Raw genomic sequence first — 115343 nt, forward strand, 5'->3', positions numbered from 1 at the left:
TTAATTTGTAGTCTTTAAAAGACCCACATATCAAAACAATAGGCTCACAATCTTTCGTTTGAAATTTCTTTTCTAATTCGTATAAAAACATTTCAGTCATACAAAGGGATTGGCTGGCTAAGTTCCCATGATCGTCATCTGACATTAATTGTATATTTTTCAAATGCACTTCTTGTAAGCCTCCTAATAAGATTGTGAATGTTTGCTCACTCTTTTTTCAAAACTTGCTTTCTTAGGTGTAAATGCTCTATCTCATTCCCATTAAAATGCCCTTTCTTCCCTTCTAAATATAGCTAGTTTAAAATATTAGCTCCTTAGAATTTGAAGAATTTCTGTTGCTTCTTTGTACAATTCATTAACTAGTTGTATAATAATTCCTCGCAAATCCACTTCATTTTCAAATGCAATTAAATATCCTTTTTTGCTGATCAGATTATTTGATACACAATCCCAGATATCCAGATGGTCTATACAATAACCTTCATCTCCCTCATCACCATCATGAAACTCTTCGCCATTTAGATAATCTACTGAAAAATATATGGATGAATGATAACCTGCTTTAAAACAATCTGAAACATGAACTTCTCTCCCGCTAAATTTCTTCCCATATCCGAATCGTCCAAATGCAGCATTGATTGTTAACCCTAAATCTCTAAAATCTATTTGTTTTTCATTCACTATATTCAAAGCGATTTTTGTTATTTCTTTTTCGATATCTGCGATAAATTCTTTGGTCAAAGTATTCAATTTAATTTTTTTCAAATTTTTCACCTCTTGCATTGCCTATAGTTGTTAAGATAATGATTACTATTTCACTTCAATATATTTCTATAAATATACCATACTTTCAAACTAATCCATATATCATCAACTTATCTATATATCCCCTTTTTCACACATAAAAAAGCACCCTAAACGGATGCTTCTACCAAATGATATTTTTTCAAAATACGATAGGTGATTTCTTTTGCTTCTAGTCCGGTGCCTTCTATATTTGTGGTGAAGATGTAGGTTTTGTTTTCATGTTTGATGAAGCCTGCGTACCAGCCGATTCCTGATCCGGAGCCTGTTTTTCCGTATAGCGTGGTGTGTTTCTCTTCTTCTTGTATCATCATTCGCTTGACGGTTCTCATAACCGATAGGTCAAATGGGAGACTTTCTTCATATAGCTGTTTAAGGAAATGAACTTGTTCTACTGGAGAAATGCGTAATGTACTGCTTAGCCAAAATTGATCGATTCTGCCAGATATGTCTTGATTCCCATAATGAATGGCTTTTATCCAATGGCTCATCCGTTCTTCCCCGATGTCACGCGCCATGGCTTGATAATACCAGACGACTGAATCTCTCATGCCAGAGCCCAGTGTATGGTCCTTATTCCAGTTATCAATCTCTCTTTTTACTCCGTCCCAATATTTGATGTCGTATTCATCTTTAACTGCGCCAGTTTGAAGTCCGATTAAGGCATTTGCTATTTTAAACGTTGATTGTGGTGCAAAGCGCTTGTTCGCTCTTTTTTTGTTATACACCCATGGTGATTTTTCTTTTACTTCTTGAATCACAAATGTGCCTTCCCGATCTTTCATGAATTCATCGACGGACCATTTTGGAGATGTTCCTTCACTTGATGCTGGCTCGCTCATACAAAGTGCTGCAAGCATCACGGCAGCAATCAGCCATTTCATCTTCTTTTTTTGCAAACAATCACCCTCTTTGCTCATGATTGCAATTGATTGTAGCATGCTGACTGATCAGAAATAAGAGCCGCTCGTCCTCTTTTTCAATAAAAAAAACCGGTTTTATCCGGCTTTCTGTTTATTGTACGTTCAATTTTTTCTCTTCAATCGCTTGCTTTGCAATTTTTGAAATTGTCATATCGTCCATTGGTGGGTTATGAAGGCCAGCACGAATGTCTCGATAGTAACGTTGAAGCGGGCAGCTAAGGCTTAAGCTTTTTGCACCGACTAAACGCATGGCTTTATCGACCACTTGCAGACTATCATTAACGACTGTATGCTTCACAGCACCGAATTCATTGATTAACAGCTCTCTTTTCTCTGGCTGCTCATATAATGTTGTCGTTGAATAGATGACATGGCGTGCTTGCTTTAGTAGTAAATCAATTTCGCCAATCAGTGTTTGGACATTTGGCAGTTCGCTAATCGTTCCGCTAATACTGTTCGGTGAATGGGTGATGGCATACTGAACAGCATAGTCTCTTGCCGCTTGTGCAATCCCTAAATAGCAGGAAGGAATGTGTGCGATCCAAGGGTTTAACGTACCGCCCCGAGGTCCTTTTTGCACTTCAACCAACATGTCATCTGGAACTTCCACATGATCTAGAATTAAATCATGGCTCTCTGTTCCTCTCATGCCAACAACATCCCACGTTTCTTCTATAGAAACACCTTTTGTATCACGGTGAATTAAGAAGAAGCCCATCGCTTCTTTTTCTTCGATCCATACACCGACGAGAAAGTATGTGAGTGCTGGTGACATCGTTGTGAATGTTTTCCGGCCATTGATCACCCAATGATCTCCTGATTTCGTTGCAGTTGTTCCAGGTTTGCCTCCTCTTGTTGGACTCCCTGTCTGCGCCTCACTGACGGCCCGGTTCACAAGAGCCCCATTTTTGATTTCTTCAGCAAAAAATTGCAGCTGCTTCTCATTCCATAGTTTCTTTTCATAAATTTCACCAACAACTCCTTGGTGCCAGCCGATCGATAAGGCAGTTGCTCCATCCATACTTCCTAGTGTTTCTTGAAAAAGAACCATATCCTTTACAGATTGACCCCCGCCCCCGTACTCAACAGGCAGAGACAACGTTGTATAGCCCAGTTCTACTAATGATTTGATATTCTGTTTAGGAAAATAGGCACCCTCATCATGTTCTTTTGCAGATTGTTCGATCGTTTCACGAAGGGATTCTAGTTGATTTAGCCAATTTTTTTGAAAATCTGTATCGACAAATAATGCTTTAGACAAAACGTATCCAACTCCTCTGTTTCTCGCAATCTATCATATCCGATTTATCCAATAGGTATTATTAAAACACACTTTACTTATAGGATTTAATGTGTTAAATTTTATCAATATTAAGTACATATGTCAAAGGAACGTGATGCTTTTATGATTTCTGCTACTAATCTACATAAATCCTATGGGTCAACTCATGTGTTAAAAGGAATTGATTTCACCGTACAAGAAGGTGAAGTGGTCGCCATTATTGGACCGAGCGGATCAGGAAAAACAACACTTCTCCGCAGTTTAAACAGCCTTGATATCCCAGACAAAGGAACGCTGACAGTTGGAGAAGCCACGATTCAATTTGAACAATATCGAAAAAAAGATCTTCTAAAACTCAGACAGCAATCGTCTATGGTGTTTCAGCATTATCACTTGTTTCAAAATAAACGAGCACTTGAAAACATCACAGAAGGATTGATTGTTTCTCAAAACATGTCTAAAAAAGAGGCGGAAAAAATCGGAGAGCAATTGTTAACACGAATTGGACTGCTTCATAAAAAAGATGCGTTTCCAAGTGAATTATCCGGCGGTCAACAGCAGCGAATCGGAATTGCCCGTGCGCTTGCCATGAATCCTGCGGTGCTTTTATTTGATGAACCAACGTCTGCACTAGACCCAGAGATGGTCGGAGAAATCCTTGAAATGATGAAAGATATTGCGAGCCAAGGCATGACGATGGTCATTGTGACGCATGAAATTTCGTTTGCAAAGGATGTAGCGGATACAGTGATCTTCATGGCAGATGGGGAAATCGTTGAGAAAGGCTCACCAGAAGACGTCCTGATGAAGCCTCAGCATGAACGGACGAAACAATTTTTATCAAGAATTCATCGCGGGATGTGGCAAGGATTGGAGGAAGACAGATGAAGCGCAAGACTTTATTCACCGCCGCTAGTATCCTTCTGTTTCTCCTCTCTCTCATTGGCTGCAGTAGTGTGAAAACAACAACAGATGATGGCAGACAAATTGTCAAAGTTGCACTAAGCGCAGAAGTCAATCCGCCTTTTTTAGCCACAAATGACCGCAACGAGCCGATTGGCTATAACATCGATTATTTAAATGAAGTCGAGAAACGTTTGCCACATATACATTTTGATTATATCTTTGGCGAGGAAGAATCCAATTTAATTGGGATCGGCGCTGGGAAATTTGAAATGGCGGCTAATTGGTTTTTTAGTAATCCTGAACGTGAAAAACGCTTTCTTTATCCTAAGGTTCCATACGGCTATTCGATGACAGGTTTAATTGTGAATGAATCAGAGCAAGATATTCAATCTCTAGACGATATGACATCAAAAAAGCTCGCTCCCGTCAGTCCTAGCGGCGGCCTTCGTTCCATATTAAATCAATATAATGAAGAAAATGATCCGAAAATTCCGCTCACGACCATTGAAAGCCCTTCAAACGAACTCAATTTAAAACGAGTCGAAAGTGGACGGTCCGATGCGGCTTTTATGAATATTTCAACCTTTGATACGATACAAAAACATCTTCACCTGAAAGTCAAAGTGGGCGGCATTGTCTCAAAGGAACCTATTTATCTTGTCTTACAGCCTAGTCAAAAGAAACTAGCATCACAATTGGACCGAGTGACACAAGAGATGATAGAAGACGGAACATTACCTGACCTTGCGAAGAAATGGTTTGGCGTTGATTTCTTTCAAGATATTGACTATATATCAGAGCAAGGCTATCAATATGAAGAAAGGAAGGAAGCGCCATGACGTTTACAGCTGGAGATTGGCTGAGAATCTTTTTACAAGTGGTTGATCGTCTGCCACTCACATTTCTTATGATTGTGGTGTCATTGTTTTTTGCCATCATCATCGGATTGCTGTTTGCTTGCATTCGAATCAAACAAATTCCAGTGCTGAAACAATTGGCGGTCATTTATTTGTCATTTACACGAAGTACGCCGCTCATTGTTCAGTTATTTCTGATTTATTTTGGTCTGCCTCAGCTTTTACTCATGGCCGGAATTCAAATCAATCATTGGGATCGTGTGTTATTTGTGATGATCACATTCTCGTTACATACGGGCGCTTATTTATCTGAAGTCTTTCGCAGTGCATATTCTTCTGTTGGGAAAGATCAGCTTGAAGCAGCTTACATTGTTGGGATGACAGATACTCAGGCATTAATGAGGATCATTATTCCACAAGCCTTTCTCATTGCACTTCCGAACCTCGGAAATTACACCATTGATCTCGTGAAAGATACTGCCATTGCATTTACAATCGGACTCATTGATATGATGGGACAGGTCAAAATCATCCTAGGTAATAACTACGGGATAGGGATGTTTGAAGTGTACGTCATCATTGCAATTGTGTATTGGCTGATTTGCATCAGTATTGAACTGATCACGATGCTACTGGAAAGAAAATTTGTGAAAGGCCGCACCAGCCTGTCACGCTAAGGAGGCGATTTGATGCAAACCATTGATATATCATTTGCGATTGACCAAATACCACATATTCTAAAAGGCGTTCCCTTTACCTTATTGATTGCACTTGTTTCTATGGCTGTGAGCCTTTTGATTGGATCTGTTTTTGCTTTCATTCGCCTCTTTCGTATCCCTGTGCTCCGCCAGCTTGTCACGCTCTATGTCTCATTTTTTAGAGGAACACCTCTCATTGTTCAGTTGTTTGCTTTCTTTTATGGCATTCCATTTGTTCTGACCAAAATGAATAGCACTTTTGGTTTGACCTTCCACCCGGATCTGGTCTCCCCGCTTACCGTTGCCCTTATCACCTTCAGCCTGCATTCAGCCGCACATTTAACAGAAGTGGTCCGCAGCGCACTTCTTGCAGTAGACAGAGGGCAGCTTGAAGCGGCGAAAATCGTTGGCATGACCACCAGACAGGCGATGATTCGCATTATTTTACCGCAAGCGTTTGTGGTTGCCCTGCCAAACCTAGGGAATCAGCTCATTCAGCTGTTAAAAGCCACATCCCTTTCGTTTACAATTGGTGTACTGGAAATCATGGGAATCTCGCGCATCATTGCAAATGATGGCTACAAGTTTTTAGAAACGTATCTTGTCTCTGCTTTGATCTATTGGATGCTTAGTATTTTCTTTGAACTCGCTTTTGCTTTGTTAGAGAAACGAGTCAGCGTGTACGGAAAATCTCTTGGACGTTAAAAAAGTCGATCAGGCACAAACCCTGATCGACTTTTTTATTCTCCTTTTTTCGGTGTGTTATATAGTTCTTTCGGTGCTGGTTTGAGTTTAGGCGCAGAGCCGAACACGACAGGAGCAGAAATATATCTGAATTCTCCCTTTCCATCCATACTTCGGCCATGTGCCCATCTGCCTTCTTTGCTTTCTTCTCCTCTTGAGAAGTTAAACAAATCATAGGATACTTGCTGTTTTTCCAGTGAGCGCGGGAAGGTGGTTGGAACAACGACATCCCCTTCTCGTTCTTCTAATTCCTTAATTGCAGCCAGCCACATATTTTGATGATATGTATCACGAGCAATGAGAAAGGAGAGCATATCCTTCACTCCGCGGTCATCGGTCATTTCATAAAGCCGTGTAACCTGAAGTCTGCCTTGTGACTCCGCATTCAAATTTGCCCGGAAGTCAGCCATTAAATTTCCGCTTGCAATGATATATTTTGCATTCCACGGATACCCTTGACTATCTGCTGCCATTGCCCCTAAGCCTGCAACAATTGCATGTTGAGGATTCATTCCGCCCATGACGGCTGCAAGTGCTGGATCACTTTGATACGCTTCTTCTTGTTCTTTAACTGGGGCATTATCAAGTAATCGAGCAATCATCGTTGCCAGCATTTCGACATGACCGATTTCCTCCGTTCCAATGTCATGGAGCAAGTCTTTATATTTTTGATCCGCTCGGCAGTTAAACCCTTGAAATAAATATTGCATCATCACGCTGATTTCTCCATATTGACCGCCTAACACCTCTTGTAATTTTTTCGCATAAAGAGGGTCCGGCTTAGAGGGCTTTGCTTCATATTGCAGTTCTTTAATGTGATAAAACATGATGTCATCTCCTTTATTTATAAACATCTTTGCACTTATCACTATTCAGCCGATTCCCTCTTTATGAAAAATCGCATGCTCTTATAAAAAAAAGAGAACGGCATCTGCCATTCTCTTTATCGTCCTACTTATTCAGCACTGACTAAAATTTTCACTTGATCTTTTTCATTGATTAATGCATGGAAGCCATCTTCGATCACATCGTCCAGCTTAATTTTCTTCGTGACGAGTGTATCTGCAGAGAAATAGCCTTTTCTCATTAAGTTTAATACAGATGGAAATACGTCTCTATAGCCGATGATTCCTTTGACTGTACGTTCTTTAATGACAATGTCATTCGGCATAATTTCTGCGCCTTTTTCCCAAATGCTTACAATGACTGTTTCACCTGAAATTCTAGTTGATTGGATTGCTTGCTTCAATACAACAGGTACACCTGTCACTTCAAAAGAAACATCGACTCCACCATTTGTCCGGCGTGCGATTTCTTGAACAACATCTTCATACTGAGAAGGATCTACAATGATCGCTCCAAGTTCTTTTGCTTTTTCTTGGCGCTCTTTTGATAATTCCACTGCATAAATGTCAGTAGCACCAGCTGCTTTTAATGCTTCAATGACAAGTAAACCGATTGGTCCACAGCCAAACACAGCTGCTGTATCCCCAGCTTGCACTTTACTAGAACGAACCGCATATAAAGCAACTGCAGAAGGTTCAACAAGTGCACCTTGCTCATATGAAATTTCGTCTGGTAACAAATGAAGTAATTCTTCATCGACAGATACATATTCAGAGAATCCTCCACCGCCACCAGCAAGTCCTAAGAAGCCCATGTTTTCATCTAAGTTGTAAGCACCTTGGTGCCCGTGAGTTGCAAAAATAGGTTCAACAACCACTCGATCGCCTACTTTGTAATTACTCACGCCTTCTCCAACTTCTACAATTTCACCAGAGAACTCGTGTCCCAATGTAATGGGTGCTTTTTCTTTTGTAAGTGGATGAGGTTCGTTCACAGGAATGAAGATCGGTCCGCCTAAATATTCATGTAAATCACTACCACAAATGCCGCACCATTTTACTTTCAGTTTCACTTTTCCTGGAGCAACTGTTGGTTCGTCAATTTCCTCTAGTCGAATGTCCTTTTGATCGTGCCAGCGTAGTGCTTTCATTTGTAAGACTCCTTTTCTCATCAATTTAATTAACTTACTTAAATAATGATAACATAATTTTTTTAATTTTCTAAGTAAGATGCACTATTTTTTTGACAGTCAATGGACGAAAAATGACAAAACATAGCAACAGACAAATAAGAAGCATACATAGGCAGCCAATCATGACAGAAGTACGTATCGATAACACATGCGCCAATGCTCCGCATATTCCTGTCATCATCATCGTCAGAACAGCTTCACATAACGCATAAAAACTTGCCACTCTCCCCATAACCTCTACCGGGATATTCGTTTGATAAAAAGTCATAAAACCGGTGTTTGCAAATGCTAAAAAGAAAGCGAGAACAAAAAAGCCAGCTGCTGCGACAGTCAATGTGCTTGAAAAAGCATAGATCAAGTATCCAAAAGCCACAAACAAACTTCCCGCACCAAGCATCACTGAAATAGGCAGCCTTTCGACAATGACCGTATTGAGACATGCCCCTGCGATAATCCCTGCTCCAGCTACACTGACAAGAAATCCATATTCGGTATTGGTCAACATCAGCACTTCCTTTGCAAAAGCTGCTTCAAGTGAGTCAATCGCAGTCGGCAGCACCGTGATGGCAGCACTAAATAATAAATACACGGCCATCACTTGCCGGGATGTGAGACTGAAACGAAAGACAAGTTTTGCATCTTCCTTTAATACTGAGAGAGAAAAGCCTTTTTGTGCCCCGGCTGCTTTTGACAAAGTCGGTAAACACATCGTCAAAACAGCAGATATCAAAAGGCAGATTGCATTTACATAAATTGAAAGGGCTGGTGTACCAATGAGAAAAAGCAACCCTGCTACGGCGGGTCCGAGTAAAAATCCACCAGACTGAAGCAAAGATCGAATGGCATTAAATCGTTTTCGTTTATCCGCCGGGATTAGTGCTGTCATATACACCATCGAAGCTGGATGAAACATGGCTTGTGCCATATGAATGAGAAATAGCATCACATATACGATCAATAAGTGGCCTGAAAATAAGGCAAAGGGTAAACAAGCAATCAGAACGGCCCGGCATAGATCTAGACTGATCATGACATTCCGCTGATTCAGTCTATCTACTAAACTACCAGACCAGCTATTTGTTAAAAGAGCCGAGACAGGTCTTAACATATAGACGGCTGTTACAGCAAGAACGGAGCCCGTTTCCTGAAAAATCAGCAGGTGGAGAGCAATCATATAAATCCATTCTCCTATGTTCGCAATACCAATCGCTCCAAGTAACATGCTCATATCCCGCCAATGTTTTTTCATCGTAGTGCCCTCCTTTTTGTCATAAAAAAATCCCGCCCCCAAGACATTTCTGTCTTGAGGACGGGATTGACTCCGCGTTGCCACCTCAGTTCATTCACCTGTTACCAGATGAACCTTAGCAGGTTATCGCTAACCCATCTCTATAACGGGAGAATGCCGCTGCACCACCATCACAATGAATCCGGTGCAGAGCTAAGAGGCTTGGTTCTGTAACGCTTCCCAGCTCCTTCTCAGCTTCACGGAGTTCTCTGTGTGAGGCAGCCATTACATACTCTTCTCTATTTGCGCTTTATCTTTTTTTCATCACGATCTTCAGCTGAATTGTTCTATATTGTACTGCGCCTCCGTCAAGACGTCAATGTTTTTTCATGTTAATCCGCATAAATCATTTTTCTAGTCATGCCGCCATCAACAACCAAATCGGTTCCTGTCACAAATTGATTGTCTTCATCTGTTAAATAAAAACAAGCTTTGACAATATCCTTTGGCGTTCCTACTCGATTGGAAAGGTGCTGCTGATGGTCAATTTCTCGCAAATTTTTCTCATCCTTCGTTTCAATCCACCCAGGGGAAATGCTGTTTACTGTTATATGATCCTGACTAAAAGAAGCAGCCAGCGCATGAGTAAGTGCTGATATCCCGCCTTTTGATGCAGCATACGCTTCTGTATGAGGCTCTGACATGGTCGCACGGGTAGATGACATATTCACAATGGAACCGCCGTTTGGATTCTCTTTGATATAACGTGCCGCTTCCCTTGCACATAAAAAAGCACCTCGTAGGTTTGTATGCAGCACATGATCAAACTCATCAACCGTTAGCTCATAAGGCGATTTTGTACACATAACCCCTGCATTATTGATGAGAATATCGATCGTTTGATAACGAGCCACGGCAGCCGACATGATGTCTTGAATATCCTTCTCTTGTTTCACATCCGTTTTTTTAAAAAAAGCCTCAAAGGACTCCTTTTTCAGCTGATCTTCCAAGCGCTTGCCCTTCTCTTCGTCAATATCCGCAAGCACGACACGCGCCCCTTCTTTCGCATAGCCATACGCGATCGATTCACCAATTCCATTGGCTGCGCCAGTGATGATGACGGTTTTATTGTGAAAGTTCATCGTTTATCCTATCCTTTCTCTCATGAGATGTTGTCGTCTATCATACCACTCATGTATACACGATACCTAGTCAAATGGGACATAGAAAAACCACCACCTAAATCATACATTAGGAGGGTGGTATATTTGTAATTCTCCATATTGACGACATAGTCGTTTGCTTCTTGTGTAAAGTCTGGGAAAGTTTGTGTTTATCATTCAGTCATTCTATTCGGCTCTTTTTCTGTATGACTATATGAAAAAGCAGCCTTTAGTATATCTAAGTAGTCCGCTTTCGTAACGGCACGAACATTGCTTTTTGTAGAGTTATTTTGTTCTGCTAGTTCAGCCATTTTTTCAAAATCCTCTACTTTTACATAAGATAATTCTTTTAGTGATGGAATACCTAAATTCTTTGTGAATGTATACATACCATCCATTAATTTTTGAATCGCCACATCATCTGCATCCGTTTTATCTGCAAAGCCCATAATGTTTGCAAGCTCTATGTGCAATGATTTGTTTTCAGCTGCATTAAATTGTATGACATAAGGTAAAAACACAGCATTTGCGATACCATGAGGCGTATCATAAAGACTGCCGAGCGCTTCGGCTAAACAATGTACGGCTGCTACATCAGCAGAACCGAAGCATAAGCCAGCGAGTAAACTGCCTTCCTGCATTTTGTATCTTGCTTCTAAATCAGACCCGTCTTCATACGCCTTCGGTAAATAGGTCACAATGGTTTTCATTGCGCTTGCTCCCATCGCCTTAGATATAGGGTTTGTTTCTTTACATGTATAGCCTTCAATCGCATGGACCAGTGCATCAACACCTGTTGCCGCTGTTATACTTTTTGGCACCGTAGAAGTAAGAGCAGGATCCAAAATCGCAATAGTTGGTCGAAGCAAGGCATGTTTTAAGGTGATTTTTTTATGTGAAGCAGCTAACGTAATCACAGATGAACGGGTCACCTCAGAGCCAGTTCCAGCCGTGGTTGGAATACAAATTAAGGGTGATACATTTGTATACGCCTTCTTCCCTGCTATATACTCTTCAGGATTACCGCCATTTGGACCTAATAAAGCAATGGCTTTTGCCGTATCCATTGGGCTGCCTCCGCCAATCGCAATTACCGCTGATGCTTGTACTTTTCTAAAGAGCTCTGCACCCGTTAGACATTCATGATCTCTAGGGTTTGGTGATACTTGATCAAAGACGACAACGGAATAACCAGCTTCTTGTAAATATGCTTCAATAGGCGTCACCAATCCTGCGCTTTTTACACCAGGGTCAGTCACAATCATAATTGTAGCACTAGGCAATACAATGTCCTCTACAATAGAGGCAATATCTTTAGATTTTCCAGTCCCCATGATCATTTTCGTATGACAATCATATTCAAAATTTATCATTGATTTTCTACCCCTTCATTTGTTGATTTAATCGCTTGTTTTTCTGCTCCCCACCATTCTATTCCTTTTAAACCTGGAATGGTAGAAGCGTAAAAAACAGGGTTCTTTCCTACCTTTCTTTGTCCCATGTAATCATTTAGAGCCGCAAAAGCAAATTTGCCTAAAATCGCAATGGCAACCAAGTTAACAATAGCCATAATTGCCATCGACAAGTCCGCTAACGTCCAAACGATTTGTAAGTTGGCGAGAGCACCAAACATGATCATCATTAAAACAGTGATTCGATACACGAATAGCGCGGATACAGTGTTATGAATAAAACCGATATTGGCTTCACCGTAATAGTAGCCACCTACAATAGAGCTAAATGCAAAAGTAAAGATCGCAAATGCTAAGAAAATACTAGCCCAAGAACCGAAATGCTGCGCCATTGCAGCTTGAGTAATTTCAATACCTGACAAATCACCTGCTGTTTCTACTGTTGATAGCATAATAATAAATGCTGTACAACTACAAACAACTAATGTATCAAAAAATACGCCTAATAATTGAACAAACCCTTGTTTTACTGGGTGTGAAACATGGGCAGCAGCAGCGGCATTTGGCGCACTTCCCATTCCTGCTTCATTGGAAAACAAACCGCGTTTGACACCGTTCATTATTGCAGCGCCGATTCCGCCTCCAACCATTTGCTCTAATCCAAACGCACTTTTCATAATACTTGTTAATGCTGCGGGTACATCAGCGATATTTGTCACAATCACATAAAGTGCTAAGATAATATAAAACGAGGACATGATTGGCACAATGATTTGGGTAAAGCGGGCAATTCTCTTTACACCACCAAAAATGATGAGCGCCGTAAGAATGGTTACGAATACCCCCATACCAATTGGACTGATACCAAATGAATATCGAAAGGCATTTGTGATGGTGTTCGTTTGTACTGCATTAAAAATTAAGCCAAAACTAAGAATAACAGAAAAGGCAAAGATCCTACTCGGCCATTTCAGTCCAAATTGCTTTTGAATATAATAGCCTGGTCCCCCTTTAAAACCATCACTTGTTCTCACTTTATATATTTGAGCGAGTGTGCTTTCGACAAATGCAGAAGCTCCCCCTAAAACTGCTGCAAACCACATCCAGAAAATAGCTCCAGGACCACCAACTGTAATGGCAATAGCAACACCTGCCATATTTCCAGTTCCAATCCTCGTCGCTGCTCCGATAAAGAAAGCTTGCATTGAAGAAATGTCTTGACTCCCTTTTATTTTTGGGGCTTTTTCAAAAATAGAACGGAAGATCTCTTTTAGTAAGACAATTTGCATAAACTTCATTCTCACCGTAAAGTAGATTCCAATCCCTATTAACATAACGACTAAAATATATGTCCATAAAAAGTCATTTATTGAATTGACAATCGTTTCAAACAAAGCCATCCCCCCTGTAAAATCTGAACATTCTAAATAATGAAAGCGCCTACTTTTATCATAGTAAAAATGTTATGATCTATCTATAGAAGTTTTCTGATTGCATCAATCGGCTCATCCGATTTAGGAGGGATTGACGTTGGAAATAAAGCAACTGATGATGTTCCAAACAGCATCAAAAGTATTAAACTTTACAAAAACAGCACAAATACTTGGCTATGCTCAATCTAGTATCACAGCAAATATCGCTGCATTAGAAGAAGAGCTAGGAACCCCTCTATTTGAAAGGCTTGGAAAAAGGGTCATTTTAACAGAAGCTGGCATGAAGTTTCAAGATTATACGGATAAGATTTTAGGTTTAACAGGAGAAGCATTAGAGGCTGTTGGTGGGATGAGTGAGCCAAGCGGCATTTTGAGAATATGTGCATCTGAAACACAATGTACCTATCGACTTCCTCATATTTTAACGGACTTTCAAACAACGTATCCTAAAGTAGAACTGATTTTTCGTCCCGGAATAGCTGAAAAGGATGTTTTAAATCTATTACTGGAAGGACAAATTGATGTCGCCCTATTATCGATGAATCCTGTCGTATCCTCACATTTAATTGTAAAAGAATTAAAAGATGAACCGATGGCGATTGTATGCTGTCCAACAAATCCATTGAGCAAAAAACAAAAAGTATATCCTATCGATTTAGACGAGCAAAGATTGTTGTTAACCGAAGACTGCGATTATCGTTATGCCTTCGAACACTCTTTGACACAGGCAGGAGCAAAACCGAGAAGTAAACTAGAACTAGCAGATGTAGAAGCCATAAAAAAATGTGTAATGGCTGGTCTAGGAATTGCTGTACTTCCCGAAATTTCTATAAAAAGAGAAATAACAGAAGGCCATATGATTAAAATCAATTGGATGGGACCCTGTCTCACAACAAAAATCCAACTATTCTGGCATAAAAATAAATGGATGTCTCCTGCTTTGAAGGCGTTTGTTGATTTAACAGAAGAATATATCCTTCTCAATGGGTAATGTGAAATATTTACTTGGGCAGCCTTCAATTTCTTTCACCATTAAATATTAACGAGTTATCCAATCATTTAAAGTAAATCACGTGTATACAAAAAGCCCTCTACATAGCTATAGAGGGCTTTTTAGAAGAACAAAGGATTAATAGGATCTGATGCTCTTCAAACCAATGATCATAAAGACCACCGTAAAAGCAATTAAAACCGTCGCATCTAATAATAAGATAGAAAGATTAACATTGCCGCTCATGATCTCACCAAAACCAGACATCATCCATGTTTGCGGTATAGTCAAAGAAATCTTCTTCATAATGTCTGGAACGATATCTAAAGGCCAATAAATACCACCCAGCATGCACGATCCTACAATGACAATTGCACTAAAGATTTCAGCTTGTTTTTTTGTTTGAGATAAAGTAGCTATCATAAATCCTAAACTTACGACAAGGCCTATAACAAATGATCCGAACAATAAGATAAGAAACAGGTTGCCTAAGTAGACATTAAAGAAAATAGATAAGATGGTCAAAAGAACACCCAATTGTATCCATCCAAGAAGGAAATATGCCATTAAATAGCCCAGAAGTACATATATTTTATGGATTGGACTCGAAAGCAATCTTTGCCATGTATAATTTTTATACTCCGAATGTATAGATGACAAAGAGCTTGAAATCGCAAACATCATAAACATAATGGTAAAGCCAAGCGGTATTAAATTTGGTTGTTGGCTTGCGTGACCATTTTGATTTTTTTCGGCCAATGAAATCGTACCAGATTCATTTAACTTGTTCAATGCATTGGTGAGAGAAACACTTTTCTGCTCTTTCACACCCTGATTGATTTGATAAATGATGGCAGCTGTCTCTTTTAAATAGGGAGATAAGACTGCATATTCTTCAGTTTTTTTATAAACTGTCACATCAAAAATCTCTTTATTTTCTTTTAGATGGGACTTTAATTGGTTTACGACTTTCACAGACGCAACTACCTTTTCTTCAGATACTAAATCTTTTGCGTCGCTTTCAGTTGCCTTTACCCAGAGAAATTTGGTGTTTTTTTCGAGAATTTGAAAAATTTCTTGATCTAGTTTACCTTGACTGGGCTCTAGAATAAAAGCAACTGTCGGTTTCTTTGTATCAGATGCGGTACTACCAAAGATAAAACTAAATACAATTGGCATCACAAATAAAAAAATGAGGGTCAATGGGGACTTTAATGTTTCTTTTAACTTTAACGTGATAATGGCTAATATTTTATGCATAACGATGCTTCCTTTCAAAAGACATTCTTAATAAAGCAATGATGAAGAAAGCCATTCCCATCCCACAGCTAAGTAATAATCCGTTTTGTATTTCACTAAAATCAGCACCTGCCATACTTTTCAAAAACATTCGAAGTGCAAGAGAATTAGGTAAAAAATAGCTGGTATCAATCACCCATTGTGGGAATAAGTATAAGGGCACCATACTCCCGCCTAAAGCAGCTAACACTTGAGTGCCTAAAATCCCCACACTACTAAACGTTTTTTCTCTTTTGATAAAAGAACCAATCAGCACCCCGAAACCTGCAGCATTTAATATAAAACTACATCCGATCATAACAACAGTAAAAGGCTCTCCCCAGTTCACCTTAAAGACAAAGCTAGTAAATAAAATAATGACCGCAAGTTGAATCATACTCATTAAAATAATGCCCAATAACTTTCCAATGATATAACTAGTATTGCTTAATTTTGATACTAGTAGTCTTTTATAAACTTCTTCTTCTTTTTCCTCTATCATACTGCCAACCAAGAAAACAACAGTCATTAACAAAAAAAGCACACCCATCCCGCCTGCGTAGTATTGGAAGGATGTAATCGGCTGGCTGTTGATATGAATATTCCTTTCATTCACTAGTTCTTTTTTCAGTTGATCAGACACGACCTCCACTTCTTTACCTTGATTCAACGGCACCAGAATACGATTCATATGATAATTTTGAAAGAATTGCAAAACAACATTTTCTAGGACCATTTCCTGTAAGCTTGAATTAGATCCTTTCAAAATATGTAATTGCACATGATCGTGATTTAATAGGCTTTTTTCAAAATTCGGCTTGATGATTATACCCATTGTAATGTCTCTACTATTTAAATCTTTCTCTAGCTGATTTTTCGAGGTGACCTTCACTTCAAATATGTCATTGAGTTCACTCTTAGACAATGTTGAAAGAAACATTTTACTTGTAGCGGACTTATCTTGATCTGTTATTCCTACTCGAAATGAATTGATCCTAATTTCGCTCTCTTTCTTCATGTTATCTCCAAATGCTGCACCTAATATAGCAATTAATATGATAGGCATAAAAAAAAGTGTAAAAAAGCTTTTCTTATCCCTAAAAAACAATAATAGATCTTTCAGTACAACCCAAATGCTCATATGCTCACCTCTATTCGGTCTAATCTCGTAATTTCTTACCTGTGAAATACAAGAATACATTTTCTAAATTTGGTTCTACAACTTCTGCTGAAATTAATTGAACATTTAATGCGGTTACACCTTGAATAAGTTGACTTAGTAAATGCTGAGGGTTGTCATCAAATAATTTGATTTGATTTTCCTGCACCATAAAGTCATTCAATGGGTGGTATTCATTTATATATTGGCACACTCGCTCCATATCCTTTTGTCCTTGTTCACATTTAATCGTAAAAATGATTTCTCTCTTTTCTCCAACAAGCTCAGCCAATTCACTTAAATCACCTACCTTAATGAAAGAACCTTGATCCATAATAGCTATTTTTTCACATAGATATTCGACTTCCTCCATGTAATGACTCGTATAAATAATCGTCATTCCTTCACCATTTAACGTTTTAACTGTTTCTAATATATGATTTCTGGATTGCGGGTCTATACCCACTGTAGGCTCATCCATTATTAATAGTTTTGGCCGATGCAAAATCGCACATCCGATATTCACTCTTCTTTTCATCCCTCCTGAGAATACTTTCACCTTATCATTCGCTCTATTACCCAGACCAATTAATTCAAGGATTTCTTGTACTCTGCTTTTTAATTCTTCTCCTTTAAGTCCATACATTTTCCCCCAAAACGTTAAATTTTCTTTTGCTGACATATCTAAATATAAAGCGATCTCTTGCGGAACAATGCCAATCAATTGCTGTGCATGCTTTGTTTCTTTATGTAGATCAATGCCTCCAATCTTAACAGTCCCGCTCGTTGCATGTATAAGTCCTGTCATGATACCGATTAAGGTTGATTTCCCTGCACCATTAGGGCCCAACAATCCAAATGATTCACCTTGTTTTAAGTGGAAGCTAATCCCTTTTAATACTTGTTTACCTTCATAATTTTTGATGATGTTTTGTACTTTTAGCAATCGCAATCTCTCCTCTATTCTTCCTATCTATCATAATCCTGTCCAATCATTGCCAACTGTTTTATGGTATGTCTTTCAACTAAAGATCATTTTTTCCAATTTACTCATTTTACCACGTTATGAAATGTAGAAGAACAGTATAGGTCTTTTTATATTTATAAACAAAAAAACTTACAGGAAAAATCCTGTAAGTTTTTTTCGATGGATCATTATTTAGAAATCATGCCATGCGGGTCAATCACAAATTTCTTCGCCACACCCGAATCAAAATCGCTATATCCTTTAGGGGCTTGATCTAGGGAAATGACGGTTGCATTAACGGCTTTGGCGATTTGTGCTCTTCCGCTTAAAATAGATTTCATCAAGCTGCGGTGATATTGCATGACAGGGGTTTGGCCTGTCACAAAGGTATGGGCTTTGGCCCAGCCAAGTCCAATTCGCACTTTCAGAGATCCAACTTTTGCATCTTCATCCACAGCACCTGGATCTTCTGTGACGTAAAGTCCTGGAATTCCAAGTTTACCGCCAACTTTGGTAATATCCATAATTGTATTTAAAACAGTGGCTGGTGCTTCTCCTTGATCTCCATGACCTGAAGCTTCAAAGCCGACACAATCGACCGCACAGTCGACTTCTGGCTCTCCAAGGATGTTTGTCATTTGTTCACCGATTCGATCATGTTTTCGTAAGTTAATCGTTTCGCAGCCAAAGCTTCTCGCCTGCTCGAGCCTTTGTTCATTAAGATCACCTACGATGACAACAGAAGCGCCAAGGAGCTGAGCGGAATGCGCTGCTGCAAGACCTACTGGCCCTGCACCAGCAATATAGACGGTAGAGCCCGGCTTTACGCCAGCCGTATAAGCACCATGAAAACCTGTCGGGAATATATCAGAAAGCATCGTCAAATCAAGTATTTTTTCCATCGCCTGATCTTTGTCCGGAAATTTGAGTAGCTGGAAATCAGCATATGGCACCATGACGTACTCCGATTGGCCGCCAACCCATCCGCCCATATCTACATATCCATAAGCTGAGCCAGGTCGATCGGGGTTCACATTTAAACACACATGGGTTTTTTGTTCTTTACACATGACGCAGCGACCACAGGCAATATTAAATGGAACTGATACGAGATCACCCTTTTGGATAAACTCTACATCTCGTCCAACTTCAACGACTTCACCAGTAATTTCATGACCAAGGACAAGTCCTTCAGGCGCAGTTGTACGCCCTCTTACCATGTGCTGGTCGCTCCCGCAAATGTTTGTTGTCACCACTTTTAAAATGACGCCATGCTCACACTTACGTCCAACATTGGCTTTAGGTACACCAGGGCCATCTCTTAAAACCAAATCAGGGTATCCAATATCCTCAACTGCTACATTTCCTGCTCCTTTGTAAACGACACCTTTGTTTCCCGACATGTTTTCATTCCTCCCTTTTTGTTTAAAAATGAAGTCTCTCCAAAATTCTCTCTTTCTCGGGCTTTTTCCTTCTTTTAACCACAATTGACTCAAAAAATAAGTGACAAATGTCTACCTAGGAGAGAAAAATGTATTTTCCAGTCAAATAAAAAAGAAAATATTGAAAAAAAAGCTAAACATTTGAAGAACGTTGTCGATATAAGGAATAAGCCAGACAGGTATCCTTAATCGACAAACAAATTCCTTATATATACTATCATTCCTTACACACCTGGCTGGCCCCTACATATGAAATGAATGCAAAAGACTCTTCTTGTGAAGTGTCTTTTTTATTGATGAATGATCAATTCCCACATGCAAAAAAGGCCCTTCTGACGAAGAGCCTTTTTTAATTGCTTGTTCATTACCTGGGAAATATTTTCATCATCATTTTAAGGCTTTGATACAGATGTATGTATCATAATGGTAAACAGAGACGTCTCTAAAGTGATACGCTGAAAAAAGACAGCTGATGTCTTCTTCACTGTACGTTGAAAGAGACTGTGAGCGTTTTTGTTCCTTCATTAGTTCCTGCTTTTGAAAAGATAAGAATACTTCTCCATCCACTTGAAGAACACGATATACCTCTTTCATAACTTGTTCGATATCTGGCAAGTAATAGATGGTCTGCACTGTGAACAATTTATTGAATGATCTGTCTTCAAAAGGTAATTGCTCAGCTTTTCCAAGTGTGATAACGGCTTTTTCCTGCTCGACAAGCCTCTTATGTTTTCTTTTCGCGTATTTTACCATATGACGCGAAGCATCGATTCCATATACTTTCCCTCGATCAAGTTTTTCCGCTACTTTAGATAATGTCAAACCTCTTCCAGTACCAATTTCTAAGATCCGGTCGTTTTCTTGTATATTTAAGAGTTGAATCGTCCATTGATTGATATTATGATGATTTTTTTCCATATAGCGGGCAACCCATTTTGAGAACAAGCCCTTTGGTTCCCTCATTTGTTTTCCAATCCAGCTTTGAATCAATGTCAACACCTGCTTTGCACCAGTAAATAAAACTATTTACGAATTTTCTTACTTTTCATATCGGCTCTCGCTTAACAAAAGTTAAGACCTAGTCCTAATTTCTTTGTCTTTTATTAGACGGCACCTTTTCTGAAAATGTTTCGCACGTCATGAAAAATATTTAAACAAATAGGCATTTTCATTAATTGTGCTCAGATTGATTTCGTTTTCCGCATGAGCTGCATATTTTATGAATGTATCTTGATTAGATAAAGGTGGTGCTAGATTATGGGCTTTGGCGGTTATTCTGGAGGCTACTGCGGTGGCTACGGTGGCGGTTTTGCAGGCGGATTCGCATTGCTTGTTGTACTGTTCATTTTGTTAATCATCATCGGTGCAAGCTGGATTTGCTAATGTAAAAGGAGCAGGAAACGTTATCGTTTCCTGCTCCTTTTCTTTAATACCAATAGGTTGGATAATTGTACATATAGCGTCTGAGCATTTCTTCTTGCTCTCTTTGCATTCTGTATGGATTGCCGTATCCGTGCTTTAAAGAATGCGGAATAGACGCATACCCGTGCCCCACTGACGGAAACCTCATATATGGTGACATCGACATTCATTGATCACCTCACAATCTCCTTTTACGGTTATCATATGTGCAGGTGATCAATGTGGAGCGTGTCTAAACCTGGTCCTTCTCCCTTGTATAACAATCAAGCATTGCAAGCATCATAAACATGTCAATCTCCTCCTTTTCATGTTTTTATTGTCCTTTTTAGTTCATGTACTTTAGTTGTTTCTGCTTCATTTCTTCATAAAATGTTTCGACTTGTTGTTCATAAAGAACGGTTTCAATGTCTTTGTATTTACGTTGGATCGTTAAAGTAATAAAAAATAAATGGATTGTCATATACGCTCACCTCCCTTCAGTTCGCAGCACGCGAAATAGCCCGCAGATCTTCTTTATCAGTTGACCTGCGGGCACACAAAAATGCAGATCAAAAGACAGTGTCTTCTAACCTGCGATGGATGATACGTGAAATCCTCGTTTACTTAAACAGTTTTGTAGCGTGAACCGTAAAAGGTAAAGGAAGGACACGAGCTCTTCCACAGGCTGATGACATGATGAAATTGGTTGTTGAATTGATCACAAGTAGATACGAATAACATATTCTTCAGCCTCCTTTACGTTTTTAATTACTTTGTAAGTATATCCAGCAAGCACCATTTTGTAAACCTGTTTTTAGTAAATTAGATGATTTTTGTGTGTTTGACTAAATTTCCATAGTGATTCTTGTCCGATTATCCAGTGCAATTTAAAAAAGTCTCCTCATCACATGAGGAGACTTTTCGACTTAATCTTCATCTAGTTCTTGTAGCTTTTTTTGAAAAAAGATCGCACGTTTCACGCAAAGAAAAGCAGCCAATAGGAAAACACAATCAACTGCCAGCATCAGCATTTTTGGTGATGCTTCTATGTGCTGATTCGGTAAAATCGTACCAATATATAAAAAGGTGCTGACAGCAAGCAAAATAAAAGCGTATTGCTTGTAATCTGTCACTAAACCATCCCACTTTTTCTTCACTTGATTCACCTTCCCGTTATCAATGTCTATTGATAGCTTACCATAGTGAGAGAAAGCGAGGGGCATGTAAATCTATCCATTCGTTACTGCGTCGAGCCCTTGTTCAATATCATGTAATAAGTCATCAATATCTTCAATACCGACAGAAATACGGATTAAACCATCTGTGATGCCAAGCTCTTCTCTGCGCTCTTTTGGAATGGATGCATGGGTCATGCGAGCAGGAACAGAGATTAAACTTTCAACCGCCCCTAGGCTTTCTGCGATTGTAAACAATTTCAATTGGCTTAAAAACACGTCGACATTTTCTTCTTTTCCAATATCAAAAGAAATCATACCGCCAAAGCCTGTTGCTTGAGTTTTTGCAAGCTCATGACCTGGGTGAGCGCTTAAACCTGGGTAATAGACACGTGTAATCGCAGGATGCTGTTCTAAAAACTCAGCGATTTTCTGCGCGTTTTGTTGATGTGCTTCCATTCTTAGTCCGAGCGTTTTCATCCCTCGCATTAGAAGCCACGCATCTTGCGGTCCAAGAATACCGCCTGTAGAGTTTTGAACAAAGTGCAGTTCTTCACCAAGCTCTTCAGTAGCTGTCACGACAAGTCCGCCCACCACATCACTATGGCCGCCTAAATATTTTGTGGCACTGTGCAAGACAATGTCAGCCCCATATGAAATCGGCTTTTGAAAATATGGGGTAAAAAACGTATTATCGACAATCATCAAGATGCCAGCTTCTTTTGTGATCCGACTTATGGCTTGTAGATCGGTCATTTTCAGCAATGGATTGGTTGGTGATTCAATATAGACGGCTTTTGTTTCTGGTAAAATTGCTTTTTTCACCGCTTCAGGATCACTTGTTTCTACAAATGTGGCTTTAATGCCAATCCGGTTGAGCACCTTTGTCATCACACGATAGGTTCCGCCGTATACGTCGTCAGTCAGTACGATATGATCTCCGCTGTTAAACAGCATCATCACAGCTGTAATTGCAGCCATCCCTGAACCGAATGCATAGCCGTTTGCCCCGCCTTCAAGATCACGAATGACTGTTTCCAGTGCTGTTCTTGTTGGATTCGCAGTTCTGGAATATTCATATCCAGTGTGCTCGCCTGCTTTAGGCTGCTTATAGGTGCTGACTTGGTAAATAGGAACAGACACGGCTCCTGTTTTTTCATCACCAGTGATTCCACTATGAATCATCATTGTTTTTGGCTTCATTTTATTTTCCTCCCTCATAAATACCTTTACTTAGATAACGCTCACTGCTATCAGGAAAAATAGTGACAATCACCGTCCCAGGTGATGCCTTTTTCGCTTCCTCTAAAGCGGCAAATAGAGCGGCTCCAGACGAGCTTCCGATCAGAACACCTTCCTTTTCAGCTGCTTCTTTCACCATTCGGAAAGCATCATCGTCACTGACGGTATAAATCTCGTCAAATAAAGTCGATTCCATATAATCTGGAATAAATTCAAGGCCAATTCCTTCCGTTCTATGCGGCCCCGGCTTTCCGCCATTTAAAATAGATCCTTCTGGTTCCACGATCACTGTTTTTAGCGCTTCTTTTTGCTCTTTTAAATAGGCAGCACAGCCTTGAAACGTTCCGCCAGAGCCCGCTCCTGCTACAAACACGTCTATGTTCCCCTGGAGGTCAGACCATATTTCTGGCCCGAGCGTTTTATAGTAAGTCAATGGATTTACTTGGTTTTTAAATTGTAAGACACAATACGCATTGACAAGGCTTGCCTCTAGTTCAAGGGCTCGATCAATCGCACCCTTCATCCCATCTTTTCTTGGTGTATGAATAATTTCTGCACCAAGCGCCTTCATGAGCTGTTGTTTCTCTTGACTAAAATGTTCTGGTACACAGAAGATCGGATGCAATTGATGTTTTCTTGCACTTAGCGCAAGCCCGATGCCTGTGTTTCCTGCAGTTGCTTCAATAATGGTTCCGCCTGGGCGCAGTTTGCCCGATGCCAGCGCTTCTTTAATCAGCATATCGCCTAAGCGATCCTTAATACTTCCGCCTGGGTTCATCATTTCAAGTTTTACATAAACATCAACACCTGCCGGCACACCCATCCCTGACAGTTTTAAAAGCGGTGTGTGGCCAATTAATTCCGTAATATCATGTATGACAGCCATATAAATCCCTTCCTTTGTATGGAAAAGAAGGGGGAAACCCCTTCTTTTATTGTGTTTGCTTTATCATACGCAGGACAAGGTCTGTTGAGTGAATCGCTGCTTGCTCTAGAAATTGATCAAAAGAGATATTGGATTCTTTCCCAGCAATATCTGACAACGCTCGAACGACCACAAATGGCGTTTCAAATAGATGGCAAACTTGCGCAACTGCTGCTGCCTCCATTTCCACTGCATACAGCTCTGGAAATTTCTCTCTCACAAACGCGACACGACCAGGATCATCCATAAATGAATCTCCTGTTGCAATCGTTCCTTTTGCCACTTGAATATGATCGATTTCTGAAGCAGATTCCTCTGCCAGCTTCACAAGCTGATCATCTGCGATGAAAGCAGCTGGTAAACCTGGCACTTGTCCATATTCGTAATTAAAGATCGTCACGTCCACATCATGATGTCTAACATCAGTAGAGATGACAATATCACCTACATTTAATGAGTGATGGAAACCGCCAGCTGATCCTGTATTGATCACATAATCTGGCTGAAAGCGGTCAAGCAGAAGTGTTGTGCTGACCGCTGCATTCACTTTTCCAATCCCTGATTTTAATAAAATCACTTCTTTATCTTCATAAACACCTGTTGTAAATTCACACCCAGCGATGTTTTCTTGTGTGGCATTCTTTAGTTGGTCTCTTAAAATCGTCACTTCTTCTTCCATTGCACCTATCACTGCGATTTTCAAATCAAAAACATCCTTTCATTCCCTTTTCTTCGCTTCTACGATCCACACAAAATCATTCATTTGATGAAAAGATGTGCTAAAACCTTCTTCTTCAAAGATTTGCTTTAACACACCTATGGATGGATAGTATTCCGTTTCTAAATCCTCTGCAAGCTGATCGAATCCAGCGGCTTTCGCTTTGTTCGTTGCAGCTTGATGTGCTGCTTGATTTTGGAACATTGTATCAGCAAAGACTATTTTACCACCTGAGGGAAGGATGTTGCCATAGGTGTGAATGGCTTGTTTTTTTTCTTCGTCGGTTAAATGATGGAAAGCATATGAACTGACGATCGTATCTGGCTCAAAAGGTGGAGCTGGAAACGATAAAAAATCCCCGTCATGAAATACATCTGGTATTCCTTTTTGAAGAGCCGCTTTCTTCATGGCCTCTGAAGGTTCAACGCCAAACACTTTCTTATCTGCTTGAAGCAGTGCCGCCGTTAGGTTTCCTGTGCCGCTTCCAAACTCAATGACATGTTGACCTGCACGGCGAGTAATCTCTTTTAGAATGGCCGGATACCGGCGAAACACTTCTTTATACTGCTCGTCATGACCACTTACAGTGTCATCATAAGATTCAGCCCAATGATCAAATAAAGAAAGAAACTCACGTCCCATTTTTCTTTCCCTCCACTTTATCTATTTATTCCTATCCGTATAGTATGTTTTATTCCGTCGAACAGTTCCTATCCTACCACATCTTCTGATTCTTTCCTACTAAAAAATACTGGGCGGGGTAGAAAAATATTTGCCCTTTTGGATGGGAGAGATTATGATGAATCTAGAGCATGGAGGGATGAATGAAATGGATTTTCAACTGGATTTTTTAAAGGACAAAATTGAATTTTTTGAAGCAACGTCTTTAAAAGAACTTGAACAAAAGATCCAAAAACAAATTGAACATAATCAGGCGATCTTGCTGACTGTTCATTCTGTGAGTCATCAAACGACTGTCATTGATGATAAGATTTTGTATACAGCAGTTGTTCATTTTAAAGCGAATATCTCATAAAAAAAGATCAGCGTGTAGGCAGTCAGGTCTGTGCGCCGGTGCTAGTCCTTCCTAGACTGCAAAGGTTTTCTATCACGCTGAAAAGAAGAAAAAGGCTAAAATGAACTTCATTTTAGCCTTTTTGCATACATCTTTTTTATTTTAATTTTTCAACCTTCACAGGTTTCCAGCCTTTTTCATCCACCCACGTAATTTCTACACGGTAGCGTTCACCTGTTGATTTATCACGGATGGTTCCTTTTGCATCTTGAGGTCCTCCGTTATTTCCTAACCAAATAACAGTCATTTGGTCTTCTGAGATTCCTGTCGCATAGGACATGGCTTTGATCATTTCTTTCCAGTCTTTTGAGTTAGCATCATAGGTTGCTGTATGTGATCCCGATTGCTCTGTTCCTACAGGCTCCCAGTTATCGTTTTCATATGTTTTGTCTACGTCACTTGTTTTACCGCCATCTGTTTCTGTGGCATCTTTTAACGCATCTTTGTTTGGCTCTTCTTCATCATCTGTTTTCTTTGTATCGTCTTTTTTGTCAGATGAATCGTCTTTTTTTGCATTCGCATCATCGGATGTGTCTTTCTTTTGATCTTTCACATCTTCTTCTGAGTTTTGTTTATTTTCACTCGATGCAGGTGCTGTTTTTGATGGTTCGTCTGCTACATTTGTATCTTTCGGTTTATTAAAAATTAACAAACTCGATGCGACAACCAAAATAAGCACCACAACGATACCAATTAATATGTTAAGCACCATATTCGCCTTTCTGCGCTTATCACGATGTTCAAATCGAGAATTTCTACTCAAAATCTCTGCACTCCTTTGCCTCTGTTCCCTAAGTCGTTACTATTCTAACATGACATGAAGGGATGTTCTATGTCTGTTTCTTTTCAATTTCATTGACCTTTTTTACAATATCATAAAACGCTTCATTTGTCTTAGCCCGGCCACTTGCCTCATCAAGGTGAACAACAACCAGAGCGTATTTTGGTTTTTCTGCCGGAAAGTATCCGGCAAACCACTTGTGATAAAGTGGATTCCCCTGTTTATCTTTGCTGCCGGTTTGGGCAGTGCCTGATTTCCCTGCTATATGGAACGGCAGGTCTTGAAATCTTCTTCCTGTTCCTTTGTCAGACGTCACCACCTGCCTTAAGTACTTTTGCAAGGTTTGAGCTGTATAGCGGTCAATACTGTCACCATCAGGTCGTTTGTTTTGAAAGGATAGCATCGTTGTTCCGTTTTGATACATCACTTTATCTGCAATCCTCACTTCTTTTCGTTCTCCGCCCCTTGCAATCGTTGCCATCATATTGGCAATTTGTAAGGGGGTTGTTTTGACATTTTTTTGACCAATTGCCGTTTGCGCAATGGCTTTTTTGACATGCTTGTCTCTTTTATCTCCCCACACACTGCCTGTTTCTTCACGATCAAACTGTTTGAATTGTTGCTTATAGTATACATCCCCTTCCCAGCCGGCTCGATCCACAAGCCCAAGCTTTGAAGCTGTCTTTTCAAGGATTTGATCATCTGTTTGGATGAGCTGCTCAGCGAGTGTCGCAAATGTATAATTACAGCTTTGCGCAAAGCTTTCAGACAGATTCAGTACTTCCTGCTTTCCTTCTGGCTCTCCATATAAATTCTTTCGACAATCATACATCGTTTGTGGCTGGTTCAAGTTTTTTTCAATCGCTGCGGCAAGTACGACCGTTTTAAATACAGAACCGGGAGCCATTGCGGTCAGCATGTAATTTCTTGCCTCATGCCGGTTTTTGCTGGTCACATTTGGAACACTCGCCATCGCCAGCACACTGCTATTTTGAATGTCGAGCAGAACCGCTCCGCCTTTTTCAACCCCTTGCGCTTTGAGAACATTCTCCATTTCCCTCTGCATGTCTTCGTCAATGGTTGTCTGCACTTGCAGCGGATAAAACGAATGAGCTTCTGCTGTATATTTGACGTCCATCCCAAACAAAGGGTTTCCCCTTCCGTCCACATGATATAACAATTTTGTGTCTTGCTCTGGTAATAGAAATTCGTCAAATGTACTTTCCAAACCGAATGTACCGATCTCAGTGCGGATTGAAAGTTCTTTTTTGTCCGGATAACGCTTTCTCAAGAGTTCTGGATTCTCACTTGTGAAGCCTAATGTGTGGAGGGCAAGTCTTTTTTTGTCCTTCTCTTTCATATATACGCCGTAAACACCTGAATATTTCATATCATTGATGTCTTTCAGCTTTTTTTTCGTGATATCATCTTTTAAAATGAGTGGTTTCTTCGTTTCTGTCAGCTGGCTCTTCAATTCATCTTCTTCCATCTCAAGTATAGAAGCGGTTTGTTTTAAGTGAGGGAGGTCATATTGCAGGAAAGGAAATATGATGACCGCAGGCTCTTCTTTTGTGAGAAGTGCCTCGCCGTTTCGATCTAAAAATTCACCTCGTCCGTCTGAAATGACTACTTCTTCTGTCCGCTGCCTGACACTTTCTTGGATCAAATTAATATCAAGCTTTGAAAAAGATTCTGTGAAAAACAACTGAATTTCCGCTAGTCTAAATAGGAGGCCGAGCAATAAGATAAAAATAATGACACCTGTCCATTGGATTCTTCTTGTTTTCAGCATAAAAACACCTCGTCCCTATTGTGGACGAGGTGTTTATCGTATAAACGTAATTATGAAATTTTTACAATTTGGACGAACATTTCTCCGCCAGGTGTTTGAACTGTGACTTTGTCGTCTACTTGTTTTCCTAAAAGGCTTTTTGCAATTGGTGAATCGTTTGAAATTTTGCCTTCAAACGGATCAGCTTCTGCACTTCCTACAATCGTATAAGACTCTTCTTCACCGTCCGGTAATTCAACGAATGTCACCGTTTTACCGAGTGAAACAATATTTGAGTTACCTTCATCTTCAATAATTTTGGCATTACGAATCATATTATCAAGCGTTGTAATACGACCTTCTACAAACGCTTGCTCTTCTTTAGCAGAATCATATTCCGAGTTTTCAGAGAGGTCTCCAAAACTTCTAGCGATTTTAATACGCTCTACAACCTCTTTACGTTTAACCGTTTTCAAATATTCAAGCTCTTCTTCTAATTTGCGCTTTCCTTCTTCTGTCATTGGAAATACTTTCTCTTGTGCCATGAATCATTCACTCCTTCTATTAATCCTCATCATACAAGCTTTCTGCATGTGAGTGACGACTGAAATATACAAGAATGAGGACATATTCCGGCCCTCATTCCTTCTGTCCCATATTCGTAAAAGTCCATCTTACATGGCGTCCCTTTTAGATGCAACTATTATGCCTTTTTATTAGGCAGGAACAGCAGCGGTCTCATGATGATGTATTATCTTCATCGCACAAACTGTGGAAAGGCACAGGAAGCTCCTGTACCTCGTTCGGCCATTTCGATCATATGTAGAAGAATAGCTTATCCATTCTCCATCTTCCAATACATAATATGGTCAGTGTACGATATGTCTATGCTATATTATTACAAAATTGCATTTTGATCAAGAATTGTTTGAAAATTTATGATGATTTGTTTGTCGTTTTTTTAATATACTTTTACAAAGCAGGAATAACTGAAACTTTCAGCATCCCATCGTGATTTTCCTGTCTTCATTTCGCAGCATTGTTTTCCTATCATATCAAATCTTTTATTCAGAGGGCTGTTTCTTACAATGCTCACCGATGATTTCGGACTAGCCATTACTAAAGTATTGACTACAAGAGCATGATGTTGAAAAGACCTTTACGTCGTAAAGGTCTTTGTTCTTCTCCACCATTTACTCTCCGCGGTTTTGAAGAATCGTTTGAATTTTTGTCACCATGAGATCAATGGCCACATGATTTTGACCGCCTTCTGGGATGATGATATCCGCGTATCGTTTTGACGGTTCAATGAATTGATTGTGCATCGGTCTGACGACAGATACATATTGTTCAATCACGGAATCAATCGATCTGCCTCTTTCTTTCGTATCACGTAAAATACGGCGAATGATCCGAAGATCTGCATCAGTATCCACATACAGTTTAATATCCATTAAGTTTCTTAGACGTTCGTTTTCAAGAGCAAAGATTCCTTCAACGATGATGACATCTTTGGGTTCAACATGTACCGTCTCTTCTGAACGTGTGTTTAGTTTAAAATCATAAATCGGTTTTTCAATGGACTCGTACTTTAGCAGCGCTTCTACATGCTCAATCATCAGGTCATTGTCAAATGCAAGCGGATGATCATAATTGGTCAGCAGGCGCTCTTCAAATGGCATATGACTTTGATTTTTATAATATAAATCTTGCTGAAGCATGAGGATTGAATGTCCTTTAAATTTTTCGTAAATGGAATTGGTGACGCTCGTTTTACCTGAACCCGAGCCGCCAGCGATTCCAATCACCACTGGTTTTTTCCCCATGTGCCGGTTATTTCCCCTTTCTCATCATGTTGCTAGGGTATACTTTTTGATCAAGCTTAAATTTCACAATTTGCAGTGGATGACGAGCGGCATCGATTTCGTTCCCTTTTTCGTCCCAAATCGTCTCAATCTTACATGTGAAATTTTCGATTTCTGGACCGAAAAATTCAACTGCGTCGCCAGCTTTAAAGAAATTACGCTGCTGTAATGTGACAATTTGTTCTTGTTCATCATAATGAAGTACAAGACCGACGAAATCAAAGGTCGTTTTCTTTCCATGAATGCCAAACATTTGTTCATCCGTTCCTGGTACACCTTCAAAAAAGGCAGGAGCCGTGTCACGATTGGCACATTTGTCTAATTCATCGAGCCATTCTTGTTGAATGACGAAATTGTCTGGATCCGCACAGTAAGCATCAATGACTTTACGATAGACACTGACAACTGTTGCTACATAATGAATGGACTTCATTCGTCCTTCAATCTTTAAGCTGTCAATTCCCATTTCGATCATTTGCGGTATGGATTCGATGAGTTTTAAATCTTTTGGACTCATCGCAAATGGTGCATCTTCTTCACCGAATAAAGGCGCTTCCTCAGAGCCTTCTAGTTTATATAGGTCATAATCCCAGCGGCAAGATTGGCAGCAGCCTCCGCGGTTTGAATCTCTCGCTGTCATATGGTTACTGAGCACGCAGCGGCCAGAATAAGCAATACACATCGCCCCGTGAATGAACGTTTCGATTTCAATATCCACTTTTTCTTTCATTTCTTTAATCTCTAGAGCGCTTGTTTCACGTGCAAGGACCACACGCTCAAGCCCTTCTTCCTTCCAAAACTGCACCGCTTTCCAATTTGAAAGAGATTGCTGTGTGCTCAAGTGAACTTCAAGCTTTGGAGCTACTCGTTTGCATGTTTCGATGATGAGTGGATCAGCGACAATAATTCCCGCTACACCCGCTCCTTCAATCCCTTGAAGATATTCTTCCAGCCCGTCCATGTTTTCGTTGTGGGCGAAAATATTCGTTGTCACATAAATGCGAGCACCGTATTTGTTCGCAAATGCGACACCTTCTGCCATTTCTTCGATTGAAAAGTTATCTGCATTTGAACGAAGTCCAAATTCTTTCCCACCAATAAAAACAGCGTCTGCTCCATAATGCACAGCAATTTTTAGTTTTTCTAAGTTTCCTGCTGGCGCTAGCAGTTCTGGTTTTTTTGTAATGACACGTTTTCCATCGATCACTTCAGAAATTCCATCTTTTAAAAGTGCCATTTCCTCTGCCTCCTTTTATCTTAATAAACCGTTTCTTTAAAGAAAAATCCTGTATCGATTGAGCGGTTGACAGGCTGGATCTCTTCAATACGCTCCACCCATTCATCTTTTTGATCTTCATAGGCTTCCTTATCAGTCACTAGTAAATCAATGGCTTTTCGATAGAGGGATGTCACCTCTGTCATATAAGAAAGTGACTTTAAAATTCCGTCAATTTTAAATGAGTCAATGCCTGCGTCGACAAATTCTTCTAATTCATCAATCATACATACATCATTTGGACTCATAATGTGTGTGCCATTTTCATCCTCAAAAATAGGATATTTGTTTTGACGCTCCTCGTCGTGAAGGAATAGACCTTCTTCCATATTTCTGCCTTCCACGTCCATTTGTTTGCCTTGATATTCAAAATAGTTGCCAACAAGTGTCCGTTTCGATTGGAACATACAGGTCATGCCGTGGACTTGAATTTCAATCTCCACTTCGGCGTTTTCTTTGATATCAATCACACTGTCCATATTGAGTTCTTTGGCAAGAACAGCACGTGTTGCGCCTTTTCTGCCCCAGTAGTTACAAGTGTAATAGTTTGTCCCAGTTGTTTCTGTACTCCAGTGCAGATTCAAGTTGACACCTGTTTCTTTTGCGGCCATGATCACTGCCGGATCTCCAAAAACGACACCATCCACGTTTAACCCATCGAGAAAGGTTAAATAATCTCCAAGCAGTGCCACACGGTCATTATGAAAAATCGCATTCATGGCGACATATACTTTTTTGTGATGTGCATGTGCGAGTTGAACCGTTTGTTTCACATCTTCTCTTGAAAACTCACCTGCAAGACGGATTCCATATGTTTGTTCACCTATTAAAAATGCGTCAGCACCCGCTTCAATGAGCGGCAGTACATCCGACACCTTGCTTGGCGTCACAAGCAATTCTGGTTTTTTCATGATTGGTCACCTCTTTTTGTACTAATGGCGATCCCATCTCCAACTGGAATGATACACGTTTGGTAGTCAGGATTTGACATCAGCCATTGATTGTATCGATCAATTTTGCCTATTAATTGTTTTTTTCGTTTATCTTCAATTTCTTCTTCATAATTTGTCGCAACTAAGCCTTTAAATAATACGTTGTCTGTAATAATCATTCCGTCATCGGACAGCATCGGTTCAAACAGCTCAAAAAAGCGTTGATACTGACCTTTTGCCGCATCAATGAAGATCACATCATAGGGCGCCATCGTCTGAACCGTTTTAGCTGATTCCATCGCATCGCCAAAAAACACGTGAATTCTATCTTTGAAATGTAATTCTTCAATATTCCGTGTCGCTTCCTCATAACGTTTTGCATTTCGCTCAATCGTATAGATTTCAGCATCTGGCAGAGCTTCTGCCATTCGAATCGCTGAATAGCCAATCGCTGTCCCAACCTCAAGAATCTTCTTCGGTTTTTTCAAAGAAAGCAGCTGCAATAACAGTTCAATGCTCACCTTTTCCATGATTGGCACATGATGCTCTTTCGCATACTCCTCTAATTGAGCGATGGCATCAGGACTCGGCTCAATTAAATCTTCAATATAATCATTTATTTGATCATCTTCGATTGTCATTATATGTCTAACTCCTTCATGACCTGAAAAAGAAGAGTCCTGCCTGCTGCAGCTCTCTTTCTCGTCAATCTTTCGTTCATCTAAGTAAAAACAACCCGATATATTTTACCACAAAGATGTGGTAATTGCGAACCTATAAAATGGATATAACAACGAAAAAAACTGCAGGCAATTTCACCATTGTCTACAGTCTTTTTCCTCTCACATGGGCGTTAGTTGCTGCCTGTGATGTATTTCGCTTTCGCTTTGTTGTGCTCATTTAACGTTTTCGTAAAGACGACTTCGCCATTTTTCTTTGCTAGGAAGTAAACAAAATCTGTTTTCTCTGGATGGAGTGCTGCTTTCCAAGAAGATTCTCCAGCATTGGCAATAGGTCCAGGCGGCAGCCCTTTGTTTGTATACGTATTATAAGGTGATTTCACTTTTAAATCTTTGTAATAAACACGGGACTTATGCTCGCCAAGCGCATAAAGAACGGTTGGATCTGTTTGAAGCGGCATGTCCTTTTTCAACCGGTTATAAAACACACTTGAGATTTTTGCCCGGTCTGTTTTTTCGGTTGCTTCCATTTCTATTAGGGATGCCATCGTTAGGACATCATGGATGGACATCTTTCTCTTTTTCATGTCCTTTTCGTACGTTTTCACATATTGATCTGTTTGTTTAATCATCGTGTCAATGATTGTTTCAAGTGATTCATCCTCACGATAAAACGGATACGTCGCCGGGAATAAATATCCCTCTAACGGATGCTTGACTTGTTTCCCGTTCACTTGTGATGTCACCGTTTCCGGGTATTTTTTCATCAATTTTTTAATAAAGGCTGGATCATCCAGCTTCGCTTCAACTTCTTTCGCTGAAAAATTCGTCTGGTTTGCAATAATGGCTGCAATATCAGACAACTGTTTCCCTTCAGGTATCACAAGCTGAAATGCGTAGTCTGTCCCGCCAGATGTCAGCTTTTGAATCAGCTGATCCGCATCCATTGTTTGTTTGAGATGAAAATAGCCCGCTTTAAAGCCTGACGCTTTTTTGTACTTTGCATAGTAAGTGAAAATCGTGTCATTTGAAATCAGTTCATTTTCTTTTAAAATGCTCGCAATTCCACTGACAGATGTCCCATTTGGAATATGAATATTAATGGTTTGTTTGCTTTTTTGATCGACCGGCCCGAGTGCTGATTTTACATATAAAAAACCTGATAATGCTGCAATGATGATCACAGCAAGTACAGATAACAGGACGATCCCCATTTTTCGTTTAAAAAATGGTCGTTTCTTTTGTTCTGAAAACATGCATGGCCCTCCTCACATCTAGCTTTTATAGTACATGATTCGACGGAGTTCGGCAATTACTTGCTCATGCATGTCATGACAGAACTTGCCATAGTGTGGCTAAACCGACACCGCCCCCACTTCCAATTGCAGCCATGACATAGCTTCCATTCGGTAAGGCACGGGCTTCGTAAAACAGTCTCACCATCATAGCAGCTCCCGAGGCGCTATATGGATGCCCAAGACAAAGCGCACCGCCTTTTTTATTGATACGGTCATAAGGAATACCTAGTGTCCGGGCAATGAGTACTACTTTGAGCGCAAACGCTTCATTGATTTCAAAAAGTGCAACATCTTCTATCTTCACCTGTTCTTTATGTAAAAGTTTCTTGATTGCATCAATTGGTGAAGCAGCAGGATAATGCGGGTCTATAGCGGTCACGGCACTCCCGATATACCGCAGCATAGGGCTAAAGCCTTTTGCCTCCGCTTCCGCTCTTTCCATCACAACGACGGCAGCTGCACCATCTGCTTCTTTACAGCTATTGGTCACAGTCACAGTACCTTTGCCTGGTAAAAAGACAGGTTTTGCCCGCTTTATCAAGCTTGCAATCGGTCTTATTTTAGCTGCCGCTTCATCTGTACTCATCCCGCTAATCGGAACAATTTCTTCTGAATACGTTCCTTGCTTGAATGCGGTTATACTTCGTTCCCAGCTTAAAAGTGCATAGTCATCTTGCTCTTGTCTCGCAACTGAAAATCTCGACGCCGTCAGCTCTGCCGCTTCCCCCATATGAGGGTCCCCTATCCACTCTGGAGAAAAGCGGGCCCTTTCTTTCATTGGTGACCGAGAAATGCTTTCCGTTCCACCAGCGATATACATTGATCCCTCCCCCGACTGAATCATGATGCACGCCGTTCTAATGGCTTCAAGACCGGAAGCACACTGCCTATCAATGGTCATACCCGGAATATGTAATGAAAGCCCTGCTTCTAACGAGGACAGACGGGCAATGTTGCCACCACCCCCGACGACATTGCCTAAAATGATGTCATCTGGCTTGGTCACGTTTGAAAAATGCTGGATCAAGGGCGCGGCTAGATGCTCTGGCTGGTAATCCTTCAACATTCCATTTTTCTCACCGAAGGGCGTCCGCTTCGCTTGTACGATCACGGCTTGCATGATAATTGTTCCTCCGCCCACTTTTTCATACTGGCACGAGCGATTTTCCCTCCTGATGTTTCGATCATTTTGTCCGTGACGAGCCATTTTTTTGGTACTTTGTATGCCGCTAATGTTTCTTTTACAGCTTGCCGAATGGTTTTTGTTTGCTGTACATTCTCAATAATGGCAACAGGGATTTCGCCCCAATATGGATCAGGAAGTCCAATCACGATTGACCGATTCACCTCTGGCTGTTCATTCAGCACACGCTCAATTTCCTCTGGAAAAATATTCAGTCCCCCATAGACAATCATGCCATTCTCGCGGCCGCTCATATACAAGTAACCATCTTCGTCGAGCCACCCCATGTCATATACGGTCAGCCACTCTTCGGGCGGCTTTTCATCTTGTAAATAGCCTGAAAAAGACATTGGGCTTTTCACATAAATTCTCCCTATTTCATTTGACTTGCAAACGGTTTGATCTGCCCTCCTGACTTCAACCTGAATAGAAGGAAAAGGTTTTCCGACAGAAGTAGGTTTTTGCAGAAAGTCATCAGAAGATAAATAGGAAACAAAACTCAATTCTGATGTTCCATAAAAATCAAAAAATGTGATGTGAGGATAGCGGTTGACGAGCTGTTTTTTTGAAGAGTTTCCCCAATCTGCACCAGAAGACAGGACAAGAAGCGGATTCTTTCCGAAAGCATCCATTTGCAGTAACGATTCTGTCATGGTCGGAACCGTATAAATAGCCGTGATGTCTCCTCTTTCTAAGATGTTTTTTGCTTTCTCTGGCACAAATTTTTCTAACAATGTCACGGTGCCCCCGAAATAAAGTGTGCTGATCGCGCCGTATAAAAAATGAGAGGATAAAAGTGTGCCCAAAATCAGTACATGATCTTGATGTGTGATCCCAAAGACGGATGTTGTCATTTGAAAGCTCTCGATCCATGACTGCTGGCGTCTTATAAAGGCTTTTGGCGATCCCGTTGATCCTGAAGTAAATCCCATATAAAAAGCAGGATCTTCCTCCGGTTCACCTTTGTTCGATTGAACGTTTATGCTGAGGCTGATTCTTTCTTTCCATTCAGATAAAGAGAGCACTGGCATGTCCAGCTTGTACTTTTCAATCCTTTTGATATATCGATCTTCCACAATGACAAGGTCCGCGTCGCTTAATAAGAGCTTTTCCGCGCATTCCTTGTCACTCCACCGCGGATCAAGAGGCACCGCTGTCCATCCTGCAGAAGCTGCGCCAGCAAATAGTTGAAGAAACGGAACACCATTTGATACTAAAAAAGCGACTCTTTTTTGCTGATGAGGCGTTTCTTTTAACCATTGTGCAGTTGACTGCACACGCTCATGCCATTCTTCATAAGTGATCTGCTCTTTTTCATCTATGATCGCCATCTGATCTGGCTTCACTTTTGCATGAGCCGCATAGCTTTCCGTTATTCTCATCAAACTGCTCGCCTCCCTCTATGTAAGTCCCTTTTTCGATATGACATCGCTTGAATGATTTTCACCGTGAAGACAGCACATATCCCTGCTTTGATCAGATCACCCGGTAAATAAATGACGCTGAACAGAGCTGCTTGCGTGATCTTTATATGCATCATCATGGCTTGAAAGGGAATTCCGCCTATATATAATATCCCGATACTGCATACCGCATAGATCAAAAATAGTCGTAAGGCCGTCACTTTCTTCAGCCGGTTAAGCCACAGGCTGATCATAAAGGCAGCCACTGGATAAGCAAGTAAAAAACCACCGCTTGGCCCAAAAAAGACCCCTATTCCGCCTCTTCCTCCAGATAAAAGAGGTGCGCCTGCTGCCACTATTAGAAGAAACAGAAGTAAACTAATCAGCGCTTGCTTTGGTTTTAACAGCCCTCCAGCAAGCAAAAGACCTGCGGTTTGTAAGGTGATTGGTACAGGTGTAAACGCAAGAAAAATAGGCGGAATTAATCCTAACATCCCAATAACTGCTGTCATTAATGCCATTTGCATCATATCGTGAATTTTCAATTTTCATACCCCTCACTCGATTCATTATTAAAAATAGCGTAAAAGGTCGAGCGATATATGTCAACTAAATTTCAATAATAGTTTACATATAGAATGTAAAAAAAGACCTGTGAAGAAAGATCACAGAGATCATGTTCACAGGCCTTTTATTCGTTCTATTCTTCTTCGTCTTCTTGATCTAAGAACGTATTTAACGTTTCTTCAATCATGTCCCACTCTTCATCCGTTTCAATTGGCTCTAATTCGCCATCTTCACCGTCTTCGTTTGGTGTGAAGCTTGATGCATGAATTTCAATTTCTTCGTTATCTTGTTCAGAAATTGGGTAGTAAAGAACATATGATTTGTTAAAATGGTCGCTTTCAAAAGTAAATAGTACTTCGCAAAGCTGCTCATTTCCATTATCATCAACGATTGTAATTTGCTTTTCTCCGTGTTCCATTTGATTCACCTCATTTTAATTTAAGCTGTCTAAATACCCTTGAAGGATCATAACAGCCGCCATTTTATCAATGACTTTTTTACGCTTTTGTCTGCTCACATCTGCAGAGATGAGCATTTTTTCTGCTGCCATCGTTGACAGACGCTCGTCCCAAAGCACAACAGGAACATTGTACGTGTTTTCTAACACTTTCGCAAATGATTGGCTGGCCTCGCCTCTTGGACCGACCGTACCGTTCATATTTTTTGGAAAACCAAGGACAATTTTATCCGTTCCATATTGCGAGACGATCTCAGACAGGCGGCTGAGACCAAAGTCTCCGCCTGCTTCATCAATTTTAATGGTTTCAATCCCTTGAGCTGTCCATCCCATTTCATCACTGATTGCCACACCAAGGGTTTTCGTGCCTAAATCTAAGCCTAAAATTCTCATGTTTTACGCCTCTTTATGTGTCTCTAAGTACGATTTAACCAATTCCTCAATTAATTCGTCTCGTTCTAGTTTACGAATTAGGTTGCGTGCATCCTGATGTCTTGGAATATAAGCAGGGTCGCCTGACAGCAAGTATCCGACAATTTGATTGATCGGGTTGTATCCTTTTTCTTGGAGTGCGTCATAAACTGTTATGAGCACTTCATTCACATTGGTTTCAGCTGAATCATCAGAGAAGTTAAACTTCATTGTCTTATCAAATGAACTCACTGCTTCTTGCACCTCTCTTCCAACATTCTACTAGCAAGCTTTTTTCTAACCGCTCATCTAATACCATTATTCTACACTACATTGACTGATTATAAAACGGATTTGACAGATTCTTCGACAGTTGCCAGTGCTTCTTCAAGCTTTTCTGGCTGTTTCCCGCCTGCTTGTGCCATATCTGGGCGTCCGCCTCCGCCTCCGCCGCAAATTTCAGCTGCCTGCTTCACAAGTTTTCCTGCATGAAGACCTTTTTCAATGACATCTTTTGTCACACCGGCTGAAATGTTGACTTTTCCATTTTGAACGGCACCAAGTACGATGACAGCTGAACCTAATTTCGCTTTTAATTCATCAACCATCGTTCTTAAATGGTTCATGTCTTTGGCGTTTACTTTTTCAGTTAACACGTTCACTCCGCCAACTTCGATAACTTTTTCCAAAATAGAGCCAGCTTCTGCTTGACTTAATTTCGCAAGAAGTGATTCGTTTTCTCTTTGAACTTCTTTTAAATCAGCCTGCAAGGAAGCGATGCGTTTTGGTACATCTTTTGTATTTGATTTCAGTTCATTAGCTGCCTTTTCTAAAATCGCAAGCTGATCATTTAATTCTTCATAAGCACCTTTACCTGTTACAGCCTCAATACGGCGTGTTCCAGCACCAATACCCGATTCAGATGCAATTTTAAACAATCCGATCTCCGCAGTGTTTTGAACGTGACAGCCTCCGCATAACTCGATGCTGTAATCACCCACTTGCACAACACGGACAATATCGCCATACTTCTCGCCAAACAGCGCCATTGCGCCCATTTCTTTTGCTTCAGCAATTGGTTTCAGGTCAATGGCAACCGAAATGCCTTCCCAAATCTTTTCGTTGACGATTTTTTCAATTTGTGACAATTCTTCTTTTGTTACTTGTCCAAAGTGAGAAAAGTCAAAGCGAAGTCTGTTTTCATTCACAAGTGAACCCGCTTGGTTAACGTGGCTGCCCAATACATCTTTTAGCGCTTGGTGCAAAAGATGTGTCGCTGTGTGATTTTTCACAATGCCTTTTCGAAGCGCTGATTCGACTTCTGCAGTGACTTCAATGCCTTTTTGAACCGTACCACTTACGACGACTCCTTCGTGGACATGCTGGCCGTTTGGCGCCTTTTTCACATCTTTGATATCAATGATCGCTTCGGCACTTTTTAACGTTCCTTTATCCGCCACTTGTCCGCCGCTTTCCGCATAGAAAGGTGTTTCATCTAATAAAATTTGCACCGTTTCCCCTTCGTGTGCTTCTGTGACAATTTCACCGTTTTGAAGCAATTCGATAATACGAGCATCTGCAGTTAAATTTTCGTAGCCAACAAACGTACTTTCTGCTTTTATATCGCCTAAAGCCCCGCCTTGAACCTGCATACTGCCCACATCTTGTCTGGCATTTCTTGCACGTTCACGCTGCTTCTCCATTTCTAGCTGGAAGCCTTCACGATCGACTGTCATGTTCTCATCTTCAGCATATTCTTCTGTGAGTTCGACCGGGAATCCATATGTGTCATAAAGCTTAAACACATCTTTACCGGAAATTTGTGAGCTGCCATTGTCTCGTTCTTTTTTGATCACTTCTGATAAAATGGCTAACCCTTCATTCAGTGTCTCATGGAAACGCTCTTCTTCATTTTTGATCACTTTTGCAATAAATTCTTCTTTTGCTTGAACATCTGGATAGAAATCCTTCATGATCTCCGCAACAACTGGAACTAGATCATACATGAATGGACGGTGGATATGGATCGTTTTTGCATAACGCACAGCACGGCGCAGCAAACGTCTTAACACATAACCTCGGCCTTCATTAGAAGGAAGCGCTCCATCACTGACGGCAAAGGCAACAGTACGAATATGGTCAGCAATGACTTTAAATGCTGTGTCTTTTTCTTTTGACTCCCCATAGCTTTCTCCAGAAATCGTTTCTACTGCACGAATAATCGGCATGAACAGGTCTGTATCAAAGTTCGTCGGTACGTTTTGAATCACAGAGACCATACGCTCAAGACCCATTCCTGTATCAATGTTTTTCTTCGGAAGCGGTGTATATGTACCATCTGGATTATGGTTAAATTCAGAAAAAACAAGATTCCATACTTCTAGATAACGTTCATTTTCTCCGCCTGGATATAATTCAGGGTCGTTCATGTCGTTGCCATATGCTTCGCCGCGATCATAGAAAATTTCTGTATTCGGACCACTTGGCCCCTCGCCAATATCCCAGAAGTTGCCCTCTAGACGAATAATTCGTTCCTCAGGGACACCCATTTTATCTCTCCAAAGAACATATGCTTCTTCATCCTCTGGATGTACCGTTACAGATAACAGATTCGGATCAAAGCCAATCCACTCGTCACTTGTGAGGAATTCCCAAGCCCATTCGATTGCCTCTTCTTTGAAATAGTCTCCAATAGAGAAGTTGCCCAGCATTTCAAAAAACGTATGATGGCGTGCTGTTTTCCCTACATTTTCAATGTCATTTGTACGAATTGATTTTTGTGCGTTGCAAATACGTGGATTCTCAGGCACGACGCGGCCATCGAAGTATTTCTTTAATGTTGCCACCCCGCTGTTAATCCATAAAAGTGTTGGATCGTCATGCGGTACGAGGGACGCACTCGGTTCGACAGCATGTCCTTTTTCTTTAAAAAAATCTAAAAACATTTGACGTACTTGAGCTGAAGTTAAAGTTTTCATCATAAATCCTCCCTTTTTATTCTCAATCTTCACACAAACGAAAAAACATCCCGCCCTATGCAAGCAAAAAACTACTTACACAGGGACGAGATGCTCTCGCGGTACCACCCTGATTATAGACATATGCGTCTATCACCTTCACATCCGATAACGCCGGAAGAGAGCGGCAGTGTTTATCTGCACTCGGGACTAGCTTCCGTTAAAGGTCTGATAAGGCTTTTCTCAGCAAACAAAGCCTCTCTCTGCAACAGCTTTTTAACGTACTCGGGTCCGTCATTGAATTCAATATGTATGAATCGAAATTATTATAGACAACTCGGCTCGTCTTGTCAATGAACGCTTCGTCTCATGTGAATATATTGCACAATAATGACCCTCATAATGGCTGCGGACGGTACGGCTAAAATCATTCCAATCAAGCCAAACAGCTCCCCTCCAGCGAGTAACACCAGCATGATCACGACAGGATGCATATGCAGGCTTCTCCCGACAATGATCGGACTCAGTACATTGCTTTCTAAAAATTGAAGCACGGCTACTGTAATTAGCACAATGATCACTGACTTCACTGAGATGGTAAAAGCGATAAAGACAGCTGGGATCGCTCCAATAATCGGGCCAAAATACGGAATGACATTCGTTGCACCGATTAACATACCTAGTACAAGCGGATATGGAATATGAAACAGCCAAAGAACAATGGCAGCAGCACCTCCAATTAAAGAACAGACAAGCAATTGCCCTCTAATATAATCCCCAAGTGAGTCATCCACTGCTTTCACAAAGGCATGTCCCCTTTTTCGAAAGCTTGGCGGGGTTAAATACCATGCTGCCCGCTTCATCGTGTTCATATCTTTCACCATATAAAAGACAAGAAAAGGAATAAGTGCAGCAACTAAGGCGTAATCAAGCAATACTTTACAGCTTAGAATCATCCGCTCTGCCCCATTTGCGGCATACGTCTCAGATTGGACAATAAAACGATCCAGCCGTTCATGTAGTCCATCAGGCCAGTGGCTTGTATGACGATGAACATGTGATAAAGCACCATTATACGTTTCGGCAAGCATGGGAATTTGCTCCGACAATTCATTTAACTGAGCGATTAAAACCGGTGCCCCTTTATACACAGCCAAACCAATGCCGCCAAAAAACAGCACATATATTAATAAAAGACTGACCGTCCTTGGCAAACCTCGCTTATGTAGTCTTTCAACAATTGGATAAAGAAGATAAGAAATAAAAATAGCGATAAGAAGCGGGATCAAAACCGCTTTGAGCAATAAAAAAATAGGCATCCATAGCTCGTCGAGCTGAACCAAAATGAGTAAAGACGCAAGGACAAGCAGTACACCTGCAGCATATATTAGAAACTCGATCGGACGTTTCTTCACCTTTTTCACCTCTCTTCTTATTGTTTAACCAACTTCTGCAATTATCCATGTAAATAAAATTTGTCCTAACTTTGTTAAAAATGAATACACATGAAACATACGGCTCCATCCAAAGTCACTGTTTGCTGTAAAAATCTCGTTAGAAAATATTCCATTATTTTCTTATTTTCACCTCATTTATGCTAGAATCCGCTTTAGCTCAATCATTAGAAGAGGAGGTTCTTCATGATCACATTCGAAGAAGTCAACAAGCATTACGGCCAGTTCCATGTACTTAAGGACATTAACCTACATATTCAAAAAGGTGAGGTTGTTGTGATCATCGGTCCTTCAGGGTCTGGAAAAAGCACGATCCTCAGGTGTATCAATCGTCTTGAAAGCATTGATGAAGGAAAAGTCCTTGTCAATCAAGTGTCTGTTCAGCATCCGAAAACCAACATCAATCTCATCAGGCAAAATATCGGGATGGTGTTTCAGCACTTCCATCTTTATCCGCATAAGACGGTGCTTGAAAACATTATGCTTGCGCCGATGAAGGTTAAAAAAGTGAGCAAAGAAGAAGCAAAGGAAACAGCTGAATTTTATTTAAATAAAGTTGGCATTCCTGAAAAAGCAGACACCTACCCTTCTAGACTCTCAGGAGGACAGCAGCAGCGTGTGGCAATCGCAAGGGGACTTGCAATGAAACCTGAGGTCATGCTTTTCGATGAACCAACATCAGCTCTTGATCCAGAGATGATCGGTGAGGTGCTAGATGTGATGAAACAGCTGGCAAGGGAAGGAATGACAATGGTCGTTGTCACGCACGAGATGGGGTTTGCCCGTGAAGTCGCAGACCGCATTGTGTTTATTGATGAAGGAAGAATTCTTGAAGAATCAACACCAGCTGCCTTTTATGAAAAACCGCGCGAGAAACGCGCTCAGCTCTTTTTAAGCCGTATTTTAAATCACTAGGGGGAATGAATTTGATGAAAAAAATGAAACGCTTTGGCCTATTACTGTTGATGACTTGCTGTATGATCGCTCTCGCTGCCTGCGGCTCTGCCGAGAAAGGCTCAACCGATGCAAAACAAGGTAGCTCATTAGAAGCCATTAAGAAAGACAAAAAAATCGTTTTCGGTGTGAAAAACGATACTCGTTTATTTGGTCTAAAAAATCCTAGTAGCGGGGATATTGAAGGGTTTGATATTGATATCGCAAAAGCGATCACTAAAGAAATGCTCGGTGATGAAGGAAAAGCAGAATTCAAAGAAGTGACATCTAAAACAAGAATTCCTTTACTGCAAAAAGGAGATATTCATGCCATTGTTGCCACAATGACGATCACAGAAGAGCGTAAAAAAGAGGTCAATTTCTCAGACGTATACTTTGAAGCAGGACAATCACTGCTTGTGAAAAAAGGCAGCGACATTCAATCGATTGATAATCTTAAAAAAGGTACGAAGGTGCTTGCAGTGAAAGGGTCCACTTCTTCTCAAAACATTCGCGAAAAGGCACCAGAAGCATCCGTTTTAGAATTTGAAAATTACCAAGAAGCCTTTACAGCCTTAAAATCAAATCAAGGGCAAGTTCTGACAACTGATAATGCAATTTTATTTGGCATGGCAGACGAAGATTCAAATTATGAAGTCGTTGGCGGAACATTTACCGATGAGCCTTATGGTATCGCTGTGAAAAAAGGCGATGAAGAATTGACAGAAGCCATTAATAAAGCGTTAAAGGCATTAAAAGACAATGGAGAGTATGACAAGATTCATAAAAAATGGATCAAAGAATAATCAATTGACTCGATCAATCTCAACACCCTCAGGAGAGCCGCTTGCCGGCTCCTCTGTTGATTAGGAAGGAAGTGAACTGATTGCTGCGGTTTTCCATTTTAACTGAGAACTTCCATCTTTATTTAGAAGGGTTTAAATATACGATTGGTGCAAGTGTCATTGCGTTGATTGGAAGCTTTTTCATCGGTACACTCATTGCCATTATGAGAATTGCGCCACTAAGGCCGCTCAACTGGTTAGGGACGGCTTACGTGGAATTTATTCGGAATATTCCGTTATTATTGATCACCTTTGTGTTCTTTTTTGGTTTACCGGTACTTGGCATTGTGGCAGATGGCTTTACAGCAGGAACCATTGCCCTCTCCATTTATACGTCTGCTTTTATCGCTGAAGCCATTCGTGCAGGTATACAAGCTGTACCGCTTGGACAAATGGAAGCAGCTAGAGCTTCTGGTCTGACATATGGCGGAACGATGCGATATATTATTCTGCCGCAGGCCATCAAAATTGTCATTCCACCACTTGGGAATCAATTTATCAACCTTGTGAAAAACTCGTCTATTTTAGGTGTCATTGCAGGGTTTGATCTGATGTACCAAGGAGACCTTATCGCTTCGAGAACGTTTGTGACATTTGATGTATACATTTTTGTTGCCATGTTCTATCTTCTATTGACCATTCCACTTAGTCTAGGCGTTGGTTATTTAGAAAAAAGATTAGCCCGAAGCCACTAGAAAGGAGGAAACACAATGGATTTTATAGGTGCCTACCAGCCCGATCATCTCGCCTTTTTACTTGAAGGATTTGCTGTCACCTTAAAAGTGGCTTTTATCTCCATCATTTTAAGCTTTATCATCGGATTAGTCGTTGGCACATTGAGGTTCGCACAAATCCCTATTTTATCAAAGGTGCTTGCGGTCATTGTTGAAACCGTTCGGAACCTACCGCTTTTGCTGATCATCTTTTTTACGTATTTCGCCCTGCCTGAAATTGGCATTAAGCTGAGCATCACGGCCTCTGCCATTGCGGCTTTAACCGTGTTTGAATCCGCTATGCTGTCAGAAATCATTCGCAGCGGATTAAAATCAATTGATAAAGGACAAATCGAGGCGGCCAGATCCTCTGGTTTAACCTATATTCAAACATTAAAAATGATTATCATGCCACAGGCGTTACGCCGAATGGTACCGCCGATTGTCAGTCAATTTATTTCTCTTTTAAAAGATACATCGCTCGCCGTTGTAATTGCCCTTCCAGAGTTATTGCATCACGCGCAGATTTTAAATGGTCAAAGCCAATCTTATTTACTTCCTATTTTCCTCTTGGCGGCCATGATGTACTTTGTTGTCAACTTCAGCTTGTCTATACTTGCACGGAGATTAGAGTACAGGCAGGCATAAAAAAAGGACATCCGCTCATGGTGGATGTCCCTTTTTGTTTAAAGCATTCGCATAACTCGTTTTCTCATCTTTTTCATATCCCGCTTAGATGGCATATCATATCGACTTGCAAAGTGATATGCGAGTGCACCTGCACCAAGCGTTAATAGTGAAGAAGTCATTTTGCCCATTCGAAATTCCCCCTTAACACTTATAGTTGAATTGAACGTTCATCGTCACTAAACAGGTCGTCTAAACTGCTTAGTGTACCGTCTTCCTCCACTTGGTGAGTAGATATTTTGCCTTTTGACAGTGTCAATTCAATAAAACAGCCCCAGCAATAATATTGATTGACCCCAATTTTTCCGATGTCTTTACATTTGCAATTTGGGCAAATGAGCATATTCAGCACCTCTTTACGTTCGGTTTAGAACAAGTGCTTCCTTTTGAACATCCATCAAGGTTCCGGCAGCATGCAGCTGCTTTCGAATCCCTGATAGCTCTGTAAAGAAGCCGTCCGAGAGTTCATATGCTACGATTGTGCCCGAATTCATGCAAAAGTATACATCTTCCAAAACACCTAATGTTTCACCATCTGGCGTACGGATCATTTTCTTTTTTAATTTCGAAAAGAAAAAGGATGGGGCGGTGGTATCTATCTCGATGCCCTTCTGGCAGCTCACATATAGACCTTTGTCTGTCAGTTTGTCGCCAGCTGAGAATGGAATGAAAGCACAGTCTTTCTTTTTCCCATCTAAAACATATCCCCCGCAGCTGCCGCCGGCTAAAAAGCAAATATCTTTGATCGCCCCAAGTGAATAAGACAGCTCGTCTGTATAGATCGTCAGTCCTTCAAGCTCTCGACATGTTCTCAAAATGTGATCAACCACCTTTTCGGAACAGTCTTATCGTGTGCGTTTCCTCTATGACTCATACGAAGAAATGGCTTCCATGAAGGAAGCCATTTACTCTTGCATAAAATCAAACGGAGTGATTCCCTCCATGCCAATATTGGCATCGTGTACGCTGAAAGGAAGTTCTTTTTGGAGGGCTGCTAGCTCAGCGTCCATGATTTCTTCCGTTTCAGTAAGACGCATGGTTAAAGACGTTTGTCTGAGGGAGTCTTCATTATTTTTTACGCCCCACTCTAATGCTGATTCCTCACCGCACAAAATTAAATACTTTTTACTTCGTGTAATGGCCGTGTAAAGCAAATTTCTTCGAAGCATTCGATAATAACTTCTTACGACTGGCAGCACCACGATTGGGAATTCACTGCCCTGGGATTTATGAATCGAGCAACAATAAGCGTGTGTAAATTGATGAAAATCTTTTTTCGTAAACGTGATTTCATTTCCATCAAAGGAGATGACCGCCATATCTTCTTTTTCTGTGTTTTCTTTCGCATAAAAGATCGATACAATTTCGCCAATATCTCCATTAAAAATGTTATTCTCGGGCTGATTGACAAGCTGAAGTACCTTATCACCTGTCCGGTAGACGACATCACCAAAAGGAATTTCTCTTCCTTTTGGCTTTTTAGGATTCAAAATTTGCTGAAGCATTTTATTCAGTTCATTAATGCCTGCTTTTCCTTTATACATTGGGGCAAGCACTTGAATGTCCTTTGCTGAATACCCCTTTTGAGCAGCATTGCTGACCACTTTCTCGATGACTTCTTTCATTTGGTCACTAGAGCATTGAATAAAGGATCGATCCTTCGAGCGTGCAGTAATATCCTTTGGCAAAACACCATTTTTCATATCATGCGCAAGCTCAACAATTGTTGAACCGTCTGCCTGCCGGTAAATATCAGTTAATGTAACTGCCGGTATAGCTTGTGACGCAAGCAGGTCTCTTAACACTTGACCAGGCCCGACAGATGGAAGTTGATGTTCGTCTCCAACCATAATGACTTGAATATGATCTGGGATCGCTTTAAACAAATGGTTCGCCAGCCAAATATCCAGCATACTCGATTCATCAATGATGACAAGTTTCCCTTCAATCGGCTGGTCTTCATCATGTGAGAAGCCTTCTGATCCATTCCAGCCTAGCAGCCGGTGAATGGTCACAGCAGGAAGTCCAGTGGATTCTGTCATTCGTTTCGCAGCACGTCCAGTTGGTGCGGCAAGCACGAACGGAAATGCTTCATCTTTTTTATAATCACCCGGGTCAAGAGATACGCCGTGAAGATCGCTGTAAAGCTCGACAATCCCTTTAATGACCGTCGTTTTCCCTGTACCCGGTCCGCCTGTTAAAAGCAGCATTGGAGACATGAGTGCCTTTTGAATGGCTTCTTTTTGGGTTGGTGCATACTGGACACCAAGCCGTTCCTCCAGTTCACCGAGTGCAAGCAGAAATTCTGATTCAGGAAATTGATCTGCATATTCCGTTTGAGCAACAATTTTTTGAATGCGTTTTGCCACACTTTGCTCCGCATAAAAGAGCGACGGATGATAACAGCGATCATCTTCAATGATCATGTCTTTCCCTTCACCAAGTGCAATGATCTGATTGGCAACGTCCATTTCAGTCACTTTGTAGTCATTGCCTGTTTGATTCAGTAGTTTACGGGTTTCGACGATCAGATCTTTCGTTTGTATGTACGTATGACCGTCTTGCAGGCTTGCTGTCTCAACGGTATACAAAAGGGCTGCACGAATGCGTTCTGGATCATTTCCAGATATCCCTGTTCTAGCGCCGAGTTCATCTGCTTTAATAAATCCAATCCCCTCGACGTCTTTGACGAGCTGATAAGGGTTTTCTTCAATTTTCTGCAACGTTTCACTCTCGTACGCTTGGTAAATCTTCATACTAAGCTGAGGACCAAAGCCATATTGATTCAGGCTGATCATGATTTGCTCAAGCCCTTGATGCTCCTGAAGTGCGGCAGCCAGCTTATCTGCCTTCTTTTTTGACAGGCGCGGGACGTCATACAACACAGACGGATCACGCATAATTTGATGAAGCGTCTGATTGCCTAACTTGCCGACGATTTCTTCCGCCGTCTTTTTCCCAATCCCTTCAAACAAGTCACTAGAGAGATAATGAATGATGCCTTGCTTTGTTGTAGGGACTTCCTTTTGAAAATGGGTGGCTTGAAACTGCTCACCAAACTTCGGATGACTTGTGACCTTGCCATAGAAGGTGTAGGTTTCCTCCTCATGCAGCGCTGGGAAGTACCCTGTGACAGATGCAGTTTTTTCCTCTAAATTCTCTGATGTTTCAATGACTTTTACTTTTAACACCGAGTATAAATTACTTTCATTATGGAAAATAACGGCTTGAACCGTCCCTTTTAAAAATGGTTCGTCTTCAAGCTTCATTTGATCTGGATGTTCCTGCACAGGTCTTCCCTCCTTCCGGTTATTCTGCCTCTTGAATTAGCTTTTGCGCATGCAATGCAAGCATATGATCAGGCTGCACGTCAATGGCTTTTCCTAGCATTTCAAGCGCTTCGTCCTTTTTCTCTAAATACGCATACGCAACGCCTGCATTATAAAAGGCGTCTGCATGCTGCGGATCTCGCGTAATCACTTCAGTAAAGACTGCGACCGCTTCCTCCAGCAGATGTTCATTCGCTAAGCACATGCCAAATTGAAATCTTGCTTCGTTATCTTCTTCGTTTAGCTCAACTGCACGCTGAAGATAAGGCATCGCAAGCTTCGGCTGCTCTAATTTCATCAGTGTCTGCCCTAACATATAAAACAAATCACTGTTTTCCATTCCAGCTTGTAGTGCTTGCTCAAAATAGTCTTTCGCTTTCATAAAGTCTTCTTTCATCGTATAGACATTTCCTGCTCCGTAATAGGCTGCAGCTGCTGTATGATCAAGTTCAATGGCTTTTTGAAAGAAGTTCAATGCACGTTCAAATTCATGAACACTTGAAAGTAAATTCGCAAAGTTAATATATGGAACCGGGTCCTTTGGGCTTTCTTCAATGGCTTTCGTAAAAGCTTCAGCTGCCTGTTCGATGTTCCCCTGATTTAAAGCTTCAATACCGATTTCGTTATGATTCATTCGCTCTCTTCATCCTTTCATTAAAAAACCTCAACAGCGACGTTGAGGTTTTTAACACATGTTACACATACGACAGCTTTTGGCCATCTTTAAAGACATCGTCAATGGTCCCGCCGCCAAGACATTCTTCGCCATCATAAAAAACAACAGCTTGTCCTGGAGTGACAGCACGAACGGGTTCATCAAAGATCACCATTGCTTCCTGCTCACCTGTCATTTTGACTTTTACATGATGGTCTTCTTGACGGTATCGGAATTTCGCTGTGCATGTGAGTTCACCGTTTTCGCCGACAATATGAGGACGAGTCCAGCTGATGTTCACAGCTGAAATACTTTCAGAGTATAAAAGCGGGTTGTGGAAGCCTTGTTCAACAAATAAGATATTTTTCTCTAAGTCCTTCCCAACAACGAACCACGGATCACCGCTTCCGCCAATGCCAAGTCCTTGGCGTTGACCGATCGTGTAATACATGAGTCCATCATGTTCACCTTTTACTTCTCCGTCCATTGTCTGCATCACACCGGGCTGTGCAGGCAAATATTGGCTAAGGAACGTTTTAAAGTTTCTTTCCCCAATAAAGCAGATGCCCGTAGAATCTTTTTTCGTTGCTGTTGCGAGCTCTGCTTCTTTCGCTAATTCACGCACTCTTTTTTTCTCTAAATCGCCAATTGGGAACAACACTTTATCAAGTTGTTCTTGAGTCAGCTGATTCAAGAAATAAGTTTGGTCTTTGTTTGTATCAAGACCTCTTAGCATTTTCACTTCATCGCCGGTTCTGTCGACACGGGCATAGTGGCCTGTTGCCAAATAATCCGCTCCAAGCGACAATGCATGCTCAAGAAATGCTTTGAACTTAATTTCTTTATTACACATGACATCTGGGTTCGGCGTTCTGCCTGCTTTATATTCATCAAGAAAATATTGAAACACTTTGTCCCAATACTGTTTCTCGAAATTCACTGCATAATATGGGATTCCAATCTGGTTACAAACACGAATGACATCCTCATAGTCCTCCGTTGCTGTACATACACCATTTTCATCTGTGTCATCCCAGTTTTTCATAAATATGCCGATCACATCATAGCCTTGCTCCTTTAGCATGAGCGCAGCAACTGATGAATCGACGCCTCCAGACATGCCGACCACAACTCTTGTGTCTTCAGGTCTTTTTGTCATCTTCATCAACTCCAATTTCAATGAAACAACGTGCGCGTTTCGTTCTTCAGGTGCCTAGCTGTTTCATTTTTCACACACGAACAAAAGGGAGCATTTATTTGGCTAGGCGTTTCACGACAGCCGCTATCTTATGCGCCGCCTGCTTCACATGTTCCTCTTCATTTCCAAGACCGAAGCTTATTCTGACTGAGGATGTCAGCTCTTTTGCTTCTTCACCATACATGGCGCTTAATACGTGCGAAGGAAGGACAGATCCAGCCGTACATGCTGACCCGCTTGAAACAGCAATCCCTTCCATATCTAAGTTCACAAGTAACGATTCAATAGAAACGCCCGGGAAGTGGACATTTAAAATATGCGGCAATGTCTCTTTCGGGTGTCCATTGATAGAGAAATTGAGTGATTCCTCTTCGAATACTTGCAGCATCGCTTCTTTGAGCTTACCATAATGCACTGCTTTTTCTCTTCTATTTTGCTTTGTTAATTGAACTGCTTCTGCAAGCCCAATGATTCCCGCCACATTTTCAGTGCCAGCACGGCGTTTTCTTTCTTGTTCTCCTCCGAATAGCTGCGGAGAAAGTTTTACACGCTCATTGACGTATAAAAAGCCTGTTCCCATCGGGCCATTTAGTTTATGACCGGACGCAGATAAGAGGTCGATATGAAGTTCTGTGACATCAATTGATATTGTCCCAAATGCCTGTACTGCGTCTGTATGAAAATAAGCAGTGTGTTCGTGTAAAAGTTGACCAATTTCTTTGATTGGCTGAATCACACCCGTTTCATTATTGCCATACATGATGGTCACAAGAATTGTATCGTCTCTTAGTGCTTGTTTTAATTGATCAAGATGAATCAATCCAGTGTGATCCACATCTAAATACGTCACATCAAAACCAAGCTTCTCTAAGCGTTCGCATGTATGCAGCACTGCATGATGCTCAGTTTTTGTTGTGATGATATGTTTTCCTTCATGCTGCCTTGCCATTGCCACACCTGTAATGGCCAAGTTGTCTGCCTCTGTTCCCCCGCTTGTGAGGATGATCTCCTGCTGCTTACAGTGTAATTCTCCTGCAATGACTTCCCTTGCTTCATCGAGCCACTTTCTTGCCTCGCGCCCATATGAATGAATACTAGAGGGATTGCCAAATATCTCTGTAAAGTAGGGCATCATCTTGTCCACAATTCGCTGATCCATCGGCGTTGTGGCTGCATGATCTAAATAGATACGTTCCATTTCCGGTACACCTCTGATCTAAATATAGAACATATACGCCTCTTGATCCTCGTCATCTTTATAGCTTGCCAAGTCTTCAAGAGTTGTATTGTCTAGTACGTCTTTTACTGCATCACGAATACGAATCCAAAGTGCACGCTTTGCTGGCTCTTCGTTTTCGATCACTTCTACAGGACTAATAGGTCCTTCTAATACTCGAATAATATCACCGGCTGTAATCTCGTTTGGCTCATGGGCAAGCACATAGCCGCCATACGCTCCGCGGATACTTTTTACAAGACGAGCATTGCGAAGTGGTGATACAAGCTGCTCTAAATAATGCTCAGACAAATCATTGTTTTGAGCGATTGATTTTAATGATGTAGGGCCTTCGCCATGTTTTTTGGCTAATTCGATCATGATCGTCAGACCATATCTGCCTTTAGTAGAAATTTTCAAGTTAAACACCTCTGCGTTTTCTATTTCTATGTCATCAATTATTTTTCTGATTTCATATACGCTTATATAGACCAAAAGCAATTATATCATACTTTTAGCCAACTTTCATTTGCGGGTTCTGAGCTCAAAACGAGGACGCATCCCTTTTCTATTTGAAGAAATTTCGGTACTCTATACAAACAAGACATTGCTTTAGGAGAGATAATCATGAAACCTTTAGCGTATCGGATGCGCCCAAGTCATATTGGAGACATTATTGGGCAGGAGCATCTCGTTGGAGAAGGTCAAATTATTAGACGAATGGTCGAGGCGAAACATTTGTCCTCGATGATTTTATACGGGCCGCCGGGAATCGGCAAAACATCCATTGCAACTGCAATCGCTGGCAGTACAAGCATTGCCTTCCGTACATTGAATGCGGTGATTCATAACAAAAAAGATATGGAAGCTGTCGCCGCTGAAGCGAAAATGAGTGGTCAGGTCATCTTGATTTTAGACGAAGTCCACAGACTCGATAAAGGGAAGCAGGATTTCCTTCTTCCGTATTTAGAAAATGGCATGATTATTTTAATTGGCGCGACAACAGCTAATCCGTATCATGCGATTAACCCAGCCATCCGCAGCCGGACACAAATATTTGAGCTGAAGCCGCTGGAAACAGAACAAATCAAAGCTGCATTATCTCGAGCTTTACAGGATGAACATCGCGGGCTTGGCGGTTATTCGGTCAAAGTTGATGAGGAGGCAATGAATCATTTTGCAAATGGATGCGGAGGAGATGTACGTTCCGCTTTAAATGCGCTTGAACTAGCCGTCTTATCGACAAAAGCGGATGAATCTGGACAGATCACGATTACTCTAGCTGCAGCAGAAGAATGTTTACAAAAAAAGAGCTTCTCGCATGATAAAAACGGTGATGCCCATTATGATGTCCTCTCGGCTTTTCAAAAATCCATTAGAGGGTCTGACGCAGATGCTGCGCTTCATTACCTTGCAAGACTCATTGAAGCGGGAGACCTTGAAAGCATTTCGAGACGATTACTTGTGATGGCTTATGAAGATATTGGCTTAGCCAGCCCGCAGGCAGGGCCACGTGTGTTAAGCGCTGTTCAAACAGCTGAGAGAGTTGGTTTCCCAGAAGCACGAATTCCACTCGCTAATGCCGTGATTGAACTGTGTCTTTCTCCAAAGTCAAACTCCGCTTACCAAGCGATTGATGCGGCACTGCATGATATTCGCACGGGGAAAATGGGTGAAGTTCCCGTTCATTTAAAAGATGCCCACTATAAAGGAGCAGCAGCACTTGGAAGGGGCGCCGATTACTTATATCCGCACGATTATGAAAATGGCTGGGTGAAGCAGCAATATTTACCTGACCCGCTGAAAAACAAGCAATATTATGAACCAAAGCAAACTGGAAAATTTGAAGGTGCGCTAAAGCAAGTGTATGAAAATTTAAGAAGGCAAAAATAAAAACAGCCCCCTGCTCTAAGCAGGCGGGCTGTTTATTTATCTTTCACACGTGTAATCGGAATATCTTTTAAAAGCTTCATAATGACATGACCACCCATGATCAGTCCAGCCACAGATGGAACAAACGCATTGGATGAAGGCGGCATTTGTGCCTTACGAATTTTCGCTTCATCATTTCCAACTTCTTTTCTCACATCTTCACGAATGACAATCGGACTTTCATCAGAGAAAATAACTTCAATTCCCTTACGAATGCCTTCCTTCCGCAGGCGTGTTCTGACGACTTTCGCAATTGGGTCTGTATGTGTTTTCGAGATGTCATCAATTTTAAAACGTGTCGGATCTGTTTTATTTGCAGCACCCATACTCGAAATAATGTTCACATCGCGTTTCAGGCACTCTTTCATTAAATGAATTTTATAATGAATTGTATCTGATGCATCAATGACATAATCAAGTGGATACTCAAAGAATTGTTCATATGTTTCTTCTGTATAGAACATTTTGAGCGCAACAACTTCACATTCTGGGTTAATATCAGCAATTCTTGCCTGCATTAAGTCAACTTTAGGCTGACCAACCGTTGATAGCAAAGCTGGCAGCTGCCTATTTACATTTGTAATATCAATATCATCTTTATCAACAAGAACAATACGGCCAACACCTGAACGAGCAAGGGCTTCTACTGCAAAAGAACCTACGCCGCCTACTCCAAGCACTGCAACTGTACTGTTTTTTAATATATTTAAGCCTTCCTTGCCAATGGCAAGCTCGTTTCTTGAAAACTGATGTAACAAGTGCCTCACTCCACCTTTATTTAAAATGAATCGAAAGAATCATATCATATTCAGCGTTCTCCGTCATCCTTCTCAAATAGAAAAAAACACAAAAAAGTCCCGATCACGCCGCCAGCTTTTCCTTCGTTTTGAACCCCGCACCATGCAGGTGGGTGCTTTCTTCCTCACTTTATAAGTCCTCAGAAGAGGCATTTATGCAGAAAGGAAAGGCAAGCTCCCGTAGAAAAAAATGTTCGGTCAAAACTAGGTAACCACCGTACGTATCAGGACTTTATTTATTGGTTGATGAAAGCATATCATAGGCATGTCCCTTTTACAAGCGTTTACATGCCTATAAACATGCGCCTATTTTACTGTTTTACTTTTGTTTTAATCGCCAAACTCAGTTCATCTAGCTGCGCTTCGCTTACAGTGCCAGGAGCATCTGTGAGAACACAGCTTGCACTTGCCGTTTTCGGGAACGCAATGGTATCTCTTAGGTTAGATCGGCCGGCAAGCAGCATCACTAGGCGGTCAAGTCCAAGCGCAATTCCGCCGTGCGGAGGCACCCCATGCTCAAATGCATCAAGAAGGAAGCCGAACTGATCGTACGCTTCTTCTTTAGAAAAGCCAAGTAAACCAAACATTTTCTCTTGAATGTCCTTTTCAAAAATACGAATAGAACCTCCGCCAAGCTCATAGCCGTTCAGCACAAGATCATACGCTTGAGCTTTCATATCTTCTGGACTTGTTTCAATTAATTCAAGATCATCACGAACTGGCATTGTGAAAGGATGGTGGGCAGCATAGAAGCGGCCTTCTTCTTCATCTTTTTCAAGCAGCGGCCAATCGACAACCCATAAGAAATTGAAGACAGACTCATCGATAAGTTTAAGCTCTTTGCCAAGTTTTAAGCGAAGTGCGCCAAGCGCATCATGGACAACAGTCGTCTTATCTGCAACAAAGAGTAAAAGGTCGCCTTCTTCAACTTGAAGCTGTTCTTTTAATTCTGCTTGTTTTGACTCATCAAAGAATTTAGCGATTGGTCCTTTTAACTCTGTCCCTTCAGCTTTTAGCCAAGCAAGACCTTTTGCACCATAGTTCGCTGCAAATGCACCAAGTGCATCGATGTCTTTTCTTGAGTAGTTTGCTGCAGCCCCTTTGACATTAATCGCTTTGACAGCTCCGCCATTGTTTACAGCACCGCTGAAGACTTTGAAATCTGAGTCTTTTACGGTGTCTGAAATGTTGACAAGCTTCATGTCAAATCGGGTATCTGGCTTGTCAGAACCATAGGAATTCATCGCTTCATCGTACGTCATACGAGGTAATGGCAATGTCAGGTCAACACCTTTGACATCTTTCATCACCTTTGCCATCATCTCTTCAGCAAGCGTCATGATGTCTTCTTGGCTCATAAAGGACATTTCAATATCGACTTGTGTAAATTCCGGCTGACGGTCAGCACGCAAGTCTTCATCTCTAAAGCAGCGAGCGATTTGATAGTAGCGGTCCATCCCAGACACCATGAGCAATTGCTTAAATAATTGCGGAGACTGCGGCAGCGCATAGAATTCTCCTTCGTGTACACGGCTTGGCACAAGATAGTCACGCGCACCTTCTGGCGTACTTTTTGTTAAAATTGGCGTTTCAATGTCTAGAAAGCCGTGATCATCTAAGAAATGGCGGAATGCTTTTGTGACTTCATGTCGCATTTTCATCGTTTCAAACATCGCAGGGCGGCGAAGATCTAGGTAGCGGTATTTTAAGCGCACATCTTCTGATACCTCATCTGCTTGATCAGAAATGACAAATGGAGGCGTCTTGGCTTCATTTAAAACAGTGACTGTGTCGACTTGAATTTCAATTTTGCCTGTTTTTAAATTTGGGTTGATCGTGGCTTCTTCTCTTGCGACCACTGTCCCTTTAATATCAAGGACATATTCATTCCGAATCGATTCTGCTGTCTCAAGAGCCTCTTTTGATTGGTCTGGATGAAAGACAACTTGCACAATGCCTGTACGATCACGCAGGTCAATAAAGATTAATCCGCCAAGGTCACGACGTTTTTGTACCCATCCTTTTAATACAACGGTTTGACCGATTTGGTCTTCTGTTACTTCTCCACAATAAAAAGTTCTACCAAACACAAACATTCCACTCCTTCTTTACGCTTTCTGGTGGGCTTTCATCATTTGAATCAGCTCATCAAGCTTCACTTCAATTTGTTCACCCGTTGTCGTATCTTTTACGTTTACAATTTGCTGCGCGAGCTCATCTTCACCAAGAACTGCAATAAACTTGGCTTTCAAGCGGTCTGCCGCTTTAAATTGTGCTTTTAGCTTTTTCCCTGTATAGTCCATTTCACTTGAAATGCCTTCTTTTCTTAGGCGATTCAATAAGCCAACAGCATAATCTTTTGCTTGATCTCCTAATGCCGCAATGTATAAATCAATGCCGTCTTGAACAGGAAGCTCAATCTTCTCTGCATCAATCGCTGATAGGAAACGTTCAATACTCATCGCAAAGCCGATACCTGGTGATTCAGGACCGCCAATTCCTTCAACGAGTCCATCATAACGGCCGCCGCCGGCTAATGTTGTGATCGCGCCAAAGCCTTCTGCATTACTCATAATCTCAAAGGCAGTGTGATTGTAATAATCAAGACCACGCACTAAGTTCGGATCGACGACATATTCAATGCCTAGATCGGTTAAATATTGTTTTACTTTTTCAAAATAAGTCCGTGATTCTTCATTTAAGTAATCTTGAATGGATGGTGCCGTTGCCATCAGTTCGTGGTCGCGGTCCTTTTTACAATCAAGAATACGCAATGGATTTTGATGCAAGCGAATTTGGCAGTCGTGACAGAATTCATCAATTCTTGGTTCAAAATGCTCGACAAGTGCTTGACGGTAATCTGCACGGCTTTCTTTGTCACCAAGGCTGTTAATGACGAGTTTTAAGTTGGAAAGACCCGCTTTCTCATACACACTCATCGCTAATGAAATGACCTCTGCATCAATGGCAGGATCTTTTGAACCGATCGCTTCAATTCCGAATTGATAAAATTGACGATATCTTCCCGTTTGCGGACGCTCATAGCGGAACATTGGTCCAATGTAGTACAGCTTTGTAGGCTGTGCAGGCTGTGCAAACAGTTTATTTTCAACATAAGAACGGACAGTTGAAGCTGTTCCTTCTGGGCGAAGTGTGATGCTACGTCCTTTTTTGTCTTCAAATGTGTACATCTCTTTTTGAACGATATCTGTTGACTCGCCTACTCCTCGTGCAAACAGTTCCGTATGCTCAAAAATCGGTGTGCGGATTTCTTTGTATTGAAAGGCTGCACATGTATCTCTCGCAATTTGTTCAACATACTGCCAGCGTTCTGATTCTCCCGGTAAAATATCCTGTGTGCCTCTTGGAATATTAAAACTCATTTTTCGTCCTCCTACGACCATCATTCATTTTTTATGTGGACATATAAAAAACCCCCGCCTCTACTATGTGTATAGTAGGGACGAGAGTTATACCCGTGGTGCCACCCTAGTTGGAACTGATCTAGCCATGTTCCCGCTCAAATCCTTAACGCAGATTCACGTTCTCCGCCTAATGACTCATTTTTTGAGTGTTCAGCAGGAAACCTACAGAGTGTTCTTTCGTGATAAATGCCATGCGGATTCGCTTTCAGCCTAAGGCGATTCCTCTCTGCTCACGCAATTTACCCTACTATTCTCTATCATCAGTTCCACATTTTAAATTTTCAAGTGTGTTGATTTATATTATAATAAGGTCGGTGCTGCCACTCTGTCAACCCTTGCCGTGTCTCTTTTTCTTTTCCAGCTCTTCTTTTGACGTGCATCCGTATTCAGATGCCGTTTCTTCAAGGAAGCCTGGTTGATCCATTTCGTCGTGCTGCCAGCGATCGATATCACGATGTCCATTATATTGCACTCGTCCTAATTTTCTGCTTAATCTCATGTTTGTACATCCTTTTATCACATTTTTATCTAGTATAAACAGATTGATTCATTTTTATTAGGGAAACCGCAAGGAATTCATCCATTACATAACGAATTAACATTCATCGGTTTTACAAGGGAGGGGAAAACACCGTTTTGAATCTGAAAACACACCATCACATGATGTTGCTGCTCACCTGTTTTGTCCTCATTGCCAGCACTTGGCCAATGACACATGCGACGGCTCAAACAGATCAAGCTGTCGTTGCAACAGATGAAATCAATGTGCGAACCGGACCTGGTTTAAGCTACGGGATCGCAGCAGTTGTGAAACGAGGAGAAAGCTACCCGATTCTCACTGAACAAGGAGAATGGGTACAGATCGGGCTATCGAACGGACAAAAAGGCTGGGTCGTCTCATGGCTGATTACCAAGTCATCTGATGCACAAAAGCCTGCTAAGCAAAAGACGCAAGGTCAAAGTACGCAAGGAAGCAGTTCGATTACGTCAACAGCCTCCGACCTTCGCATTCGGACAGGCCCAGGGACTTCCTATCAAGTCATTGGCACTTTCCCGCAGGGCGCTTCCGCTAAAAAGCTGGACACAAGCGGCGAATGGACAAAAATATCGTACAAACAAGCGGAAGGCTGGGTCCACTCTGATTATATTTCTGGCGGACAAAACGCTTCTTCATCCAGTTCAGCTGAGCCCGCTCGTTCTAAACAGTCCGGCACAGTTGGCGTATCAAGCTTGAATGTTCGAAAATCGGCGGCACCAAATGCACAAGTGGCCGCTTCACTTTCCCGTAACACTCAAGTCACCATTTTACGGGAGCAAAATGGCTGGTATGAAATCGAAGCAAAAGGCGTTAAAGGCTGGGTTGCAAGTTATTATATTGTCTCAAACCAAGGAACAAGTGCAGCACCTGAAAAGAATTCATCCTCTTCGTCATCTCATCAGAAAGCGTACATCGTTTATGATGGAACGAATATTAGAAAAAGCGCTTCTACCTCTGCTGGAATTGCAGAAAGAGCAACAAAAGGAGCTGCTTATCAAATTGTTCGTACACAAGGTGACTGGTACGAGGTGACATTATCAAACGGCGGAACAGGCTACGTGGCGAGCTGGGTCGTTCAAACAAAGAAAAATAGCAGCGAAGCACCAAGACCTCAGCAGGATTCATCGTCTGGCACTGGATCTTTAAAAGGCAAAACAATTGTTCTTGATCCTGGGCATGGCGGAAAAGACAGCGGCACGATCGGCGCAGACGGTGCATTTGAAAAGAATATCACGATCAAAACCGCTCATTTGCTGGCAGGTAAGTTAAGAGCTTCTGGGGCAAATGTCTATTTAACAAGAAGTGATGATACTTTCATCAGCCTTCAATCGAGGGTTGCCACTTCACATTACCGAAATGCAGATGCATTTATTAGTCTTCATTATGATAGCTTTATGGACCCAAGTATCAGAGGAAGCACCGCATATTATTATCAGGCATCCAAAGATCAACGTCTGGCGACAAGCGTTCATACGGAAGTCGCAAAACGATCACAGATCCCTGATAAAGGAGTCCAATTTGGAGATTATTTTGTTTTAAGAGAAAACAAACGCCCTTCCCTTTTATATGAACTCGGCTATTTAAGCAATCCTCAAGAAGAAGCGATCATTTATAGCGCCTCTTACCAAGAACGAGTGACAGAAGGAATGACAGAAGGATTAAAACAATATTTCCGATAGAAAAAAGAGGCCGCTGCGCCTCTTTTTTGTTTGATCGCAAAAGAAAAAGACTCTAAACAAACTCTCAGCAAGAGTTTATCTACAGTCTAATGTCTTTCTATTCTTTGCTGTCCATCAACATGGTGACAGGCCCCGAATTGGTCAATGAGACGTCCATCATCGCCCCAAAACGTCCAGTTTCAACATGGATGCCCTTTTCTCTAAGCGTTTCATTGAAGCATTCGTAAAGTGAATTCGCCATATCCGGTTTGGCAGCTTTCATAAAGTTCGGCCGTCTGCCTTTTCTCGTATCACCATAAAGGGTAAATTGAGACACAGACAGTACACTTCCTTTTACATCTAACAAAGAATGATTCATTTTCCCGTTTTCATCTTCAAAAATACGCAAGTGTGCGAGCTTTTCAGCTAAGTAATGCACATCTTCTTCTGTGTCTTCATGTGTAACCCCAACGAGCACCATATAGCCTTCATTGATGGCACCTGTGATCTCTTCTCCTACTTTCACAGATGCACTCGTCACACGCTGAACAACAAGCCTCATAGACGATATACTTCCTTTCTAATTCATGAATCGGCGAACAGAGTAAATGTCTTTGATTTGTTTGATGCGTTCTACCACTTTGTGCAAATGATTAATATTTTGGATAAAAATAGCCATATGAATCGTCGCTACTTTGTTCCGATCCGACTTCCCAGAAACAGAGGAAATGTTTGTTTTCGTTTCATTCACCGCTTGAAGCACCTCATTAAGTAAGCCGCGTCGATCGTATCCTAATATCTCAATTTCCACATTGTATTCTTTACGGTTTCGAGCAGGCTGTTCGTGCTCCCACTCAACCGGAATTAACCGCTCCTGCGCTTCTCCTGTCTTCACGTTTGGGCAGTCCTCACGGTGAACAGATACGCCACGGCCTTTTGTAATAAAGCCAACAATGCTATCACCAGGAACAGGATTACAACACTTAGATAAACGGACAAGCAAGTTATCAATTCCTTTCACTCGTACGCCAGCTTCGCGTTTTTTCCCGTGATATGGTTTTGACTCTACAGACACTTCTTGAACGGTTTTCTCTTGTTCTTCCTGATCTCTTTGTTTTCTTTCTTTTTCCGTTAAACGATTCGCCACTTGGAGTGCCGTAATTCCGTTATAACCGACAGCTGCATACATGTCCTCTTCATTTGAGAAATTAAATTTATCGGCCACTTTTTGCAGATTTTCAGCTGTCAAAATGTCTTTGACATCGAACTCAAGGTTTTTGATTTCTTTCTCCACAAGTTCTCGGCCTTTTTCGACATTTTCTTCACGGCGCTGTTTCTTGAAAAACTGTCTGATCTTGTGCTTCGCTTGGGAGGTTTGGGCAAGTTTGACCCAATCCTGGCTTGGTCCATAGCTATGCTTAGATGTCAGAATTTCAATAATGTCACCTGTTTTTAGCTTATGATCAAGTGTGACCATTTTACCGTTGACCTTGGCTCCGATTGTTTTATTCCCAATTTCCGAATGGATCCGGTATGAGAAATCAATTGGAACAGAACCAGACGGCAGCTCTATGACGTCTCCTTTTGGTGTAAATACAAACACCATATCAGAGAAAAGATCAATTTTTAACGATTCCATAAATTCTTCCGCATCTGTGGATTCATTTTGGAATTCAAGAATTTCTCTAAACCAAGACAGCTTCTTCTGGAAAACGGCTTCTTCCGTCGATTCTGCTGACTCTTTGCCTTCTTTATACGCCCAGTGTGCGGCAATTCCGTATTCAGCAATTTCGTGCATTTCCACTGTACGAATCTGAACTTCAAGCGGGTCCCCTTTTGGACCAATCACCGTTGTATGAAGAGACTGATACATGTTCGGCTTTGGCATCGCAATATAATCCTTAAATCTGCCTGGCATCGGCTTCCAGCATGTATGAATAATACCAAGTACCGCATAGCAGTCTTTAATGCTGTCAACCAAAATACGTACAGCCAGCAAATCATATATTTCATTAAATTGCTTATTTTGCATGACCATTTTGCGATAAATACTATAAATATGTTTCGGTCTGCCGGAGAATTCAGCCTTAATGTTCACCTCAGACACGCGGTCTTTTACTTCATTAACAACCTCGTCCAAGTATTCCTCACGTTCTGCTCGTTTACGCTTCATGAGATTCACAATCCGGTAGTATTGCTGCGGATTTAAATAGCGGAGGGCTGTATCTTCAAGCTCCCACTTAATCTTTGAAATCCCTAATCTGTGCGCAAGCGGTGCAAAGATCTCAAGGGTTTCATTTGAAATTCTTCGCTGCTTTTCCTGCGGAAGGTGTTTGAGTGTTCTCATATTGTGAAGACGGTCTGCCAGCTTAATTAAGATGACGCGAATATCCTGCGCCATTGCAACAAACATTTTACGATGGTTTTCAGCCTGTTGTTCTTCTTGTGATTTATATTTAATCTTTCCGAGCTTTGTCACACCATCAACAAGCATGGCTACTTCTTCGTTAAAATGCTCTTTTAAATCTTCTAATGTCACATCCGTGTCTTCGACAACATCATGCAAGAAGCCGCCAGCAATGGTCGAAGGGTCCATTTCAAGATCAACAAGAATTCCCGCCACTTGAATAGGATGGATAATATAGGGCTCACCGGATTTCCGGTATTGCTCCTTGTGAGCATTTTCAGCATATTCGTATGCACGCTCTATAAATTGAATATGTTCAGCGGACAGGTATTCTCTTGCCTTATCAATGACCTGCTGCGCCGTTAAAACTTGTTCGTTCGCCATGGAATCACCTTTTTAAATGAAAACTGTATTGTAGTTTATTATCAAGAAAAATTCGATAGATGTAAAGAGAAGAAGTCCGCTAAAAGATTTTTGATAGGAAAAAAGCACCCTTCTTACTGAGTGCTTTTTGCGTAAAACTCCATTAGTATTGCATTAACGTCAAGATGTCGTAACCGTCAAGCTTCTTTCTGCCATCAAGATACGTCAGCTCAATTAAAAATGCAATCCCTGCCACAACGCCGCCTAATTCCTCAACCAGCTTGATGGATGCTTCAATCGTTCCACCTGTCGCAAGCAAATCATCTGTGATCAGTACACGCTGACCAGGACGAATTGCATCTTTATGAATCGTTAATACATCTTTACCGTATTCCAAACCGTAATCGACTTTGATGACTTCACGAGGAAGCTTTCCTTCTTTACGAACTGGGGCAAAACCTACACCAAGTGCGTATGCTACAGGGCAGCCAATAATGAATCCACGCGCTTCAGGTCCAACAATGAGATCAATGTCTCTTTCCTTCGCGTATTCAACGATTTGATCCGTTGCATAACGGTACACTTCGCCTTTATCCATTAACGTTGTAATATCTTTAAATTGTACACCTTCCTTTGGGTAGTCAGGTACAACTGTCACATATTGTTTTAAATCCATCTTTTCCTTTTCCTCCTCGTACGTCAAAGCACAGGTGAGACTTCGCTCATCATGCTATTCAGCCATTCCTTCAGCTCTTTGGCTGAGGAATATGTTAGTGTTTGATCGAGTTCCATCAATCGTTGTTTTGCTGTATAAGACGATGATGCGGTTAAATCTTTTTTAGGGGCATCACGCACTATTGACAGCACACCATTCTCTATTTTAACAAAACCGAGTTCAAAAAACACCTTTGTCATAAAAATGATTGTATCTTTTGTCCAACCTCTATGTTTGGCAAGCTCCATGCCTTGTTCTTTAATAGGAAAACTTCCCCGTTTGAACAAGAACCCATAGAACCATTTGAATTGATCACGGCTCGGGAATGAGGACATAAAGTGATCTTCTTTCCGCTGAAACACCGTATAAATTCTTGCTGGTTGTTGATTTTCTAAAAGCAGCTTGAGCAAGTGTTCATCTGCAGGAACATCGGCAAAGATCACATACTTTTCCTGCACATCAAACGTGGATACATTTTCTGCATCAATAAGATGAATCGGAATATCCACCAGCTCCGATTGCCTTTTTGTTTCTTCGTCAAAACAGAAGACCATCGTTTTTGCTGGATCAAGTGTTGATACTTTCTTTTCCCAACCTTTTTTCCCGCGTAAATCAAACAGCTGCCATTCATCGACTCTAGCGTCTTTTAGCATGAGCTGAGGTTTCTTTCGGTTATTCCATTCATTAATCGAGACCTCGCCAACGACAGAGATTTGACTCCCTGGGACAAGTTCTTCTTTTAGTTTGCCTTGATGAAAACCGACACAGTCGAGCAGCTTGTCTTCGTCTTTTAGTGACATTTTAATGTGATTTTGATTGGCCCCGATCGTTCGGATGTCTTCAAGCTGGGCGTCTTCAATCATAATGAACGGCTTAGGATTCTGCATGCCAAACGGGGACAGCAGTCCTACTTCTTCAATGGCTTGCACCGTCATTTCGTCCACTTTACATACTGCATCGACCCGTTGAATTGGAATAAAATCTTCTTCAGTCAACGTTTCATTTGCATATTGATTCAATCTTTCCCTAAGTAAAGGAACATCATCCGCTTGAAGTGTCATTCCTGCTGCCATCGGGTGTCCACCGAAATGCGGCAGGATGTCACGGCACTTACTCAAATGGAAAAATAAATCAAAGCCAGGAATACTTCGTGCTGACCCTTTCGCCATCTGCGTTTCTTCGTCTATTCCAAGCACAATCGCCGGACGAGAAAATGTATCCGTCAATTTTGAGGCAACAATGCCGACAACGCCTGGATTCCAGCCAGCTTTTGCTACGACGATAGCAGACTGGTCAGCGCCTGTCTCTTCAACCATTTGAATGGCTTCTTCCGTGATCGTACTCACAATTTTCTGCCGTTCTTTGTTCAATTCTTGTACAAAACGAGCGAGTTCTTCTGCTTCATCCATATCCTCAGTCATGAGAAGATGAACAGCCGGATCTGCCTGCTCAATTCGTCCAACAGCATTCAGCCTTGGGGCAATTTGAAAGCCGACCGTTTCCTCATTTGCTTCTTCAAGAGTGGCGCCTGCTTCTTTTAATAACGCTTTTAACCCAGGCCGTCTAGACTGTCGAAGCTGCAGAAGACCTTTTTTGGCAATCCATCTATTTTCATCATGCAGCGGGACAAGATCCGCAATTGTACCGATTGCAGCAAGATCTAATAATTCTACTGGGAGTTTACCGAGGAGTGCATGTGCCACTTTAAACGCAACACCGACACCCGCCAGCTCTTTAAACGGATACTCACACCCAGGCTGCTTAGGATGTACAATTGCAAGTGCCTCAGGCAGTTCCTCGCTTGGTTCATGGTGATCTGTGATGATCAGGTCTAATCCTATTTCTTTTGCAATACGTGCTTCATTTACAGCAGCGATCCCTGTATCCACGGTGATGACAAGCGATGCTCCTTGCTCTTTGATATATCGGAAAGCCTGTTCGTTTGGCCCATATCCTTCTTTAAATCGATCTGGAATATAAAAGTCCACCTTCGCAGACCGCTCTTTTAATGTATGTAAAAGTACAGACGTACTTGTCACACCATCTGCATCATAATCTCCGAAGATCACAATCGATTCCTGCTCTTCGATCGCTTTGTTGATGCGCTCTACTGCTTCTTTCATTCCTTTTAATAAGAATGGATCATGAAATTCGGCTTTTTGATCAAATAAAAAAGACCTCGCTTCTTCTACTTCTTCGAGCCCTCTTTGTACAAGAAGTGATGCAGTCAGCGCTGAAATATTCAGATTTTCAGAGAGTGATTTCACTTTTTCTTCGCTAGGATGTTCATATTCCCAACGCATTTTGGATAATAACATAAATTCACCCCTCAACCACACTATTATACTAGAGTGGACTGAGGGGTTTCAATTTTTATTTTATGAAATTGTACTGGAAGATTATTTTTCCTTCCGGTCAAAAGACGCTGGCTGTTCTTTTAAAGGTGTGACATTCGTTTTCTTTTGAACGTCTTTGTCCGCCTTTTTATGAGAAGAAGCAGGGCTTGCTTTAGCGGCTGCGTGTTCAGCTTTTAATGTTTTTAATTCACGTTTTAGTTTCACAATTTGGAAAATCCCCGCAAAAGCCACAATGAGTCCGCCCATAAGAACAGAACCGATAATGACAAGGATCAGCGGCCATTCAGCCGTTCCAAATAAGTAGTCTACCTGTACAGGCCGCACGTTAATAACAGCAAATACTGAGACAATTAATACGAAAATAAATGCGAGTATGATGGTCCATTGTTGTTTATTCATCTACAAATCCCCCAAGCTTTTTCTTTTATTCTTCCCTCTTTCTTGTCCTTTTTAAACACAGAAAGAACATGGCGGAAGGTTTTCTATCAGCATGGGCGCTTAGCTGCTGAGTTTTTCTTTAATGAGGCTCTTTAATTCTTTTCTTTCTCCAGAGATGACAAGGGTGTCTCCTTCTTCAATCACCGTATCTGGTCCTGGATTTAAAATTTTCTCATGTGATTTTCTCACAATGGCGATGACTGTTACTTGATAGTTTTGGCGAACACTCAGGTCTCCGATCGTCTGGTTAACAGCCGGTGCGTTCTTTTCAATCTTAAACCATTCAATGATGAGTTCATCAATGGCCACCTCCACTGTCTCAAGCGCTTTTGGTTTATAGACCATGCCGCCTAAAATAGCCGAGATTTGTCTTGCTTCTTCATCGCTAAGCAAGATACCAGAAATACATTCTTCGTGATCATCTTCTTGAAAATGATACATCTCTCTTCTGCCGTCATCATGTGTGATAATGGCAAGTTTCTCATTATTTCTTGTGATCATTTCGGCTTTGTGACCGATACCTGGCAGTTCAGTTTCCCGAACCTTCATAACAGCCCCTCCAATAAATAAAAGCCAAATGCCCCAAACGGACACTTGCTTTCTATACTGATCTAAACGTATGTCATTATAGCAAAAGACCATTTCAAGATCAATGAAACCCGAAATGTTTTTACATATCATCTTATTGCTGTGACGATGACAAGTATGATGCATGAAAAAAAGACTGCCAAGCTGGCAGTCTTTCTTGTTTAAATATCTTGTTCTGTGTCGATTTTAGCCGGCTTTTTCAGCTCACGACCTTTCCATATCAGCCAAATTTGTGCCGCAATGTAAAGGGATGAATACACCCCTGTTAATAGGCCGACAAGTAAGGCGATGGAGAAGTTTGTAATAGATGCTGAACCGAAAATGAGAAGTGCAATCACCACTACAAGTACGGTAAGCACAGTGTTCACAGAACGCGTAAAGGTTTGCTGTAAACTTAAATTCACAATGTACGATAAATCTTCGATCGTTTTCGGTTTGCGTTTCTTCATTTGCTCACGCACCCTGTCGAAGGTGACAATCGTGTCATTGATTGAGTACCCGATGACCGTGAGTATCGCTGCAATGAAGGTGACATCCACCTCTAAACGCGTAATACTAAAGAAGGCAACGATAAAGAATGCATCGTAAAGCAGAGAGACAATGGCTGCAATCGCCATTTTATACTCAAATCGGACGGATACATATAAGATAATCCCGATAGAAGCAATGATGACAGCGTATAATGCGTTACGCGCAAGCTCTTTTCCAACCGTCGGAGACACTGTACTTACGTTAGGCTCCGTTCCATATTTATCTTTGAAGTAATCTTTCACTTCAGCGATTTTTTCTTTATTCGGAACACCGACAAATCGAGCTGCTGCTTGATTTTCTTTTTGACCCGATAACACAACACTGTCTGTCTCAAGGTCTAGCTTTTTAAAATCTTGCTCCACCTGTTCTGTTGACAGTTTATGGTCACTTTGAATATCAACTCTAGTACCACTTGCAAAGTCAATACCTGCATTGAGCTTGAAGATCGACAGCACAATGATTCCAGCAATGGTAATGGCTGCTGAGAAAATCATAAAGCCTTTACGTTTGCTGACGAAATCCCATTTATCAAATGGTGTTTTCGGTTCAGTATTTTCAGTTGTTTCATGAATATCAATAATGTCTTTCTGACGAACCCCAAACCAACCTTTTCTGCGGTCGAGATAACGGCTTTCTACAAGTAATCCAAGAAGGAATCTTGATAGGAAGACAGCCGTGATAAAGCTTGTCAAAATCGATAGGATAAGCATAGTTGCAAATCCTTTGACAGAGCTTGTTCCAAAGAAGAACAGAACCCCTCCGGCAATGATACTTGTTAAGTTTGCATCAAAGATCGTGGCAAATGATCTGCGGTTACCCGATCTGAAAGCAGAACGGACAGATTTACCGAGCTTGAGCTCTTCTTTAATCCGCTCATACGTAATAATGTTGGCATCGACAGCCATCCCTACCCCAAGAATCAATGCAGCGATTCCAGGCAGTGTCATGACCGCACCCATCCAGTCAAAGACTTGCAGCGTGATATAGATATAAGCTGACAGTGTAATGACAGCAACAAGACCTGGTAATCGGTAATAAAACAGCATGAATAAGAAGATAAATGCGATTCCTACAATTCCTGCGAAGACTGTTTCGTTTAGTGCTTGCTCACCAAACTGTGCACTCACAGATGTTGAATATTTTTCGGTTAATTTTACTGGCAATGCGCCGGCATTTAAAATGCTCGCAAGGTCTTTTGCCTCTTGAACCGTAAAGTTACCTTCGATTTGTACGTCACTGCTGTTAATTTCTTGGTTTACATTCGGCGCAGATACATACTTATGATTTGATTTAGAGACTTCTTTTTTGAAGGAATCTCCCTTATGATAATCAAGCCAAATGACAAGCTGATTGTTTGGTGCCATCGCTGCTACTTTTTTTGTCACGTCACCAAACTTTTTCGCATCCTTTAGTTTGACCGTCACGATCGGCTCATTCGTTTGATTGAATGTTTGTTTTGCACCATTTTCAACAAGATCAGATCCGTTTAGGAGTTCTTTGTCATTCGTATCTCTGAAGGAAAGCTGTGCTTCAGTCGATAGAATCTCCCGTGCTCTGTTTTGATCTTTTACGCCCGCAAGCTGTACGCGGATACGGTTGTTTCCTTCAATCGAAATGTTCGGCTCACTGACGCCAAGCACGTTGGCTCTTCGGTTTAAAGCCTCTACTGTACTGACGAGAACACCATTTGTGATCTTGTCTTCTTTTTTCACTGGGTGTACATCATACAGAACTTCAAATCCACCCTGTAAGTCCAGCCCTAGCGTCATATCTTTCGCAACGGGCTTTGTTAATAAGCCCACACCAGTTCCGATTAACAGAACCACTAAGAAAAACGCAAGTATGCGCCCTTTTTTCATTATGTATTTCCTCCTTAAACACCTGAATCCATTTAGATGGCTTATTTCAACAGTTCGTCCAGCATATTCTTGCCATCTTCACTGTCCAAAAAAGCAGACGTTTTAAACGACTGAACGGTTGCATAGTTCATAAATTCGCCAATTTTCACAGATAAAATATCTGCAACCATTTCATGAATCGGATACTCTTGTTTTTTCTTCCACTTCTTATTCTCTAAGTATGACCATAATTCCTCTAAATCTACATCTTTATAGCCCAAAACGATGAATTCTTCAAGCTTACTGAACAGAAAAGGCTTTAAATGGTCTTTGTATATAGCAGCCGGATGTTGTGTCAATGTGAGGATCCCCCTTTTCAGTTTTTTATCGAGAGACTTGTCATGCTTGGACGATATACACGCATATCTTATTGTATATGATTCTATGTCGTTTGAGAAGGCAGGTGATCTGTGATTTGACGAAGCAAACGTTTTTAAAAGGGACGATTATTTTAATTTTAGCAGGTTTTATTACAAGAATATTGGGTTTTGTCAATCGAATTGTGATTGCAAGGTTCATTGGTGAAGAAGGCGTAGGGCTTTATATGATGGCAGCGCCTACCTTTTTTCTCGCCGTGACGCTGACACAATTCGGACTTCCTGTTGCGATTAGTAAGCTAGTCGCAGAAGCAGAAGCCCGTGGTGACAAACAGAAAACAAAACGCATTCTAGTGATGTCCCTTGCAATAACAGGAACACTCAGCCTGATTTTCACGCCGCTCTTTTTATGGTTTGCCCCTATTATGGCGGAAAATATGCTGACAGATCCTAGAACGGTCTATCCTCTGCTTGCCATTACACCAGTCGTACCCGTTATTGCGATCTCTAGTGTGTTAAGGGGCTATTTCCAAGGAAGACAGCAAATGAGCCCGCTTGCGATGTCACAAGTACTAGAACAGGTCGCAAGAATTTCACTCGTGGCAGTATGTACAACAGCATTCCTGCCTTATGGAATTGAATATGCAGCAGCAGGCGCCATGATTTCATCTGTCATCGGGGAAATGATTTCACTTGCTTACTTACTGATTGCCTTTCGTTATAAAAAGACCATCCGTATCCGAAAACGTTTTTTCAAGGCAATTCATGATGGGAAGGATACGTTTAAACAGCTCATGAGTATTGCCCTGCCAACGACAGGCAGCCGTTTCATCGGCAATATCTCGTGGTTTTTAGAACCGATTGTCGTCGCGCAAAGCCTTGCGATTGCCGGTTATGCAGCTGTGGAAGCAACAAGGCAGTACGGAGAATTGACAGGACTTGCGCTCACCCTTTTGACACTTCCTAGTTTTATCACGTATTCTCTCTCCACCGCACTAGTTCCAGCGATTAGTGAGGGGATGGAACAGAACAAACGCAAAACGGTCGAATACCGGCTCAAGCAGGCGATGCGCCTTTGTTTATTAAGCGGGGGCATTTCATGTATTATCCTTTTCGTGTATGCAGAAAATTTAACCCTCTTCATGTATGGTTCATCTCATGCCGCTGTCTATGTAAAATTCATGGCCCCCTTCTTTTTGCTCTATTACTTTCAAGGGCCGTTGCAGGCTGTCCTTCAAGCATTAAATTTAGCTGGGGCAGCGATGACCAACAGCTTGATAGGAGCTGTTGTGAAAACAGGCATGATCTTTGTTCTTGCTTCACAGCCAAGCTTTGGCATTATGGGCGCAGCGCTTGCGATACTCATCGGCATCGTCCTTGTCACATTACTCCATGCGGCAACTGTCGGTAAAGTGCTGCCTATTCATTTACCATTAAAAGAATATGGACTTTGCGTCCTTGTGATCATCGGTACTGGGGCAGTCAGTTTATGGATGAAACATCAAGCGAGCGGACTCTTTTCCGCCCCTTTGGAGCTTGTCATGATGATCTTTTTGACGTGCGTGCTGTATGTCATTCTATTAATCTGTCTTGGGCTAGTGAAACGAGAAGAGCTACGCCGCATCCCGTTTATTGGGAAGCTGCTTTAGCTCATTCTTTCTTGATCACTTCATCTTTCAAATCAATATAAAAATCCTTCTGATTAAAGCTACAGTAGGAGATCTGCTCGATGTCATCATAGCCTCTTTTGACAAGCTCCTTTATCAGCCACTGTTCATCATGGTTGATCTGCTTGAGATGATCATGCTGAACCACACCGTCTGCAATAAGAGGGAGCTCAAGCGCTGCATGTTTGCGCTTGTTTTCTTTTTCAACAACGGCGAGCTTCCCTGAAGGCTCTAAGATGGCATATGAGACATCCTGGATACTATCGATGTTATTTTCTCTTAATTGAATCAGCAAATCATCAAAATTGTATCGCTGTTTTCTCATCGCACCCTCATCTATTTTTCCGTTGATGATGAGCAGGGCTGGCTTACCGTCGAGAAAACGCCGGACACCTTGAAATTTTAATGACAAATAGGCAAGGGTGATTTGAATGAAGGTTAACAGCAGGATCGGCCATACTGTATGTAACATGTGATCCTCTACTTCTTCTATGGCGAGCACCGCAATTTCAGCGATCATCATAAAAATAACAAGATCTAAAATACTCAGTTCCCCAATCTCCCTTTTGCCCATTAAACGAAAGATAAACCAAATGAGAAAATATAAAATGATCGTTCTCATGGAGATAATTAAGATGTCCTGCATATGATGTAAACCCTCCTTCTCCACCATAGCTTGTGTCAAAACACTTTATTTATGTAGAAAAGAAAGCCTCGGTTTTTATCACGAGAAACATGTCTATTTTTTCTTCTCCGTGAATACATTTTAGTAAAAGACAAGCTTCGGTCAATTGGAGAGGAGACGAATCACATGCAGGAAACGAAACAAATAGGAAAAGGCATTTTATCTGGCTTAATTGCTATTTTTGTCGTGATGATTGTGACAAGCTTACTTGTATCACTGATGCTTACCTTCACAAGTATGCAGGAATCATCGTTTAAATGGATGATCATGATCTTGTCCTTTGCGGCACTTTTTCTAGGAGGAATGATTTCTGGAGGGAAAGCAAAGGAACGGGGCTGGCTCATTGGCGCCATGACCTCTTTTATCTTTTCACTCACTGTTTTTTTATTTCAATATTTAGGGTTTGGAGAAACCTTTTCACCAGAACAATTCATCTATCATGCAGCCTTTTTGGGAATTTGTATGCTAGGGGGAATGATTGGCGTTAATCTTCGGGGCAAATAAAAAAAGAGCGAATGATATCGCTCTTTTTTTATCGCTATGTATTGGAGGATTAGCCTTTGTCAGCTAATTCTCTAATAGCACGTCGGTCGAAAGTTAAACGGTTGTTTTCGCTTGTTTTGATGACCACTTTTGATTCATCAATGTAGTCGATTTCACCGTGTAAACCACCGATTGTGACGATTTTATCGCCTTTTGATAAAGATTGCTGCATCTGACGCACAGCTTTTTGTTGCTTTTGCTGTGGACGGATTAACAAGAAGTAAAGCACAGCAAACATGACAACAATCATAATGATTGAACCCATACCACCATCCATTCTATCTCACCCCTTTCTAAAGCATTGTAAAGCCTTTCGTTTATGCGTTAAAAGTTTTTCGCATTCGGTTTGTTGAAGCCATAACGCTCAAAAAACTCTTCTCTAAAATCACCTAAACGATCCTCACGGATAGCTTCTCTCACTTGCTCCATTAATTTTAACAGAAAATGAAGATTATGATAAGTTGTTAATCGAATTCCGAACGTCTCATTTGTACGGATTAAATGTCTAATATAAGCGCGTGTGTAGTTTTTGCATGTGTAGCAGTCACAGTTTTCATCGATTGGTCTGAAATCTCGCTCATATTTAGCATTTTTCACAACAAGGCGTCCTTCACTTGTCATCAACGTACCGTTTCTTGCAATTCGCGTAGGCAGTACACAGTCAAACATATCGACACCTCGAATCGCACCGTCAATTAATGAATCCGGCGAGCCGACACCCATTAAGTACCTTGGCTTGTCTGCCGGTAAATATGGCGTTGTAAACTCCAGCACACGGTTCATCACATCTTTTGGTTCACCAACAGATAAACCTCCAATGGCGTAGCCTGGGAAATCAAGTGAAACAAGATCTTTTGCACTTTGTTTACGAAGCTCTTCGTATTCTCCGCCCTGCACAATGCCAAACAGCCCTTGATCCTCTGGACGCTGGTGCGCTGTTAAGCAGCGCTCTGCCCATCTGCTTGTCCGCTCTACAGAACGTTTCATATAATCGTACTCTGCTGGATACGGAGGGCATTCGTCAAATGCCATCATAATATCTGAGCCGAGCGCATTTTGAATCTCCATCGCTTTTTCAGGAGAAAGGAACAACTTATCTCCATTTAAGTGATTACGGAAGTGAACGCCTTCTTCTTCAATTTTTCTAAATTCACTCAAAGAAAACACTTGGAAACCGCCTGAATCTGTTAGAATCGCTCGATCCCAGTTCATAAATTTGTGCAGGCCGCCTGCTTCTTTGACAATGTCATGCCCCGGGCGCAGCCATAAATGATACGTATTGCTTAAAATGATGCCTGCTTCCATTGCTTTTAACTCTTCAGGCGCCATTGTTTTGACTGTAGCCAGTGTACCAACTGGCATAAATACAGGTGTTTCAAAGGAGCCGTGCGGTGTATGAACGCGTCCAAGACGTGCACCTGTTTGTTTGCATGATTTAATGAACTCATAACGTATCGGTAATTGCGACAAAAATGAGCCCTCCTGTCTTTGTTGTATAATGTTATTGAATCAGCATGGCATCGCCAAAACTGAAGAATCGATATTCCTCTTTTACAGCCTCATTGTACGCTTTTAGGACGTGTTCTCGTCCAGCTAATGCACTGACAAGCATAATTAAAGACGATTTTGGCAGGTGGAAATTCGTGATCATGCCATCAATTGCCTTAAATGTATAGCCTGGATAAATAAAAATCGACGTCCATCCGCTTGACGCTTTGAATTCACCATCATAAGCACTTGCAATGGTTTCAAGCGTTCTTGTCGAAGTTGTTCCGACTGAAATAATTCGCCCGCCTTCTTTGCGCACTCGATTAAGCTCTTCTGCCGTTTCTTCATTCATTTCGTAAAACTCTGCGTGCATTTCATGTTCTTCAATGCGTTCAGCACTGACCGGTCGAAATGTACCAAGCCCAACATGGAGCGTAATAAATGCAATATGCACTCCTTTTGCTTTAAGAGCATCTAGCAGTTCATTTGTAAAGTGAAGACCGGCAGTAGGCGCAGCAGCGGAACCAACTTCTTTGGAATAGACGGTTTGATAACGCTCACGATCGTCAAGCTGCTCTTTAATGTACGGAGGCAGCGGCATTTCACCTAAGGATTCAAGTACTTCATAAAAAATGCCTGTATACTGAAACTCAACTTTTCTTCCGCCATGTTCCAGTTCTTCTGTACATACCGCTTTTAATCGTCCATCACCAAATGTAATGACTGTTCCGTTTTTCACACGTTTTGCTGGTTTCACGAGCGTTTCCCATTTGTCTCCTTCTTCTTGTTTCAAAAGAAGCAGCTCCACTTTAGCACCCGTATCCTCTTTCGTTCCAAACAGACGTGCAGGTAATACACGTGTATTGTTTAAAACGAGACAATCACCCTTTTGAAAGTAATCTGTGATTTGCGAGAATGTATCATGTGTGATGTCACCTGTTTGTTTATTTAAGACCATCAGTCTTGATGCATCTCGTTTTTCAAGCGGCACTTGTGCAATCAATCTTTCTGGTAAATCAAAATCAAATAGTTCTAACTTCATTTCCTTCACCTATTCTGTAGTTAACTAGTTAACGTTATTTCATCCGTCCGAAGACATTGAGTAAAATGGTTAGGACGATGCTAATGACAATGCATGTAATCACAGGAAAAAAGAACGTTACGTTCCCTTTTTTCACGAAAATATCGCCTGGAAGTTTCCCAACCAATTGAAACACTAAACCTGCGGCAAAAAGGACACCACCTAAAATCATCAACATTTTAGGGAATTCAGTCACGAATCGGAACCTCCATATGAAAATGTTCATACGCTTCTCTTGTGACGACCCGCCCTCTTGGTGTTCTTTGCAGAAAACCAATTTGCAGTAAATACGGTTCGTACACATCTTCAATCGTATGTGATTCTTCTCCAATTGTCGCTGAGATCGTATCAAGTCCAACAGGACCGCCTCTAAATTTTTCAATCATACTTAAAAGCAGTTTATGATCGATATGATCAAGTCCGAGTCTGTCAACTTGCAGACGCTCAAGAGCATCTTCTGCAATGTCTTGCGTGATCGCATGATTTCCAAGCACCTGCGCAAAATCTCTTACTCTTCTGAGCAGACGATTGGCGACCCTCGGTGTACCTCTAGATCTTCTTGCAATCTCTTCAGCTGAACGAATGTCGATCCCAATCTCAAACAGCTCGGCTGTTCTTGCTACAATGTGAGCCAAATCTCTTTGCTCATAGTATTCCAATCTTGCATGAACCCCAAACCTATCACGAAGCGGCGCTGTTAAAAGCCCAACACGGGTTGTAGCACCTACAAGCGTAAATGGCGGTAAATCAAGCCGCACAGAGCGTGCTGTATCTCCTTTTCCAATCACGATATCTAGACAAAAATCCTCCATCGCTGGATATAGCACTTCCTCTATTGAACGTTGCAAGCGATGAATTTCATCAATAAACAGAACATCGCCAGGTTCAAGAGATGTTAAGATCGCCGCCAAGTCGCCAGGGCGTTCAATCGCTGGTCCAGACGTTGTACGCAGCTGAACATTCATTTCATTGGCAATGATCGACGCAAGCGTTGTTTTCCCAAGTCCCGGCGGTCCATATAAAAGAACGTGATCCAGCGTTTCCTGCCTCATTCGTGCAGCTTCAATAAATACGCTGAGATTATCCTTTACTTTCTGCTGGCCAATATATTGACTAAGCGTCTGTGGACGCAGACTTTGCTCAATGGCTGATTCATGGTTGTCTGCTTCAGTTGAGACGAGCCGTTCATCCATGAGACATCACCCTATTTCAACATTTTTTGTAAAGCTTTTTTCACATATTGATCGGTTGTAAGATTCTTCTCTTCTTTTAATAAAGGAAGAACCTTTTTGATTTCACGATCACCATACCCAAGGACACTTAAGGCTTCAACCGCTTCATCTAAAGCGCTTTGCTGCGTTTCAATCTGGATATGATCCTCGTGGTTAAATAAGTTTCCTATCATTTCAGGCACCACATCTGCGAGCTTCCCTTTCAGATCTAGAATGATCTGACGTGCTGTTTTTTTGCCAACACCCGGGAATTTAATGAGAAAAGCTTCATCCTCTCGTTCGATCGCTGAAATGACAGCGCCAGGGTCACCGGAAGCAAGAATCGCAAGCGCACCCTTCGGTCCAATCCCTGTGACATTTAACAGTTTTGTGAACAACGCTTTTTCTTCTCGTGTTTGAAATCCATATAACGAAAAAGCGTCTTCCTTTATGTAATGATACGTATAAATCGTTTCTTGTTTTGTTACTCGATAGATAAACGGATTTGGGGTATAGACTTGATATCCCACTCCGCCGTTTTCAATGACAACATATTGCGGGCACACATAATCAATGGTCCCTTTTACAAACTCTATCACCGTTTTCACCTCTTTGACTGTTCTCCATTGTAACATAAATCGAAGAGAAAACCGTAATAAAAGTTAACATACGTTCGCTCAGCCTTTTTTCATCGTCAACCCATGAAAAAGAGCTTGCGGTCTTCACACCAGCAAGCTGTCATACGATTAAAACGATTGTTCATTTCGGTAAGGTTTCATGACTTCAAGCACATGCTCAAATTCATCTTTTGTTCGAAACGGAATGCCTTGTGCAAGCTGTTGCTCTACATGACTTTCCAAGCGGGACGTATCAATTTGAAAAAAGAGATGAATAGGCTCCGCCCACCCGTCAGGCCTTCCATGAAACGTAGAAATCACGCCGTCTTCTGATAATCCGATATATCCATTTGCTTTACTTAAAGGCGATATATCGTCAATTTGCTTTCTAAAAAGGGCAAAATCCTCTCGCTGTTCTACCAATGTCCAGCCCTTATACTGGGCCCAAAATGTGTCTTTGTCTTCTAATGATGCCCGCTGTCTTTCAATACTTACATCACCGTCTAGATAGACCTTTTCAAGCTGAACGTTGATGGTTTTTGACTCTTTTTGCAAGTGTTCTGCTGCTTCCATATCAACAGCGAAAAAGAGTACACTTGTCATGATAAGTCCTGTAACGAAATACTTTATTTTCACTTTCACTATTTACACCTCTTTAGAACATAAGATCGATGCATGACATATGTAGTTTGACCCATTTTGCTAAACATTAACCAAATCGATGTCTTGACACATATTGAGAGTCTTTCGTTGTATCCTTCGTGCGTAAATGTTATGTTTTATACAATCCATTGCTCTACCGAATTACATGGTTTTTTCATCATTCGTTTTTCAGCCGCATAAACTGAAACCAAAGAAGGTGAAGTCAATGTCAGATGTCAAAAGATTAGCCGAATCGATTCAGTATCAAGAAGAAAAGCGTTTTAATAAGCTCGTCTTTAAACCGGCTGAGCTTGAGCTGTGCGGCAAAGGAAGAAGTGCCTATGTATTTTCATACAAAAAAGACGGCAAAAAAATGGCGTTAAAAGTCTTTTTTCCTTCTTATCGAAACATCGCCCGCAAAGAGGCTGCAATTTATGAAAAACTTTCCGGCTCCTCCTATTATCCTGAGATTTACGAGTCTGGGGATCAGTATATTTTAATGGAATATATTAAAGGTTATACTTTCTATGAATGCCTGACAAAAGGAATTCCGATCAAAAAACAAATGATTGAACAAGTAGATGATGCATTGGAAGAAGCACGCGCGAAAGGTTTAAATCCTTCTGATATTCATCTGCGGAATTTAATTTTAACAAAGGATGGCCGCGTCAGGGTCATTGACGTCGCCCGCTTCACGCAAACGAAAACATGTCATCAATGGGATGATTTAAAAGCTGCATACGCCTATTATCAAAAACCTTTTTTCCCTAAAAAAGCGCCGCGTCTATGGCTTGAAGTGATTGCCTATTTGTATAAGAAAAACTGGCTGTCTCGAAGTCAGCTGAACAATCGAAATGATTTTACTGCATAATGAAAGCCGCTCTTTTCGAGCGGCTTTCTGTTTTATTCTGTTTCTACATGGATACTATTCACATTTAATAGGTTAATGATTTCATTATTCAGCTTAAACCAATGATTGGCTTCCTCAATTTTTTTATACACATCATAGGTAGCTGGACGTTTCAGCTCGAAATCGAGCACTTCCCCATTGTTCATATGAAATGTTACCTTAAATACTTTCATCATAAGATCACCTTCCACTCTGTCTTGTTCACTAACCGAATCGGTCAGCTCTTTTCATTCATTCTCTATTCAATCCGTTTCCCCTGCTTCTTTCCTTCTAAACACAAGAAGTTTAAATTTTGTTTAAATTCGCACAACATATCTATCTAGATACGCTTCAAAAGAAGTATATTGAATGAAAAGGAGGCTGTCTTTATGAAACAAAAGAAAAAACGAATATCTCCAGAGAGACAAACAGTTCTATTTCATTTAACAGATGCCTTCATCCCAAGTGTTGAAACGATGGCGATTGCAGTAAGAGCATTTTTGCACCTCGTAAGAAAAGCCATTTCAGCCGTTTTATAAAACCCCGCACTAGAGGAGTGCGAGGTTTTTTTAGGATTGATAGATTTGGCTGCCTTGATTGATAAACTCTTTTGCCTTCTTCTCCATCTCTCTTTTCACTTCTTCTGATTGGTTGCGGATGTCATGGGATATTTTCATACTGCAAAACTTTGGTCCACACATGGAACAAAAATGAGCAGTTTTAGCACCTTCAGCAGGCAATGTTTCATCATGGAATGCCAGCGCTCGTTCTGGGTCAAGTGACAGGTGAAATTGATCCCGCCATCTGAATTCAAATCTCGCTTTTGATAAGGCATCATCACGCTTTTGAGCAGCAGGATGTCCTTTTGCTACATCAGCTGCATGTGCAGCAATTTTATAAGCGATGACGCCTTCTCTTACATCTTCTTTGTTCGGCAGACCTAAATGCTCTTTTGGTGTCACATAGCACAGCATGGCTGTTCCGTACCAGCCGATCATCGCCGCACCGATCGCAGATGTAATATGATCATATCCCGGTGCAATATCTGTTGTTAGAGGACCTAACGTATAAAAAGGTGCCTCTTTGCATATCTCCATCTGCTTATCGACATTCTCTTTGATTTTATCCATTGGAACATGACCAGGTCCTTCAATCATGACCTGTACATCATGTTTCCAAGCGATCTCTGTCAATTCCCCTAACGTTTCCAGCTCTGCAAACTGCGCTTCGTCATTTGCGTCCGCAATGGATCCAGGTCTGAGCCCGTCCCCAAGCGAAAAGGCAATGTCATACGTTTTCATGATTTCACAAATTTCTTCAAAATGGGTATACAGAAAGTTCTCTTGATGATGAGCGAGACACCATCTTGCCATAATGGCTCCGCCTCTTGAAACAATTCCTGTGACACGGTCGACTGTGAGCGGAATATACCTTAACAGGACGCCCGCATGAATGGTGAAGTAGTCAACCCCTTGCTCTGCCTGTTCAATTAATGTGTCTCGGTATACTTCCCACGTCAAATTTTCTGCGATTCCATTCACTTTTTCAAGTGCCTGATAAATTGGGACCGTTCCTACTGGGACTGGGCAATTGCGGATAATCCATTCTCTCGTTGTATGAATGTCCTTTCCTGTAGACAGGTCCATCATCGTATCTGCCCCCCATCTAATTGCCCATGTCATCTTCTCCACCTCTTCTTCAATGGACGACGTCACAGCTGAATTGCCAATATTCGCATTAATTTTCACGTGAAAATTCTTTCCGATGATCATCGGCTCACTTTCAGGATGGTTGATATTCGCTGGAATGACCGCTCTTCCACTAGCCACTTCCTCTCTAACAAACTCAGGACTTAGCTGTTCTCTCAAAGCGATAAACTCCATTTCAGGCGTAATGATCCCCTTTTTTGCATAATGCATTTGCGTCACACAAGCACCTTGTTTCCCGCGGAGCGGTATATGATGAAAATCTGTCTGGGCAGCTTGAAAGGATTCTTTCCCGTTCAAGCGATATCCATTATCTTCTGGCTTTACTTGACGCCCTTCATAGCTTTCAGTATCTTCTCTTTCTTTAATCCATGCTGATCTCAGGCGCTTTAATCCCTTTGTGACATCAATATGAGCCTCCGCATCTGTATACGGTCCACTTGTATCGTACACACGAATCGGTTCATTTTCGATATCACCTGCTTGTGTCACTGTATTTGTGAGCACGATTTCTCTTTTTGGCACCAAAATGTCAGGTCTTGAGCCTTGTTCATATACCTTTCGACTGCCTTCAAAGTTTGATAATAAAGATTGCGTTGATGGAACATTTGTCTTTTCATTCATTTGCTGTTCTCTCCTTCTTTTCGTGTGACCGGTCAGGATGGAATCAGCACCAGCAAAAAACCAGATTCTATGTAAAGAACCTGGTTTCGTCGTCAGAAAAAAACATGTATGCCATTCATATGGCACATGTATCATCTTCAACTTCCCCACGCTGGTACGAGCCAGATCAGGTCCAAAGGGTTAAGAAGCTTGTCTTCTCTCTCAGCCCGCATTTCCGGGCACCCCTAGTCACTTATATTGATTTCCACAACAGTGTAGCATAGCTGAGAAATGAAAAAAAGAAGTTTTAGGAAAATAGTTCCTTTCCCCTACAATGAATACACGATCTTCACGATATACATCTTTCTATACACGATTTATCTCTCTCATTTCGATTAAATAAGAAATAATCATTGATCCTTTTCTCCTAATTTGTATAATTAATCTAAACGGAGAATTTTTATACAAACATGATTCAAAGGAAGTTCTAGTCGATTGCAAACATTTCTTACATTTATCGTCGTTGGATTCTCAATTGCTCTACCTGTTGGAGCGATCACGGTTGAAATGACAAAGCAGGGATTAAAAAACGGATTCTTTCATGGATTAACTGTAGGCGCTGGTGGTATGACCATCGATATATTGCTCATCTTGGCTTTATATGCTGGATTTGCTCAATTTTTATCTTTGCCCTTTATCCAAATTCCGCTCTGGCTGATCGGTGCCATCTTTTTAATGATTCTTGCCTACGATTCGATTAAAAATGCGGATCAAGACATCCATTTAGCAGGAGAAAAAGTGAATAAATCATTCGCTAAAACATACCGAAATGGGCTGCTCGTCGCGGTATCACCTGGAAACCTTGTGTTCTGGGTATCTGTGTTTGGTGCTGTACTGGCAGATGCTTATACGAATACAAATTCATCTGAATTTATATTGGCTGCTGCGGGTATTTTGGCAGGGATTCTTCTTCATGACATCGGTCTTCTCACGATTGTTTCCCTAACAAGAAAAGTGATGAACCGAACAATGATTAAGTGGACTTCCATTATTGCCGGTATTTTATTACTTGGATTTGGCTGTTATTTCTTTTATGAATTTTATATCGGGATCAAAGTTTATTTTTAAAGAAAGGCTAAAGTTCGTCATGAACTTTAGCCTTTTTTATTTCAGCTTAACGGGTCATGCCTGTCTGACCTGTTTCAAATTGCGTTTTTCTCATATCTCTGAAGCGTGTAAATGCGCCTTCGTCTTTAATGACTTGGACAGCTCTTCCATCTGCATAACGAGTCGCTGCTTCTTCTACTTGTGATACACCCTCTGATGTCAAGCGCCCATCTGTTTTAAGAGCAATATACACATTTTCATCCGTCACCATGACTTGTGAGTCTGTCACATGGTTCATTTTGTTCACTCGGTTGGCGATTTTTCTTGAACGCTGGATGTTCTCTTGTTTATCGTAGCCAGAGAACGACATTTGGTTATGATAGTTCATATCTCCATGACTGTAGCGTCCATCTCCACCAGTAAGTGGCATTCTCACTTGATCCTGTGTAGGGCGTGAACGATCATCAACATTCGTTGTATTTCTTCCGTTCATTCCCTCCATAAGCTCAGAAACCGGTCCTTGATGATCTTGGTTGTTGTCTGTTGCCTGTTGATTGGAGTGGTATCCAACTGGCTGGCCTGATTGATTATGACGTGTATCTACACCCGCATTGTTATTTGTACCACATGCCGTTAATCCAATAGATAGAAGCACTAAGGCGATTGTTTTTTGCCATTTTTGTCTCAAACGAAAAACCTCCTGTACAAATTGAATCTCATGAGCGCAAAACAGGCTCTGTTTTAGCATGTACAGTTGAGGACAAAAACAAGCTGTCAGTTATAAACAAAAAAAGGAACGATTGAGATCGTCCCTTGTGTCATTAATCTTCTTCGTCTTCTTCTGGTCTTGCAAAGACAGATGGGTTTTGATAAGGCTGCTGCATATAAGGCTGTGCTGGATAAGCACCCATTTGACCATATGGAACAGGGTTTGGATAATGTCCAGGCCATGGTTGATGATGCTTCATGCCATCATCGCATCCGCAGTCTTCCTTGCCATATGCTTCATTTGGAGCGTTTGGATAAAAGCCTTGATTGGCATTGGCATTTGCATTTGCATTTGCATTTGCGCCTGCATTTGGATGCATATGGTGGTGCCAGTGATGCCCATCGTTTGCATGATGCTCATGATGTTCACCGTAATAAGCCGGTGCTTGATACGCAGGATAATACGGCTGAGCTGCCGGGTAAGGATACGGCATCATGTGATGGTGATAATACGGCTGTACCGGATAACAAAGGCCTGATCCCGGTAAAATAGGAGAAGCGGGTACCATTTGCTGCGGATATGGATACATTGCTGGCATGTAATGACCATAACCATAATAAGGATCATATGACTCTTGATGATGGTGGTGATGCTCTTTATTTTCAGCCATGCCCCCTACTGCTGCCCCTCCAACATTCGGCATTTGCGGGAAATTAGGAAGGTTTGGGTAATTACTATGCTCCATTTCTTTTCCCTCCTCTTTTTGATGTGGGATATGAATGAATGGATCATATCCCTTTGCCACTTCATCTTTGAAATGATCCTTATTTTCATGATGAAAATGGTCCTTGTGATCTTTATGATCCTTTTTCTCATGAACATGATCTTTCTTTTCATGAACGTGATCTTTTTTCTCATGATGTTCTTTTTTGGGAGGAGGCGTGAATGGCTGGTAGAGATTCGTCTGATAATAGTTTACATCAACTTGTGGAAAAACTGGCTGTTCAATCTTTGGTACTGGTGGCACATAAGGTACCGGTTCATTCGGTTTTTCCTTCGGCTTCGTATCTTGAACTTGCACGACATCCTTTGGCTTTTCTTTTACATACGGGTGTTCTTTTGCTTTTGGCATTTCTTTTGCTTTGTGATGATCGGTTTTGACAGGAACACCACTAGATGGAATTTTGATTTTCATTCCTGGCATGATCAAATCTGGATTACTGAGCTGCGAATTTAATTTTTTCAATTCTTGAAAGTCGACTCCGTACTTCTTTGAAATTTTCCAAAGGGAGTCTCCTTTTTGCACAATATGAATTTTCAACGTTTTCCCCTCCTATGCAAAACGTGAACGTAGCGGTTATGTCAGAAGTACAATATGTTTCAACATAAATTTATGCCTATTTACAAGCCGATATGATAAAAACTTGTTTTCTGATAGGAGGGGACACTTCATTATTTAATGGTGAGCATCTTATTTAAAGCGAGCAATGCCTCTTTTGTCGTCTCTTCATTCACTTGAATCAAACCGACCGGCTCCCCTTTTTCAATGCTTTCAAGTGACCATAGTAGATGAGGCAGATCAATACGGTTCATTGTCAAACATGGACACATATCTGGATTGAGGGATTCGATTTGTTTGTCAGGGTGCTGGTCAATGATGCGTTTCACTAAATTCATTTCTGTTCCAATGGCCCACTTACTTCCTGCTGGTGCCTGCTTGATCGTATCAATAATAAATTTCGTTGAACCAGCTAGATCAGAAGCCTTTACGACTTCATGCGTACACTCTGGATGAACAAGAATCTGTATGTCACGGTCACGTTTTCTCGTTTGTTCAATATTCTCAATGGTAAATTTCTCATGAACAGAGCAATGACCTTTCCATAAAATCATTTTGATTCGATGAAGCGGTTGGTCGGTGATGAGCTTTTCTTCTATTTGATCCCAGACAGCCATTTCCTCTAGCGGAATCCCTAAATCATAGGCTGTGTTACGCCCTAAATGCTGATCAGGAAGAAAAAGAATTCGCTCTTTTTGGGTCAGCGCCCACTCCAATACTTTTTTAGCGTTTGAAGATGTGACAGTCGATCCGCCATGTTTGCCGACAAATGCTTTAATATCAGCCGTTGAGTTTACATAAGTCAGCGGAAGGATCGTATCTCCAAACAGCTCAGTGAGCTGATCCCACGCCCTGTCTGTTTGTTTCATATTCGCCATATCTGCCATTGAACAACCTGCTCTCATATCTGGCAAAAAGACGTGCTGATTCTTTTTTGATAGCATATCGGCCGTTTCTGCCATAAAATGAACCCCGCAAAATACAATGTATTCTGCTTCGTGATTGTCAGCAGCAATTTGTGCAAGCTGCAATGAATCACCTGTCACATCAGCAAATTGGATGACTTCATCTTTTTGATAATGATGACCCGGTATAAAAAGCTTTGATCCAAAAGCGCTTTTAATCTCTAATACTCTCTCTTTCATTTCATCATAAGAGCGCTGTTTATATTCATCTGGCATCATGGCTGTATGCTGTGCTGCTAACACATCAAGCATGGACATGAGTCGTTCCCCCTTTATGGCTGAATTCCATATTCATACTAAAATCGAATGATGGAGCAGAATGTGTAAGGAATCCAAGTGAAATAAGGTCTACACCTGTCCCCCGGTAGTTAGCCACATTCTCTAACGTGATGCCGCCTGATGCCTCTGTCAATATGGTTTCAGGGGTCATTTGTTTAAAGCGCTTCACTTCGTCTGGAGAGCAGTTGTCAAACATGATGACATCTGCTTTGGCATCAATGGCTTCCATCAGCTGTGCTTCTGATTCAATTTCCACTTCAATTTTCACCATATGACCGGCGTATGCTCTTGCTTTCTCCACAGCTTCCCTGATAGAACCACAAGCCGCAATATGATTATCTTTAATCATCACACCATCGGATAAGCCGAAACGATGATTCTTTCCGCCTCCGACTTTTACTGCGTACTTCTCCAGCATGCGCAAACCGGGTGTCGTCTTTCTCGTATCACAAATCGTAATAGATGGATCAGCTAATCGCTCTACTGCTTCATGCGTTAGTGTAGCAATCCCTGTCATTCTTTGTAGGATATTCAACACCACCCGCTCCCCTTTCAGCAAGTCGTTGACGGGGCCTGTTATTTGTGCCAGTACAGCCCCTTCATGAATCCAATCACCTTCCTGGAAAAACAGCTCAGTTTGAACTTGTTCATTCAGCAGTTTGTATCCCATATCAATGACTTGTGTCCCGGCCAATACGCCTGATTGTTTCGCCATGATGTAAGCTGTTCCTTTCTTGTCTCCAAAGATGGCATCAGCGGATACATCTCCAAACCCAATATCTTCTTTTAAAAAATGAGTGAGCATTTGCTTTAACTGTAAACGTTCCATTTGGCACCAATCCTTTCATTTTTTACGGTATAAATATGGCCCTGTTCATGTACAATCTGTTTTGCTCGCCACGAAGCATCGTGCCGATTTGGATAATCGATGCGATAATGACCGCCCCTACTTTCTGTTCTGAGTAATGCGGATTTGATAAGGCATATGGCTAAAGCCCATTGATTCGTTATTTCGATCTGTTCATTTGTGATATTTTTCACATTAATTTGCTGAAAAGAGACTTGTTCTAAATGATCGAGCAAAGTCTGTAAGCCTTTCTCATCTCTCACAATTGCGGCATATGCTGTCATCCATTTTCTGAGCTGAGCCTGTGACACCGTTGGGACAGACCATACTTCTTGAATGGAAAGAGCAGGGTTTTTATCTTGCTGGGCTTGCAACCGCTCAACATACCGTGCCGCCTTGTTTCCTAAAACGAGACCTTCTAAGAGCGAATTACTTGCCAGTCGATTGGCGCCGTGTAAACCTGTACAAGCTGCTTCACCAATGGCGAAAAGTGATGGAACAGTTGTTTCTCCATGTTCATTCACCTTAATTCCACCCATTAAAAAGTGCATACCGGGTGAAACTGGCAGCCTTCCGCTTGCCATATCAACTCCCGCACGCTGACACATCGAAGCAATCGCAGGAAAACGTGCAGAAAAATGCGGAATATCACGGATGTTAAGATAAATGGAATGACCGAGTTGCTGCTCATGGAAAATGGTCCTTGCCACCACATCTCTAGGCGCTAAATCGCTCTGCGGGTGGATTCCTTTCATGATCCGCCTGCCTGATTCATCTTCTAAATAGGCGCCCTCTCCCCTGACTGCCTCTGATACGAGACCGATCGCTTTACCTGAAGTGGTCAAAAGGGTCGGATGGAATTGCACAAATTCGAGATCTACTAGCTGTGCCCCTGCGCGATAGGCCATCATCAGACCATCTCCTGTCACAGACGGATCATTTGTGTTTGTTTCATATAAGGATCCACAGCCGCCAGTGGATAATACAACTGCATCCGCGGTCATTGTATGTACATGACCTTTTTCGTCTTTCCACACAACACCGGTACATACCCCTTCATGAACTAATAGATCCATGACATGATGATTTTCGTATACATGAATGTGTGAGCCGAGCTTCCCTTTCAAAAACTGCACGAGGGTTTTTCCCGTTTGATCTCCTCCTGCATGCAGAATACGATGGGTCGTATGGGCTCCCTCTTTACCTAACTGCGGAATTCCCGTTTCATCTCGATCAAATGGGCAGCCCTCTTCTACGAGCTTCTTTACAAGATCTTTTCCATGACGGACGATCTCCTGTACAGTTTTGTCATCATTGTGACCACACCCCGCAGCTAAAGTGTCTTGCACATGCTGATCGACAGAATCATGTGCGGAAAAGGCTGCAGCGATTCCCCCTTGTGCGAGCATGGAATTACTAGAGGAAAATTGTTTTTTTGTCATCATGATGACTTGGCAGTTCTCTGAGATCGTATTCACAAAGGAAAGAGCCGCAATGCCCGACCCCACCACAATGACTTTTTTGATAGATGACACAATCGCCCCTCCTGTCATTTACACCTGTCTTGACACATATCATTACACAACACTACAATAAATACAAGAAAAAATTTTCACACAGGAGATGGATGGATTTGATTTATTTAGATTATGCAGCTTCTACACCTGTTTCTGAGGAATCACTGCATGTATTTCAGCAGTTGAGCAAAGAATGTTACGGAAATGCGAGCAGCCTGCATGATGCAGGAGGAAGAGCAAATGAAATCTTGGCTTACAGCAGACAATCACTTGCAGCGATTCTAGGGGGCGAACCTGATAGTATTTACTTTACAAGTGGCGGAACTGAATCCAATATCCTTGCGATTCAATCGATCATAAATGGGCTACCTCCACATAAACAGCATGTCATTACCACATCAGTAGAGCACCCTTCTGTTCATCATGCGGTCAATGCCTTGCAGCGTCTCGGTGTGAAGGTGACGGTCATAGAACCGAATCAAGAAGGAATTATCACAAAGGAGATTCTCAAACAGGCTCTATTGCCTGAAACCGGACTAGTATCCATCCAGCATGCCAACTCAGAAACTGGGATTATTCAGCCATTAGCTGAATTAGCAACGCTCTTAAAAGAAAGAGACATTCTTTTTCATACAGATGCAGTGCAAACATTCGGAAAAATGCATGTGTCGATTAAAGAACTAGGGGTTGATGCCCTCTCCATTTCGAGTCATAAAGTGTATGCACCTAAGGGCGCCGGTGCTGTCTATATGGGGGCACATGTCCCTTGGAAGCCTATATATCAAGATACTGTTCAGGAAAATGGTCTACGCCCAGGGACAGTGAACGTGCCATGCATCGGTGCTTTTGTAGCCGCAAGCGAGCAAATCATGCTGAAAATAGATCAACAGCAACAGCTAGATATTCAGCTTCGTGATTATTTTCTTCAGCAGCTAAAAAAAAGGCAGCTGCCTGTCCGCATGCTGCAAGAAAGTGACCAGCGCCGCACGCTGCCTCATATTATTGGTTGTTTTTTTGAAGGGTTTGAAGGACAATATGTAATGTTAGCTTGTAACCGGCATGGGATTTGTATATCCACAGGAAGTGCGTGCGCTTCTGGTTATCACCACCCTTCCCCTGCTGTGAAGGCATTACATGTATCAGATCGTGATGCCCTTCAATTCATTCGACTATCATTTGGACGAGGATCATCAAAGGATGACATCGATCAGCTTTTGCATACATTTGAGAGCTTGCAAAAGGAGAAGAAAGGAGCATAAAACGTGGAACAAGAGAGAAAACTCATTGGCGAAGATAGAAGAAACGCCATTTTAAAGTGGCTACAAGAGACTGATACACCACTCACCGGAAGTTTTTTAGCTAAAAAAGCCGCTGTCTCACGACAAGTCATTGTACAAGATATTTCATTACTAAAAGCAAAAAACGAACCCATTATTGCCACAAGCCAAGGCTATGTGTATATGGCGCAGCATACACCGGAAACTGAAATTGAACAGATTATCGCTTGCAAGCACGATCCTCATCGTACAGAAGAGGAGCTGACACTGATTGTAGACTACGGTGTAACGGTGAAAGACGTGATCATTGAGCACCCTGTCTACGGGGAGCTGACGGCCTCTATTCGAGTGAGTACGCGCAAACAAGTGGCTGACTTCGTTCATCATATTTCTAATACGGGCGCCTCCTACTTATCAGAGCTGACAGACGGCGTACACTTACATACCCTTACTTCATACAGCCAAAAGCAGCTTGACCAAGCCATTCAAGCGCTTGATGACGCTGGATTTCTCATTAAAGACTAAAAAAATAGTGTCCCCAAGAGGACACTATTTTTCATTCGTTAATTCATATGTTTGATAGCTGCCGAGTAGTTTCACTTCACAGCCAATCGCTTCTAATTCTTGAATGGCGCCAGGGACAAGTACATCATCCATCTCTTTTTCGATATCAATGATAAATAAATAGTGTCCAAGGCCTGTTTTTGTCGGACGCGATTCAATTTTGGACAAATTGAGATTCCGCCATGAAAAAGCTGATAACACACGGTGCAATGCACCTGACTGATCATCCTTTGGCAGGCTGACAACAATGGTCGTTTTTGGCTTTGAAGAAAAACCAGAATTCATTGGGAACGATGCCTTCGCCTCTTTATGTAAAATGACAAAACGTGTATGATTGTGCGGATAATCATGAATGTCTTTTTTCGCAATCGTCAATCCGTACGTTTTTGCGGCGATTTCATTCGCAATCGCACCAACAGCTTCATCTGGATGCTCACTGATGTATTTCGCTGCATAGCCTGTTGATTCCACTGGCCGATGCGGGATATTAGGAAACTGTCTCTTCAAAAATTGATGACACTGCGCAATGGCGTGCGGATGTGACTGAATCACATCTAATGTCTCCCAGCTCTCCGCTCTCGATGGATGGACAAGCAGGTGCTGGCGAATCGGTGCTGTCATTTCGCCCACAATGGACAAAGCGTCCTCATGAATTAAATAATCAATTGTTAAGTTCACAGATCCTTCGAGTGCATTTTCAAGTGGAACGACCGCCAAATCTACTTCTCCCTTTGACACAGCATCCATACATTGCGGAATGGTTGCATAAGCCCGCTGCTCTGCATCTTTTGGAAAACAAGAACAGACAGCCAAATGAGTAAATGTGGCCTCTGGTCCAAAGTAACCTACCGTTAATTGCTTCATCTGCTATGATCTCTCCTTTTACGCCCCAGAACCTAGAATTTCAACTTTTTCGACAAATTCAAGTTTTCTTAATTGATTCATGACTGTATTGATATCATCTGCCATGCCGGCCGTACTGATCGACAGGGTAACATTCGCTCTTCCTTGCAACGGAATCGTTTGGTGAATGGATAACACATTACAGCCAGAGTCAGCCACAATTTGCAGCAGCCTAGACAGAGCCCCAGACCGATCCTCCAGGTGGAAAAACAATGTGATGATCTGCTCTTTGACCATCGTATAAAATGGAAAAACAGCATCTCGATATTTATAAAAAGCACTGCGGCTTAAATCCGCTTTTTGAACAGCATCGGCAACTGAATCCGCTTTTTTGCGATCGAGAAGCTTTTTGACTTCAAGCGTTTTTCGCATCGCATCCGGAAGTACATCCTCTCTTACTAAATAGAACGTTTCTTCTTTCACCTGTTTTCTCCCCTTTTAAAAACGGGAGAGCCCATGAACTGGACCCTCCTTTTGATCAATCGATAAATTCAAATTCAAATTCAAGCAGACGAATGATGTCTCCATCTTTTGCACCACGTTCACGCAGGGCATCATCAACGCCCATTCCGCGCAGCTGTCTAGAGAATCGTTTCACTGACTCGTCCCTTGAGAAATCTGTCATCTTAAACAGTCGCTCAAGTGCTTTACCAGTTAAGACAAACGTACCATCAGGATCTCTTGAGATCTCAAATGCTGCTTCTCCTTCATCAAACTTGTACATCACACGGTTATCAGAGAGCTCTTCTTCATTGTAGAGCGGGAATTCCGGTGTTGTTTCAAGCTGATTGGCGATTTCAAATAAGAGCTCACGAAGCCCTTCTCTTGTGATCGCACTAATTGGGAACACTTTATAGTCATCTGTTAATTTTTCTTTAAATGCCGCTAGATTGTCAGCTGCATCCGGCATGTCCATTTTGTTCGCTACAATGATTTGCGGACGCTCTGTCAATCTCATATTGTATTGCTCAAGCTCTTCGTTAATCGTCACGTAATCTTCGTATGGGTCACGCCCTTCAAGTCCAGACATATCAATGACATGGACAATGACACGTGTACGTTCAATGTGGCGTAAAAATTGATGACCTAAGCCAACACCTTCGTGCGCTCCTTCGATCAGTCCTGGCAGATCCGCCATGACAAAACTTCGGTTATCGTCTGTTTCAACAACTCCAAGGTTTGGCACAAGCGTTGTAAAATGATAATCCGCAATTTTTGGTTTCGCAGAAGAGACAATCGAAAGCAGTGTTGACTTCCCGACACTTGGGAAACCAACAAGTCCAACATCTGCAAGTACTTTTAATTCTAAGATGACGTCACGTTCTTTACCTGGCTCACCGTTTTCAGACAGCTGTGGTGCAGGGTTTGCTGGTGTTGCGAAGCGTGAATTTCCACGTCCGCCACGTCCACCTTTGGCAATCACAGCCCGCTGTCCATGCTCTGTCAAGTCAGCTAGTACTTGTTCCGTCTCAGCATCTGTCACAACTGTACCCGGCGGAACTTTAACAATCATTTCTTCCGCATTTCGGCCATGCTGGTTTTTACTCATTCCATGCTCACCGCGGTCCGCCTTGAAATGACGCTTATAACGAAAGTCCATTAACGTTCTGAGTCCTTCGTCTACTTCAAAAACTACATCTGCACCATTTCCGCCGTCGCCGCCAGCTGGCCCGCCTTTTGGCACATATTTTTCACGACGGAACGCCACCATACCGTTTCCGCCGTCACCGCCTTTAACATACACTTTAACCTGATCTACAAACATAACTTCCTCCGTTTCTCTGCATCACATATCTCGTTCTTGCCTCAAACAAAGCTCAATCATGGACTCGTGATTCGTCACATGAAATTGCGTTATACTCATACATGGATAGTTTGCGTCATGAAACGCATTTAACGCATCCAAACTTGTTAATTTTCCTTTGAAATCAAAATATAAGATCACATCATTCTCTTCATGATCCGTTTGGAAAGTGACCGTTAAATGATTTTCAGTTTTTTGGCAAACTGATTGATCGAATATCGAAAACAACTCCCGTGATACCGTTAGCAGCTGCGATTCATATGCTGATAAGTCTCGGGTTTCACCAAGCACTTCATATTCTAGGGTGATAAAATGCGACTCCCAATTAAAGGTTAGAAAGTAATAGGCCAATTGGGGAATTTTTAAATTTGAGAGTTTGGATTCATGCTGTGCTTCAATGACCATTTCTTCTATTATTTCGAACACTCGGTCATATTTTTCTAATGTCAAGTTGCCTTTGATTAACTGCAATTTATTCATCCAGTCGTGTCTTGAACGACTAAGCAGATGGATCAATTCATTCGTTAATGCAACGTGAGTTAATTTTTCGTTTTGTTTACTTGGTATCTCTTCCATTATCGCACTCCCAATCGTTTGGTCTCTCTTTTAGGAGTCTTATCATCAATATGTCTCCCTGAATTATAACAGAGAAGACAGCTTAGAAAAACACTAGTTATGTGAGGAAAGGTTGTTTTTTCTGATCGTATAGGAGAAAATGAGGCAAAGTCAGCAAACATTCTTTGATATTTATGGAGTGCATCTTCTTTTATCATCTTCGGTACTACTTGTAAAAAGCGCAAAAGCTCCCTGAATAGTGAAAAAAACTCCAGTCAATGACCGGAGTTTTTAGCAATTATTGTGCCGCAGGATATACGCTCACTTTTTTACGGTCACGACCGAAACGTTCGAATTTAACTGTTCCGTCGATTTTAGCGAAAAGAGTGTCGTCGCCTCCGCGTCCAACGTTTTCACCTGGATAGATTTTCGTTCCACGTTGACGATAAAGGATAGAACCACCAGTTACGAATTGACCATCAGCACGTTTAGCGCCTAAACGTTTAGACTCAGAGTCACGTCCGTTCTTTGTAGAACCTACCCCTTTTTTAGATGCGAAAAATTGAAGATCTAATCTAAGCATGAAGTTCACCTCCTATTTTTTTGTAGATATTCTCACATAATCGTGATAATCTCGTTCAATTGTTTCTAAGGAAACGACCATGCCTTCTAAAAGCAACTGGGCTTTTTCAAAGGTGACTGGATCTGTATCAGCTGGCAGTTCAAAAGAGAAATACCCGCCTTCATCTCCAATATCAAGCAGTGGATCCATTCCTGTCAGTGCAATAATTGAATTGACTGACCCGAAAACAACAGCAGATACACCTGCACAAACGAGATCCTGACCTTTTTCAGCAAACTCGGCATGTCCAGTCATCTGAAAAGACGTAATGCTTTCATCTGCTGGCGACCGAGTAATGGTTGCTTTGATCATATCACTCACACGCCTTAAGCGTTGATTTTTTCGATAACAACTTTAGTGTAAGGTTGACGATGACCTTGTTTCTTGTGGTTGTTTTTCTTCGGTTTGTACTTGAACACAGTAATTTTTTTACCGCGACCTTGTTTTTCAACTTTAGCCGTTACTGTTGCTCCAGCAACTGAAGGGTTACCCACTTTGACAGTGTCTCCGCCGACAAACAATACGTTTTCGAAAGTAACTGTTTCACCTGCTTCAGCAGCTAGTTTTTCAACATAAACAGTTTGACCTTCTTCAACTTTTACTTGTTTGCCACCAGTTTCGATAATTGCGTACATCTCTGCACCTCCTAATAAACTCAGACTCGCCGAATACAGGGGGCCAATAGGCACTTTACACCTGCTCCGCGCGGTTGTAGCACGGGTGCTACATATCCATAACATTAAAAAATATATCAAATTAGACGCTGAATGTCAATGTATTTTCACCATTAGTACGGCAAAAGAAGATCTTCCATGGAAGAGGTGGTTCTTCGATCTGAAAAATAAGCATGGAGCAATTCATTTTCATCGAGCTGGCTCATTTTCACACCATTCCGTTCGATAATAATGGGATGCTTACAGCCCCTTTGGAATCGCGCCATCACTTCATATATTTTCTCCTCAGCACCCGCTCTCAGTGGAATGAGTTTCTCTACCTTTTGCTCTTTTTTACCATAATAACGTTCTAGTAAAAAACGTACCCTGATATAATGCCGCTGCCGGTGTTCCATCACAAGCGAGTAGGCTAAAAAAGTGAGCAGGATCCAGCCGTTGAATTGCAGCGGAGCAAAACAGAGCAACCCTGCTGTCAAAAGACCGAAAAAAATGAGAGAGCCTTTTATTGCAAGGGCATGTGCCTGTTGAAAAGGGTAAAAAACAGATAAGAGCAAAAAGAATAATTTCCCGCCATCAAGTGGCCAAATGGGCAAAAGGTTCACTAGAAAAATCGCTACATTATAAAAAGTAAACATCGTAAAGACGTCATATGAGATAAGTGAGGCTTCCATGAGAAGCCAGGCGACGAGCTGGAGCGGGACATGCTGAAGCGGTCCGCATAAAATGACCGCCAGCTCTTCTTTTAGCGGACGGTTCCCGTGCTCTTCTACTTCTACCGCCCCGCCAAATGGCAGTAAAAAAATCCGCCGAATCCGCCAGTGATAATAACAAGCAGCCGCTGCATGTCCAAGCTCATGGACACAGACGATAATGAGCAGACAAAGCAGCGGCTTAATTTGACCTGATAGCATGGCAAATGCCATGACTATCCAAAGGAGCGGGTGAACATGGACCTTTGTCAGCATGAGCAGCCATCTATTCAAAGGTCATCACCTGAATGGGATCAATAAACTGTTCATTTTGCTTAATGGCAAAGTAATATGTCCCCTTGCCTTGTTCATCAAGCGCAATTTGACCAATTTTTTCCCCCTTATCGACAAAATCGTATAAAGCCACATCGGCTTCTTTTAGTTGGCCGTACCAGCTGTAGCTGTTATCTGCATGCTGCACCACGACTGTGAGCCCTGTATCACTTTTCTTTTTCACTTCTACGACATAGCCTTCTTTCATACTATCGATGGCTTCAGCAGATGTTTCAACTTTGACTCCGGCACCATTTTGCGTGAAGGATTCCTGTACTTTTCCAGAGGCAGGGACAGCCAGTTCTTGATTGGCTTGTACGTCCTTTTGCCCTTCTTTTCTATCGGTTAAAAAGGCAAGTGGGTTTCCGACAGTTTTCTCAAACCACCGGTTGGCGGCGGCAAATTGAAAATCTTGTTCAAAGGTTTGACTGATCATCGGCTTCAGCTGCTGAAAAGGCCCCGCCTGCCCTTTAAATGAAATAGCGGCAATCAGTACAAGAGAGGCAGAAAGTAAACATTTAAGCACAAACGTATTTGAATGAAATAACGGATGGCGAAATTTTTTCGTTTGGTGAGACGTTGACTCGTAGGAAGCCGAGCCAGAATGCTTTTCTTCTTCTGTTAACATGACCCATGGCGGAATATCATCTTTCTTCTTGAAAGCTGCCTTCTTAGGGGCAGCAGCTGGCTGCTTCATTTTGCGGCGCTGCGCTATTTTCTTTCGATACTCGTCCACTCTTTTCATAAGATCACCCTTTACATACAAACAGTTTGTACATTTTATGTGGCGACCTCATATGATATGCAACAAAAAGACCGATTCTCATCGAATCGGTCTCATCTCACGTGAATCATTATGCTCTTACACCGAAAAATGCTTTCAGCTTTGCAAACATCCCTTTGTTTTCTTCTTCAAAGGATTGAAGAGGAACAGATTCACCTAGTACGCGGCGAGCAATATTGCGATACGCAATGGAAACTTTATTTTTAGCATCCATGACAATCGGTTCACCATTGTTTGAAGCCTTAATGACATCATCATCATCGGCTACAATGCCGAGAAGATCAATTGATAAATGATGAACAACTTCATCCACATCCATCGAATCGCCATTTTTCGCCATGTGTGTACGAATGCGGTTCACAATCAAACGAGGCGGTTCAATATCCTCTTGTTCCAGCAAGCCGATAATTCGGTCTGCATCTCTCACAGCTGAGATTTCAGGTGTCGTGACCACAATCGCTTTGTCAGCACCTGATACAGCATTTTTAAAGCCTTGCTCAATTCCAGCAGGGCAATCAATGACAACATAATCAAAGTCTTGTTTCAATGATTGAATTAATTCTTTGATCTGCTCCGGCTCTACCGCCGTTTTATCGCTTGTTTGAGCAGCAGGTAAAAGATACAACAGATCCTCGAACCGCTTATCCTTCACAAGCGCTTGGTGAATCTTGCATCTTCCTTCTACTACATCGACTAGATCATAAATAATGCGGTTTTCAAGCCCCATCACGACATCTAAATTCCGAAGGCCGATGTCGGTATCAACTAGACACACTTTTTTCCCTTGAATTGCTAGTGCTGTGCCTAAGTTTGCAGATGTTGTTGTTTTGCCAACGCCGCCTTTTCCTGAGGTAATCACAATAGCCTCGCCCAATTTCACATTCCTCCCTCAAGCCTTGTCAGATTAGGTCTTATATGAGCCAATTGCTGCAGGCGTTCAATGATCATATTGCCATCTATATCTAAATAAGCACATTCCATTTCATTTCCATCTTCTTTTTGATCCGGTGCACGGTTAAACACCTGTGCGATGCGAAGCTGGGTTGGAATCATATGAGATGCTGCAATCACAGCTTGCTTGTTTCCATTACATCCAGCATGCGCTACACCTTTTAACGCACCGAGCACAAAAATATTCCCCCCTGCACGAATGGTTCCGCCAGGGTTGACATCTCCTATTAATAAGAGATCCCCTTCGACATAAAGCACCTGTCCAGAGCGTACAATTTTTGCTACAGAAGTAATCTCAGCCTCTGCTTTTAAACGTCTCGCCTCTTCAGTTGACATGACGTCACTTTCAATAGAGTGAATGACGAGATGTTCATTTTCAGACACCGCTTCAGTTAAACGCGCCTCTTGATCCTCTGTTAAATATCGAAAACCAAGTTTAATATGCACATTGACTTTATGTCCTTCTCTTCCGTCTGTATATTGCTCAAGTAAAAGAACCTCTCGCAAGCCAGAAAGAAGGTCTTCAAACGAACAGTCATCATTTAACTGTAATGTTAATCCGTTTTTTGTACCTTTTATTGTCACATACTGCTGTTTTTGAGTTTTCAAGATGCTCACCTCAACAACATACTCATTTCGCCGTAATTGGACAAACTCCTGCTTTTATTCGTCGATCAGTCCTTGTTTCACATTGATGAAAAAGAGCCTAAGCGGCACAACAAGTATGAGAGACGCAGCAGTATTTAAAAGAATCGTTGGAATAAAGCGTTCGATGACATACGTATTAAAAGGCATAATACCTGGTTGAATCGTCGCTTGAACGCCGTACACATAAAACTCCATCACTGCAACAGCAATCATCGATAGAAAGACAACGACTAACATATTCGTTTGGAGGACTTTGAAGGCTTTTGCTAACAAATAGCAGAGCGCACCAAAGCCAAACATATGAACACCAAGAATACCTGTATACGAAATATCATATAAAAGTCCAAAGACAAATCCATAAATCACACCATATTTTTGATTCACAAAAGCTGTCATAAATACAAGTGCGAGTAAGATGAAATGAGGTGCTAAAATTTGATTGTCTGAAACAAATGGGAGCTTCACTAAATCGACAAAAATACTGTCAAATACGAAAATAAACAACATGACGAAAGCAAGAAGGACACGTTTCACGAGCCTTCCTCCTTCGTTAATTGAGATGCATCTGCCGTACTTGTGCTGCGATTCACAACAATCACGCGGTCTAAATTATTGAGTTCAGCAGCTGGTTCTACATAAATAATTTTTGTCAGTCCGTAATGGTCCGGCTCAATTTCGCTTACCTTCCCAATCGTCAAGCCCTGCGGGAATACGCCCCCTGCTCCAGATGTTTCAACAAGATCTCCTTTTTTGACATCCCCATCAGCATCGGATTTTAAAATGTTCATTGTCAGCATTTTTTTCTTGCTGTCATAACCGTTAATAATTCCATTGAGTTCTTCTTTGCCCTTTTTCGCAAAAATTTTCGTTGAAATTCTATTATTTTGATCTGTAGAGCTTAGCAACCTTACAGTCGACGTAAAATTGTTGAGCTTATCACTTTCAATTTTCCCAATTAACGCACCACTCTCATTGGTGACCGCCATATCTTTTTCAACGCCTTGTTTTTTCCCTTTATCAATCATGACAAAACTATCCCAAAGGGACGGGTTTCTCGCAATGACTGTTGAAAGTATGGGCGTGTAGTCACGAATAGAGTTCACATATCCGAGCTGCTTGCGAAGCTTTTTGTTCTCATCTTCTAGTTCTTGAAGTTTCGCCTCATATTGGGTTTGTCCATCAAGTTTTTTTCGAAGACGCTCGTTTTCATCATATGTGTTCTTTAAATCTTGTACGTTCCCATAAATACCGGCAATAAATTGTGATGGTTTATGAAAGACACCTTGAAAAAAGCCTGTCGTATCCCCCACTAATTTTTCCGGCCATGAAGCACCTCTGCCGCTTTTCACTGAAAAACCAATCATGGCCACCAGTACGATGACACAGACAAGGAGCAACATTAATCTTTTATTCATAAAAAACTGCGGCATGTCTTACACCTCTTTATTTACGCCCAATTATCGATTATCTTTAGATTTTCCTTTGAACAAGTGAATATGTTCTAGTGCTTTCCCTGTTCCGATCGCCACACAGTCAAGCGGATCTTCAGCAATAATGACCGGCATTTTTGTTTCATCACTAATGACTTTGTCAAGATTACGCAGTAATGCACCGCCGCCTGTTAACACAATTCCACGGTCCATAATATCTGCTGCCAGCTCAGGTGGCGTTTTTTCAAGTGTCATTTTGACCGCATCGACAATTGTTTCCACTGTATCGCGAAGCGCTTTTGCAATTTCTTCTGCCGTAATAGAGATCGTTTTTGGCAGACCTGTTAAAAGGTCACGGCCTCGAATGTCCATCTCATCATGTACGTCAGGCTGCGCAGAACCGATTTCCATTTTAATCGCTTCTGACGTGCGATCACCGATCATAAGATTATACGTTTTACGAATGTAGCTACTGATCGCATCATCCATTTCGTCTCCTGCAACACGGATCGATTGAGATGTCACAATACCGCCAAGTGAAATAATGGCTACTTCTGTTGTACCGCCGCCAATATCTACAACCATGCTTCCAGTTGGCTCCCATACAGGAAGGTTAGCACCGATTGCCGCAGCAAATGGCTCTTCAATAGGGTATGCGTCACGAGCACCAGCTTGTCTTGTTGCATCAATGACTGCACGCTCTTCTACTGCTGTAATACCAGATGGTACACACACCATCACGTACGGTTTACGAGCAAAAAGCCCTTTACCTTTTAATGCTTGATTAATGTAATATTTCATCATTGTTGCTGTCGTCTCGTAGTCTGCAATGACTCCGTCTTTCATTGGGCGCAGTGCCACAACATTACCAGGTGTACGACCGATCATGTTTCTAGCGTCATTTCCAACCGCCACTATAGACTTCGTATCAGTTTCCAAAGCTACGACCGAAGGTTCTCTCACAACAATGCCTTTTCCTTTAATAAAAACAAGCGTATTCGCTGTTCCAAGATCTATTCCAAGGTCTTTTGTACCAATTCCAAACATATGTATGTATCTTCCTTTCTTAAACCAAAATTCCCTTTAGGGAAAAACTCATAAACTCTATTATATCGTAAAACATTGAAAAAAAAAGTGTTACAAATACCCTTTTTCCTTCAAACTCACAAATTTTTGATCACCGATCACTAGATGATCAAGCAGCTGTATTCCAATCAGCTTCCCACATTCAAAAAGTCGCTGTGTGACTTCAATATCTTCCCTGCTGGGCGTCGGATCTCCAGATGGATGGTTGTGCACACATATAAATGAAGCGGCCGAACGTTTAAAGGCCTCTTTAAAAATTTCGCGCGGGTGAACAATCGACGAATTTAGACTTCCGATAAACACAGTATGTTTATGAAGAACTTGATTTTTGGTATTGAGATAAAGACAAACGAAATTCTCCTGCGTCAAAAATCTCATATCTTCCATCACAAAATTCGCACCATCTTCCGGCGTGCGGATCACATAACGATTGTCCGTCGTTTGATGGTGTAATCTAGTGCCGAGTTCTAAAGCAGCTAAAAGAGAGATCGCCTTCGCTTTTCCAACTCCTCGAATCTTTGACAGTTCTTCAATCGAAGCTTCCTTCACAGAACGAAGACCACCAAATGTTTGTAAAAGTCTTGCGGACACTTGAAGAACTGATTCCTTTTTTGTGCCTGTTCTCAAAAGAATCGCGACAAGTTCATGGTTTGATAAGCTGCTTGGACCATATTTGACAAATCGTTCGCGCGGCTTTTCATCATGAGGAAAATGCTTCAGCAGCATAGGGAAATGATTCAAGATCTACACTCCTTTTTTGATTCCTTCCCGTCATCAAAAAGGGGTGATACCAAATGTTTCAAGCACTCTGACTGTTTTAGCAATAGGGAGTCCTACAACGGAAAAATAATCACCGTCTATTTTTTGTACAAACAGGGCACCTTTTCCTTGAATGCCGTAGCTTCCAGCTTTATCAAGAGGCTCACCTGTTTCAATATAGCGGTCTATTTCATCTTGTGTAAGTGGCCAAAATGTCACGTCTGTCTGTTCATAAAATGTTTCTTTTCTATTCTCTGATTGAATCGTGACACCAGTCAAGACTTGATGTGTCTTACCTGACAATAATTGAAGCATTGAGGCTGCATCTTCCTTGTCTTTTGGCTTTCCAAGACAGTTGCCATCAATTGCAACAATTGTATCTGCACCAATGATCACAGCTTTGGGATGTATTTTTTGAATATCATTTGCTTTTTGTTCTGCCAACCATTGGACGTTCTCAGCAGGAGAAAGGTTTCGATTTATTTCTTCTTTTAAATCACTTGCTTGAATGTCATAAGAAAACCCTGCTAAATCAAGCAATTCTTTTCTTCTAGGTGATTGAGATGCGAGTATTAACTGGTTCATGTTTGTTCATCCTTTCAGGGTTTAGCCTAAGAAGTAAGATACCCATTCATCCTATCAAATGAACATCTTACCGACAATTGACGAAAATGCCATTTTCATGTTCCTACATCATTATGTTGGAAGCAAAAGAAAAAAACTAGTCATTTTTTGACTAGTTTGGCTGTTAAAAACATGATTTTACGTATTTAGTTGATCTAATAGCGCTTGCTGAGATTTCCAGCCATTTTCAGCAGATGGGTCATTTAAAAGCTGTACAGCTTTCAGCAAACTGCTTTTAGCTGGTGCGTCGGTTGTTTTGGCATTTTCAAGCTCAGAAATCAACTGAGTGACTTCTTTTTGATCCACATCTTCTCCTGCAATCACCTTAGAGGATAAGACAGATGCCTTCTCTATTAAACCTGTCAGTTCATCTGGCACTTGAAACGAGAGCTCTTTTCCTCCCCATGCTTCAAAATGCTGATCGATCAATTTTTTCCCAACGGCACTTGTCATGCCCTGTTCTGTGGCAAGTCCGGCAATCACATAATATCCATCATCCATTGATACCTTTTTACCTGCATATCCAGCCTCTTTTAAACTGTCAACTAAGTCATCTGCTCCTTTTTCAGAAGAAAACTTTCCAGCCTGCACCACAAAGGTTGAAAAATGACCTGATGCACTTTTTTCACCTTCATTGTCCTTTGACGTATCTGCAAGATCAGCCGGTGGCGCATCTCCCCCAGCTTTCGCCGAAGGTCCGCTTCCAGATGCTGAGACGCTGATATGATCGCCTCCTGATGGATTGGCAGACCCATCTTTACTTAAACTTAATGCAAATACACCGAGGCCTGTCCCTAGAACGACTGCAAACACAATCGTAGTCATCACTCGTTTGAAGGGACCGCGGTTTTTACTGAACTTCTGGTCAAAAGAACCTTTTTTCTTTTGATAAGGTGTGACGACCTTTGGATCCGAATGGTAAATGTGATCAGCTGCATCGTCCCATTGAAAATCTTCTTCTTTCGGTTTGGACGGTTCCTCCTCGGAAGCGGCTGTCTCCTGTTCCGACTGCCTCTTTTCCTCCCAGTTCGAAAACGTCACTTGATCCTCTTGCTGTTTTTGAGGTTGATGCTCTTCTCCATGCAGCATTTCTTCCTTGCCATTAATATTGACCTTTAACCCTTGTTTTTTTGCCTGCCTTTTTTTCACTGTCATTCCCCGCTTTCTGACATTGTTTGTAAGAAAGACCTTTCTGTCCAATGAAATAGCGCGAATGTAACCCGTCCTTCTTTCTGTTTCACACTTTAACATAGCCAATAAAAAAAAGAACAAGACTTTTGTCGGCAGGTTCAAAAAGTGTTCGCCAATTTTCTCATCCAAAAAAATCGCGAATTGGGTTTAACAAATCACCACAAAAAAGATAAAGCCAGAAAGAACAAGCGATGGCAGGAACAAAAGGAAAGGGTTCATTTGCCTTGTAAGAAAACACCTTTGCGTAAACCATTCCCGTGACAGACGAAAGAAAAAGAATGATCAGAAATGGCTTAAATCCGAAGCAAAATGCAAGCACACCAAATAGTTTGACATCCGCTCCCCCCATACTATTTGGCTTGAAATGTTCTAAACTATAAAACAAAAGAAGACAAATAAGAAGGGATGCCGCTCCTTCCCACCAAATAAAAAGCGGTTCTTGCGTGCGGTATATGACGAAAAGAGGAAAAAAGAAGAGAAAGAGCTCGTTTGGTACTCTCATATAAAAAAGATCGCTCACGACAGCAATCACGAATAAACTACATAGACTCACAAGAAAAAGGCCCTCAAAAGAGAAACCAGCATGTCTATAAACGAGTAAAAAAAGGCCGCCTGTCAACAGCTCAACCAGTGGATAAAGCAAAGAGAGCCGGGTTCCACAATGCTTACATGACCCTTTCAATACAACATAAGAAACAAGCGGGAGCATGTCGTGAAAAGAAAGCGGCTCTTTACAAGCTCCGCAGTGTGAACGAGGAAAAAGAATAGACCGCTTCATTGGAAGCCTCTCACCAACTAGGTGAAGAAATGACCCCATGACCATGCCTGTGAAAAACATAAAAAAATCGATCAAATTAGGTGACTCCTTCCGGAAATAGAATAGACCGGATTGTACCATAGCGATTCACCTTTGATCACCTTGCGAAAAAGTGAATTTCCCCCTCTCCTACATATCAAAAGAAAAAAGACGCACACTGCATAGAAGCAATTTGCGTCTTTTCCTTACTATAAAATACGACTTCGTACATCTGAGATAAAATAAAGCGAACCTGTCACCAGAATCATTGCTGCAGGATCAGCGCTTTTTTTCTGAATGAACTCAAGCACTGCACGAGGGTCTTCATCAAACGATTTTGCTTCTAAATGACTGCAAGCATAAAGCTTTTCCGCTGATTCAGCTCTTGGAAAGTCAAAGGAAACAAAATGAATCGATGAACTAATCCTTTCAAGCTTTTCGATCATTTGTTTGTAAGGTTTATCTTTTAACGCACTAAAACAAACATGAACCTGTTTACTGGAAAAATGAGCTTGTACAGTTTCGATTAAACGGTCCATTCCTTCTTCGTTATGAGCACCATCTAAATAAACAAGAGGCTGATCTTGGATCTTTTCAAATCTTCCAGCCCACACCGCTTGCCGAATTCCTTCATACACTTGCTCATCTAGCACATGGATATATCCTTCTTGCTCCAGCCATTCGATCAGTAGAACGGCAAGGGAGGCGTTCTGCCTTTGATGCGTTCCGATTAACCCTGTCTCTAGCTGCGAGTACTCCCTTTTTGGGGTAGTGAATGTGAAGCGTTCACCTGTTTCAGTCGGCTGCTGGTCCTTAAAGGTACAAGTATCATGTAACGAGATAAACGGCGCATTCTTTTCTTCTGCTTTGTGTTGAATCACAGTAAGAGCTTCCGCTTGATGAACGGCCGTGATCATCGGAATCCCAGCTTTAATAATGCCAGCTTTTTCTGCTGCAATCTGATTAAGTGTGTCGCCTAAAATGGCCATATGATCGTGACCAATCGACGTAATTGCTGTTAAGATGGGCGCAGCCACATTTGTAGAATCAAGTCTTCCGCCAAGCCCTGTTTCCAAGAGGACAAAGTCTACTTGGTGCACATGGGCAAAATAAGCAAACGCACAGGCTGTAATGATCTCAAACTCTGTTGCTGCACCAAGCTCTGTATCATCTAATTCATCAACTAAAGGCTTGATGTCGTTCACCAAACTCAGCCACTCTTCGTCCAAAATCGGCTCCCCATTAACACTAATTCGTTCATTGAACGTTAAAATAAATGGAGAGGTGAAGGTTCCAACTGAATAGCCCGCTGACTGTAAAATGGATCGAGTAAATGCAATCGTTGATCCTTTTCCATTTGTTCCAGCCACATGCACTGCTTTTATTTTTTGTTCAGGATGGTCTAGTCTGTCCATCAGCCATTTCATTCGTTCAAGTCCCGGTTTGACACCGAAAGCGAGTCTGCTATGAATCCATTCAATGGCTTCATGATAGGTTGTAAACAATGTCATCTCTCATTTCATACGAAATTTTCAAAAAAGACGACTCCATTCCGTTAGGAGCCGTCTTTTCAACATTATGCTTTCAGCTCTTCAATACGCTTTTGAACAGCTTCGCGTTTTGCGACATAATCACGTTCTTTCGCACGCTCTTCTTCTACGACGCTTTCAGGCGCTTTTTTCATAAAGCCTTCATTGCCAAGCTTTTTCTGAACTCGTTCCACTTCTTTTGTCAGTTTATCAAGCTCTTTTTGCAGACGGGCAATTTCTTCGTCTAAATTGATTAAACCTTCAAGCGGCAGAATGAGTTCTGCTCCAGAAATAACAGCCGTCATCGCTTTATCACTAGCAGGAACATCCGTGCCAATTTCAAGCACACTTGGATTCGTAAAGCGTTCAATATATGAACGGTTCTTCTCTAAACGTTCCTGTACATCAGATGTGGATGCTTTGATATATAGCTCGACTTGTTTGCTCATTGGTGTGTTCACTTCACTGCGAATGTTACGAACAGAACGAATCAGTTCAACAAGCAGCTTCATGTCAGCAGAAGCTTGTTCGTTAGAAAGTTCCGGCTTCACTTCAGGCCATGCCGCTACAGTAATGGACTCACCTTCATGAGGTAGATGCTGCCAGATTTCTTCTGTTAAGAACGGCATAAACGGATGTAGAAGTCTCATCGTTTGATCTAATACATACGCAAGGATCGAACGAGTCGTTTTCTTCGCCGCTTCATCTTCTCCATAAAGCGGAAGTTTCGCCATTTCAATGTACCAATCACAGAAATCATCCCAAATGAAGTTGTATAAATGTCTGCCCACTTCACCAAATTCATACTTATCAGCAAGCTGTGTGACACTTTCAATCGTTTCATTTAGTCGTGTTAAAATCCATTGATCAGCAACTGATTTTTCTCCTGTCAAATCAAGCTCATCGTACGTTAAACCATCCATATTCATTAAAGCAAAACGGGATGCGTTCCAAATTTTGTTCGCAAAGTTCCAAGTGGATTCAACCTTTTCAAAGCTAAAACGCAAATCTTGACCTGGAGAGCTTCCAGTCGCTAAGAAATATCTCAATGAATCCGCTCCGTACTTGTCGATGACCTCCATTGGATCAATTCCGTTGCCAAGTGACTTACTCATTTTACGCCCTTGTTCATCGCGAATAAGACCATGAATGAGGACGTCTTTAAATGGTTTTTCTCCTGTGAATTCAAGACCTTGGAAGATCATACGAGATACCCAGAAGAAGATGATGTCATAGCCTGTTACAAGCAAATTGGTTGGGTAGTAGCGCTTGAAGTCTTCACTTTCTGCATCTGGCCAGCCCATTGTAGAGAAAGGCCAAAGCGCTGAACTAAACCATGTATCAAGTACATCGTTATCTTGCTCCCAGTTTTCAATATCTTCTGGCGCATCAAGTCCCACGTATACTTCCTTCGTTTCTTTATGATACCAAGCCGGAATGCGGTGTCCCCACCATAGCTGACGAGAAATACACCAGTCACGGATATTTTCCATCCAGTGTAAATACGTCTTTTCAAATCGGTCTGGAACAAATTGAACTTGCTCATCACCTTTTTGCAGATTGATGGCTTCATCTGCGAGCGGCTGCATTTTCACAAACCATTGTGTTGATAAATATGGCTCCACTACAGCGCCACTGCGCTCACTGTGACCAACTGAATGCATGTGGTCCTCAATTTTGAACAAAATGCCTTCTTCTTGAAGATCTTTCACAAGCTGTTTACGACATTCGAAGCGGTCCATTCCTTTGTATTGAAGTGCGTTTCCATTCATTGTGCCATCTTCATTCATCACAAGAATGCGCTCTAGGTTATGACGGTTTCCAAGCTCGAAGTCATTCGGGTCATGAGCCGGCGTAATTTTTACAGCTCCTGATCCAAATTCCATATCGACATAGTCATCCCCGACGATTGGAATCTCTCGGCCTGTAATTGGTAAAACAACTGTTTTCCCAATCAAATGCTGATAGCGTTCATCTTCAGGATGTACAGCGACTGCCGTATCTCCAAGCATCGTTTCAGGTCTTGTTGTCGCAATTTCAATCGAACCTGATCCATCTGCAAGCGGATATCTCAAGTGATAAAACGCACCTTGCACATCCTTGTAGATGACTTCAATATCAGAAAGGGCCGTTTTTGTTGCTGGGTCCCAGTTAATGATGTATTCTCCGCGATAGATCAATCCTTTTTCATACAATTGAACAAACACTTGGCGGACTGCTTTATTCAAGCCTTCATCTAATGTGAAACGCTCACGCGAATAGTCTAGACCTAGACCCATTTTCGCCCACTGGCTGCGAATAAAATCGGCATACTCTTCTTTCCACTTCCACGTTTCTTCTACAAATTTTTCACGTCCGAGATCATAGCGGCTCACGCCTTCTTCGCGAAGCTTCGCCTCTACCTTGGCTTGTGTTGCAATACCCGCATGGTCCATTCCTGGCAGCCATAAAACATCATAGCCCTGCATCCGTTTCATACGAGTCACGATGTCTTGAAGGGTTGAATCCCAAGCATGCCCTAAGTGTAATTTTCCTGTCACGTTTGGTGGAGGAATGACGACTGTATATGGATCTTTCGTTTTGTCATTTTGTGCTTCGAAGAATTTCCCTTCAAGCCAGTACGTATAGCGGTCTTTTTCAATCGCATTTGGATCGTACTTTGTTGGCATTTCTTGATTATTTGTTTCCATTTGTGTTACCTCCACATTTTTTCGGCTGATGAAACATAAAAAAGCCTTCTCATCCTTATAAAAGGACGAAAAAGCTTTTTCGCGGTACCACCTTTTTTCACGAAACACTTAGACGTGTCCCGTACTCTCTAAAGGATAACGGGGATCTCCCGAATTTCTCTACTACATGTTTCAAGAAATTAAGCTCACAGGCGACCTTCCAAACAAGTGCATCCTAGAAAACCTTTCAGCTATTGGTTTCCCTCTCTTTAGGGTCTTGCTCGTACTCTTCCTGATCCACGCTTACGATATATCACGTTCATCAGCTTATACTCATCTTTTATTAATATTACTAAATGCCTTTTGTTTTCGTCAATCATCTTTTCCGCTTTTCTTCTTCTTTATACAAATTGGGCAGGCACCCTTTGCCTCTTTGCCCATATGATAATAACAAAATAAAGAAGGAGGGCGTTTTATTTTGAAAAAGATCAATCCTTACACACTCCCCCCATGGCTTAGACAAATTCGGGCAGTTGCCTCCCAAGTCGTTCTCCCGATTGCCATATTTCAAGGCTTTCGCACGATCATTTTTCCCACAACATTTGACGTCCTCATCTTAGGAATTCTTATATTTCTCGCCTGTGCCTTTCACCTTGATTGGTTTTAAGGGAGCTGAAAGCTGCAGGCTCACTCTTATGTATAGGTCATCCCTCGTTAGACATTTCATAGCGCAACAGCAAACAACCTCGTCACTCTTCTGATGACGAGGCATTTTGTTCTTCTTCAAGGCGTCTAGCCTGCTCAATTTCGTGTATTTTCATGACGGTCGGCTCAGAATTTTTCATTTGCCAATACGCCCTTAACAGCTCCTGACAACTTTCCATCTCATCCTGTCCGCCTGCTTCATAGGCTTTCACCGTATCAAACAAACCCTGCGGATAAGCGAGGTAGCTCAAGAACAAATGAATCTCTTCCTCACGAAGTTTATTTCCCTTTTGATACGTATAAAACAAAGATGTGCATTCAGGACAAGGAGTAGGGTAGGTTTTGAATGTGCGATAGTAAAAGGTCAAAAGGTCATATATGGGGGCAGCCTTTTTGGACCGCTCAAAATTGGTGAAATGTCCTGTACCTACATCATTGTACAAAAAGTGATGGACTGACAATTGCCCATGGTTTAACACAATACGTGTCGTCTCTTGGTCTTTCATTTCCTCATGCCAATCCTCTAAACGTTCAAGTGCAAATTCACTTGCAGACATCGCTTCTGAAAAGTACATAGCAGCAGCCAGCTCAAATGGCGACATATACCATGTTTGTTCTGCCCGCTCGATAAATCGTTCATACATGTCTTTCTCTGTTTCCCATTTGCTTTTCATTTGGGTGTAGTGAGCCTCTATTTCCTGCTCAGTAATGTCCATCATGACTTCTGTTCGTTTATGAAGTCTTGCAATCTCTTGAAATAAATATTCATGTTTATCGTCCTGCTCTTCTCTCTTTTCATTCGTTAGCCATGGCATGAGGTAATACGTGTACTGGCTTTCTCGATGATTTGAGAAAAAGGAACCGCTCTTCGTGCGATAAATCGGCACAAACGAGCGATAGCCTTTTGATTCTAGTTCAAGCATTTGCTCTGTAAACTGCATGTGTCGATGGGGTTTTACTCGCTTTAGTGCAAATACGCCCTGCTTTGTATACACTCTAACGACTGCTGGACTGACAGGTTCGATATATTCAGCCTCAAGCCCGTATTCGTATAGGACAGATTGGATTTCATCCACGTTCTCTCACCACATTTTCTCGGTCCATCATCTCATACTATGCATTGCTTTTTTGATATTCAGGAATATAAAGAATCTGCCCTTCTTCAAGCTCTGCATCCACCGACAATGAATTCGTTCGAAGGAGCTGCTGCACATTCAACTGATATCGCTCACAAATACGATCGACCGTATCTTCTTGCTGAACTATACATATTTTCATGCGAGAAAAATCTTCCTCCTCCTGCTTAGCGAACAGCTTCGTTAAATAAAGAGAATTCTCACTGCCAGACGCTTCTCTCTGGTCATGTTCAAACTCCTCAGCTTCTTGAGCTGATTCATACACCTTTGGTGCTTCACGTTCATATAATCGTTCGAAATGATAGCTATCATCCCGCTCTTCCTGTGTCTGTTCCATCTGATATGCAGGTGATTCAAAGGCTGGATAAGCTGGCGGCTCTTCTTCTTCCTTGCTCTCTGCATCAGGGTCTTTCCTCACTTCCACCTCAAAGAACGTATCATCCCGCTCCTCTTCTTCTAACAGCTTAGGCGGGTCAAAGAATGGCGGCTCTTGTACTTGAGCTTCTGGGAAGGAACGATACCCAAGCGCCACGGCTTCTTCTTGCTCATTTTCCTCCTCTTCTTCTGTTTCTTCCACCATCACCGTCTCGATGTCTATTTCATCCTCTTCTTGTTCAGTTCGCGCTTCATGTTGCAAAGCGGCATGCTGTTCTGCATTTTCTTCATGCTCTTCACGTGGCAGCATTTCTTGCTCTTCATATTCAGACTGCGCCTGATATTCATAAGTGACATCGCCATAATCCTCTTCAGCACGATGGACAAATTCATATGGCTCTCCTACAAGCGGTTCAGGCGTTCCTTCATCTAACAGACCTTCAATGGCCAAATCAGCCTGAATCGTGAGCAAACGACTTTCTGTCAGCTGGTAATCAAATGCATCAATAAACACAAATACATCATTTAAATGACTAATTTTGTTCTTGGGGATCGTGATATCCACCGGAAATTGATGCAGCAGCTCAGCCGTTCCGTCCTCTCTTACCTTCACCTCATCAGCCTGCCTGTATGATGCATAGGAACTGGATTCACCCATTAGCTCCTCTTGATTTATGTTGTATTCTCCTGTTAGCTCGAGTGAACCTCTAATGGAAACATAATCATTCACTTCTTGAACGAGAATGTCAGGATCGAGAGAAATTGACAGCAGCTCACTGACTTCCTGTCCGTTTTTGAAATAAATGGACTCTTCTACCGAAAACTGTAATCGATTGTTTTGAGACAAGTCGGTGTCCTCCTTTCATCTAATCCTTCAAAATAAAATTAGATGTCAATACAGGTGTATGAAGGAGGCAGTGAAAATATGATTGGTTTTATGCAAAGCAAAAAGCCGATATGTCTCCATATCGGCTCAGCGTGTAGACAAACCCTCGCATTCGGTGTCAGTCCTGCGCGCTGGTGCTCACGAATGTCAAATTCGCTCCGCTCCAGTACTCGTCCTTCCTAGACTGCAAAGGTTTTCTTTCACGCTGAAAAAAAGACAAAGGGCTAAAATAAAGTTCATTTTAACCCTTTGTCAACGATCTAAGCCGATATGTCTCCATATCGGCTTTTGGTTACTGAGCTAATTTTTGAAATACCTTTTCAACTGTCTCAATCGTATACTCGATGTCTTCATCCGTATGAGCAGTTGATAGGAACAGCCCTTCGAATTGTGAAGGTGGAAGGAAGATGCCGTGATCAGCCATTTCCTTGTAGAATTCAGCGAATAAAGCGAGGTCAGCTGTTTTCGCTGTATCGTAATTGACGACTTGTTCGTTTGTAAAGAAGAATCCAATCATGGAACCTGCACGGTTAAATGTTAATGGAATCCCATGTGCTATCGCCGCTTTTGAAATGCCTTCTTCCAAACGATCTCCTTTGCGTCTAAACTCTTCATAAGACTCAGGTGTCAGCTGTTTTAATGTTTCAAGACCTGCTGTCATCGCAAGCGGGTTACCGGATAACGTTCCTGCTTGATAAATCGGGCCGCTTGGCGCAATTTGTCTCATAATGTCCGCTCTACCGCCATAGGCACCAACTGGCAGACCGCCTCCGATGACTTTACCAAGACATGTCAGATCAGGCGTAATGCCAAAATAGCCTTGTGCACAATGATAATCCACACGGAAGCCTGTCATGACCTCATCAAAAATGAGTAAAGAGCCATATTGCTCAGTGATGTCTCTCAATCCTTGCAAGAAACCTTCCTGCGGAGGGACAACACCCATATTTCCTGCAACTGGTTCTACAATGACACCTGCAATGTCGTCTCCAAATTCTTCAAAAGCGACTTTGATGCTTTCTAAATCATTGTATGGAACGGTGATCGTATTGCTTGCTGTACCTTCAGGGACACCAGGGCTATCCGGAAGTCCAAGCGTTGCCACACCCGAACCAGCTTTAATAAGCAAAGAATCACCGTGGCCATGATAACAGCCTTCAAATTTCACAATTTTGTTTCTGCCTGTAAAACCACGTGCTAGACGAAGCGCACTCATCGTCGCCTCTGTTCCAGAGCTGACCATACGAATGACCTCAATAGAAGGAACTCGTTCTGATACAAGCTTAGCTAATTCATTTTCAACTAAAGTAGAAGCACCGAAGCTTGTACCATGTTCAGCTACTCGCTGAATACTTTCAACCACACGGTCATTTGTATGCCCTAAAATAAGCGGTCCCCATGATAAGACGTAATCAATATATTCATTTCCGTCAATATCGTATATTTTTGCGCCTTTGCCTCGTTCCATAAAAATCGGGTCTGTATTGACTGATTTAAATGCGCGTACAGGGCTGTTCACACCACCCGGCATTAACTGCTGCGCTTCTTTAAATGCTTGCTTTGACTTTTCATAGCTACGTCCCATTTCAACGTCCTCCTGTCTATCCGTTCTTTATTCTGAGAGCCATTTTGCTGCATCTTTTGCATGATACGTAATGATTAATTCTGCGCCTGCACGTTTCATGCTAGTCAGCATTTCAAGAACAAGCTCTTTTTCAGAAATCCACCCATTTTGAGCTGCTGCTTTGACCATTGCATACTCTCCGCTCACATTGTAAGCAACAACAGGAAGTGTAAATTCATTTTTCACATCACGCATGATATCTAAGTATGAAAGTGACGGCTTCACAATCAGGAAGTCAGCGCCTTCTTCTACATCAGACTGCGCTTCTCTCAGTGCTTCTAAGCGGTTTGCAGGGTCCATTTGATACGTTTTACGATCTCCAAACTGCGGTGTGCTATGCGCCGCATCACGAAACGGACCGTAAAAAGCACTTGCATATTTCACAGCATATGACATGACAGGCACATGAACAAAGCCGGCCTCATCAAGCGCCTCACGAATTGCAAGCACAAAGCCATCCATCATATTTGATGGAGCAATGATATCTGCACCTGCACGAGCCTGACTGACAGCGGTTTTCGCTAAGAGCTGAAGAGATTCATCATTTAAAATTTCTCCATCTTCAACGATTCCGCAATGTCCGTGATCTGTATATTGGCATAAGCAAGTATCAGCAATGACCACAAGCTCAGGGAAATGCTTTTTGATTTCAAGCGTTGCTCTTTGAACAATCCCATGATCGTGATAAGCTTCACTGCCTACATGGTCTTTATGGTCTGGTACCCCAAAAACAATGATAGATTTAATCCCAAGGTCAACAAGCTCTTGGACTTCTTCTTTCACAAGATCAACTGAAATGTGATAGACACCCGGCATTGAAGGGACTTCTTTCCGGACATTCTCTCCCTCTACAAAAAAGATGGGATAAATGAAATCAGAGGGTCTTAAAAATGTTTCTCTCACCAATTCTCTCATTCCTGCGCTTGTACGCAATCTGCGGTGTCTGTTAAATTTCATCATTGGTTCAACTTCCTTTCAGATAAACGGCACATCAAATCAAGCATCCCGTCTATCGTATAAGTATCTGGGGTTTCAGAAGAAATCCCGTATTGAAGCAGTGCCTCTTGTGTAAGAGGACCGATGCTCACAAAACATGTGTCTGATGCAGCTAATCTATCGATATCAGCCTCCATGGCGTGCATAAAAGAATGAACAGTGGAGGAGCTTGTAAATGTAATAAAATCAAATGATTGCTCCATCATTGCCGACTTGAGTGCGATAATTCCGTCCTCATCCTTCACTGTTTCATATATAATCCACTCTTTTACATCAATGCCAAGCGGAACGAGGGTATTCTTCACCACATCTCGTGACAGATGGCCTTTTGCTACAAAGACACATTCTTCTGGGTGTACATGATCAATTAAAGCATCTGCCAGTTCTTCTGCTATAAATCGCTCTGGAACCACATCCACTTTTAGGCCGTGCTGCATCAGATAGGCAGATGTTTTTTCACCTACGGCCGCCACTTTCAAGTGGGATAAGCTTTGATGTAATTGATGCTTCTCTATATAACTAAGAAAAAAAGACGCACCATTTACACTCGTAAACACAAGCCAATGGCTTGCTTCTAAATCTTCTAAAAATGCCTTCGCTTTTTCTTTTGTCAGCGTTGGTTCAAACCTGATAAGAGAGGTTAAAACAGCATGGCCGTTCAGCGCTTCAATTTTCTGCTGAAACGCACCCGCTTGACGTTCATTTCGAGTGACAAGCACCGTCTGTCCGTAAAGCGATTTGGCTATCGTCATTGGGAAGACAGATCCTTTTTCACCTTGTCGATCAAATCTTTTGCTCCCTTATCCGCCATTTGCTTCGCACATGCTGTTCCGATTGCCTCAGGGTCAGTACCTGTTACGGTTTCTCGAATAATCGTATGGCCGTCCGCAGATGCCACAAGACCTGTCAATTCAATTTCATCACGCTCATTCATCGTTGCGTAACCAGCGATCGGCACTTGACAGCTTCCATCCATTTGCTTAAGGAAGGCTCTTTCAGCAAGGACCGTTTTCTTTGTATACTCATTTGTGAATTGAGCTAACAGCTGCAAGAGCTCTTCGTCATCTCCCCGACATTCTATCGACAATGCGCCCTGCCCCACAGCAGGAAGGCAAGTATCAGGAGATAAAAATTCCGACACGACTTCTTGACTCCAGCCCATTCTAGACAATCCGGCAGCCGCTAGAATAATCGCATCATACTCTTCATTTTTCAGTTTTTCGAGTCTCGTATCAATGTTTCCACGGATCCATTTAATCTCAAGATCTGGTCTCTTCTGAAGAAGCTGGGCACTGCGCCGTAAGCTGCTCGTTCCCACAACCGCTCCCTTTGGTAGTTCATGAAGACGGAGATGATCCTTTGAAATCAACGCATCCCGCACATCTTCACGCTCAGGAATACA

General features: G+C 41.7%; 120 protein-coding genes, 1 other RNA gene, 1 riboswitch and 4 other annotated features (2 of these 126 only partly in view). Of the genes, 21 read left to right on the forward strand and 100 right to left on the reverse strand.

Annotated elements, in window-relative coordinates:
* The 4 genes from ID12_RS16635 to ID12_RS16650 all read right to left on the reverse strand — a co-directional run.
* Positions 1-169: the 5' portion of a hypothetical protein gene (locus ID12_RS16635; protein ID WP_050827476.1), read on the reverse strand. It extends 488 nt beyond the left edge of the window; 169 of the gene's 657 nt are visible here — the first part of the coding sequence; the start codon lies at positions 167-169; its stop codon lies beyond the left edge, outside the window.
* 137 nt (positions 170-306) lie between these two features.
* The gene (locus tag ID12_RS16640) at positions 307-774 is read right to left on the reverse strand and encodes a hypothetical protein (RefSeq protein WP_225310441.1); all 468 of its coding nucleotides are present in this window, start codon (positions 772-774) and stop codon (positions 307-309) included.
* 140 nt (positions 775-914) lie between these two features.
* Positions 915-1703: a BPU family class D beta-lactamase gene (blaBPU, locus tag ID12_RS16645; protein WP_050827478.1), complete on the reverse strand. Its 789-nt coding sequence runs from the start codon at positions 1701-1703 to the stop codon at positions 915-917.
* A 115-nt stretch (positions 1704-1818) separates the two neighbouring features.
* Positions 1819-2988: an acyl-CoA dehydrogenase family protein gene (locus ID12_RS16650; protein ID WP_046344072.1), complete on the reverse strand. Its 1170-nt coding sequence runs from the start codon at positions 2986-2988 to the stop codon at positions 1819-1821.
* Positions 2989-3132: 144 nt separating this feature from the next.
* On the opposite strand from ID12_RS16650, the gene ID12_RS16655 reads away from it, so the two are divergent.
* From ID12_RS16655 to ID12_RS16670, 4 genes are read left to right on the forward strand one after another with little or no spacing between them, the layout of a single operon-like run.
* Positions 3133-3897 (forward strand): amino acid ABC transporter ATP-binding protein, encoded by a 765-nt coding sequence (locus tag ID12_RS16655; protein WP_024718348.1) that lies wholly within the window; start codon positions 3133-3135, stop codon positions 3895-3897.
* Positions 3894-4754, forward strand: a complete 861-nt coding sequence (locus ID12_RS16660) for an amino acid ABC transporter substrate-binding protein (RefSeq protein ID WP_017358081.1) — start codon at positions 3894-3896, stop codon at positions 4752-4754. Before ID12_RS16655 ends, ID12_RS16660 begins: the two co-directional genes overlap by 4 nt.
* Positions 4751-5449, forward strand: coding sequence for an amino acid ABC transporter permease (locus ID12_RS16665; protein ID WP_008342617.1), 699 nt, complete (start codon positions 4751-4753; stop codon positions 5447-5449). Before ID12_RS16660 ends, ID12_RS16665 begins: the two co-directional genes overlap by 4 nt.
* Positions 5450-5461: 12 nt before the next feature.
* Positions 5462-6175: an amino acid ABC transporter permease gene (locus ID12_RS16670; RefSeq protein ID WP_050827480.1), complete on the forward strand. Its 714-nt coding sequence runs from the start codon at positions 5462-5464 to the stop codon at positions 6173-6175.
* 35 nt (positions 6176-6210) lie between these two features.
* Here ID12_RS16670 and ID12_RS16675 read toward each other — a convergent pair whose 3' ends face one another.
* From ID12_RS16675 to ID12_RS16700, 6 genes are all read right to left on the reverse strand, one after another.
* Positions 6211-7041 (reverse strand): manganese catalase, encoded by an 831-nt coding sequence (locus ID12_RS16675; RefSeq protein WP_007501404.1) that lies wholly within the window; start codon positions 7039-7041, stop codon positions 6211-6213.
* 128 nt (positions 7042-7169) lie between these two features.
* The gene (locus ID12_RS16680) at positions 7170-8210 is read right to left on the reverse strand and encodes a 2,3-butanediol dehydrogenase (protein ID WP_008342621.1); all 1041 of its coding nucleotides are present in this window, start codon (positions 8208-8210) and stop codon (positions 7170-7172) included.
* Positions 8211-8280: 70 nt separating this feature from the next.
* The gene (locus ID12_RS16685) at positions 8281-9501 is read right to left on the reverse strand and encodes an MFS transporter (RefSeq protein ID WP_050827482.1); all 1221 of its coding nucleotides are present in this window, start codon (positions 9499-9501) and stop codon (positions 8281-8283) included.
* Between the two features lie 371 nt (positions 9502-9872).
* Complete coding sequence (locus ID12_RS16690) at positions 9873-10622, reverse strand: glucose 1-dehydrogenase (protein ID WP_050827484.1); 750 nt, start codon at positions 10620-10622, stop codon at positions 9873-9875.
* Between the two features lie 194 nt (positions 10623-10816).
* Complete coding sequence (locus ID12_RS16695) at positions 10817-12016, reverse strand: iron-containing alcohol dehydrogenase (protein WP_017367676.1); 1200 nt, start codon at positions 12014-12016, stop codon at positions 10817-10819.
* Positions 12013-13455 (reverse strand): alanine/glycine:cation symporter family protein, encoded by a 1443-nt coding sequence (locus ID12_RS16700; protein WP_050827486.1) that lies wholly within the window; start codon positions 13453-13455, stop codon positions 12013-12015. The genes ID12_RS16695 and ID12_RS16700 overlap by 4 nt, the downstream gene beginning before the upstream one ends.
* A gap of 130 nt (positions 13456-13585) precedes the next feature.
* Here ID12_RS16700 and ID12_RS16705 point away from each other — a divergent pair, with 130 nt between their 5' ends.
* Positions 13586-14479, forward strand: coding sequence for a LysR family transcriptional regulator (locus ID12_RS16705; RefSeq protein WP_008342630.1), 894 nt, complete (start codon positions 13586-13588; stop codon positions 14477-14479).
* 138 nt (positions 14480-14617) lie between these two features.
* Here ID12_RS16705 and ID12_RS16710 read toward each other — a convergent pair whose 3' ends face one another.
* The 5 genes from ID12_RS16710 to ID12_RS16730 all read right to left on the reverse strand — a co-directional run bounded on the left by ID12_RS16710 (position 14618) and on the right by ID12_RS16730 (position 20315).
* Positions 14618-15739 (reverse strand): ABC transporter permease, encoded by a 1122-nt coding sequence (locus ID12_RS16710; protein ID WP_050827488.1) that lies wholly within the window; start codon positions 15737-15739, stop codon positions 14618-14620.
* Complete coding sequence (locus ID12_RS16715) at positions 15732-16898, reverse strand: ABC transporter permease (RefSeq protein WP_050827490.1); 1167 nt, start codon at positions 16896-16898, stop codon at positions 15732-15734. Before ID12_RS16715 ends, ID12_RS16710 begins: the two co-directional genes overlap by 8 nt.
* 19 nt (positions 16899-16917) lie before the next feature.
* On the reverse strand, positions 16918-17862 hold the full coding sequence (locus ID12_RS16720) for an ABC transporter ATP-binding protein (RefSeq protein WP_050827492.1): 945 nt from the start codon (positions 17860-17862) through the stop codon (positions 16918-16920).
* Between the two features lie 209 nt (positions 17863-18071).
* Positions 18072-19286, reverse strand: a complete 1215-nt coding sequence (gene fdhA, locus ID12_RS16725) for a formaldehyde dehydrogenase, glutathione-independent (RefSeq protein ID WP_046526825.1) — start codon at positions 19284-19286, stop codon at positions 18072-18074.
* A 426-nt stretch (positions 19287-19712) separates the two neighbouring features.
* Complete coding sequence (locus tag ID12_RS16730; protein ID WP_046526824.1) at positions 19713-20315, reverse strand: class I SAM-dependent methyltransferase; 603 nt, start codon at positions 20313-20315, stop codon at positions 19713-19715.
* A 267-nt stretch (positions 20316-20582) separates the two neighbouring features.
* Here ID12_RS16730 and ID12_RS19705 point away from each other — a divergent pair, with 267 nt between their 5' ends.
* The gene (locus ID12_RS19705) at positions 20583-20708 is read left to right on the forward strand and encodes a YjcZ family sporulation protein (RefSeq protein WP_008342643.1); all 126 of its coding nucleotides are present in this window, start codon (positions 20583-20585) and stop codon (positions 20706-20708) included.
* Between the two features lie 43 nt (positions 20709-20751).
* Here the strand turns inward: ID12_RS19705 and ID12_RS19405 are convergent, their stop codons facing one another.
* The 7 genes from ID12_RS19405 to ID12_RS16755 all read right to left on the reverse strand — a co-directional run bounded on the left by ID12_RS19405 (position 20752) and on the right by ID12_RS16755 (position 25428).
* Positions 20752-20913, reverse strand: a complete 162-nt coding sequence (locus tag ID12_RS19405; protein ID WP_154666048.1) for a hypothetical protein — start codon at positions 20911-20913, stop codon at positions 20752-20754.
* A gap of 159 nt (positions 20914-21072) precedes the next feature.
* The gene (locus tag ID12_RS19175; RefSeq protein WP_008342648.1) at positions 21073-21207 is read right to left on the reverse strand and encodes a YrzI family small protein; all 135 of its coding nucleotides are present in this window, start codon (positions 21205-21207) and stop codon (positions 21073-21075) included.
* A gap of 445 nt (positions 21208-21652) precedes the next feature.
* On the reverse strand, positions 21653-21883 hold the full coding sequence (locus ID12_RS16735; protein ID WP_017358091.1) for a YrhC family protein: 231 nt from the start codon (positions 21881-21883) through the stop codon (positions 21653-21655).
* 72 nt (positions 21884-21955) lie between these two features.
* On the reverse strand, positions 21956-23104 hold the full coding sequence (locus ID12_RS16740) for a bifunctional cystathionine gamma-lyase/homocysteine desulfhydrase (protein ID WP_050827494.1): 1149 nt from the start codon (positions 23102-23104) through the stop codon (positions 21956-21958).
* Between the two features lies 1 nt (position 23105).
* Positions 23106-24029 (reverse strand): PLP-dependent cysteine synthase family protein, encoded by a 924-nt coding sequence (locus ID12_RS16745; protein WP_046526823.1) that lies wholly within the window; start codon positions 24027-24029, stop codon positions 23106-23108.
* Positions 24030-24075: 46 nt separating this feature from the next.
* Positions 24076-24771 carry a 5'-methylthioadenosine/S-adenosylhomocysteine nucleosidase gene (gene mtnN / locus ID12_RS16750; RefSeq protein WP_019743016.1) on the reverse strand — a complete coding sequence of 232 codons (696 nt, stop codon included), beginning with the start codon at positions 24769-24771 and terminating at the stop codon, positions 24076-24078.
* A gap of 15 nt (positions 24772-24786) precedes the next feature.
* Entirely contained in the window at positions 24787-25428 is a 642-nt protein-coding gene (locus tag ID12_RS16755) for a class I SAM-dependent DNA methyltransferase (RefSeq protein ID WP_017367686.1), read from the reverse strand.
* Positions 25429-25615: 187 nt separating this feature from the next.
* Between ID12_RS16755 and ID12_RS16760 the strand changes: the two genes are divergently transcribed.
* A complete protein-coding gene (locus ID12_RS16760; protein ID WP_026050117.1) occupies positions 25616-25822 on the forward strand; it encodes a YrzA family protein in 207 nt (68 codons plus the stop codon).
* A 136-nt stretch (positions 25823-25958) separates the two neighbouring features.
* On the opposite strand, the gene ID12_RS16765 is transcribed toward ID12_RS16760, so the two are convergent.
* The 16 genes from ID12_RS16765 to ID12_RS16840 all read right to left on the reverse strand — a co-directional run bounded on the left by ID12_RS16765 (position 25959) and on the right by ID12_RS16840 (position 42857).
* On the reverse strand, positions 25959-26624 hold the full coding sequence (locus ID12_RS16765; RefSeq protein WP_008342663.1) for a YrrS family protein: 666 nt from the start codon (positions 26622-26624) through the stop codon (positions 25959-25961).
* A 67-nt stretch (positions 26625-26691) separates the two neighbouring features.
* Positions 26692-28434, reverse strand: a complete 1743-nt coding sequence (locus ID12_RS16770; RefSeq protein ID WP_050827496.1) for a peptidoglycan D,D-transpeptidase FtsI family protein — start codon at positions 28432-28434, stop codon at positions 26692-26694.
* A gap of 50 nt (positions 28435-28484) precedes the next feature.
* Positions 28485-28958 carry a transcription elongation factor GreA gene (gene greA, locus ID12_RS16775; RefSeq protein WP_007501433.1) on the reverse strand — a complete coding sequence of 158 codons (474 nt, stop codon included), beginning with the start codon at positions 28956-28958 and terminating at the stop codon, positions 28485-28487.
* A 648-nt stretch (positions 28959-29606) separates the two neighbouring features.
* The gene (udk, locus tag ID12_RS16780) at positions 29607-30239 is read right to left on the reverse strand and encodes a uridine kinase (RefSeq protein ID WP_007501435.1); all 633 of its coding nucleotides are present in this window, start codon (positions 30237-30239) and stop codon (positions 29607-29609) included.
* 7 nt (positions 30240-30246) lie between these two features.
* A complete protein-coding gene (locus tag ID12_RS16785) occupies positions 30247-31515 on the reverse strand; it encodes a peptidase U32 family protein (RefSeq protein ID WP_025207695.1) in 1269 nt (422 codons plus the stop codon).
* Positions 31516-31535: 20 nt separating this feature from the next.
* Entirely contained in the window at positions 31536-32465 is a 930-nt protein-coding gene (locus ID12_RS16790; protein WP_035390948.1) for a peptidase U32 family protein, read from the reverse strand.
* Positions 32462-33127 (reverse strand): O-methyltransferase, encoded by a 666-nt coding sequence (locus tag ID12_RS16795; protein WP_035390950.1) that lies wholly within the window; start codon positions 33125-33127, stop codon positions 32462-32464. The genes ID12_RS16790 and ID12_RS16795 overlap by 4 nt, the downstream gene beginning before the upstream one ends.
* 212 nt (positions 33128-33339) lie before the next feature.
* Positions 33340-34422, reverse strand: a complete 1083-nt coding sequence (gene mltG, locus ID12_RS16800) for an endolytic transglycosylase MltG (protein WP_050827498.1) — start codon at positions 34420-34422, stop codon at positions 33340-33342.
* A gap of 73 nt (positions 34423-34495) precedes the next feature.
* Positions 34496-35584 (reverse strand): acetyl-CoA C-acyltransferase, encoded by a 1089-nt coding sequence (locus tag ID12_RS16805; protein ID WP_046344993.1) that lies wholly within the window; start codon positions 35582-35584, stop codon positions 34496-34498.
* Positions 35572-37029, reverse strand: coding sequence for an acyl-CoA synthetase (locus ID12_RS16810; protein ID WP_046344994.1), 1458 nt, complete (start codon positions 37027-37029; stop codon positions 35572-35574). Before ID12_RS16810 ends, ID12_RS16805 begins: the two co-directional genes overlap by 13 nt.
* Positions 37029-37595, reverse strand: coding sequence for a biotin transporter BioY (locus tag ID12_RS16815; protein ID WP_007501449.1), 567 nt, complete (start codon positions 37593-37595; stop codon positions 37029-37031). The genes ID12_RS16810 and ID12_RS16815 overlap by 1 nt, the downstream gene beginning before the upstream one ends.
* 155 nt (positions 37596-37750) lie before the next feature.
* Entirely contained in the window at positions 37751-38035 is a 285-nt protein-coding gene (locus ID12_RS16820; RefSeq protein WP_017358102.1) for a DUF1292 domain-containing protein, read from the reverse strand.
* A 15-nt stretch (positions 38036-38050) separates the two neighbouring features.
* On the reverse strand, positions 38051-38467 hold the full coding sequence (gene ruvX / locus ID12_RS16825) for a Holliday junction resolvase RuvX (protein ID WP_003216519.1): 417 nt from the start codon (positions 38465-38467) through the stop codon (positions 38051-38053).
* A 3-nt stretch (positions 38468-38470) separates the two neighbouring features.
* Positions 38471-38737, reverse strand: coding sequence for an IreB family regulatory phosphoprotein (locus ID12_RS16830; RefSeq protein WP_024718370.1), 267 nt, complete (start codon positions 38735-38737; stop codon positions 38471-38473).
* Between the two features lie 89 nt (positions 38738-38826).
* Entirely contained in the window at positions 38827-41463 is a 2637-nt protein-coding gene (gene alaS / locus ID12_RS16835; protein ID WP_017367696.1) for an alanine--tRNA ligase, read from the reverse strand.
* Positions 41464-41541: 78 nt separating this feature from the next.
* Positions 41542-41749 (reverse strand) — a binding site (T-box leader).
* A gap of 43 nt (positions 41750-41792) precedes the next feature.
* A complete protein-coding gene (locus ID12_RS16840; RefSeq protein ID WP_017358104.1) occupies positions 41793-42857 on the reverse strand; it encodes an AI-2E family transporter in 1065 nt (354 codons plus the stop codon).
* A gap of 225 nt (positions 42858-43082) precedes the next feature.
* Between ID12_RS16840 and ID12_RS16845 the strand changes: the two genes are divergently transcribed.
* From ID12_RS16845 to ID12_RS16860, 4 genes are all read left to right on the forward strand, one after another.
* On the forward strand, positions 43083-43811 hold the full coding sequence (locus ID12_RS16845) for an amino acid ABC transporter ATP-binding protein (protein WP_050827499.1): 729 nt from the start codon (positions 43083-43085) through the stop codon (positions 43809-43811).
* A 14-nt stretch (positions 43812-43825) separates the two neighbouring features.
* A complete protein-coding gene (locus ID12_RS16850; RefSeq protein WP_050827500.1) occupies positions 43826-44635 on the forward strand; it encodes a transporter substrate-binding domain-containing protein in 810 nt (269 codons plus the stop codon).
* 80 nt (positions 44636-44715) lie between these two features.
* Positions 44716-45369, forward strand: coding sequence for an amino acid ABC transporter permease (locus tag ID12_RS16855; RefSeq protein WP_008342691.1), 654 nt, complete (start codon positions 44716-44718; stop codon positions 45367-45369).
* Between the two features lie 15 nt (positions 45370-45384).
* Positions 45385-46035 carry an amino acid ABC transporter permease gene (locus ID12_RS16860; RefSeq protein WP_008342693.1) on the forward strand — a complete coding sequence of 217 codons (651 nt, stop codon included), beginning with the start codon at positions 45385-45387 and terminating at the stop codon, positions 46033-46035.
* Positions 46036-46073: 38 nt separating this feature from the next.
* On the opposite strand, the gene ID12_RS19180 is transcribed toward ID12_RS16860, so the two are convergent.
* From ID12_RS19180 to cymR, 8 genes are all read right to left on the reverse strand, one after another.
* Entirely contained in the window at positions 46074-46205 is a 132-nt protein-coding gene (locus ID12_RS19180) for a YrzQ family protein (protein ID WP_008342695.1), read from the reverse strand.
* A 20-nt stretch (positions 46206-46225) separates the two neighbouring features.
* On the reverse strand, positions 46226-46417 hold the full coding sequence (locus tag ID12_RS16865) for a hypothetical protein (protein WP_003216308.1): 192 nt from the start codon (positions 46415-46417) through the stop codon (positions 46226-46228).
* Between the two features lie 13 nt (positions 46418-46430).
* Positions 46431-46889: a PRC-barrel domain-containing protein gene (locus ID12_RS16870; RefSeq protein ID WP_008342703.1), complete on the reverse strand. Its 459-nt coding sequence runs from the start codon at positions 46887-46889 to the stop codon at positions 46431-46433.
* A 90-nt stretch (positions 46890-46979) separates the two neighbouring features.
* On the reverse strand, positions 46980-49364 hold the full coding sequence (gene recD2, locus ID12_RS16875; RefSeq protein WP_050827502.1) for an SF1B family DNA helicase RecD2: 2385 nt from the start codon (positions 49362-49364) through the stop codon (positions 46980-46982).
* Between the two features lie 19 nt (positions 49365-49383).
* On the reverse strand, positions 49384-50037 hold the full coding sequence (locus ID12_RS16880; protein ID WP_008342707.1) for a tetratricopeptide repeat protein: 654 nt from the start codon (positions 50035-50037) through the stop codon (positions 49384-49386).
* A gap of 61 nt (positions 50038-50098) precedes the next feature.
* Positions 50099-51217: a tRNA 2-thiouridine(34) synthase MnmA gene (mnmA, locus tag ID12_RS16885; protein WP_008342709.1), complete on the reverse strand. Its 1119-nt coding sequence runs from the start codon at positions 51215-51217 to the stop codon at positions 50099-50101.
* Positions 51218-51311: 94 nt separating this feature from the next.
* Positions 51312-52454 carry a cysteine desulfurase family protein gene (locus ID12_RS16890; RefSeq protein WP_008342711.1) on the reverse strand — a complete coding sequence of 381 codons (1143 nt, stop codon included), beginning with the start codon at positions 52452-52454 and terminating at the stop codon, positions 51312-51314.
* 18 nt (positions 52455-52472) lie between these two features.
* The gene (gene cymR / locus ID12_RS16895) at positions 52473-52892 is read right to left on the reverse strand and encodes a cysteine metabolism transcriptional regulator CymR (protein WP_008342713.1); all 420 of its coding nucleotides are present in this window, start codon (positions 52890-52892) and stop codon (positions 52473-52475) included.
* Between the two features lie 207 nt (positions 52893-53099).
* On the opposite strand from cymR, the gene ID12_RS16900 reads away from it, so the two are divergent.
* The gene (locus ID12_RS16900) at positions 53100-54365 is read left to right on the forward strand and encodes a replication-associated recombination protein A (RefSeq protein WP_017358110.1); all 1266 of its coding nucleotides are present in this window, start codon (positions 53100-53102) and stop codon (positions 54363-54365) included.
* Between the two features lie 32 nt (positions 54366-54397).
* Here the strand turns inward: ID12_RS16900 and ID12_RS16905 are convergent, their stop codons facing one another.
* From ID12_RS16905 to ID12_RS19410, 5 genes are all read right to left on the reverse strand, one after another.
* The gene (locus ID12_RS16905) at positions 54398-55162 is read right to left on the reverse strand and encodes a tRNA threonylcarbamoyladenosine dehydratase (protein ID WP_008342718.1); all 765 of its coding nucleotides are present in this window, start codon (positions 55160-55162) and stop codon (positions 54398-54400) included.
* Between the two features lie 92 nt (positions 55163-55254).
* Positions 55255-55435, reverse strand: a non-coding RNA gene (ssrS, locus tag ID12_RS19185) — 6S RNA.
* Positions 55436-55512: 77 nt separating this feature from the next.
* Entirely contained in the window at positions 55513-57291 is a 1779-nt protein-coding gene (gene aspS / locus ID12_RS16910; protein ID WP_039956037.1) for an aspartate--tRNA ligase, read from the reverse strand.
* Positions 57292-57309: 18 nt separating this feature from the next.
* Positions 57310-58584 (reverse strand): histidine--tRNA ligase, encoded by a 1275-nt coding sequence (gene hisS, locus ID12_RS16915; protein WP_008342721.1) that lies wholly within the window; start codon positions 58582-58584, stop codon positions 57310-57312.
* Positions 58585-58657: 73 nt separating this feature from the next.
* Positions 58658-58896, reverse strand: a binding site (T-box leader).
* A 58-nt stretch (positions 58897-58954) separates the two neighbouring features.
* Positions 58955-59125 carry a YrzK family protein gene (locus ID12_RS19410; RefSeq protein ID WP_003216250.1) on the reverse strand — a complete coding sequence of 57 codons (171 nt, stop codon included), beginning with the start codon at positions 59123-59125 and terminating at the stop codon, positions 58955-58957.
* A gap of 137 nt (positions 59126-59262) precedes the next feature.
* On the opposite strand from ID12_RS19410, the gene ID12_RS16920 reads away from it, so the two are divergent.
* On the forward strand, positions 59263-60843 hold the full coding sequence (locus tag ID12_RS16920) for an N-acetylmuramoyl-L-alanine amidase family protein (protein WP_050827504.1): 1581 nt from the start codon (positions 59263-59265) through the stop codon (positions 60841-60843).
* A gap of 97 nt (positions 60844-60940) precedes the next feature.
* Here the strand turns inward: ID12_RS16920 and dtd are convergent, their stop codons facing one another.
* From dtd to ID12_RS16960, 8 genes are all read right to left on the reverse strand, one after another.
* Positions 60941-61384: a D-aminoacyl-tRNA deacylase gene (gene dtd / locus ID12_RS16925; RefSeq protein ID WP_047946498.1), complete on the reverse strand. Its 444-nt coding sequence runs from the start codon at positions 61382-61384 to the stop codon at positions 60941-60943.
* A gap of 18 nt (positions 61385-61402) precedes the next feature.
* Positions 61403-63613, reverse strand: coding sequence for a RelA/SpoT family protein (locus ID12_RS16930; RefSeq protein WP_007501480.1), 2211 nt, complete (start codon positions 63611-63613; stop codon positions 61403-61405).
* Between the two features lie 142 nt (positions 63614-63755).
* A complete protein-coding gene (locus ID12_RS16935; protein WP_008342729.1) occupies positions 63756-64268 on the reverse strand; it encodes an adenine phosphoribosyltransferase in 513 nt (170 codons plus the stop codon).
* A 23-nt stretch (positions 64269-64291) separates the two neighbouring features.
* Positions 64292-66625 carry a single-stranded-DNA-specific exonuclease RecJ gene (gene recJ / locus ID12_RS16940; protein ID WP_050827506.1) on the reverse strand — a complete coding sequence of 778 codons (2334 nt, stop codon included), beginning with the start codon at positions 66623-66625 and terminating at the stop codon, positions 64292-64294.
* Positions 66626-66706: 81 nt separating this feature from the next.
* Complete coding sequence (locus ID12_RS16945; protein WP_017367707.1) at positions 66707-67063, reverse strand: LapA family protein; 357 nt, start codon at positions 67061-67063, stop codon at positions 66707-66709.
* Between the two features lie 99 nt (positions 67064-67162).
* Positions 67163-67651, reverse strand: a complete 489-nt coding sequence (locus ID12_RS16950; RefSeq protein WP_008342734.1) for a cation:proton antiporter regulatory subunit — start codon at positions 67649-67651, stop codon at positions 67163-67165.
* Positions 67652-67851: 200 nt separating this feature from the next.
* Positions 67852-70080 carry a protein translocase subunit SecDF gene (gene secDF, locus ID12_RS16955; RefSeq protein WP_017358118.1) on the reverse strand — a complete coding sequence of 743 codons (2229 nt, stop codon included), beginning with the start codon at positions 70078-70080 and terminating at the stop codon, positions 67852-67854.
* A gap of 41 nt (positions 70081-70121) precedes the next feature.
* Positions 70122-70418 carry a post-transcriptional regulator gene (locus tag ID12_RS16960; RefSeq protein ID WP_003216788.1) on the reverse strand — a complete coding sequence of 99 codons (297 nt, stop codon included), beginning with the start codon at positions 70416-70418 and terminating at the stop codon, positions 70122-70124.
* Positions 70419-70534: 116 nt separating this feature from the next.
* Here ID12_RS16960 and spoVB point away from each other — a divergent pair, with 116 nt between their 5' ends.
* A complete protein-coding gene (gene spoVB / locus ID12_RS16965) occupies positions 70535-72085 on the forward strand; it encodes a stage V sporulation protein B (RefSeq protein ID WP_019743030.1) in 1551 nt (516 codons plus the stop codon).
* 1 nt (position 72086) lies between these two features.
* Here the strand turns inward: spoVB and ID12_RS16970 are convergent, their stop codons facing one another.
* Entirely contained in the window at positions 72087-72749 is a 663-nt protein-coding gene (locus tag ID12_RS16970; protein WP_050827508.1) for a DUF421 domain-containing protein, read from the reverse strand.
* A 165-nt stretch (positions 72750-72914) separates the two neighbouring features.
* Here ID12_RS16970 and ID12_RS16975 point away from each other — a divergent pair, with 165 nt between their 5' ends.
* On the forward strand, positions 72915-73292 hold the full coding sequence (locus ID12_RS16975) for a TIGR04086 family membrane protein (protein ID WP_007501492.1): 378 nt from the start codon (positions 72915-72917) through the stop codon (positions 73290-73292).
* Positions 73293-73341: 49 nt separating this feature from the next.
* On the opposite strand, the gene yajC is transcribed toward ID12_RS16975, so the two are convergent.
* The 7 genes from yajC to ID12_RS17010 form a co-directional block, all read right to left on the reverse strand.
* Entirely contained in the window at positions 73342-73608 is a 267-nt protein-coding gene (yajC, locus tag ID12_RS16980) for a preprotein translocase subunit YajC (RefSeq protein ID WP_003216659.1), read from the reverse strand.
* Positions 73609-73655: 47 nt separating this feature from the next.
* Positions 73656-74801, reverse strand: coding sequence for a tRNA guanosine(34) transglycosylase Tgt (gene tgt, locus ID12_RS16985; protein WP_007501495.1), 1146 nt, complete (start codon positions 74799-74801; stop codon positions 73656-73658).
* A 31-nt stretch (positions 74802-74832) separates the two neighbouring features.
* A complete protein-coding gene (queA, locus tag ID12_RS16990) occupies positions 74833-75861 on the reverse strand; it encodes a tRNA preQ1(34) S-adenosylmethionine ribosyltransferase-isomerase QueA (RefSeq protein WP_007501498.1) in 1029 nt (342 codons plus the stop codon).
* A gap of 34 nt (positions 75862-75895) precedes the next feature.
* Entirely contained in the window at positions 75896-76096 is a 201-nt protein-coding gene (locus ID12_RS16995; RefSeq protein WP_008342752.1) for a DUF2905 domain-containing protein, read from the reverse strand.
* The gene (gene ruvB, locus ID12_RS17000) at positions 76089-77093 is read right to left on the reverse strand and encodes a Holliday junction branch migration DNA helicase RuvB (RefSeq protein ID WP_007501501.1); all 1005 of its coding nucleotides are present in this window, start codon (positions 77091-77093) and stop codon (positions 76089-76091) included. Before ruvB ends, ID12_RS16995 begins: the two co-directional genes overlap by 8 nt.
* A gap of 11 nt (positions 77094-77104) precedes the next feature.
* Complete coding sequence (gene ruvA, locus ID12_RS17005) at positions 77105-77710, reverse strand: Holliday junction branch migration protein RuvA (protein ID WP_017358123.1); 606 nt, start codon at positions 77708-77710, stop codon at positions 77105-77107.
* Between the two features lie 147 nt (positions 77711-77857).
* Positions 77858-78370, reverse strand: coding sequence for an intercompartmental signaling factor BofC (locus ID12_RS17010; protein ID WP_008342756.1), 513 nt, complete (start codon positions 78368-78370; stop codon positions 77858-77860).
* A 226-nt stretch (positions 78371-78596) separates the two neighbouring features.
* Here ID12_RS17010 and ID12_RS17015 point away from each other — a divergent pair, with 226 nt between their 5' ends.
* Entirely contained in the window at positions 78597-79241 is a 645-nt protein-coding gene (locus ID12_RS17015; RefSeq protein ID WP_017358124.1) for a serine/threonine protein kinase, read from the forward strand.
* Positions 79242-79273: 32 nt separating this feature from the next.
* Here ID12_RS17015 and ID12_RS17020 read toward each other — a convergent pair whose 3' ends face one another.
* Positions 79274-79456 (reverse strand): hypothetical protein, encoded by a 183-nt coding sequence (locus tag ID12_RS17020; RefSeq protein WP_008342761.1) that lies wholly within the window; start codon positions 79454-79456, stop codon positions 79274-79276.
* 192 nt (positions 79457-79648) lie between these two features.
* Between ID12_RS17020 and ID12_RS19415 the strand changes: the two genes are divergently transcribed.
* Positions 79649-79798, forward strand: coding sequence for a hypothetical protein (locus ID12_RS19415; protein ID WP_164704278.1), 150 nt, complete (start codon positions 79649-79651; stop codon positions 79796-79798).
* 30 nt (positions 79799-79828) lie between these two features.
* Here the strand turns inward: ID12_RS19415 and thiC are convergent, their stop codons facing one another.
* Positions 79829-81589 carry a phosphomethylpyrimidine synthase ThiC gene (thiC, locus tag ID12_RS17025; protein WP_050827702.1) on the reverse strand — a complete coding sequence of 587 codons (1761 nt, stop codon included), beginning with the start codon at positions 81587-81589 and terminating at the stop codon, positions 79829-79831.
* A gap of 126 nt (positions 81590-81715) precedes the next feature.
* Positions 81716-81825, reverse strand: a riboswitch (TPP riboswitch).
* 238 nt (positions 81826-82063) lie between these two features.
* Between thiC and ID12_RS17030 the strand changes: the two genes are divergently transcribed.
* A complete protein-coding gene (locus tag ID12_RS17030; protein WP_008342767.1) occupies positions 82064-82696 on the forward strand; it encodes a LysE family transporter in 633 nt (210 codons plus the stop codon).
* A gap of 46 nt (positions 82697-82742) precedes the next feature.
* Here ID12_RS17030 and ID12_RS17035 read toward each other — a convergent pair whose 3' ends face one another.
* From ID12_RS17035 to nadB, 5 genes are all read right to left on the reverse strand, one after another.
* Positions 82743-83363, reverse strand: coding sequence for a YhcN/YlaJ family sporulation lipoprotein (locus ID12_RS17035; protein WP_050827510.1), 621 nt, complete (start codon positions 83361-83363; stop codon positions 82743-82745).
* A gap of 133 nt (positions 83364-83496) precedes the next feature.
* Entirely contained in the window at positions 83497-84705 is a 1209-nt protein-coding gene (gene safA, locus ID12_RS19630; protein WP_050827512.1) for a SafA/ExsA family spore coat assembly protein, read from the reverse strand.
* 131 nt (positions 84706-84836) lie between these two features.
* Entirely contained in the window at positions 84837-85946 is a 1110-nt protein-coding gene (gene nadA, locus ID12_RS17045; RefSeq protein ID WP_017367719.1) for a quinolinate synthase NadA, read from the reverse strand.
* Complete coding sequence (nadC, locus tag ID12_RS17050; RefSeq protein WP_017367720.1) at positions 85933-86796, reverse strand: carboxylating nicotinate-nucleotide diphosphorylase; 864 nt, start codon at positions 86794-86796, stop codon at positions 85933-85935. The genes nadA and nadC overlap by 14 nt, the downstream gene beginning before the upstream one ends.
* Positions 86778-88349, reverse strand: coding sequence for an L-aspartate oxidase (gene nadB / locus ID12_RS17055; RefSeq protein ID WP_080987806.1), 1572 nt, complete (start codon positions 88347-88349; stop codon positions 86778-86780). The genes nadC and nadB overlap by 19 nt, the downstream gene beginning before the upstream one ends.
* Before the next feature lie 92 nt (positions 88350-88441).
* Here nadB and ID12_RS17060 point away from each other — a divergent pair, with 92 nt between their 5' ends.
* Positions 88442-89590, forward strand: coding sequence for an IscS subfamily cysteine desulfurase (locus ID12_RS17060; RefSeq protein WP_048001814.1), 1149 nt, complete (start codon positions 88442-88444; stop codon positions 89588-89590).
* A gap of 3 nt (positions 89591-89593) precedes the next feature.
* Positions 89594-90133, forward strand: a complete 540-nt coding sequence (locus ID12_RS17065) for a transcription repressor NadR (protein ID WP_048001815.1) — start codon at positions 89594-89596, stop codon at positions 90131-90133.
* 24 nt (positions 90134-90157) lie between these two features.
* Here ID12_RS17065 and pheA read toward each other — a convergent pair whose 3' ends face one another.
* From pheA to ID12_RS17165, 20 genes are all read right to left on the reverse strand, one after another.
* Positions 90158-91036, reverse strand: coding sequence for a prephenate dehydratase (gene pheA / locus ID12_RS17070; protein ID WP_017358133.1), 879 nt, complete (start codon positions 91034-91036; stop codon positions 90158-90160).
* Positions 91037-91054: 18 nt separating this feature from the next.
* Positions 91055-91498, reverse strand: coding sequence for an ACT domain-containing protein (locus ID12_RS17075; RefSeq protein ID WP_008342790.1), 444 nt, complete (start codon positions 91496-91498; stop codon positions 91055-91057).
* Between the two features lie 55 nt (positions 91499-91553).
* Complete coding sequence (obgE, locus tag ID12_RS17080) at positions 91554-92840, reverse strand: GTPase ObgE (RefSeq protein ID WP_007501521.1); 1287 nt, start codon at positions 92838-92840, stop codon at positions 91554-91556.
* Between the two features lie 21 nt (positions 92841-92861).
* Entirely contained in the window at positions 92862-93455 is a 594-nt protein-coding gene (locus ID12_RS17085) for a sporulation initiation phosphotransferase B (RefSeq protein WP_007501522.1), read from the reverse strand.
* A 277-nt stretch (positions 93456-93732) separates the two neighbouring features.
* Positions 93733-94017, reverse strand: a complete 285-nt coding sequence (gene rpmA / locus ID12_RS17090) for a 50S ribosomal protein L27 (protein WP_003216586.1) — start codon at positions 94015-94017, stop codon at positions 93733-93735.
* A gap of 12 nt (positions 94018-94029) precedes the next feature.
* Positions 94030-94368, reverse strand: a complete 339-nt coding sequence (locus tag ID12_RS17095; protein WP_007501524.1) for a ribosomal-processing cysteine protease Prp — start codon at positions 94366-94368, stop codon at positions 94030-94032.
* A gap of 14 nt (positions 94369-94382) precedes the next feature.
* Complete coding sequence (gene rplU, locus ID12_RS17100; RefSeq protein ID WP_003216781.1) at positions 94383-94691, reverse strand: 50S ribosomal protein L21; 309 nt, start codon at positions 94689-94691, stop codon at positions 94383-94385.
* A gap of 12 nt (positions 94692-94703) precedes the next feature.
* Positions 94704-94777, reverse strand: a sequence feature (ribosomal protein L21 leader region).
* Between the two features lie 66 nt (positions 94778-94843).
* A complete protein-coding gene (locus tag ID12_RS17105; RefSeq protein WP_041506793.1) occupies positions 94844-95713 on the reverse strand; it encodes a M50 family metallopeptidase in 870 nt (289 codons plus the stop codon).
* Complete coding sequence (locus ID12_RS17110; RefSeq protein WP_050827517.1) at positions 95706-96497, reverse strand: M23 family metallopeptidase; 792 nt, start codon at positions 96495-96497, stop codon at positions 95706-95708. The genes ID12_RS17105 and ID12_RS17110 overlap by 8 nt, the downstream gene beginning before the upstream one ends.
* Positions 96498-96606: 109 nt before the next feature.
* Entirely contained in the window at positions 96607-97410 is an 804-nt protein-coding gene (gene minD / locus ID12_RS17115) for a septum site-determining protein MinD (protein ID WP_017358134.1), read from the reverse strand.
* Positions 97411-97412: 2 nt separating this feature from the next.
* Positions 97413-98096 (reverse strand): septum site-determining protein MinC, encoded by a 684-nt coding sequence (minC, locus tag ID12_RS17120; protein WP_007501533.1) that lies wholly within the window; start codon positions 98094-98096, stop codon positions 97413-97415.
* Between the two features lie 54 nt (positions 98097-98150).
* Positions 98151-98669 carry a rod shape-determining protein MreD gene (mreD, locus tag ID12_RS17125; protein ID WP_025207721.1) on the reverse strand — a complete coding sequence of 173 codons (519 nt, stop codon included), beginning with the start codon at positions 98667-98669 and terminating at the stop codon, positions 98151-98153.
* Entirely contained in the window at positions 98666-99565 is a 900-nt protein-coding gene (gene mreC / locus ID12_RS17130) for a rod shape-determining protein MreC (protein ID WP_007501536.1), read from the reverse strand. Before mreC ends, mreD begins: the two co-directional genes overlap by 4 nt.
* A gap of 27 nt (positions 99566-99592) precedes the next feature.
* On the reverse strand, positions 99593-100612 hold the full coding sequence (locus ID12_RS17135) for a rod shape-determining protein (RefSeq protein WP_007501538.1): 1020 nt from the start codon (positions 100610-100612) through the stop codon (positions 99593-99595).
* A 90-nt stretch (positions 100613-100702) separates the two neighbouring features.
* Positions 100703-101377, reverse strand: coding sequence for a RadC family protein (gene radC, locus ID12_RS17140; RefSeq protein ID WP_026050121.1), 675 nt, complete (start codon positions 101375-101377; stop codon positions 100703-100705).
* A gap of 48 nt (positions 101378-101425) precedes the next feature.
* The gene (locus tag ID12_RS17145; protein WP_046527127.1) at positions 101426-101995 is read right to left on the reverse strand and encodes a Maf family protein; all 570 of its coding nucleotides are present in this window, start codon (positions 101993-101995) and stop codon (positions 101426-101428) included.
* Positions 101996-102172: 177 nt separating this feature from the next.
* Entirely contained in the window at positions 102173-103189 is a 1017-nt protein-coding gene (locus ID12_RS17150) for an SPOR domain-containing protein (RefSeq protein ID WP_046527137.1), read from the reverse strand.
* 157 nt (positions 103190-103346) lie between these two features.
* Positions 103347-104078, reverse strand: a complete 732-nt coding sequence (locus ID12_RS17155) for a prepilin peptidase (protein ID WP_050827521.1) — start codon at positions 104076-104078, stop codon at positions 103347-103349.
* A 152-nt stretch (positions 104079-104230) separates the two neighbouring features.
* Positions 104231-105532: a bifunctional folylpolyglutamate synthase/dihydrofolate synthase gene (locus ID12_RS17160; RefSeq protein ID WP_050827523.1), complete on the reverse strand. Its 1302-nt coding sequence runs from the start codon at positions 105530-105532 to the stop codon at positions 104231-104233.
* Positions 105533-105597: 65 nt separating this feature from the next.
* Positions 105598-108240: a valine--tRNA ligase gene (locus tag ID12_RS17165; RefSeq protein WP_008342812.1), complete on the reverse strand. Its 2643-nt coding sequence runs from the start codon at positions 108238-108240 to the stop codon at positions 105598-105600.
* Between the two features lie 58 nt (positions 108241-108298).
* Positions 108299-108528: a binding site (T-box leader), on the reverse strand.
* Positions 108529-108697: 169 nt separating this feature from the next.
* On the opposite strand from ID12_RS17165, the gene ID12_RS17170 reads away from it, so the two are divergent.
* Positions 108698-108886: a hypothetical protein gene (locus tag ID12_RS17170; RefSeq protein ID WP_003216497.1), complete on the forward strand. Its 189-nt coding sequence runs from the start codon at positions 108698-108700 to the stop codon at positions 108884-108886.
* An 82-nt stretch (positions 108887-108968) separates the two neighbouring features.
* Here the strand turns inward: ID12_RS17170 and ysxE are convergent, their stop codons facing one another.
* The 6 genes from ysxE to hemC form a co-directional block, all read right to left on the reverse strand.
* Positions 108969-110000 carry a spore coat protein YsxE gene (gene ysxE, locus ID12_RS17175; protein ID WP_017367730.1) on the reverse strand — a complete coding sequence of 344 codons (1032 nt, stop codon included), beginning with the start codon at positions 109998-110000 and terminating at the stop codon, positions 108969-108971.
* Between the two features lie 37 nt (positions 110001-110037).
* On the reverse strand, positions 110038-111282 hold the full coding sequence (locus tag ID12_RS17180) for a LysM peptidoglycan-binding domain-containing protein (protein WP_050827524.1): 1245 nt from the start codon (positions 111280-111282) through the stop codon (positions 110038-110040).
* A 331-nt stretch (positions 111283-111613) separates the two neighbouring features.
* Complete coding sequence (gene hemL / locus ID12_RS17185) at positions 111614-112906, reverse strand: glutamate-1-semialdehyde 2,1-aminomutase (protein WP_017358142.1); 1293 nt, start codon at positions 112904-112906, stop codon at positions 111614-111616.
* Positions 112907-112933: 27 nt separating this feature from the next.
* The gene (gene hemB, locus ID12_RS17190) at positions 112934-113905 is read right to left on the reverse strand and encodes a porphobilinogen synthase (RefSeq protein WP_050827525.1); all 972 of its coding nucleotides are present in this window, start codon (positions 113903-113905) and stop codon (positions 112934-112936) included.
* Entirely contained in the window at positions 113902-114693 is a 792-nt protein-coding gene (locus tag ID12_RS17195) for a uroporphyrinogen-III synthase (protein WP_007501556.1), read from the reverse strand. The genes hemB and ID12_RS17195 overlap by 4 nt, the downstream gene beginning before the upstream one ends.
* Positions 114690-115343: the 3' portion of a hydroxymethylbilane synthase gene (hemC, locus tag ID12_RS17200; RefSeq protein ID WP_025207728.1), read on the reverse strand. The gene runs 282 nt beyond the window's last position; the window shows 654 of its 936 coding nt (coding positions 283-936); its start codon lies beyond the right edge, outside the window; its stop codon occupies positions 114690-114692. Before hemC ends, ID12_RS17195 begins: the two co-directional genes overlap by 4 nt.

It is taken from the genome of Bacillus altitudinis (assembly GCF_001191605.1).
Classification (GTDB): Bacteria; Bacillota; Bacilli; order Bacillales; family Bacillaceae; genus Bacillus; species Bacillus altitudinis.

Bases quoted from the DNA above. Each gene is read 5' to 3' on its own strand.
- ID12_RS16880 (WP_008342707.1), bottom strand. From the start codon at position 50,037: ATGAATCATAACGAAATCGGTATTGAAGCTTTAAATCAGGGGAACATC.
- ID12_RS16850 (WP_050827500.1), top strand. From the start codon at position 43,826: ATGAAAAAAATGAAACGCTTTGGCCTATTACTGTTGATGACTTGCTGT.
- ID12_RS16695 (WP_017367676.1), bottom strand. From the start codon at position 12,016: ATGATAAATTTTGAATATGATTGTCATACGAAAATGATCATGGGGACT.
- ID12_RS17110 (WP_050827517.1), bottom strand. From the start codon at position 96,497: ATGAAAAGAGTGGACGAGTATCGAAAGAAAATAGCGCAGCGCCGCAAA.
- recJ (WP_050827506.1), bottom strand. From the start codon at position 66,625: ATGTTATTATCCAAAATGCGTTGGGAATATGAACATCCTAGCGAAGAA.
- rpmA (WP_003216586.1), bottom strand. From the start codon at position 94,017: ATGCTTAGATTAGATCTTCAATTTTTCGCATCTAAAAAAGGGGTAGGT.
- fdhA (WP_046526825.1), bottom strand. From the start codon at position 19,286: ATGTCGGGAAACAAAGGTGTCGTTTACAAAGGAGCAGGAAATGTAGCA.
- ID12_RS17085 (WP_007501522.1), bottom strand. From the start codon at position 93,455: ATGGAAGAGATACCAAGTAAACAAAACGAAAAATTAACTCACGTTGCA.
- obgE (WP_007501521.1), bottom strand. From the start codon at position 92,840: ATGTTTGTAGATCAGGTTAAAGTGTATGTTAAAGGCGGTGACGGCGGA.
- ruvX (WP_003216519.1), bottom strand. From the start codon at position 38,467: ATGAGAATTTTAGGCTTAGATTTAGGCACGAAAACCCTTGGTGTGGCA.
- ID12_RS16690 (WP_050827484.1), bottom strand. From the start codon at position 10,622: ATGAACTTTCACAATAAAACCGTCATCATCACTGGCGCAGCCAATGGA.
- hemB (WP_050827525.1), bottom strand. From the start codon at position 113,905: ATGATGAAATTTAACAGACACCGCAGATTGCGTACAAGCGCAGGAATG.
- ID12_RS19180 (WP_008342695.1), bottom strand. From the start codon at position 46,205: ATGGGCAAAATGACTTCTTCACTATTAACGCTTGGTGCAGGTGCACTC.
- ID12_RS17160 (WP_050827523.1), bottom strand. From the start codon at position 105,532: ATGACATTGTTTACAACCTATCATGAAGCCATTGAATGGATTCATAGC.
- ID12_RS16865 (WP_003216308.1), bottom strand. From the start codon at position 46,417: ATGCTCATTTGCCCAAATTGCAAATGTAAAGACATCGGAAAAATTGGG.
- ID12_RS16785 (WP_025207695.1), bottom strand. From the start codon at position 31,515: ATGGCACTTTTAAAAGATGGAATTTCTGAAGTGATCGATGGAAAACGT.
- ID12_RS17095 (WP_007501524.1), bottom strand. From the start codon at position 94,368: ATGATCAAAGCAACCATTACTCGGTCGCCAGCAGATGAAAGCATTACG.
- ID12_RS16945 (WP_017367707.1), bottom strand. From the start codon at position 67,063: ATGAATAAACAACAATGGACCATCATACTCGCATTTATTTTCGTATTA.
- ID12_RS16900 (WP_017358110.1), top strand. From the start codon at position 53,100: ATGAAACCTTTAGCGTATCGGATGCGCCCAAGTCATATTGGAGACATT.
- radC (WP_026050121.1), bottom strand. From the start codon at position 101,377: ATGCTGCTGAAGCATTTTCCTCATGATGAAAAGCCGCGCGAACGATTT.
- ID12_RS16680 (WP_008342621.1), bottom strand. From the start codon at position 8,210: ATGAAAGCACTACGCTGGCACGATCAAAAGGACATTCGACTAGAGGAA.
- ID12_RS17150 (WP_046527137.1), bottom strand. From the start codon at position 103,189: ATGACAGTGAAAAAAAGGCAGGCAAAAAAACAAGGGTTAAAGGTCAAT.
- ID12_RS16975 (WP_007501492.1), top strand. From the start codon at position 72,915: ATGCAGGAAACGAAACAAATAGGAAAAGGCATTTTATCTGGCTTAATT.
- ID12_RS16760 (WP_026050117.1), top strand. From the start codon at position 25,616: ATGGATTTTCAACTGGATTTTTTAAAGGACAAAATTGAATTTTTTGAA.
- secDF (WP_017358118.1), bottom strand. From the start codon at position 70,080: ATGAAAAAAGGGCGCATACTTGCGTTTTTCTTAGTGGTTCTGTTAATC.
- mreC (WP_007501536.1), bottom strand. From the start codon at position 99,565: ATGCCGCAGTTTTTTATGAATAAAAGATTAATGTTGCTCCTTGTCTGT.
- ID12_RS16755 (WP_017367686.1), bottom strand. From the start codon at position 25,428: ATGGGACGTGAGTTTCTTTCTTTATTTGATCATTGGGCTGAATCTTAT.
- ID12_RS16790 (WP_035390948.1), bottom strand. From the start codon at position 32,465: ATGAAAAAACCAGAATTGCTTGTGACGCCAAGCAAGGTGTCGGATGTA.
- hemL (WP_017358142.1), bottom strand. From the start codon at position 112,906: ATGGGACGTAGCTATGAAAAGTCAAAGCAAGCATTTAAAGAAGCGCAG.
- ID12_RS17165 (WP_008342812.1), bottom strand. From the start codon at position 108,240: ATGGAAACAAATAATCAAGAAATGCCAACAAAGTACGATCCAAATGCG.
- ID12_RS17020 (WP_008342761.1), bottom strand. From the start codon at position 79,456: ATGATGAAAGTATTTAAGGTAACATTTCATATGAACAATGGGGAAGTG.
- ID12_RS16715 (WP_050827490.1), bottom strand. From the start codon at position 16,898: ATGAGCATTTGGGTTGTACTGAAAGATCTATTATTGTTTTTTAGGGAT.
- ID12_RS16700 (WP_050827486.1), bottom strand. From the start codon at position 13,455: ATGGCTTTGTTTGAAACGATTGTCAATTCAATAAATGACTTTTTATGG.
- ID12_RS17195 (WP_007501556.1), bottom strand. From the start codon at position 114,693: ATGACGATAGCCAAATCGCTTTACGGACAGACGGTGCTTGTCACTCGA.
- ID12_RS16740 (WP_050827494.1), bottom strand. From the start codon at position 23,104: ATGAAGCCAAAAACAATGATGATTCATAGTGGAATCACTGGTGATGAA.
- ID12_RS16950 (WP_008342734.1), bottom strand. From the start codon at position 67,651: ATGAAGGTTCGGGAAACTGAACTGCCAGGTATCGGTCACAAAGCCGAA.
- ID12_RS16935 (WP_008342729.1), bottom strand. From the start codon at position 64,268: ATGGATTTAAAACAATATGTGACAGTTGTACCTGACTACCCAAAGGAA.
- udk (WP_007501435.1), bottom strand. From the start codon at position 30,239: ATGGGGAAAAAACCAGTGGTGATTGGAATCGCTGGCGGCTCGGGTTCA.
- mltG (WP_050827498.1), bottom strand. From the start codon at position 34,422: ATGTTTTCAGAACAAAAGAAACGACCATTTTTTAAACGAAAAATGGGG.
- ID12_RS19705 (WP_008342643.1), top strand. From the start codon at position 20,583: ATGGGCTTTGGCGGTTATTCTGGAGGCTACTGCGGTGGCTACGGTGGC.
- yajC (WP_003216659.1), bottom strand. From the start codon at position 73,608: ATGGATGGTGGTATGGGTTCAATCATTATGATTGTTGTCATGTTTGCT.
- ID12_RS19410 (WP_003216250.1), bottom strand. From the start codon at position 59,125: ATGAGATTAAGCAGAAAATTAGGACGAGTGCAATATAATGGACATCGT.
- ruvB (WP_007501501.1), bottom strand. From the start codon at position 77,093: ATGGATGAACGGCTCGTCTCAACTGAAGCAGACAACCATGAATCAGCC.
- ID12_RS16890 (WP_008342711.1), bottom strand. From the start codon at position 52,454: ATGGAACGTATCTATTTAGATCATGCAGCCACAACGCCGATGGATCAG.
- ID12_RS16805 (WP_046344993.1), bottom strand. From the start codon at position 35,584: ATGCAAGCCGTGATCGTACAAGCGAAGCGGACGCCCTTCGGTGAGAAA.
- ID12_RS16665 (WP_008342617.1), top strand. From the start codon at position 4,751: ATGACGTTTACAGCTGGAGATTGGCTGAGAATCTTTTTACAAGTGGTT.
- dtd (WP_047946498.1), bottom strand. From the start codon at position 61,384: ATGAGGCTTGTTGTTCAGCGTGTGACGAGTGCATCTGTGAAAGTAGGA.
- ID12_RS16660 (WP_017358081.1), top strand. From the start codon at position 3,894: ATGAAGCGCAAGACTTTATTCACCGCCGCTAGTATCCTTCTGTTTCTC.
- ID12_RS16860 (WP_008342693.1), top strand. From the start codon at position 45,385: ATGGATTTTATAGGTGCCTACCAGCCCGATCATCTCGCCTTTTTACTT.
- ID12_RS16670 (WP_050827480.1), top strand. From the start codon at position 5,462: ATGCAAACCATTGATATATCATTTGCGATTGACCAAATACCACATATT.
- queA (WP_007501498.1), bottom strand. From the start codon at position 75,861: ATGAAGTTAGAACTATTTGATTTTGATTTACCAGAAAGATTGATTGCA.
- ID12_RS16810 (WP_046344994.1), bottom strand. From the start codon at position 37,029: ATGAGAATAACGGAAAGCTATGCGGCTCATGCAAAAGTGAAGCCAGAT.
- ID12_RS19175 (WP_008342648.1), bottom strand. From the start codon at position 21,207: ATGACAATCCATTTATTTTTTATTACTTTAACGATCCAACGTAAATAC.
- ID12_RS16820 (WP_017358102.1), bottom strand. From the start codon at position 38,035: ATGGAACACGGAGAAAAGCAAATTACAATCGTTGATGATAATGGAAAT.
- ID12_RS16845 (WP_050827499.1), top strand. From the start codon at position 43,083: ATGATCACATTCGAAGAAGTCAACAAGCATTACGGCCAGTTCCATGTA.
- ID12_RS17145 (WP_046527127.1), bottom strand. From the start codon at position 101,995: ATGAACCAGTTAATACTCGCATCTCAATCACCTAGAAGAAAAGAATTG.
- alaS (WP_017367696.1), bottom strand. From the start codon at position 41,463: ATGAAAACTTTAACTTCAGCTCAAGTACGTCAAATGTTTTTAGATTTT.
- nadC (WP_017367720.1), bottom strand. From the start codon at position 86,796: ATGGAACGTTTACAGTTAAAGCAAATGCTCACTCATTTTTTAAAAGAA.
- thiC (WP_050827702.1), bottom strand. From the start codon at position 81,589: ATGAATGAAAAGACAAATGTTCCATCAACGCAATCTTTATTATCAAAC.
- ID12_RS16685 (WP_050827482.1), bottom strand. From the start codon at position 9,501: ATGAAAAAACATTGGCGGGATATGAGCATGTTACTTGGAGCGATTGGT.
- rplU (WP_003216781.1), bottom strand. From the start codon at position 94,691: ATGTACGCAATTATCGAAACTGGTGGCAAACAAGTAAAAGTTGAAGAA.
- greA (WP_007501433.1), bottom strand. From the start codon at position 28,958: ATGGCACAAGAGAAAGTATTTCCAATGACAGAAGAAGGAAAGCGCAAA.
- hisS (WP_008342721.1), bottom strand. From the start codon at position 58,584: ATGAGTTTTAATATTCCAAGAGGCACACAGGATATTTTACCGGGAGAA.
- nadA (WP_017367719.1), bottom strand. From the start codon at position 85,946: ATGTCCATGCTTGATGTGTTAGCAGCACAGCATACAGCCATGATGCCA.
- ID12_RS16970 (WP_050827508.1), bottom strand. From the start codon at position 72,749: ATGCAGGACATCTTAATTATCTCCATGAGAACGATCATTTTATATTTT.
- ID12_RS16930 (WP_007501480.1), bottom strand. From the start codon at position 63,613: ATGGCGAACGAACAAGTTTTAACGGCGCAGCAGGTCATTGATAAGGCA.
- ID12_RS16710 (WP_050827488.1), bottom strand. From the start codon at position 15,739: ATGCATAAAATATTAGCCATTATCACGTTAAAGTTAAAAGAAACATTA.
- ID12_RS16745 (WP_046526823.1), bottom strand. From the start codon at position 24,029: ATGGCTGTCATACATGATATTACGGAATTAATTGGCCACACACCGCTT.
- ID12_RS16655 (WP_024718348.1), top strand. From the start codon at position 3,133: ATGATTTCTGCTACTAATCTACATAAATCCTATGGGTCAACTCATGTG.
- ID12_RS16675 (WP_007501404.1), bottom strand. From the start codon at position 7,041: ATGTTTTATCACATTAAAGAACTGCAATATGAAGCAAAGCCCTCTAAG.
- ID12_RS16795 (WP_035390950.1), bottom strand. From the start codon at position 33,127: ATGACAATCGAAGATGATCAAATAAATGATTATATTGAAGATTTAATT.
- ID12_RS17015 (WP_017358124.1), top strand. From the start codon at position 78,597: ATGTCAGATGTCAAAAGATTAGCCGAATCGATTCAGTATCAAGAAGAA.
- ID12_RS17135 (WP_007501538.1), bottom strand. From the start codon at position 100,612: ATGTTTGGAATTGGTACAAAAGACCTTGGAATAGATCTTGGAACAGCG.
- ID12_RS17060 (WP_048001814.1), top strand. From the start codon at position 88,442: ATGGATTTGATTTATTTAGATTATGCAGCTTCTACACCTGTTTCTGAG.
- ID12_RS19405 (WP_154666048.1), bottom strand. From the start codon at position 20,913: ATGTCGATGTCACCATATATGAGGTTTCCGTCAGTGGGGCACGGGTAT.
- ID12_RS16770 (WP_050827496.1), bottom strand. From the start codon at position 28,434: ATGCTGAAAACAAGAAGAATCCAATGGACAGGTGTCATTATTTTTATC.
- ID12_RS19415 (WP_164704278.1), top strand. From the start codon at position 79,649: ATGAAACAAAAGAAAAAACGAATATCTCCAGAGAGACAAACAGTTCTA.
- pheA (WP_017358133.1), bottom strand. From the start codon at position 91,036: ATGAAGCAATTAACGGTAGGTTACTTTGGACCAGAGGCCACATTTACT.
- mnmA (WP_008342709.1), bottom strand. From the start codon at position 51,217: ATGACAAAAAGACCTGAAGACACAAGAGTTGTGGTCGGCATGTCTGGA.